Below are 109353 nucleotides of genomic sequence, written 5' to 3' on the forward strand. Positions count from 1 at the left end.
CGGGGCCGCGGCGGCGAGTGCATGGGCCACCCCCTGAATGCCGCCGTCTGGCTGACGCGGCAACTGGCCCGGCTCGGCACCCCGCTGCGCGCCGGCGACGTCGTGCTCACCGGGGCGCTCGGGCCCATGGTGACGATCAGCGGGCCCTCGTTCTTCGAGGCGCACATCGAAGGCCTCGGCCGCGTTGCGGCGCGGTTCACCTGACCCTGCAAGGAAGCTCCATGGACAAGATCAAGGCTGCCATCGTGGGCAGCGGCAACATCGGCACCGACCTGATGATCAAGGCGCTGCGCGGCGCGCGGAACCTCGAGGTGGTCGCGCTCGCAGGCATCGACGCGAACTCGGACGGCCTCGCGCGCGCACGCCGCCTCGGCGTGGCAACCACCGACCAGGGGGTCGAGGGGCTCGCCCGCCACCCCGCCTTCGCCGACATCGACATCGTGTTCGACGCGACCTCGGCGTCGGCGCACATCCGCAACGACGCCTTCCTGCGCGAGCGCAAGCCGGCCCTGCGCATGGTGGACCTCACGCCGGCCGCCATCGGCCCGTACTGCGTCCCCGTGGTGAACCTCGACGAACACCTGGACGCGCCGAACCTCAACATGGTCACCTGCGGCGGCCAGGCGACCATTCCCATCGTGCGCGCCGTCGCGCAGGTCGCGACCGTGCACTATGCCGAGATCGTCGCGTCGGCGTCGAGCCGCTCCGCGGGCCCGGGCACGCGGGCCAACATCGACGAGTTCACCGAGACCACCGCCCGCGCGATCGAGGTGGTGGGCGGGGCCCGCCAGGGCAAGGCCATCATCATCCTCAACCCTGCCGAGCCGCCGCTGCTGATGCGCGACACCGTCTACACGCTGAGCGCCGGCGGCGACGAGGCCGCGATCGAAGCCTCGGTGCAGGCCATGGTGGCCGCCGTGCAGCAGTACGTGCCCGGCTACCGCCTCAAGCAGGCCGTGCAGTTCGAACACATCCCGCCCGGGCAGGCGCTGCAGATTCCAGGCGTGGGACGGCTCGCCGGGCTCAAGACCTCCGTGTTCCTGCAGGTCGAAGGCGCGGCGCATTACCTGCCGGCGTATGCGGGCAACCTCGACATCATGACGAGCGCCGCCCTCGCGAGCGGCGAACGCATCGCGGCGCGCCTGCTGGCCACCCGTGCCGTGGTAGCCGCGTGAGGAGATTCCCATGAATGGCAAGAAGATCTACATCTCCGACGTCACGCTGCGCGATGGCAGCCACGCCATCCGGCACCGGTACACGGTGGCGCAGGTGGCGCAGATCGCGGCCGCGCTCGATGCCGCGGGCGTCGACTCCATCGAGGTCGCCCATGGCGACGGGCTCGCCGGCTCCAGCTTCAACTACGGCTTCGGCGCGCACACCGACCTCGAGTGGATCGCAGCGGCGCACAACGCCGTCCGCCGGGCGCGCATCGCCACCTTGCTCGTGCCGGGCATCGGCACCGTGCACGACCTGAAGGCCGCCCACGCGGCCGGTGCCAGCGTCGTGCGCGTGGCGACGCACTGCACGGAAGCCGACGTCGCGAAGCAGCACATCGAGACCGCGCGCGAGCTCGGCATGGACACCGTCGGCTTCCTCATGATGAGCCACATGACCAGCGCGGCGGAGCTCGCGCAGCAGGCGCTGAAGATGGAAAGCTACGGCGCCACCTGCGTGTACGTCGTCGACTCGGGCGGGGCGCTGGGCATGCAGGACGTGCGCGACCGGTTCCGCGCCTTCAAGGACCTGCTGCGCCCGGAAACCGCGACCGGCATGCACGCCCACCACAACCTCAGCCTCGGCGTCGCCAACAGCATCGTGGCCGTGGAGGAAGGCTGCGACCGCGTGGACGCCAGCCTGGCCGGCATGGGTGCCGGCGCCGGCAACGCGCCGCTCGAGGTCTTCGTGGCGGCGGCCGAGCGGCTGCACTGGAACCATGGCTGCGACGTGAAGGCGCTGATGGATGCGGCCGACGACATCGTGCGGCCGCTGCAGGACCGGCCCGTGCGCGTGGACCGCGAGACGCTGTCGCTCGGCTATGCCGGCGTCTATTCCAGCTTCCTGCGGCATGCGGAGGCCGCCGCGTCACGCTACGGCCTGCCGGCCGTCGACATCCTGCTCGAACTCGGCCGGCGCCGCATGGTCGGCGGCCAGGAAGACATGATCGTCGACGTCGCGCTCGACCTGCTGCGTTCGCGTGAAGCCGGACCCGCTGTCCAACGATGAACACCGCGATCAGCCTCGACGACAAGTACACGGCCGCCTCGGGCCTGGCCTACATGAGTGGCACGCATGCGCTGGTGCGCCTGCCCATGCTGCAGCGTGAACGCGATGCCGCCGCAGGCCTCGACACAGCCGGCTTCATCAGCGGCTACCGCGGCTCGCCACTGGGCGGCTATGACCAGGCGCTGCAGAAGGCGAAGCAGCACCTGGACCGCCACCACGTCAGCTTCGTGCCGGGCGTCAACGAGGAGCTGGCGGCGACGGCGGTGTGGGGCACGCAGCAGGCGAACCTGCGGCCTGGAGCGAAGTACGACGGTGTCTTCGGAATCTGGTACGGCAAGGGCCCGGGCGTGGACCGCAGCGCGGATGTGTTCCGACACGCCAACCAAGCCGGCACCTCCGCGCACGGCGGGGTGCTTGCGTTGGCGGGCGACGACCACGGCGCCAAGTCCTCGACGATGGCGGCGCAGACCGACCACCTGTTCCAGGCGGTGGGCATGCCGGTGCTCGCGCCGGCCACCCTGCAGGACTTCATCGACCTTGGCCTGCATGGCTTCGCGATGTCCCGCTACACCGGCCTGTGGGTCGGCATCAAGTGCGTCACAGACTGCGTGGAGAGCACCGGCATCGTCGATGTGTCGCCCGACAGGATCCGTCCAATGCCGCCGCAGGGGATCGATTTACCGCCGGGAGGACTGAACATCCGCTGGCCCGAGGAGGGTTTCGTGGCGATGGAGCAGCGGCTCATGCAGCACAAGCTGCCCGCGGCCCTGGCCTATGCGCGCGCCAACCGGCTCGATCGCGTGCACTTCGATTCGCCGGGCGCGCGCCGCGGCATCGTGACCTCCGGCAAGTCGTGGCTCGACGTGATGCAGGCCCTGGAGGACCTCGGCATCGACGCCGCGGCCGCGCGCGAGCTCGGCCTGAAGGTCTACCAGGTGACGATGCCCTGGCCGCTGGAACCGGAAGGGTTCGCGGCGTTCGCGCAGGGCTGCGAAGAGCTGCTGGTCGTCGAGGAAAAGCGCGACCTGCTGGAGAGCCAGGCCAAGCAGGTGCTTTACGGGCGGCCTGCCGCGCCGCGAGTGATCGGCAAGGCCGGCGCGGAAGGCCAGCCCCTGATGTCCGCTGCGGGCGAGATCGATCCCGCGATCGTGGCACGCTTGATCGCGAAGTGGCTCGGTCTCGCAGGGCCGCTCGCCACCCGTCGCATCTCCACCATCGACGAGGCGCTGCTCGCTGCCGAGGTGCACAAGCCCTCAGAGCAGCGAACGCCCTATTTCTGTTCGGGCTGCCCACACAACACCTCGACCAAGGTGCCGGACGGCTCGCGCGCGCTCGCGGGCATCGGCTGCCACTACATGGCGCAGTGGATGGACCGCGAGACCGAGACCTTCACGCAGATGGGCGGCGAAGGAGCGAACTGGGTCGGCCAGTCTCGCTACGTGAGCGACGGCCACGTGTTCCAGAACCTGGGCGACGGCACGTACTTTCACTCCGGCCATCTCGCGATCCGCCAGGCGGTCGCCGCCGGTACGGCCATCACCTACAAGATCCTGTTCAACGACGCCGTCGCCATGACGGGCGGCCAGGCGCACGACGGCCGCCTCACGCCCGCTTCGATCGCGCGGCAGGTGCTGGCCGAAGGCGTGCGCGAGGTGGTGGTGGTCACGGACGATCCGGGCAAGTACCCGCCGGGCTTCTTCCCTGCCGGCGTGCAGGTGCATCCGCGCACCGAGCTCGACCTCGTGCAGCGGCGCCTGCGCGAGATCCCGCAGGTGACCGTGCTCATCTTCGACCAGACCTGCGCGGCCGAGAAGCGCCGCCGCCGCAAGAAGGCCCTGCGCGACGCCGGGCCGCCCCAAGGCGCGCAAGCCCCCTCCGGGGGCAGCGAACCACACGCAGTGGGGAGCGTGGGGGCCGAGATACCGCAGGAGCAGCGGCGTGCCTTCATCCACTCCGGGGTATGCGAAGGCTGTGGTGATTGCGGCGTGCAGTCCAACTGCGTGTCGATCGAGCCGCTGGAGACCGAGTTCGGCCGCAAGCGCCGCATCAACCAGTCTTCCTGCAACCAGGACCTGTCGTGCGTGCAGGGCTTCTGCCCGAGCTTCGTGACGGTGACCGGCGGCAAGCCGCGCAAGGCACTCGCCGCTGCCGGTGATGGCGGTGGCGGTGGCAAGCCGATGCCAGCGTTGCCCGACACGCAAGTGCCCGCCATCGCGGCACGTTATGGCTTGCTCGTGACCGGCATGGGCGGGACCGGCGTCATCACCATCGGGCAACTCCTCGGGATGGCCGCACACCTCGAAGGCAAGGCCGCGAACGTGCTGGACATGACGGGCATGGCGCAGAAGGGCGGCGCCGTCACGAGCCACGTGCAGATCGCGCCCTCGCGCGACCTCCTGCACGCGCCGAAGCTCGCAGCCGCGTCAGCCGACGCGGTGATCGGCTGCGACCTCCTGGTGACGGCCGGCAGCGACGTGCTCGCTCGGCTGCGGCAAGGCCACACCCGCGTCGTCGTGAACACCGACTCGCCGCCGACTGGCACGTTCACGCGCGACGCCGAATGGAGCCTGCCCGGCGACCAGCTGCTGGAGGCCGTCACGCAGGTCGTCGGGAAGGATCATGTCGCCAGCCTGCCGGCCGCGTCGCTTGCAACGGCCCTGCTCGGGGACGCAATCGCTGCCAACGCGTTCCTGCTGGGATTCGCGTGGCAGAAAGGACTGATCCCGCTGGCGGCGGCCTCGATCGAGCGCGCAATCGAGCTCAATGCAGTGGCCGTGGAGATGAACCGTCAGGCCTTCCGGTGGGGACGCGTGGCTGCCGCGGACCTGCCCTCTGTGCAGGCAGCCGCGCGGCCCGCGCAGGTGATCCAGTTCGTGCCGCGCCGCATGCAGACGCTGGAGCAATTGGTCGAGCACCGTGCGGGCCACCTGGTGACCTACCAGTCGCCTGCGCTCGCAGCCCGCTACCGCGCGTTCGTGAAGCGCGTCGCGCAGGCCGAGTCGGCACTCGGAACCGGCCAGCGTCTCACCGAAAGTGTGGCCCGTTCCTACGCGAAGCTCCTCGCGTACAAGGACGAATACGAGGTCGCGCGCTTGTACGCCGACCCGAAGTTCCGCCAGCAACTCGACGCAGCGTTCGAAGGCGACTGGCGTCTCACGTTCAACCTGGCGCCGCCGCTGCTGCCCGGGCGCAATTCGCAGGGCCACCTGCGCAAGCGCGAGTTCGGCCCGTGGATTGCGCACCTCTTCCCGCTGCTGGCGCGTCTGAAGGGGTTGCGCGGGACGGCCTTCGACGTGTTCGGCTACACGGCGGAGCGGCGCGAGGAACGCAGGCTCATCGCCGACTACGAACGACTCGTCGAACACGTGCTGCACAGGCTCCACCCCGGCAACCACGGCCATGCGATCGCGTTGGCCGTCCTGCCCGAGCAGGTGCGCGGCTTCGGCCACGTCAAGGAGAAAGCGATCGCGAAGATGCGGACCGAGCAGGCGCGCCTGCTGGCCCGTTTCGACGCGGCTCCCAAGCCCGGAGAACGCGAGGCGGCCTGACGTGAACCGACTTCGAAGCTCGCGCGCACGCGGCGGGCACCCCGGTTGCGGCTTCGCGTGAAGCGGAGGTGGCTGCATCGCCGGCGGGCACGCTATAGCTGTTGCAGAGTAGACTGCTGCTGGCCTCGTCTCACGTCGCGCCATCGGAGCGCCATGTCGCCACTTCGGCGCCACCGAGGCACGGCTTTTGGGAAGCCATGAACGTCAGGCAGCTGCAATACTTTCTCCAAGTCGCCGAACTCGGCAGCGTGACACGCGCGGCGGAGGTCCTGCACATCGCCCAGCCGGCGCTGTCGCGCCACATGCGCTCGCTCGAAGAAGACCTCGACGCGACTCTGTTACACCGTTCCGAACGCGGCATTACGCTCACGGAGGCCGGGGAATGCCTTCGCGAGAGCGCCGTCGAACTGCTGCGGCATTTCGATCGGGTGCGCTCAGAGGTTCGAGACCGGTCTGGCGATGCCAGCGGTGAGCTGACGATCGCGTTGCCTCCATCCATGTCGGAGCTGCTCGCATTTCCGGTCATGCAGCGTTTCAGGACCAGCTTCCCCAACGTCTTGCTCAGAGTGTTCGAAGGTTCGAGCGGAGTCCTCGACGCCTGGTCGATGGTTGCACAGGGCAAGGCCGACCTGGCGGTGGTCGCCTCCGGCGAACCGCTCGCCAGCCTCGAAGCCTACCCATTCATCGAAGAGCCAATGTGTCTGTTGGGCCCACCCGGATCAGGTCTTGCCATGGACCGGCCATTGACCCTGAAAGATCTTGTCGATCGGCCGATGGTCGCGATGAGCCGCCCCAATGTGGGCCGCATGCGCGTGGAAAGTGCGATGGCCGAGCGCGGTTTCCGCCTCAACGTTGCGATGGAGGTCAACACTCGGCAACTGGTGCTGAAGGCGGTGGAAGCAGGGTTGGGCTTCACAACCCTGCCCCTGTGTTCAGGGAGCGACCTGCTCGAGCGGGGTGCCATCTCCATGGCACCCATCGAGGGCGTGGTGATCTCCTGGCTCCTGATCAACGGTCGCGAACAGGGGTTGTCCGTTGCAGGCCAGCGAATGCAGCTCATGCTTCGTCAAGTTGCGCACGAGCAGATATCTACAGGTCGCTGGCCGCTCGCCAGGTTGAAGGGGTTCATGCCGTCAGAGGACGGGCGCCCTCCGCCACCTTCAACGTGACACCCGGATCGGCATGGACTCCATGCCGAGAAAGCATTTCCGCCGCTATCGCCCGGTTGCTAACCTCTCCTCGAGTCACATGACTACAACAGGAGACAGTCGTATGAACAGGCGAAACATGATCGCCGGATCGATCGCGTCGATGCTGGGAACCCAACTGCACGCAGAGGGTAGCCACGACTATCCACGCCGCCCGGTAACGCTCATCTTTCCGTTCCCGGCCGGATCGCCGGGCGATGCGGAAGTACGAGAAATCGGCAACTCGATGCACGAGGCCACGGGTCAGCCGCTCGTCATTGACTACCGCCCCGGCGCAAGCGGCACCATCGGCACGCAACTCGCCCAGCGTGCCGCACCGGACGGTTACACGCTGCTGTACGGCTCCACGACCTCGATCGTGACGGGGCCCGCCGTCATCATGAAGTCCCCCTACAGCGGCACGGCCGACTTCGAGCCAGTCACAGGCATCGGCCGCATCGACGGGGTGCTGATCGTGCCGGCCAATTCCAAGTACCGCACCGCGCAGGAGCTTGCCGAGGCACTCAAGGCCAATCCGGGCAAGTTGAATTACGGCACGATCGGTCCTGGCTCGATGTCGCACCTGATCGGCGAAATCTACCTGCGGACCGTTGGCGCGAAAGCGACGCCTGTCGCGTACAAGGGAACGCCGCAGGCCGTGCAGGCGCTGATTGCCGGAGAGATCGACTTCCTCTCCGACAGTGTTGCGTCATCCGGCGGCCTCATCGATGGCGGAAAAGTCCGCGCGCTCGCAGTGGCAACCAACGAACGCCTGTCCCAGTTGCCTGATGTCCCGACATTGACGGAGACGGGCCTGAAGTTGGTACTCGGGGTGTGGCTCGGGTTGTTTGCGCCGAAAGGGACGCCTCGTCCGGTGCTGGACCAGTGGGCGCTGTACGCGAGCAACTATCTCCGCGACGCGGACGTGCGCTCGAAGTTGCTTGCGAGGGGCATAGAACCGACCCCGAGCACGCCGCAGGAATTCGCGCGCCAGGTCGCAGCGGACGAGGCGCAGTGGCGGCCCCTCATCAAGTCGCTGAACATCCAGACTTGAAAGTCGCGAGTCCATCGAAGCGGGCGACCTTCCGGTCGCCCGCTTGTTTTGACCTTCGTGCCCCTCGCATGACCGCCACCGTCCAGTGCATGTCAGCCATGCCACGACGGTATTTCCCGAACGCGAGGGCCATTCTTATTCTTGCCGGCATGACAAGCCAAAGGACAACGCAATGAAACGAGTGAACGAGTCTGAAGTTGCCGCGATCGATGACGCCGTCGTTGTGGACTGGGACGTCCCCATCACGATGGATGACGGGACGGTTCTGCGTGCCGACGTGTTTCGTCCGGTGGAGACGGGGCGCTACCCCGTGATCCTCAGCTATGGCCCTTACGGCAAGGGATTGGCGTTCCAGGAAGGCTATCCGGCTGCTTGGGAAGGCATGGTCCGCAGCCATCCCGATGTGGCGGAGGGATCCAGCGGTCGCTACCAGAACTGGGAAACGGTGGATCCTGAGAAATGGGTGTGCGATGGCTATGTGTGCATCCGCGTCGACAGCCGCGGCGCTGGCCGCTCGCCCGGACTGCTGGATCCCTGGTCGGAGCGAGAGAGCAGCGACATCTGCGAGGCGATTGCCTGGGCCGCAGTACAGCCATGGAGCACCGGCAAGGTCGGCATGAACGGGATTTCGTACTACGGCGTGAACCAGTGGTTTGCTGCATCGCGCCGTCCTCCGGCGCTGTCGGCGATCTGTGTCTGGGAAGGCGCCGCCGACATCTATCGGGACGCCGTGCGCCATGGCGGTATCGCTTGCACGGCGTTGTGGAAGTCCTGGTTCGGACCCCAGGTCGTGAACGTCCAGCACGGCGCCGGTGACCGCGGTCCGCGCAGTCGCGTGACGGGTGAGCTGGTTGCCGGCCCCGAGACCCTGGGTGACGAGGCTCTCCGGCTCAACCGGGTGGACCTTGAACACGAGATGACGAGCCGGCCCCTCCCGGACCCGTATTTCGAGACTCGGGCGGCACGATGGGACTGCGTCGACGTTCCGCTTCTCTCGGCGGGCAATTGGGGAGGGCACGGCCTGCATCTGCGGGGCAACATCGAAGGGTTTACGGAGGCGAGTTCGAGGCAGAAGTGGCTCGAGATGCATGGCGGCGACCACTGGTCTTCGTTCTACATCGCCAGTTCAGTCGCCCTGCAGAAAAGGTTCTTCGATCACTTCCTGAAGGGCGCGAACAACGGCTGGGACGCCGAACCTCCGGTGAACCTGCAGATCCGGCACGTGGACAGGTTCGTTGCGCGCAAGGAGCAGGCATGGCCCATTCCGGACACGCGCTGGACCCGGTATTACCTGGAGCCAGGGCATGCGGTCCTCGGCAGTGCCGTTCCGGTTGACAACGCTTCCGTCACCTACGACGCGCTCGGGCCAGGCCTGGTGTTCATGCTGCCGTCGTCGACCAGCGAACTCGAGGTGACGGGGCCCTTGGCAGCCCGTCTTTACGTGTCCTCCGAGACCACCGACGCGGATCTGTTTCTTACCGTCCGCCTGTTCACACCCGACATGAAGGAAGTCACCTTCCAAGGCGCCAACGATCCGAACACACCGATCGCGCAAGGTTGGCTGCGTGCGTCGCACCGGAAGCTGGACGCAGGGCGCTCGAAGCCCTGGCGGCCCTGGCATGCCCACGACGAGATCATCCCGCTCGTGCCCGGCGAGGTCTATCCAGTCGACGTGGAGATCTGGCCGACGAGCATCGTGGTGCCGCCGGGCTACCGGCTGGCCCTGAGCATCCGTGGCAAGGACTTTGAATACGCCGGCCCGCCCGTGATGGCGCTGCACCCGAGACACGAAATGCGAGGCTGTGGGGCGTTCGTTCATGACGACGAGCGCGACCGTCCGCGGTCGGTGTTCGGTGGGCGGGTCACGATCCATACCGGTCCGGCGCATCCGTCTTCCATCCTTCTTCCCGTGATCCCGCCCCGAGCGTGATTCATCCCTCCAGGAGACCCATTTCGTGAAACAACACCGAGTGATCATCAGCTGCGCCGTTACCGGCAGTGTCCATACGCCCTCGATGACGCCCCACCTGCCGATCACCCCCCGACAGATTGCGGACGCAGCAGTGGGTGCGGCCGAGGCTGGCGCCGCCATCATCCACTTGCACGCGCGAGACCCCGTCACGGGGCGCCCGGACCAGTCGCCGGAAGCATTCGGCAAGTTCTTGCCGGAGATCAAGGAGCGATGCGATGCGGTGATCAACATCACCACGGGCGGTGCGCCCGGCATGACGGTGAGCGAGCGCATTCAACCTGTGATCGAGTTCAAGCCGGAAGTCGCCTCGCTGAATATGGGATCGATGAACTTCGGCATTTATCCCATGCTGGAGCGGTTCAGCAATTTCAAGTTCGATTGGGAGGCGCCGTTCCTGGAGGGCACCCGCGACCTCGTGTTCAGGAACACCTTTAAGGACATCGAACATGTCTTGCGGGTCGGGTATGAGACGGGCACCCGCTTCGAGTTCGAGTGCTACGACACCGCGCACCTTTACAACCTGCGGCATTTCCTGGACCGCGGAATGTTGAAGGCTCCTCTCTTCATCCAGTCCGTCCTCGGCATCCTGGGAGGAGCGGGGACGCATCCAGAGGATGTGGTGCACATGAAGCGGACGGCCGACCGGCTGTTCGGGGACCAGTACCACTGGTCAGTGATCGGGGCAGGCGCGGCGCAGCTGCGAGTGGCGACGCAGGCCGCAACGATGGGCGGAAACGTGCGCGTCGGCCTGGAAGATTCCATCTGGCTCGGCACCGGCAAGCTGGCGGAGTCGAATGCGGACCAGGTCCGGGCCGTGCGAAAGCTGATCGAAGGATTGGGGCTGGAGATCGCGTCTGCCGACGAGGCGCGCGAGCGCCTGCAGCTAAAGGGCGCCGCAGGCGTCAACTTCTGAAGGAACGAACGTGTCGAAAGTGCTTGTTGTGACCGGTTCCAGCCGGGGTATTGGTGCCGCGATTGCGCTCCTCGGTGCGAAGGAAGGTTACGAGGTCGCAGTGAACTACCGGAGTGATCGTGATGCCGCGGAAGCGCTCGTGCGGGATATCGCTCGTCAAGGAGGCAGGGCCGTGGCCATCTGCGCTGACGTGTCGACCAGCGCGGGAGCCGCGAAGCTCTTCACCGAAGTTGACCAGGAACTGGGCCCTGTCTCCGCGCTGGTGAACAACGCCGGCATCTCCGGTGGTCGATGCTCGATCACTGAAATCGACGAGGACAGGTTGCGGCAGATCTTCGAGACGAATGTGTTTTCCGCGTTTTACTGTTCCCGCGAAGCTGTCAGGCGCATGAGCCGCGCCAGCGGGGGCGAAGGCGGCTCGATCGTGAACGTCTCGTCGGCCGCGGCACGTCATGGCGGCATGCCCGAGCTTGCGCACTATGCGTCCACGAAAGCCGCGTTGGACGGCATGGCCATCGCGCTCGCCAAGGAGCTCGGTCCACTCGGCGTTCGGGTGAACAGCCTTCGACCCGGTGTCATCGTCACCGAAATGCACAATGAGTTCGGAGGCGCAAAGCTCATCGAAAGCATTGCGCCGACGATCCCGATGCGGCGCCCGGGCACTGCGCACGAAGTCGCCGAGGCTGTGCTCTGGCTGGCGTCGGAACGCTCGTCGTACGTGCATGGTGCTGTCATCGACATTTCGGGCGGAAGATAAGATGCTCTTCGAGATGCGGACTTACCAGTTGCCGCCCTCACGCCTGAAGGACTACCTCGCCATCTACGCAGAGAAAGGCAAGTCGCTTCAGTGTGACGTGCTCGGGCACCTGGCCGGGTGCTACACGACGGAAGTCGGGGACCTGAACCAGGTGATCTTCATTTGGGGATTCAGTTCGTTCGAGGACCGGATGCGTCGGCGCGCCGCGCTCGCCGACCTCCCTGCGTGGCAGGCGTATGTCGCGGAGGTCGCTCCTCTATTCATCCGGCAGGAGAGCAGACTTCTGATGCCGGCCCCTTTCATCGAGGCGTAGCCGACGGAGGACGCGATGCGGCACCTCCAGCGCGTCGGCTGAGCGATGCCGCGCCCGCTCGTCGCCGCGCTGGTGTGCGGCAGCCCTCACCGCAATCACGAATCGAGCTGGCCTTTGCAACCAATTAACCGGTATTCAACGTGCACGATCAAGTTCAGGACGCCGCGTCACTTCAACTGCGCTCTGTCATTAATTCCGATGGACAGGTTGTGCTCTCTCTTGTCAGAGAGGCAGTTCCAGCGTTGAAGCCCGAAGAAGTGCTTGTTCGCGTCGAAGCCACTCCGGTCAATCCGTCCGACATTGGTCTTATGCTTGGCGCCGCGGACCTCAGTCGGGCGTGGACTGCCGACGGCGCTGGTGGGCCGGAACTCGTAGCGCCCGTGCCTGCGGCTTCATTGAAGGCGATGCAATCGCGCAGGGATGCTTCGACGCCGGTCGGGCTCGAAGGTGCAGGTACTGTCGTGGCGGCAGGAAGTTCACATGCTGCGCAGTCCCTGATGGGGCGAACGGTCGCAGCGATGGCCGGGGGCATGTACGCTCGCTATCGCTGCATACCCGCAGCGGAATGCCTCGTTCTTCCCGAAGGCACGACTGCTGCACAGGCTGCCTCTTGCTTCGTCAATCCACTGGCTGCGTTAGGGATGGTTGAAACAGCTCGCAGTGAGGGCCACACAGCGATTGTCCAAACCGCTGCTGCGTCAAATCTCGGGCAGATCCTGCTTCGGGTCTGTCTTGCTGACGATATCCCGCTCGTCAACGTTGTGCGATCGGAGCAGCAGGCGGAGCTCTTGCGCGGGCAGGGTGCACGCTTCGTGTGCAATTCAAGTTCCGACGATTTCAGAGAGCAACTTGTCGACGCCATTGTGGCCACCGGAGCGACGATTGTCCTCGACCCCATCGGCGGGAGCAGCGGGGGGCAGATCTTGAGTTGCATGGAAGCGGCCATCAGCCGCCGTCCCGGCCAGGTGGTGTCCCGCTATGGCTCCGACGTCCTCAAGCAGCTGTATGTCTACGGCACTCTTGATCCTCGCCCAATCGAGATACCGCGCGACATCGGCACCGCATGGGCCGCTGGCGGCTGGCTTCTTCTTCGGTATCTGAAGGTGACACGACAGCAAACCCTTGACCGGCTCAAAGCCCGGGTTGCTGCAGAAGTGACAACCACGTTTGCGAGCCGGTACACGCGAAGTGTTTCGCTGGCGGAGGTCATCTCACCCGAAGTACTCAAAAGCTGCGCACGTCCCGCGACGGGGATGAAATTTTTGATCGAACCGTGGAAAGACTGCTGATCGAACCGTCGGAAATACCGGGGCAGACCAAGCGATCCGGCAGAGCGCCCGAAGAGGGGCAACCCGCCGGTAACTTGATCAAGGCCCGCGCGCGACGAGCACGGGAACGGCCCTCCTGGCCGGCAAAGGCTCGAACGCCGAGGGGCTGAATGTCCAAGGCAGTTGCTGCTCACACGTCCAGGGCGGAAGTGGACTCGAGCAGCCGTCGCAGCTCGAACTTCTGGATCTTGCCGGTGGAGGTCTTGGGCAATTCGCCGAAGACCACGGCTCGCGGCACTTTGAACCCGGCCAAGTGCTTCTTGCAGTGCGCGACGATGTCCTCGGGCGCGAGCTTCGCGCCCGCCTTGAGCTCGACGAAGGCGCACGGCGTCTCGCCCCACTTGGGGTCAGGCTTCGCCACCACGGCGGCTGCCAGCACGTCCGGATGCCGGTACAGGACGTCCTCCACCTCGATCGAGGAGATGTTTTCCCCGCCGGAGATGATGATGTCCTTGCTGCGGTCCTTGATCTTGATGTAACCGTCCGGGTACTGCACCGCGAGGTCACCGGTGTGGAACCACCCGCCCGCGAACGCCTCCTGCGTCGCCTTGGGGTTCTTGAGGTAGCCCTTCATGGTGATGTTGCCGCGGAACATGATCTCGCCCATGGTCTCGCCGTCCCACGGCACGGGCTGCATCGTCCGTGGATCCATCACGACGGCGCCCTGCTGCAGGTGGTAGCGCACGCCCTGGCGAGCGTTCAGCCGCGCCCGCTCGCCGATGTCCAGCCCGTCCCATTCAGGGTGCTTGGGGCAGACGGTCGCCGGGCCATAGACCTCGGTCAGGCCGTACACGTGGGTGAGGTCGAAGCCGAGCCGCTCCATGCCCTCGATCATCGAGGCGGGCGGTGCCGCGCCGGCCACCATGGCCTTGACGCCGCGCGGCAAGCCCTTCTTCAGCTCGTCGGGCGCGTTGACCAGCATCGAATGCACGATCGGCGCGCCGCAGTAGTGCGTGACCCCGTGCTCGCGGATCGCGTCCACCATCGCGCCGGCATCCACCTTGCACAGGCACACGTTCACGCCTGCCCGCGCCGCGACGGTCCAGGGGAAACACCAGCCATTGCAGTGGAACATCGGCAGCGTCCAGAGGTAGACGGCGTGCTTGGGCATGTCCCACTCGAGAATGTTGGACACGGCGTTCGTGGCCGCGCCGCGGTGGTGGTAGACGACGCCCTTGGGGTTGCCGGTGGTGCCGCTGGTGTAGTTCAGGGCGATGGCGTCCCACTCGTCTTCCGGCAGGCTCCAGGCGAACTGCGGGTCTCCCTCGGCCAAGAGCACCTCGTAGGTCAGCTCGCCGATGCGCTCCACCGGCCCGGTGTAGACCGGATCCTCGACGTCCACCAGCAGCAGCGGCGCGCTGCTCTTGCGCAATGCCAGCGCCTTCTTCAGCACGGGCGCGAACTCCGGATCGACGATGACGGCGCGGGCCTCGCCGTGGTCCAGCATGAAGGCGATGCTCTCCGGGTCCAGCCGCGTGTTGAGGGCGTTGAGCACCGCCCCGGCCATGGGCACGCCGAAGTGCGCCTCCACCATCGGCGGCGTATTGGGCAGCATGACCGCGACGGTCTCCCCCTTGCCGATGCCGCGCCGCTGCAGCGCGGAAGCCAACTGGCGGCAGCGGGCGTACACCTCGGCCCAGGCGCGGCGCAGGTCCCCGTGCACGATGGCCAGGCGTTGCGGGTACACCTCGGCGCTTCGCTGGAGGAATGGCAGCGGAGAGAGCGGCGCGTGGTTGGCGGGTGTTCGGGGAAGGTCCCGGTCGAAGAGCGGAGCGTCCATGGGTGCCACCTATTCAGCTGCGGAGAAGTTGAGCTCGATTGTGACCCTCCGAAGGATCTTCGACGAAGACCTGGTGCCTGGACGGGGGATGTCCAGTTCGCGGGTCTCGCGCGTGCAGGTGGACGATGGCCGCGCGGGCATCGGCCGCTTCCACGCTTTGCCGGGCGATCTCCTCTGGTGTGATCGGAAGGTGAGAAGACATCGACGGCGTACGGACAGCGCCGGTGATCGCGCAACTGATATGACGTTGTTGGGCATGGCGGGTTCAGCGGGCCTGGTGCCAATGGATCATCGGCAAACCTGGCACGGGTGCACGAAAGAAGGGAATGCGCGTCCCTCTGAGGGAGCCCAGGAAGACGGTGCGAAGGTCGGGTCCGCCGAACGTGACGCTCGCCATCCACGGTGCGATGGTTCCATGGGCCTCCTGCAGGTCGCCGAGGCGCAGCGTTCCTGCTCCAAAGCGCTCCAGCAGATTGCAACTCGCGGCTGGGTCGCCGTCGTCCAGCAACAGCCGCCGGTCGCCGTCCGGGGTGAGCGCGATGAGCTGGTCGACCATGATGAGCGTGCACCAGAGATTGCCATGTGCATCGAAGGCGATGCCGTCCGGCATCCCGCCGAGGTGGGACGGACCGAAGATCTCGCGGTCGGTGAGGCGAACCTCTTCGGGATCGGAAGCATCCAGCCGCATCCGGGTAATGTGCGGCCCGGTGGTCTCGACGATGTACAGCCACTCTTCGCGGGCATCGAGGCGAACTTCGTTGGTGAAGTGAAAGCCGTCGGCAACCACGCGCAGGCGTCCTCGCTCCACGACGGCGACATATCCGTCGCGCACCCTCGATGTCAAGGCCGCGGTCCATGGGTTCACGCGAGTGGAGACTGTCAGCCAGATCCGGTCGCGCGAGTCCCGAAGCACGAAGTTGACCTTCCCGATGGGCATCCCGTCGATACTGTCGTACAAGGTGCGGGTGGTGCCTTCGCGTGTCATTACCTCGAGAAGATCCGCTCCGAAGTTCGAGATCAGGATGTCCCCGTTTGCCGCCATCGCCAGGCCGTTCGGCAGCGTGCCCTGCGTGAACTTGGCCTCGAGGTCCTGGGTGGTGGCCTCAGAGTGACCTTGGAAGCCCCCGTTGACCTTCTGCCCGATGAAGCGCTGCGATCCATCAGAGGCGATGCGGGTGACGCCGCCGCGCGCGTCTGCAACCCAGAGCGTGCCGTCGGGCTCGGCCAGGATGCACTCCGGACGCTGCAAGTCTCGGCCGACGTAGCCGATCCGCGCGCGCTCGACGGCGAAGCCGTTCAGAGGATTGGTCTTGCTCACTTCGGGCCGTGACCGTCAGATGTCCATCTGGATGCCGAGAGGCGGGAGCACGTGCTGCAGATTTGCAAGTTCGCCTCGCATGTGAGCCTTGAATTGGTCCGGCGATAGGATCCATGGCTCCAACCGATTGCTCTTGAACTTCGACGCCAGGGCAGGATCGCGCAGCGTCCTGGCAATGCCGTCGTGCAGCGCAGCCAGAATGGCCGGCGGCATGTTCGGCGGCGCCAGGATCGTCAGGTACGAAGGCAGGTCGACGTCCCTCACCCCGATTTCTGCGAAGGTGGGTACTTGGGGAAGCGAGGCCGCACGATTGCTCCCCGTTATCCCGAGCGCCTTGAGCTTGTTCGACTCGAGGAATGGCCACACGACGGCGGTCCCGACGAACATGATGTCCACGACGCCGGAGAGGAGGTCCGTTAAGAAGTCGCCCCGGTAGGGGACGTGCAGAAGGTCCACTCCGGCAGACTTCGCGAACAACGCTCCCACGACATGCGTCGAGTTGCCGTTGCCCGCCGATGCGTAGCTGATCTTGCCCGGCGCCTTCTTCGCCGCGTCGAGCACGTCCCGGGCGCTGTTGAAACGGGAGCCCGCCCTCGTCACCATGATGAACCCCTCGCCCACCGCGACGGGCGTGACGGGGGTGAAGCCATCGATGGGCTCGTAGGGGATCTTCTTCATGAGAACGGCGGTGGTCAAGTGACCAGCCGTCGTGAAGAGGACGACCGATCCATCCGGCTTGGAGCGGGACACTTCAGCGGCCGCAATCGTGGCCGCGGCTCCGGGCTTGTTCTCGACGATCGCATTGCGGCCGGTCACGGTGCGATAGGCTTCTGCGAACCAGCGGGCCGAAGCGTCCAGTGCATTCCCCGGCGGAAACGGCATGATCATCCGCAACATGTCAGGCAGCGCGGTCTGGGACCGGCCGAGTGCCGGCGACAGAGCCGCACAGGTCGCGATGAGGGCGTGCCGGCGCGTCAGGGAGGTGGTCGTGTTCATGCAGGCTCCTTGGGCGCTTCGAGGGTGCGTGCGCAACTTCAAGTGTTGACCGTGAGCGCGATCGGCATCAGGTCGGCCGGCTGCTTCCGCGTCTCCAGGTACATCTGCAGCCAGTTCGACCATTCAACCGTCAAGTGGTCTACGTGGCCGGACACGAGGGCCTGCGGCGCGGCGGCGCCCCACCAGACGATGAACCGGGCTTCGAAGCCGGAGGGCGTGTCACGCAGCTGATGCGCCATGTAGGCGAAGGTCTGCCCATTCCTGCAGACGCCACGCCCCAGCCACCTGTGGGGAAACGCGGGGTCCATGGGGACCGGCAACTCGGCGTCGTCCGGCAGGACTTCCAATCGCAGCAGACTTGGCTTCGCGGTGTGGCCTGCGACTTCGAGGATGCCGATCGCCCCGCCCTCGAGCAGAAGCTTGCCGAGATGGTCCGGGTGAGCGCGCTGCATGGCCTTGCCGTTGGCGCCGCTGTAGCCGGTTCGCACCCAGTCCAGGAATTCCGCGCTGTTGCCTTCGGACACGAGCGCGGTCGCCTTCGATTCGACGTATTCGCCCTTGGACGCCGCAGCCCACGATTCCTTCTCCGCGTCGGATTCCTCCAGTTCCTTCGCGAACAGCTTCGCCATGCCTTCCACACCCAGCTTGTCCGTGAGCAGGCTCATCATGTGCCTGGCACGGCGCACTTCCATGCGACGGATCGTGTCCTGCGACACGGCCTCGCCGTTGTTCTGAAAAACGAATTTCTGCATGTCGGTCTCCGGGTTGAATGCATGCGTTGCGGTTGATGGCTTCACACCCGAGATTCGGCGTGTTGAAGGTCGTTGACTATACGTATGGATAAAGTCTAGGATCAAAGTCAGCCTATACGTGTCAGGGTTTGCACGAAGGAATCGAGCAGCGTCTGGCCATGCGGGTGGCTGTACCACGGCTCCTCCTGTACGGTCGTATAAGATGGTGGAGCAATGCAAATCAAGGCCAATTCCCCCCCGCGTCACCCCCCCTCGGGCGCCGGTTCGACAGGTCCGAAGCGACGGGCGGACAGCGAGGCGACCCGCCAGCGAATACTCGACTGCGCCGAGAAGCTGTTCTCCGACGCCGGCTTCCATGCCACCTCGGTGCGCGACATCGCGACGCTGGCGGAATGCCAGTTCGCCCTCATCGGCTACCACTTCGGCGCAAAGTCGGAACTGCTGGACCATGTGCTCGGGCGTCGTTCGTCTGTGCTGAACGAGGAGCGCATGGAGCGGCTCGATCGCCTTCGCGATCGCAGCAAGGGAAAGCCGATCGCCATTCGCAAACTGGTCGAGGCTTTCGTCGGAGCCATCATGGAGCGTGCGAGCCAGGGCGACGCAGGGTGGTCCAACTACACCCGGCTGATCGCCGCCATCGCCATCAGCGCGGAGTGGAGCTACCTGACGGACAAGCACTTCAACCAGGTGGCTCGCCAGTACGTTGCCGAGATGAAGCGGTCTCTGCCGAAAGTCACCGACGAACGCCTGCACCAAGCGTTCTTTTTCCTGTTGGGCGCCATGTGCACCGTCTGCGCGCGGCCCGATCGGGTCGAGACGCTATCGCAGGGTCGCTTCGGCTCCAAGGAAGTCGCTCACATGACCGAGAGCCTGTACACGTTCCTTGCGGGCGGGATCACGGCCGTGGCCGAAAGCGCAGGTGCGGACAAACTCGCGGAACCCGGACGATCCTAGCCGTCTCCCAGCGGGCTAGCCGTTGAGTCGCACAGGATCTCCTCCGACGACTACCGGGGCAAGCCCGGAAGTCTCGGCCACAGTGAAAGCGGCGCAGCGCGTTCAACCGGAGGCACATTTCGCCTACAAGTCTGCTGTCAGTCAAATGCGCAAATCGCCTGCATGAACGGCCGTGCAGCACGCGTAAGACATATCCAGGAGATGTCGGCGACCGAGCGGCGCTGGCAGCCACATCCGGATGATTGGCTGAAGGAGTACAACAACATGACAGACGACAAGACAAAGGTGGGCGGCCAGGACCGCGCGCGCATCAACTTGAACGAAGACTACGAGGTCAGGGACTGGGCCAAGTCGCTTGGCGTCACCGAGGACGAGCTGCGCAAGGCGGTCGCCGCGGTGGGCAACCAGGCCGATAAGGTGCGCGAGTTCCTGAAGAAGAAATGAAAGCCACCCGGACCGTCCCTCGGAGCTGATCGCGGACAAGGGCGGCTGCACCTGCGGTGGCGCAGCAGCACCATGCGAATGCAACCCCGACGCGCACGTCAAGTGGGCGATCGTCTTTACCTCAGTCGATCCTGCCCTCGACGTGTTTGCTAGTCGCCTGCACTAGATTCGGCTGCGCCTGTCCTCATGCCTCGAAGCGATTTCCGATCGGACTCATTCTTGGACCAGCCTCAGCAAGGTCCCATCTATGTCGATCAAGGCCCCCACCAGACCGCCCCAACTTTCGCGCATCGGTCTATGCACACGCGGCCAACCGGTTTTTGCCTCCGGTACACCTACGTTCACGACGTTGTTGAAGAAGGACTCGACGTTGTCCAGCCGCAAGCAACAGCTGAACCAGCTTGTTGCCGGATCAAGCTGGGGATGAGGAAAGAATTCGAGCGAAATTTGGCGCAGTTTGAGAATCATCCAGCCGTCATCGCGCCAACTCTGCTCAAAGCCAAGTTGACGATAGAACTGGAATGTCGCCTCGAAATCTCGTGACGGCAGGTTTGGCGTGGCACGGTCGGTCATTACGCTTAGTCAAAGAGTGGTTCAGCGGGAGGGCTCTTCGGCTGCGCCCTCTCCGCTTTGAGCTTCGGCTGCGGCAGCGGGGCTGGCGGCGCCTGGCCCGCGTCGAAGATCTCGGCCGGGGCGAGCCTGAGCAGCTGCTGCGCCTGTTCGACGTGCCTTCCAGCTATTGGGCGAAGTCGGCGGCCTCGATCGGGATCCATGGCCTTGTCGATCCAGACATTCCAGAGACCGGCCAAGCCCCAAGGCTCGCCATCGGCGCCGCGGAAGCGCAACCACTCGCACCATGGGAACGGCTGCTCGTGCGCGGCCTCCAATAGGGCTCATCGAAGTTGGCGCCGGGATGATGCAGCGTTGGCCACGCCTCCACGGAGGCTTGAAGATCGCTCACGTCGCTGCGAAGCGAGGCCGACTACTCTGAACTCAGCCAAATCTTCTGCTGCCAGTTTGGGTCGGCGGGAAAGCGAGGATGTCGATAGACCACCTGCCGCGGTTTGATTGCCTTAGTTTTGTCGATCAGCTCCAAGCATTTGGCCGTGACACCTGTAGACGAAATGTGCAACTGGCTGAACGTCGGATCAAAAGCTCGGTTTGTGTCTCCATCTCTTGCTTTACAGGCCACAAAGTAGTGGGTGCGGACGTCCTTAGACTGCAGCAAACCACTCAAGCCAAGTGACGTAAAATTCATGTCACTCCTACCCCAAATATGCACCACGTCGGGATGCTCCAGACTTGCGCACCGGAGGAGGCGGGCCACTTCTGATGCTCCACCTACGGGGTCTACGCAATGCGCCACCCGCACATTGAAGCCACAGTTATTGAGTAGCTGCCGCTGCCCACTTCTTGCATCCTTCGGACTCACGCAATTTACAGGGTCGGTTTCTCTATAGTATTCGTTCGATTCGGGCGCGGACGACCCCTTGCTATCAGCCCATGTGGTTGGGGGCGTTTTGATGGTGGGAGCGCTCGCGCCACTGGTCGATGAAACCTCAAATCGCGACGGATCAAAGTTTCCGCGCTTGAACTCCGCTTTCCGAGGGGAAGGCTGTAGGGCCCATGGGCGAGGTCCGCAATGACTCGTTGGATACCTTCGAGACACACAGCGGAGAAAGCCGTATCCGCTGTCATGGGCAGAGCAGGCGAAGCTGATTTCCGGTCCTTGCGACCCACCTTCAGTGCGCAGCGCTTTTCGCGCTCAACACCGGCGCACGCGACGACAACGCCTGTGGGCTGCGGTGGAGCTGGGAAGTGCCGGTGCCTGAGTTGCAGCGCAGCGTCTTCGTGATTCCGGCCGCTGAGTTCAAGGGCAAGCGCGACCATGCGCTGGTTCTGAACGACGCGGCTTGGAAGATCGGGGACGGCGGTGTCGCCGAGGAGGATCGCGCCCTGCTCCTGGGGCATGCGATCGAGGGGATGCCGCAGCACTACGCGACCGCGACGGTGGAACGACTGGTGGAGGCCGCGAACAAGGCGACCAACACCTTCGACCGCACGACGCTGCTGCGGGTGGTGAACGGCTAGGCGTTAGAAGTCGCGCAGAAAGTCGCGCAAATGAGAAGAGGGTTAGTCCGCGCTAGCGGGCTAACCCTCTGAAAAGTGGTGCGGCTGGCAGGATTCGAACCCACGACCCCTTGGTTCGTAGCCAAGTACTCTATCCAACTGAGCTACAGCCGCACAGCTTGCGAGTATAGCATGCAGACAGGGCCGTCTTCCTGCACGTACGATGCGATGCCCGAATCCTCACGGCCACTGGCACGGTTGGTCTACGCTGCGCGCGAAACCCAGGCGGTCACTTCATCGCCAAGAGCGCCGCGAGCTGTGGCACCAGCGCGTCGGGCTCCTTGGCCAAACCGGTTTCCAACGCGGACAGCACGGCGGCGGCGACTGTCTTGTAGGCGCCCGCGTCCTTGGCCATGGTGTTGTAGTAATCCAGGTCCTTGCGTGCATTGGCGATCGAAAACCTCAGCCCCGACGTATCTTCAGCAAGCAGGAACGGCTTGAGCCGCTCCAGCGCGATGCCACCGCCGCCGCCCTTCGCCAGCACTTCCACGAACGCTTCGGCTCCGACGCCGTTCGTCTTGGCGCACGCGGCGGCTTCCGACAGCAGCGTCACCATGCCGAGCGACACATAGTTGTGCAGAAGCTTCATGCTGTGTCCCGCACCCACGGGCCCTATGTGCGTGATGTTCTCGGCGAAGCAACGCAGGAGCGGGAGGACCTCGTCGAGCAGGGCGACGTCGCCGCCGACCAGCAGGTTCAGGCGCCCTTCCGCGGCCTCTTTCGGCGTGCGCGTCATCGGTGAATCGAGGAAGCGGCCGCCTGCAGCCTGCACCGCCTGCGCCATACGCACCGTGGACGACGGAATGGCCGTGGAGCAGTCGATCACCACGGCCCCCGGCCGGAGTCCCTGCAGGACGCCGTCTTCCCCCGTGAGCACGGCCTCGACCTGCGGCGATCCCGTCAACACCAAAATCACGACGTCCGACGCGGCAGCGACCTCGCTGGCGCTGGCGAGCACGAGCAGGCCCTTTGCCCTGAGGTCGTCCACCGGCTGGTTGCCAGGATGGTCCAGCACTCGTAGTTCGTGCCCATGCTTGAGGAGGTTGCTCGCGATTCCGTGGCCCATCATGCCGATGCCCACCATGCCGACGCTTTTTGCCATTGCTCGTTCCTTCGTGCGTTGTTGCGTTGCTCAGCGGCGGCCCGTCATGAACCGCTCGAGCTACTGCGGATCGACCCCTGGCTGGATGACGTTCAGCGGGATCGGCCCCCGAATTGTCTGCGTCGATTAAAGAACCTGCATCGCCAGGTTCAGTTTGCCCGCGAGGCCAGGGAGGCTCGGCCGGCGAACGAAAAAAGCCTGCTCCCGGACAGATGGCAGGCTTTCTCATTGCAGTGGTAGGCCGTCCTGGGCTTGAACCAGGGACCAACGGATTATGAGTCCGCTGCTCTAACCAACTGAGCTAACGGCCCACGCAGCAGGGATTCTAGTGGGAGGCTCGCCCTGCCCTATTTGCGGTGGCTCAGCGCATTGGTGACCAGCTTCGACGTGATGTCGACGATCTGGATCATGCGTTCATAGGGCATGCGCGTCGGCCCGATGACGCCCAGTGTTCCCACCACCTCGCCATCGACCTCGTAGTTCGCGCTGACGATCGAGAGATCCTCGAAGGGCACGACCTGGCTTTCCCCGCCGATGAAGATCCGAACGCCCTCCGCCTTGCTCGAGACGTCGAGCAGGCGAAGCAGCTGCGCCTTCTGCTCGAACAGCTCGAAGGCTCGGCGCAGGTGGCTCATGTCGCTGGAGAAATCGGTGACCGAAAGCAGGTTGCGCTCGCCCGCGATCACGACTTCGTCCTGGGCTTCGGTCAGCACCTCTGAACTGACCTGCACGGCCGCCTGCATCAGCGCGGCAATCTCGCCGCGCAACTGCTCCATTTCGGACTGCAGCCGGTCGCGCACCTGTTCGATCGACAGGCCGGCGAAGTGCGCATTGATGTAGTTCGAGGCTTCGACCAGCTGCGACTGCGAATAGTCGACCTCAGGAAAAATCACGCGGTTCTGTACGTCGCCATCGGGGGAGACGATGATCACCAGGAGGCGGCGATCGGACAGCCGCAGGAATTCGATCTGCCGGAACACCGAGGCGCGCCGCGGTGCCATCACCACACCGACGAACTGCGACAGGTTCGAGAGCAAATGGGCCGCGTTGGCGATCACCTTCTGCGGCTGGTCCGGCGGCAGGCTGGGCGCCGCGAACTGCTCGCGCTGCGCAGTCAGCATGGTGTCGACGAACAGGCGATAGCCCCGCGCCGTCGGAATGCGGCCAGCCGAGGTGTGGGGGCTGACGATGAGCCCCAGCCCTTCCAGGTCCGACATGACATTGCGAATGGTTGCAGGCGAGAGCTCGAGCCCCGAAGCCCGCGAGAGCGTACGGGAGCCCACCGGTTGCCCTTCGGCGATGTACCGCTCGACCAGTGTCTTGAGCAGCAACTTGGCGCGTTCGTCCAGCATTGAAAGATTTTAGTGTTGTAATTTACCGATGACATCCAGCTTCCGGCGCGTCGCATTGATCGGCAAGTACCAGGCATCCGGCGCACGGCCGCCGGCCGGTGCGCTGGACGAGATCATGGAAGGCATCGGGGCCTTTCTCGAATCGCAGGGTTGCGAGGTGTTCGTCGAGCAGCGGGACGAGGGCGATGCGCATACCACGCGTTACGCCGACCTGTCGGTCGAGGAGATCGGCCGGCAGTGCGATCTGGGCCTGGTGGTGGGCGGCGACGGCACGATGCTCGGCATCGGGCGCCAACTTGCATGTTACGGCCTGCCGCTGATCGGCATCAACCGTGGTCGGCTGGGCTTCATCACCGACATCGCGCTGAACGACTACCAGACCACGCTGATCCCGATGCTGGCCGGCGACTACGAGGAAGACCACCGAAGCCTCATGCAGGCGACCGTGGTGCGCAAAGGCGTCTCGGTGTTCAAGGCGCTTGCCATGAACGACGTGGTGGTCAACCGCGGCGCCACGTCGGGCATGGTGGAACTGCGGGTTTCGGTCGGCCATCACTTCGTCGCCAACCATCGCGCCGACGGCATCATCATCGCGTCGCCCACGGGCTCCACCGCGTACGCGCTGTCTGCCGGCGGTCCGCTGCTGCATCCGGCTGTGCCGGGATGGGTGATGGTGCCGATCGCACCGCACTCGCTCTCCAACCGCCCGATCCTGCTGCCCGACGCGGACGAAGTGTCGATCGAGCTCGTCGGCGGCCGCGACGCGAGCGCCAATTTCGACATGCAGTCGCTGGCGACCATGGCCATCGGCGACCAGATCGTGGTGCGCCGGTCGGAGTACCGCGTGCGCTTCCTGCACCCTCGGGGTTGGAGCTATTTCGATACGCTGCGCAAGAAACTGCACTGGAACGAAGGAGGTTCCTGATCCATGGCACTGCGACGCATTGCCTTGCGCGACTTCGTGATCGTGCGCGCCCTCGAACTCGATCTGACCGGCGGTTTCACGGTGCTGACAGGCGAGACCGGCGCCGGCAAGTCGATCCTGATCGACGCGCTGCAATTGGCACTTGGCAATCGGGCGGATGCCGGCGCGGTGCGCGAAGGCGCGGAGCGCCTCGACGTCAGCGCCGAGTTCGATGCCGAGCCTGCGCTCGCCGCCTGGCTCGACGAAGGCGGTTTCGAAGCCGGCGATGCACTGCTGCTGCGTCGGACGGTCGATCTCCAAGGCCGCAGCCGCGGCTGGATCAACGGCAGCCCGGCAACCGCGACGCAGCTGCGCGAGCTTGGCGACCGCCTGCTCGACATCCACGGCCAGCACGCCTGGCAAAGCCTGACGCGTCCCGAGGCGGTGCGCCGGCTGCTCGACGCCTATGCTGGCGCCGAAGATGCTGTTGCGGCCGTAGCGCAGGCCTGGCAAGGGTGGCGCCAGGCCATCGCAGCGTTGGACAAGGCGCGCTCGGCCCAGGATTCGCTGCAGCGCGAGCGCGAACGCCTCCAATGGCAGGTGGGAGAGGTCATGAAGCTGGCCCCCGGTGCCGACGAATGGGAAGAGCTCTCGGCGAGCCACACCCGCATCTCCAACGCGCAGGCGCTCATCGACGCCGCCGAGGGCGCCTGCGGGGCTCTCGAAGACGACGAGAGCGGTGCGCTGGCAGCGCTGAGCCGGGCCGCCACACTGCTGCAGAACTGCGAGCACATCGAGCCGGCCTTCAAGGAATTGGGCGAAGTGCTGGCCTCGAGCGTGGCCCAGGCCTCCGATGCCGCGCATTCCCTGCACGGCTATCTGCGCCAGGCCGACACGGACCCGCAGCGGCTTGCCGAACTCGACGAGCGGATGGGCCTGTGGATGTCGCTCGCCCGCCGCTACAAGCGCACGCCGGCCGAGCTGCCCTCGCTGCTCGCGAGCTGGCAGGCCGATCTGCAGGCCCTGGATGCCCAAAGTGACCTGGAAACGCTGGAGCGCTCCGAGACTGCGGCGCAACAGGCCTACCGGAAGGCCGCCAAAACGCTGAGCAAGGCACGCAAGCAGGCGGCCCCGCGGCTGGCACAGGCCGTGACCCAGGCCATGCAGGGCCTCGGCATGCTGGGCGGGCGCTTCGAGGTCTCGCTGGAGACGCTGGCCGAGCCCGCCCGCCATGGGCTGGAGGACGTGGCCTTCCTGGTTGCAGGTCACCCAGGCAGCACGCCACGCGCGATCGGCAAGGTGGCCTCCGGCGGCGAGCTCTCGCGCATCGCGCTGGCGATCGCGGTCACCACCAGCCAGCTCGGCGCCGCGCAGACGCTGATCTTCGACGAGGTCGATGCCGGGGTCGGCGGCGCGGTGGCCGAGACAGTGGGCCGCCTCATGAAGCAGCTGGGCCGCGATCGCCAGGTGCTGGCAGTCACCCACTTGCCACAGGTCGCTGCGTGCGCCGATCATCACCTGCTGGTCGCCAAGCAGCAGACGAGCGCGAAAGGCCAGGGCGGCATCCGAACAGAGAGCAACGTCTCGGTGCTCGATGGCGACAGCCGCACGCGCGAGATCGCCCGCATGCTGGGTGGCGAGCGCGTATCGCAGACCTCGCTCGCGCACGCGCGAGAAATGCTGGGCAGCAAGACACCGGAGGTTTCTGCGTGAGCCGCATGCCCGCTCCCGATGCGAACAGCACCGCAGCCGACGGCGACGGTACTCCGTTGGGCCTGGAGCTGGTGCTGATCACCGGCATGTCGGGCTCGGGCAAGTCCGTCGCGCTGCACGCACTCGAAGATGCAGGCTACTACTGCGTCGACAACCTGCCGCCCGAGCTCCTCGTGCCCTTCGTCGCCCTGCGGCGCGAGCAGCAGGCGGGACGCGTCGCGATCGCCATGGATGTGCGCAGCGGCATTTCGCTGCCCCTCGTTCCGCAGCAGCTGGAACGGCTGCGAAACGAGGGCGTGTCGCTGCGCTCGCTGTTTCTCGACTCGACCACCGACGCGCTGGTGCGCCGCTATTCGGAAACGCGCCGCCGGCATCCCCTGTCGCGCCAGGACGGCCGCACGGATGTTCCCGAGCAGCAGCGCGTCCTCGTGCAGGCCATCGAGCTTGAACGCGAGTTGCTGGCCGAGCTGCGCGATGGTGCGGACGTGATCGACACCAGCATCATTCGGCCAGCTCAGCTGCAAAGCTACATCAAGGCGCTGATCGCCGCGCCCGAGAGTGCGCTCACGCTGGTTTTCGAATCCTTCGCCTTCAAGCGCGGCGTACCTCTCGACGCCGATTACGTGTTCGATGTGCGCATGCTTCCCAACCCGCACTACGTGCCCGCGCTGCGGCCCTTGACAGGCCGCGACGTGCCCGTCATCGAGTGGCTGCGCGAGCACGACGACGTTGCGCGCATGCAAGGCGATATCGAGCAATTCCTTCATCGCTGGCTTGATGCGCTGGCACGCGACCATCGCAGCTATGTGACGGTGGCGATCGGATGCACCGGCGGGCAGCACCGCTCGGTCTTCCTGGTCGAACAGCTGGCCCGCGGCTTCAGCACACGCTGGGCCGCCCTCAAGCGGCACCGGGAGCTGGACGCCCTGGGCTAGTCGTCGGCCGCGAGCAGCTTGCGCACGGGCGCCGGCAAGCCCAATGCCCGCCATTCGCCGGCCTCGAACCAGCGCCCCGATCCGCTCGGCGGGCTTTCGGCCGCGTATGCCACTGACACCGGGTGCAGGTGCAAGTCCTTGTGCGTGAGCACATGCAGGAAGGCCGGATCGTCCTGGGCGGCACCTTGCGCATCGGGCGCGAGCTCGTCCAGCAGCAAGGCGCGGCTTTCGTAGACCGGCAGGCAGTAGAGGCCGGCCCAGATCCCGCGCGACGGACGCTTTTCAAGCCAGACACGCCCCTTCGTGTCGAGCGCCTTCAGCATCCAAAGAGACTGGGCGCTGCGCCGCAGCTTGCGCGTCTTGACCGGAAAGCGCTCGGGCGTGCCCGCCCGCCGCCCCACGCACAGCTCGCTGGCCGGGCAGATCATGCAGCTGGGCTTGCGTGGCAGGCAGACGGTTGCGCCCAGGTCCATCACGCCTTGCGTGTAGCCGGCGATGGCGCTCTTTTGGGTAGGCGGGGGCAGTAATTCCGTTGCCAGGTCCCACAGCACTTTTTCCTGTGCCGCGGACGCCAGGTCGCCTTCGAAGCCCAACACCCGCGTCAGCACGCGCTTGACGTTGCCGTCGAGGATGGCGACACGTTCGCCGAAGCAGAATGCGGCGATGGCGGCAGCAGTGGAACGGCCGATGCCCGGGAGCGTCTGCAGCTCGGCGGCCGTGCGCGGGAAAACGCCGCCGAAGCGCGAGACCACCTCCTGGGCGCACCGGTGCATGTTCCGCGCGCGGCTGTAATAGCCCAGGCCGCTCCAAAGGCCGAGAACCTCGTCCTCGCTGCCGGCGGCCAGTGCCGACACCGTCGGAAAGCGCTCTAGAAAACGGGCGAAGTAGCCCAGTACGGTCGAGACCTGGGTCTGCTGAAGCATGACTTCGGACAACCACACGCGGTACGGGTCCTGGGTGTTCTGCCACGGCAGCTCGCTGCGCCCGTGGCTGCGCTGCCATGCAACGACGCGCGCGGCGAAGTCCTCGGGCAGCCCCAGGCCCGCGGATTTCCAGCCTTCAAGCGGCACTGAGTTCGCCGCGCGCGGCAGCCGCGGAGGGCGCCTCGTTGCTCGTCAGCAGCGCGGTGAACTCGCGCAGGCGCACGTGCAGCTCGGCCAAGCCTGCCTCCTGAGTGGCGAGCTCGGCCAGGCGCTCGTCAAGGTTGCCCGCGGCACTCTGGATGCGCTCGACGGTCTCGATGCGCTTGGTGAAGTTGCGGCGGCGCTCCTTCAGCTGCGTGTCGAGCTGGGCGCCGGCGCCCTTGCTCCAGCGCTCGACCTCGGTCATGGCAGCCTCGTTGACCACGCGCAGCCGGCTTGCCAGCGCGCGCACGAGCTTGTCGCAGAAGTCGGGTTGCGCCAGCTTCAGGACGTTGCCGATGCCGAGATAGTGAATGTGGCTGCGTTCGATCTGGCTCAGCTGCTCTTGGAAGCCAGTCAAGTCCGGCTCGGCCGGCGCCTGAAGCGCGAAGCCGTGCTCGGCATTGAGCTGCCGGAAGGTGGCGTGCAGCATCGACTGGATCTCGGCGGTGGTCGCCTGCACCTCGCGCAGGTTGTTGCGCAGTGCGTCGAAGGTCGCACCGTACACCTTGCGCACGTTGAACTTGATGCCGGGGCGCTTGAGAGAAGACGACAGGCGAGCCATGTCGGCCTTGAGCGCAGTACTGCCCAGCACCGCATACACCTCGCGCAGCAGCTTTCCCTGTACCGAACGCAGCGCCAGGATGCGGGTGTTGCTCCCCTCGAACTCGGCTTGCTCCTGCTCGATGCGGGTACGCATGTGGCGGATGACCGAGACGTTCTTGCCGCGCAGGCCCTGCAGCTCGAGCGCCTGCTCCGACAGGTCGCGCTGGCGCACCTTGAGGATGCGCGCCGCCTCGGCCTGCAAGGCAGAAATGCCGGCATCGACCGCCAGGCGCAGCATGCGCTCACGCTTGCCGAGCAGCCCCTCGCCGAGCACGGACTCCAGGGCGGGCAGGCGGCTCGCCTGCAGCAAAGGCACGTCGCGCCGGATCTTGGCCTGCAAGCCCTTTTGCGCCGACACCGGAAGCACCTGCGTGAGCGGCACGCCCAGCAGCTCCGCGGCGCCCTTGCGTTGACGTTGGATCTGGGCATCGATCTGGGCCGGCGTGCTCAGCGTGTCCCACATGGTGTCGATCTTGTTGAGCACCACGATGCGGGTCTCGCCCGGATCGCCCTCGGTGATGAGGTGCTCGCGCCAGATGGCGAGGTCGGAACGGGTCACCCCCGTGTCCGCCGCGAGGATGAAGACCACGGCATGGGCTTGCGGAATCAGGCTGACCGTCAGCTCGGGCTCTGCGCCGATGGCGTTGAGGCCCGGGGTGTCGAGGATGACCAGCCCCTGCTCGAGCAAAGGGTGCGGCATGTTCAGCAGCGCATGGCGCCAGCGCGGGATCTCGACCTGGCCTTCACCGTCGGGCACGGGATTGTCGTCGGGCGATTCGTCGCTCCAGAAGCCCAGCGAGCGCGCCTCGGCCAGCGGCACGCGCCGAACCTCGGCGACCTTGTTCATGGTCTGCGAGAGCTGCTCGGCGTCTTCGACGTCGATGGGGATCTCGGTCCAGTGCTCGGCCTTGTCGCGCCAATGAGCGAGCGAATGCGGCTCCAGCCGGGTTTCGATGGGCAACAGCCGCAGGCAGGGCGCGACGCCGGCGTCGTAGCCCAGCTCGGTGGGGCACATCGTCGTGCGGCCCGCACTCGCCGGCATGATGCGGCGGCCGTACGCGGCAAAGAAGATCGCGTTGATCAGCTCGGACTTGCCACGTGAAAACTCGGCCACGAAGGCGACCATGACCTTGCTGGTGCGCATTTGCGATTCGAGTTCGCGCAGACGCTCGGCCACGCTCTGGTCGAGCAGCTCGTTCTCGTCGAGCCAGCGGGCCAACCATTTGAGGCGGTGCGCGAAGTTGCGCCGCCAGGCGCCGTGCTGGTCGAATTGCTGATTGAATGAGCGAGTCAAGGTGTGTAAGGGTTGCTTACAAATATTAGCACCCGCATGGCGGTGGCGTGCCAGTAGTCTGCCGGGCTTTCAGTACTTTTGGCAGTTCGGGCAGAAATATGTCGATCGTTGGCCCTGCCGCACTTGCCGAACGGGGGTGGAACAGGTCCTGCAGGGCTCGCCGGCACGCCCGTAGACCGTCGCTTCCAGCTGAAAATAGCCACTCTGTCCGTCCACATTGGAGAAATCTCGCAGGGTGCTACCGCCGCGCTCGACCGCCCGCGCCAGGACGTCCCGCACCGCCGCATGCAGCCGCGCCGCCCGCGGACGGCTGAGGCGGGAAGCGGACAAGCTCGGACGGATGCCGGCCAGAAACAGCGCTTCGGAGGCGTAGATGTTGCCGACGCCCACCACGACGTCGCCGGCCAGCAATACCTGCTTGATCGAGGCCTTGCGCCGGCGCAGGCCCGCATGGAAACGATCGAGGTCGAAGGACGGGTCGAGCGGCTCCATTCCGAGTCCACCCAACAGCTTGATCGCCAGTGGCGCCGCCTCGTCCTCCACGTACACCACCGCACCGAAGCGCCGAGGGTCGTTGAGCCGCAGGGTCCCGCGGGACGTCACCATGTCGAAATGATCGTGGATGCCGGGCGCGGGCAGTGGCATGTCGAAGCGCAGGCTGCCGGACATGCCCAGATGCATCAGCAGCAGCCCCGGATCCATGTCGACCAGAAGGTACTTGCCACGCCTGCGAACGGCGCGCACCGTGCGCCCCACCAGTGTTGCTGGATCCGCCGCCAAGGCCCAGCGCAGCGGCTTGCCCAGGCGCACGGCTTCGATGCGCGCACCAGCAATCCGTTCGGCAAAGCCGCGCCGCGTCACTTCAACTTCTGGTAGTTCAGGCATGGAGAAAGGCCGACATGAAAACAAGGAGAGATCGAAGCCCCCGTGCAGCCGTTGCTCGAAAACCTTGGATTATTATGGCTCGATGACCCCTTCGCTCCGCCGATCCCGCCTTGCGGCGGCCGCGCTCTTGGCCTTCCTCTCGCTGGGCGCGCAGGCGCAGCCCCAGACGCCCGCCCCGGCGGCACCGACCAGCCCCGCTCCGCTCATCGAACCAGCGGCCCCGCCTGTGACGACCGCTGCCGCCACAGCACAGCGCGAAGACAAGGCGCAGGCCTCGGCGATGACGGCCGAGCTCTTTTATGAAGTGCTGATGGGCGAACTCACGGCGCGCTCGGGCGATCCGGGCTCGGGCTACGCGCTGGTGCTGGACGCCGCGCGCCGCTCGCGTGATGCCAAGCTGTTCCAGCGTGCCGTGGAAATCGCACTTCAGGCACGTTCCGGCGATGCCGCGCTCGCCGCGGCGCGCGCCTGGAAAGACAGTCTGCCCGACTCGCGCGAGGCGCGACGCTTCGAGCTGCAGATCCTGGTCGCGCTGAACCGGATCAGCGAGACCGTCGAACCCCTGAAGGCCGAGCTGGCAGCGACGCCACAGGTGGAGCGGCCCTTCCTCATGGCCGTCATCGCTCGCCACTATGCCCGCGCCACCGACAAGAAGCTGGCGGTCTCGGTGGTCGAACAGGCGCTTGCCGACGAACTCACGACCCCGGCGACCGGCGGCGCCGCCTGGGCCACGGTGGGTCGACTGCGGCTGGCGGCCGGTGATGCACCCGGCGCGCTGGAAGCAGCGCGCAAAGGCCAGGAGATCGATCCCTCGGCGGACGGACCGGCAATGCTCGCCCTGGAAATGGTGGACCCCGCCCAGCCCGAGGCCGAGGCGCTGGTCAAGCGCTACCTGGCCGGACCCAAGGTCCAGCCCGAGATGCGCATCGCCTACGCCCGCGTGCTGGTGGAAGGCCGCCGCTACACCGATGCCACCGCCGAACTCGCCGCGCTGACCGCCGCGCGCCCGGAGCTCCCCGAACCCTGGCTGCTGCTGGGAAGCCTGCAGACCCAGGCACGCCAGGACGCAGCGGCCGAGACCTCGCTCAAGCGCTACGTCACCATGGAGGACGCGCAGCCCGATGCCGAAGCGCGCAAACGTGGCCAGACGCAGGCCTTCCTGCTGCTGGCGCAGCTGGCTGAGCGCCGCAAGGACTTCGTCGGCGCCGAGCACTGGTTGTCGCGCATCGACAGCACCGAGGACTTGGCAGGCGCGCAGACACGACGTGCTGCGCTGCTGGCCCGCCAGGGCAAGCTGCCGCAGGCGCGTGAGTTGGTCCGGTCCCTGCCGGAGCGTACCGAGGAAGACAAGAAGCAGAAGTTCATGGCCGAAGTCCAACTGCTGCGCGATGCCAAGCAGTACCAGGCCGCATACGACATGCTGGCGCAGGCCAGTTCGGCCAAGCCCGAGGACACGGACCTCATTTACGACAAGGCGATGGTGGCCGAGAAGCTGAACCGGCTCGACGAGATGGAGCGCTTGCTGCGCCGCCTGATGGAGCTCAAGCCTGACAACCAGAACGCGTACAACGCGCTCGGCTACTCGCTGGCCGATCGAAAGATCCGCCTCGAGGAAGCGCGCACCCTGATTAAGAAGGCCGTGCAGCTCGCACCCGAGGACCCGTTCATTGCCGACAGCCTCGGCTGGGTCGAGTTCAGGCTCGGCAACACCGACGAAGCCATGCGCATCCTCGAGACCGCCTACAAGCGCCGACCCGACCCGGAGATCGGTGCGCACCTTGGCGAAGTCCTGTGGGCCAAGGGTCAGCGCGATCGCGCTATGTCGATCTGGAAGGAGGCCTACCTGGTCGATTCCGAGAACGAGACCTTGCAAGAGACGCTCAAGCGTCTGCGCGTGAAGCTTTGAACCGCCGTCTCGTCCTATGCGCTGGCTGGGCCGGCCTGCTGCTGGCCGCGGGTTGCGCCAGCCCTGGAGGCCCGTCCAAGGACGCAGACGCCGGGCAGGCTTGGAGCGGCAGGCTTTCGCTGCGCGTCGACAGCGAACCGGTGCAGACCTTCTCCGCACTGTTCGAACTTCGTGGCGCCCCGCAGGCCGGTGAACTCGTCCTCACGAGTCCGATCGGCAATACGCTGGCGCAACTGCATTGGTCCCCGCGGGAGGCACTGCTGAAGAACGGAAGCCAGACGCTGCGCTTCGACTCCGTCGACGCGCTGATCGAGGCCGCAACCGGCGCCGTCATCCCGGTGGGCGCGCTGTTCGGCTGGCTGGCCGGGCGTGAGGACCGGGTGCCCGGCTGGCGGCCGGACCTTTCCCGAATCGGCGACGGGCGCCTGCAGGCCACGCGCGAGTCGCCGCAGCCGCGAGCGGATCTGCGCATCGTCTTCGAACGGGCATGAAGGCGCTCTACGATCTTCCGGCCCCGGCCAAGCTCAACCTTTTTCTGCACGTCACCGGCCGGCGCGCGGATGGCTACCACCTGCTGCAGTCGGTGTTCATGCTGATCGACTGGTGCGACACCCTGAACCTGGAGAAGCGCAGCGACGGCCGCCTGACACGGGAAGACCTCACGACACCGCTGCCGGAAGATGACCTGGTGCTGCGCGCCGCCAAGGCGCTGCAGGCTTTTGCCGCAGTCCCCGAGGGCGCCCACATCGGCATCGCCAAGCGCGTGCCGGCGCAAGCCGGCATGGGAGGCGGGTCCTCGGACGCAGCCACGTGCCTGCTCGCGCTCAACCGCCTCTGGGGCCTCGACCTGCCGTTGTCGAAACTGGAGCAGATCGGCCTTGCACTCGGGGCCGACGTGCCCTTCTTCCTGCGCGGGCACAACGCCTGGGTCGAAGGCATCGGGGAGCAGATCACGCCGATCGATGTGGCGCCGGGACGCTTCGTCGTTGTCAAGCCGGCCCAGGGCCTCGACACTCGTCTCATTTTTGCAGCGCCGGAACTTCAACGCGCCACGCCCGCTGCTATAATTTCTGGCTTTGCTGCACATGCCGGGCGAGATGGAGGCGAGATCAAGAGTCTCTACTTCGGACGCAACGATCTGCAGCCGGTCGCTGAAAGGCTCTGTCCCGCGGTCTCCGATGCCATCGAGTGGCTCGGTAGCCAGGGTCTCGAGGCTCGCATGACCGGTTCAGGGAGCTCGGTGTTTGCAGCGATGCCGCATGATGTGGAACTGGCCGATGCGCCCTCGGGTTGGCAGCTTCGCAAGTGCAGCAATCTGGCCATTCATCCCCTAGCGGGTTGGGCGGTCTAGAAAGTCAGAGCACTTTTGTGGTCTGATGCGACATATATCGGTGGGTGGCTCCGGCCGCCAACCCGTGTAGGGGAGTCGCCAAGCTGGTTAAGGCACTGGATTTTGATTCCAGCATGCAAAGGTTCGAATCCTTTCTCCCCTGCCAAATCTTCACGTTCACGAGAGTATTGGCGGCCCCTCGAACGGGCCATTTCCTTTTTTGCCGGGACGCTCATGCAGGTTCACCATCCTGATTTCATGGTTTTCACCGGCAATGCCAACCCGGGCCTTGCCGCCGAGATCGCACACAACCTCGGCACCTCGCTGGGCGCCGCCCGCGTCGGCCGCTTCTCGGACGGTGAAGTCACTGTCGAGATCAACCAGAACGTGCGTGCGCGCGACGTGTTCGTGGTCCAGTCCACTTGCGCGCCAACGAACGAAAACCTGATGGAGCTGCTCATCATGGTCGACGCGCTCAAGCGCGCCTCTGCCGAGCGCATCAGTGCCGTGATCCCCTACTTCGGCTATGCGCGCCAGGACCGCCGTCCGCGCTCGAGCCGGGTGCCGATCTCTGCGAAGGTGGTGGCCAATCTGCTCGAGACCGTGGGGGTGGCCCGCGTGTTGACGATGGACCTGCACGCGGACCAGATCCAGGGCTTTTTCGACATCCCCGTCGATAACATCTATGCCTCGCCGGTTCTTCTGGGCGACCTGCGCCAGCAGAACTACGAAGACCTCATCGTGGTCTCGCCCGACGTCGGTGGCGTGGTGCGTGCCCGCGCACTGGCCAAGCAGCTCAACTGCGACCTCGCCATCATCGACAAGCGCCGTCCCCGCGCCAATGTGAGCGAAGTCATGCACGTGATCGGCGAGATCGATGGCCGCAACTGCGTGATCATGGACGACATGATCGACACCGCCGGCACGCTGGTGAAGGCGGCCGAAGTGCTCAAGGAACGCGGCGCCAAGAAGGTGTACGCCTACTGCACGCACCCGATCTTCTCCGGCCCGGCCATCGAGCGCATTGCCAAGGGCAGCGCGCTCGACGAAGTGGTCGTGACCAATACGATCCCGCTGAACGATGGTGCGACAGGATGCGCCAAGATCCGCCAGCTTTCCGTGGCGCCGCTGATCGCCGAAACGATCCAGCGTATTGCCAAGGGGGAGTCGGTCATGAGTTTGTTCTCGGACCAGGAAAACCTCTTCTGAGAGGTGTCCAGGGCCTGAGCAAGAAGCCGGGCGCCCTGCGTGGCGCCCTTTTTGAAACCGGAGTCGCACTGGTCGCGGTCGACTTCCACAGGAGTGAGTCATGAAATTTGTCGCTTACGAGCGCGCCAAGCAGGGCACGGGTGCGAGCCGCCGTCTCCGCATCTCGGGCAAGACGCCGGGTATCGTCTACGGGGGTGAAGGCCAGCCCCAGCTGATCGAGCTCGATCACAACGCCTTGTGGCATGCCCTCAAGAAGGAAGCCTTCCACTCTTCCATTCTCGAGATGGAAGTCGGTGGCGCCACGAGCAAGGTGCTGCTGCGCGACGTGCAGTACCACCCCTTCCGCCCCATGGTTCAGCATGTGGACTTCCAACGCGTCGATGCCCGCACCCGCATGACGGTCAAGGTACCGCTGCACTTCAAGGGTGAAGAAGAATCCACCGCCGTCAAGCTGGATCACAACCTGGTGAACCACGTGATGACCGAAATCGAAGTCAACTGCCTGCCGGCTGACCTGCCCGAGTTCATCGAAGTGGACCTCTCCGGCCTCACCAAGAACGCCACGCTGCACGTCAGCGACATCAAGCTCCCGAAGGGCCTGAAGTACATCAGCCACGGCAAGGGCAACCCGGTGGTGGTCTCGGCCGTGTCGCCGCTGGTCGCGGAAGAGGCCGCGCCTGCGGAAGGCGCTGCTGCCGAAGGCGCGGCGCCAGCGGCCGCTAAGACGCCCGCCAAGACCGCGCCCGCCAAGAAGAAGTAACCGCCTCGGGCCTGCTTCGCCACTACGGCCCGCCACGCGCGGGCCGTTTTCTTTTGGCGTGCAGTGGCGCCGATAATTCCGCCCCATGATCAAGTTGTTCGTCGGCCTCGGCAACCCCGGCCCCGAGTACGAAGCCACGCGGCACAACGCGGGCTTCTGGTGGATCGATGCGCTCGCACGCGACCGCAAGCTCACGCTGGTGCCGGAACGCAGCTACCACGGCCTGGTGGCGCGCATGCAAATGGGTGGCCAACCGGTGTGGCTGCTCGAGCCGCAGACCTTCATGAACCTTTCCGGAAAGTCGGTGGCTGCGCTCGCACGCTTCTTCAAGATCGAGCCCCACGAGATCCTGGTCGTGCACGATGAGCTCGACGTGGTACCCGGCCAGGCGAAGCTCAAGCGAGGCGGCAGCCATGCGGGCCACAACGGGCTGCGCGACATCCATGCGCAACTGGGCACTGACGACTACTGGCGGTTGCGCCTGGGCATCGGCCACCCGGGCGTGAAGTCCGAGGTGGTCGGCTGGGTGCTGAAGAAGCCGCTCAAGGAACAACGCGAGGCGATCGAGGACGCGATCGCCCGCACCCTTCACGCCTTCCCTGCCTTGGTCGCCGGCGAAATGGACAAGGCGACGCTGCTTATCCACACGAGCAAACCGCCGCGTCCCAAACCGCCGCGCCGAGAGCCTGGGGAAGGCGGCCCGTCCGCTCCGGCCTGAGCGAACCATTGAAACGAAAGGGAGAGAAGGAAGAATGAAGAAGAACTCGACACACGGGATCATCGTCCTGGCAATGGCGGCCTGCGCCTCGTGGGCCGCACCCCCGACAGCGGCGGGCACGGCCGCCTGGCGCTGCGGCAACACCTACAGCGACCAACCCTGCCCGGACGGCAAGCCACTCGCGCTCGGCGACACGCGCGGTGCCGGGCAGAAGCGGGAGGCCGACGACTCCACGCGCGAGGCCCGCATCGCAGGCGACCGGCTGGAACGCGAGCGCCTGCAGCAGGAAAAGTCGCAACCCGGCCGCCATGCGACGCTCATCGACAGCAGGCCGCCAGCGCAGAAATCCGCGGCCGATGCCGATCCCGACGGCGCGAAGAAAAAGAAGAAGAGCAAGAAAGACCCCGGCTACTTCAGCGCCCATGACCCGGTGGCCACAGCAAAGAAGAAAGCGGAGAAGGCCGAAAAGGCCGGACGCAGCAGCGGCGAGAAAAGCTAGGCCTGCGCCGCCTCGGGGGGCTTGCCTTCGGCCCCCGCCCCCTTGGCGGCTGCCAGCCGCTCGAACTTCTGCCACAGGGTCTCTTGCGACTCGACATGGGCAGGGTTCTTGGGAATGCAAGCCACAGGGCACACCTGCACGCACTGCGGCTCGTCGAAATGGCCTACGCACTCGGTGCACTTGTGCGGATCGATCTCGTAGATCTCTTCGCCCATGTAGATCGCATCGTTGGGGCACTCCGGCTCGCAGACATCGCAGTTGATGCATTCGTCGGTGATCATGAGGGCCATGGCTCGGATTATCGGTCGGCCGCTGCCGGGCCGCCCCAAGGCGGCCGAAGCCCCCTGTGGGGGCAGTGATGAGGGAAGCGTCGAACATGGAGGTCGACATTGCCCCGGCACGCTCATTGCGTCAGCCGGGTTATGCTGCGGCCCGCCCCATGAGCCGCACGGCCGTTCCCAAGGCCAACAGCACCGCAGCCGAAGGCGAAGGTATTTCCAGTGAGCCTCTTCCTGTTCAAGCGTTTCGTGACGCTGATCGCCACCCTCGTCGGTGCATCGGTCATCGTCTTCCTCGTACTCGAAATTTTGCCCGGCAATGCCGCGCAGATGCTCATGGGTCCCGACGCCTCGCCCGAGGCGGTGGCGGCTCTCGCCACCAAGCTGGGGCTCGATCAGCCGGCCTGGACCCGCTACTGGCAGTGGATCGGCGGCCTGCTCACGGGAAACCTCGGCGACAGCTACGCCTACAGCACGCCGGTGATGGAGTTGATCCTCGAGCGCCTCGCGCTCACCGTGCCGCTCGCCCTGTTCGCCATGGCCCTCACGACCGTGCTCGCCCTGCTGGTCGGCGTGACCGCGGCCGCGCGCCACAACAAGCTCGGCGACGTCGGCCTGATGGGGCTGACGCAGGTGGGCATCGCCATTCCCAACTTCTGGTTCGCGATCCTGCTGATCCTGGTCTTCTCGGTGCAGCTGCAATGGTTCTCGGCCGGCGGCTTCGAGGGCTGGAACGACGGCGTGCTCGCCGGGCTCAAGGCGCTGCTCCTGCCTGCCCTCTCGCTGGCCGTGGTGCAGGCCGCGATCCTGGCTCGCATCACGCGCTCGGCCGTGCTCGAGGTGATGCGTGAGGACTTCGTCCGCACCGCGCGCGCCAAGGGCGTCTCGCAGCGGGCGGTGCTGTGGACGCATGTGCTGCGCAACGCGCTGATCCCGGTGATCACCGTGATGGGCATGCAGTTCTCCGAGCTGCTGGCCGGCACCATCGTGGTGGAGAACGTGTTCTACCTTCCGGGGCTCGGAAGGCTGATCTTCCAGGCCATCAGCAACCGCGACCTGATCGTGGTGCGCAACTGCGTGATGCTGCTGGCGGCGATGGTGGTCATCGTCAACTTCGTGGTCGATGTGCTCTACGCCGTGATCGATCCACGCATCAAGGCCTCCGACATATGAGCGCGCTCCCCGCACAAGTCCCGAGCGCGGCCGCGCTCAAGGTGCCCGGCTTCTGGCGCCGCGCGATGCGGCACCGCAGCTTTGCCATCGGCGGCGTGCTCACGCTGCTGCTGGTCCTCGCCGCCGCCGTCTCCCTGGTATGGACGCCATGGTCGCCCTACGAGATGGACATCGCCAACAAGCTCAAGCCGCCGACGTTTGCGCACTGGCTGGGCACGGACACCTTCGGGCGCGACGTGGCCTCGCTGCTGCTGGTGGGCGCGCGTGCCTCCATCCTGGTGGGCGTGATTGCGGTCGGCATCGGCCTGGTGGTCGGCACGGCGCTCGGGTTGTTGGCCGCCGCGCGCCGCGGCTGGGTGGAAGAAGCCATCATGCGCTTCGCCGACTTCTCGATGGCCTTCCCGGCGATCCTCTCGGCCATCATGATGACAGCGGTGTTCGGCGCCGGCATCGTCAACGCGATCATCGCAATCGGCATCTACAACGTCCCGACCTTCGCGCGCATCACGCGCGCCTCGGCCAACGCGATCTGGTCACGCGAATACGTCGCCGCAGCGCGCGCCTGCGGAAAAGGCGCCTTTGCCATCACGATGCAGCACGTGCTGCCCAACATCTCGGCAGTGCTGATCGTTCAATCGACCATCCGCTTCGCGATCGCGATTCTGGCCGAAGCCGCCCTCTCGTATCTCGGTCTTGGCACCCAGCCGCCGCAGCCCTCGTGGGGCCGCATGCTCAGCGAGGCGCAGACCATGATGTTCCAGGCTCCCTTGCTGGCCGTGTGGCCGGGCATGGCGATTGCGCTGGCGGTACTCGGCCTCAACCTGCTGGGCGACGGCCTGCGCGACCTGCTCGACCCGCGCCTCGCGCGCACCCGCTGACCTCTTACCGACATGCCCCTGCTCGAAGTCGACGACCTCCATGTTCAGCTGCAGACGCAGCGCGGCCCGGCCGAAGCGGTGCGCGGCATCGGCTTCACGCTCGAACGCGGCGAAACGATGGGGATCGTCGGCGAGTCCGGCTGCGGCAAGTCGATCACCGTGCAGTCACTGATGGGCTTGCTGCCTGCGAGCGCCAAAGTCACAGGCAGCATCCGCTTCGACGGCACCGAGCTCGTCGGCCTACCCGAGCGCGCGATGTGCGAGATCCGGGGCAACCGCATGGGCATGATCTTCCAGGAGCCCATGACGGCACTGAACCCGGTCCACACCATCGCCCGCCAGGTCGGCGAGCCGCTGCGCCTGCACCGCGGCCTGTCGCGCTCCGGCGCCCGCAAGGAGGCGCTGGCCCTGCTCGAGCGCGTCGGCATTCCGGACGCGGCCTCGCGCCTCGACGCCTACCCGCACCAGTTCTCGGGCGGGCAGCGGCAGCGTATCGGCATTGCCATGGCCCTGGCCTGCGGACCCGACCTGCTGATCGCCGACGAGCCCACCACCGCGCTCGACGTCACCATCCAGAAGCAGATCCTCGAGTTGATCCAGGGCCTGGTGGCCGAACGCGGCATGGCGCTGATCCTGATCTCGCACGACCTGGGCGTGATCGCGCAGAACGTCTCGAAGATGCTGGTGATGTACGGCGGCAGCGTGGTCGAGAGCGGGCCCACGGCCGCCGTCTTCGCCGAGCGTGCCCACCCCTACACCCAGGGGTTGTTTGCCGCCCGGCCAGCGCTCGGCGCGCCGCGCGGGCAGAAGCTGGCGACCATTCGCGGCAGTGTTCCCGACCTGGCCGACCTGCCGGGCGGATGCCCCTTCGCCGGCCTGTGCCGCTTCACCATCGACGATTGCCACGCAACGCGGCCGCCGCCCACGCCCATGCCGCACGGCCATGAAGTGCGCTGCATCCGCTTGGGCGATGTGATCGCCGAAGGAGCGCGGGCATGACGGCATTGCTCGAGGTGAACAACCTGGTGCGGCACTACCCGATGCCGCGCGAGCGCCTCTTCGGTCCGCCGCCCACCGTCAAGGCGCTGAACGGCGTGAGCTTCAGCCTGCAGCCCGGGCGCAGCATGGGGATCGTCGGCGAATCCGGCTCGGGCAAGTCGACCATCGCGCGCCTGGTCATGGCGCTCGACAAGCCCACGGCCGGCACGGTGAAGCTGCTCGGCCGCGACCTCCACGCCCTGTCCGTGGATGGGCTGCGCGGCGCACGCCGCGATGTGCAGATGGTCTTTCAGGACCCCTACGGCTCGCTCGATCCGCGCCAGACCGTGTCGCGCATCGTCGCCGAGCCGTTGGAGGCGCTGGCCAGGACCAGCCGCGCCGAACAGCGCGAGCGTGCCGGCGAGTCGCTGGCGGCCGTGGGCCTGCGCAGCGGCGACCTCGACAAGTACCCGCACGAGTTCTCCGGTGGCCAGCGCCAGCGCATCGCGATTGCCCGGGCGCTGATCACGCGGCCCAAGCTCATCGTCGCCGACGAGCCGGTGAGCGCGCTCGACGTTTCGGTGCAGGCCCAGGTGCTGAACCTGATGCAGGAGCTGCAGCAGAAGTTCGGCATCAGCTACCTGTTGATCAGCCACGACCTCGCGGTGGTGAACCACCTGTGCGACGAGGTCTGCGTGCTGCACCGCGGCCTCGTCGTGGAGCGCGGTGCGCCGCAGCACCTGTTTGCACATGCCGAGCATCCGTACACGCAAGCCCTGCTCGCGGCCGTGCCGCGCGCGGAGCCCTCGGCGGCCCCTGCCTGAGCAGGTGCTTGTCCCGAGCACGCGCCGCGCTCTCATGATGTAACGTCGGATTCCCCCTTCTCAGCTTTTTTGCCCGGAGCCTCGACCATGTTGAAACGCCGCACCCTCCTGACCACCGCTGCCTTCGCCGCCGTGCCGCTCGCCCTTCCACAGGCGGGGCTGGCGCAGGGTCGCAAGGACACGCTGGTCATCGGCATGACGCTCGAGCCGCCGGGCCTGGACCCGACCACCGGCGCAGCGTCCGCCATCGCGGAAATCACCCACTACAACGTCTACGAGACGCTGACCAAGATCAACGCCGACGGCAAGGTCACGCCGCTCCTGGCAGAGAGCTGGGAGGTCTCGCCCGACCTCAAGACCTACACCTTCAAGCTGCGCCGCGGCGTCAAGTTCCAGAACGGCGAGCCCTTCAATGCGCAGACCGTCAAGTTCGCGTTCGACCGCGCCGGGGCCGAGAAGAGCACCAACAAGGACAAGCGCACCTTTGCCAACCTGAGCACGCAGGTGGTCGACGACAACACGGTGGTGCTGATCAACAAGGAGATCGATCCCGACCTGCCTTTTCTGCTGGGCCAGGCAACCGCCATCATCGTCGAGCCCAAGAGCGTCGACACCAACGCCACCAAACCCGTCGGCACCGGTCCGTACAAGCTCGACAGTTGGGCCAAGGGCTCTTCGGTCGTCCTGAGCAAGTGGGACGGCTACCGCAATCCGGCCGAAGCCAAGCTCCGGCGCGTCACGTTCCGGTTCATCTCCGACACCGCCGCGCAGGCTGCAGCGCTGATGGCGGGCGATGTCGACGTGTTCAAGCCCATCGGCACGCGCGCGGTAGCGCAGTTCAAAAACAATCCGCAGTTCCAGGTCATCCAGGGCGGCTCGCGCGCCAAGACCATCCTGGCGATCAACAGCAGGAAGAAGCCGCTCAACGACGTGCGCGTGCGCCGCGCCATCCTGGCCGCGATCGACCGCAAGGCGGTGATCGAGGGCGCCGCGGACGGCTTCGGCACGCCCATCGGCAGCCACTACGTGCCCGGCGCCCCCGGCTACGTGGATACCACGGCCATCAATCCGTACGACGTGGACAAAGCCAAGAAGCTGCTGGCCGAAGCGGGCGTGAAAACGCCGCTCGAACTCACGATGACACTTCCGCCGCCGCCTTACGCGCGCCAAGGCGGCGAAGTGATCGCGGCCGAGCTGGCCAAGATCGGCATCAACGTGAAGATCCAGAACGTCGAATGGGCGCAGTGGCTCAGCAACACCTACGGGGGGCCGCACGACTACGACCTCTCCATCGTGTCGCATGTCGAACCCTTCGACCTCGGCAACTACGCCAAGCCGGACTACTACTGGGGCTACGAGTCCAAGGAATTCACCGCGCTCTACGCCAAGATCAAGGCAACCGCCAACGAAGCCGAACGCAACAAGCTGCTGGGTGAGGCGCAAAAGCTGCTCGCCACCGACGCAGCGAACGGATTCCTCTACCAGCCCCAATTCCCCAGCGTCGCCAAGAAGGGCGTCAAGGGGCTGTGGAAGGAAAGCCCGATCTTCGTCAACGACCTTGCCGCGCTGTCCTGGTCGTGAGCTCGCCGCTGAACGACCTGTCGGCCCACGAACTGGCCGGCGCCTATCGGACGGGCAGCCTCTCCCCGGTCGAGGTCACGCAGGCCGTGCTCGACCACATCGCGCGCTGGGAGCCGAGCCTGCAGGCCACCTGGCTGCTGCGTCCGGAGGCCGCGCTCGAGCAGGCGCGCGCTTCCGAGGCACGCTGGCGGCGCGCCGAGCCGCTGGGTCCGCTCGATGGCGTGCCGACCACGATCAAGGAAAACATCGCCACCCGCGGCGACCCCCTGCCTGCCGGCACGGCCGCCGTCGAATTGCGCCCCGCCGCGGCTGACGCGCCGCCGGCGGCGCGGCTGAAGGAAGCGGGCGCGGTGATCGTTTCCAAGACCACCATGCCCGACTACGGCATGTTGTCGTCCGGGTTGTCGAGCTTCCATGCCCTGGCGCGCAATCCCTGGGACCTGACGAAGACACCGGGCGGTTCCAGCGCCGGCGCCGGTGCCGCAGCGGCGGCCGGCTACGGCCCGCTGCACATCGGCACCGACATCGGCGGGTCTCTCAGGCTGCCTGCCGGCTGGTGCGGCATCTTCACGCTCAAGCCCAGCCTGGGCCGCATCCCGATCGACCCGCCCTACATGGGCCGCGCCGCCGGGCCCATGACGCGCAGCGTCGCCGATGCCGCCCTCATGATGCAGGTCCTCGCCCAGCCGGACGCGCGCGACAGCATGAGCCTGCCGCCGCAGGATCTCGCTTGGTCGTCCTTCGACGCGGGTGCAGAGCATCTGCGCGGGCTGCGCATCGGCCTCCTGCTCGATGCGGGCTGCGGGCTGGCAGTCGATGCCGAGATCCGCGCGGCCGTCGAGGAGGCGGCACGCCTGTTCGAGCGCGCCGGCGCCTCGGTCGAGGTCCTGCAGCCGTTCATGTCGCAGGCCATGCTCGATGGGATGGACCACTTCTGGCGCATGCGCTCGCTGGTCGACATCAACGCCCTGCCCGCGGACCGGCGCGCCAAGGTGCTGCCCTACATCCGCGCATGGGCCGAAAGCGCGGCCGGCTTCAGCGGCGAGCATGTCTTCCGCGCGTTCAGCCAGTTCCACGCCACGCGCCTGGCGGCAGTGTCGGCTTGCGCCAAGTACGACTACGTGATCTCGCCCACGGCGCCCAACCTGCCCGTGGCGGCCGAGCTGCCCTCGCCCACCAACGACCCGCTGCGGCCGCTGGAGCACATCGGCTTCACAGTGCCGTTCAACATGTCGGAGCAGCCGGCCGCTTCGATCAACTGCGGCTATAGCCGCGGCGGCCTGCCGATCGGCCTGCAGATCGCGGGCCAGCGCTTCGACGACCTGGGCGTGCTCAAGGTTTCGCGCGCCTTCGAGTTGATCCGTGGGCCGCAACGGCCCTGGCCACGCCCGCCAGGCGCCTGAACAGCGCCGCGCACCTCAGACCAGGTGCGCTGCCAGCAGCTCCCGCGCCCGGGCCACGAACTCGCTTTCGCCACGTCGGGGCGGCAGAAAATGGAACCCCACACTCGGCAGCGCAGGGAGCCCGTGCGGCGGCGGCAGGCGCGCCACCCCTTCGCACAGCGATGACTCGTTGAGGCAGGCAACACCGAGTCCGGCCGCCAAGGCCGACTGAAGACCTGCGACACCCGAGGCGACATGCGCCACCGCGAAGGGGACGCGCCGCTGCTTCAGCAGCTTGATCGTGAACTGGTGCAGCGAGCAGGTGTCCGGGAGCACCAGCAGGCGCAAGGGCTCGCCGCGGGCGACGCGCAGGCCGGTCGCGCCCATCCAGGCCAGGGATTCGCGGCGCAGCGCCGGGACCTTTGCGGCCGCAGCCGAGCCGCCCTGCCCCGCGATGCGCATCGACAAGCCCAGGTCGAACTGCCCTTGCGCGTAGCCCGCCTCGATGGCCCCGCTCTTCATGACGCTCACGTGCAGCCGCACTTGCGGATAGCGCTCGCCGAGGCGGCCCAGCAGCCGCGCCAGCTCGCCCGGCCTGAAGTAGTCGGTCACCGCGAGCCGAAGCTCCCCTTGCAGGGTTTCACCGCGGAGGTCGCGCAGGGCTTCATCTGCCAGCGCCAGCAGGCGCTGCGCATGTCCCAGCAGCCGCGTGCCTGCAGCGGTGGGCGCCACGCCGGCCTTGCTGCGCGTCAGCAGCGACTGGCCGGCGCGCTCCTCGAGCTTGCGCATCTGCTCGCTCACGGCGGACTGCGACAGGAACACCTGCGGCGCGGCCGCGGTGAGGCTGCCCGCCTCGACAACGGCGACGAAGGTCCTGAGCTGCTCCAGATCCATCATTTGCATGACGCCTATCCACCATGAAAATCGATGATATCCATCATATCTTCCTGCTTTTCCGATGGACAGCAACTTTCCACAATGACACCCTCACCGAGTCGAAAGGAAAATGCCATGCCTCATATCGTGATCCACCTCTCCGGCCAGCCCGACGCCCAACTCACCCGCCGCGTCGTCGACACTGTCGCGGAGCTGACCCAGGGCGTCCTCGATAAGAAGCTGCCGGTGATCGCCACCACCGTGCAGTACATCGCTGAAGACGCCTGGTTCATCGGCGGCCGATCGCTGGCGGAGCTCGGCAAGTCGGCCTTCCACCTGGACATCAGCATCACCGACGAAACCAACACCAAGGCCGAAAAAGCGCGCTACCTGCGCGAGGTCTACGCTGCGATGGCGGCGCTGCGGAAGAACCTGCACGAAGTGTCGTACGTGCACCTGATCGACGCCCGCGCCGCGGCCTACGGCTATGGCGGGCTCACGCAGGAGTACCGCCACCAGCAAGCCGGGGTCTAGACGACCTGGCGAACACGCGGTCACGGATCAAGGTGCGACGTGGCGCACGATCACATGCCCGCCTCCGCAGAGGCTCACCCGAGCAAGCCAAGCACGCGGCCTTCGCCCACGAACGATTCGCCTGCCAGCATCCGAAATGCGGTGTCGCGCTGGAAGTGCTCAAGTGCGATCGCCGGCTTCAGGAACTCGACCTGGAACGTTTGCGCCGTTCCGCGCCTGAACGCTTGCCCGCGCGCAACGATCCAGCGCGCCGAAAAGCCTTCGTTGTCCACCACGAGGACGCAGCGATGCTCGCCTTCGAGGACTGGCGAATCTTCGGAGGGAAGCTGGGGCGTGCGCATCGTGAACTCGACGAGCATGTGAGGTTGGAAGGTGCTGCCCCACTGAAACCCTGCCGGCTCCGAAGCCAGCGGGCGCCGCACCTTGGCGATGAGCCAGGCGATGACGTTGCCGATGATCGGCAGCCACAGCAGCATCAACAGGGTGCCAACGTCGCGGCGCGTCGAACCGGGCTCGGACAGCTGTCGCAACAGTGCACCACCCAGCGCCACGCATAGCAGCGCGATGACGATGAACCTGCGCTTGGCCTGGATGCCCGTCATGACGCCGTGTCGTCCACGTCTGCGCCCCACGCAGTGCGATGGCCGGGCCTTGCGAGAAGCCGGCCGGCCATGTTTCCTTCGATATGCAGCAGGAATGTCTTTTTCATGGGTGATCGTAGCGCGCCGATGTCAGACGCGGCCGGAGGCTCGAGCGGCTCGCACGACAAGGAGCAGGCCCTGGGTAAAAATGCCCCCATGCAAGACAGCCTGGGCAACCCCATCACCCTGACCGACCCCGCCAGCCTGCGCGCGATCAACGACTTCGTCGAGGGTTTCATCGCCTGCGAGGCGCGCGCGGCCGGGGTGCTGGCGGCGGCGCAGGACGACAACCCTCTCGTGCAGGCCTACTGCGCGACGCTGCACCTGTTCGCCGAGTCGCGCGATGCGGTCCCGAATGCGCGCCCCTTTCTCGAACGTGCGCGGGCCGGCGCCTCCCGCGCCAGCCCGCGCGAGCAGCGCTACATCGCGGCCGTGTCGGCCTGGGCCGACGGCGACATCCTGCGGGCCATCGCCCTGCACCACGAGCAGGCCCGCGAGCACCCGCGCGACCTGGCCTCGCTCAAGCTGGGGCAGTACCACTGCTTCAACATCGGCGACTGCCCCGGCATGCTGCGGCTCGCGCTGGCAGGCCTGCCAGCCGCGGCCGACGTGCCCTACCTGCACGGCATGGCCGCCTTCGGCTACGAGCAATGCCACTTCATGCGCGAAGCCGAAGCCAGCGCACGCCGCGCGATCGCGATGGAGCGCAAGGAGCCGTGGGCCCACCATGCGCTCGGGCATGTCATGCTGACCGAGGGCCGGCTTGCCGAGGGCCTCGACTTCATGCGGGGCGTGAGCGACAGCTGGGTCGACCTCAACTCCTTCATGGTCACCCACAACTGGTGGCATGTGGCGCTGTTCCTGATCGACCTGCGCCGCGACGCGGAGGCGCTCGCCGTTTATGACGAGCAGGTGTGGGGCGTGGCCAAGGACTACTCGCAGGACCAGATCGGCGCCGTGTCGCTGCTCGCGCGCCTCGAACTCGCGGGCATCGACGTCGGCGATCGGTGGCAGGCGCTGGCCGGCTACCTGGCGCAGCGGCTCGACGACCATGTGCTGCCTTTCCTTGACCTGCAGTATCTCTACGGGCTGGCGCGCGCCGGCCGTCCCGAGGCCGAGCGCCTGTTGCACAACATCGAGTCCTTCGCGCCGCAGGCCGCGCCTTCGACCCGGGCCAGCTGGCAGCGCGTGGCAATACCCGCCGCCCGCGGCCTCCTGGCCCATGCGCGGGGCGATGCTGCCGGCGCCGTCGAAGGGCTGGGCCTGGCGCTGCCGCGCCTGGCCGAAATCGGCGGCAGCCACGCGCAGCGCGATCTGTTCGAGCAGCTGTACCTCGATGCCCTGATCGCCACCGGGACCGAAGCGACCCTGGCGAGCGCGCAAGGTCTTCTGCAGCAGCGGGTCAACGCCCAGCCGGAATCGCGGCGCCTGCGGCGCCAGGCCGACGAGGTCTGCGCGTCGCTGGGACTGCCGCAGCCTCTGCGGAGCGCCACAAGCCAATCATCCAAGGAGACCCCGCATGTCAATTGAAATCTGGCTTGCCTTCGTGGCCGCATCGGCGGTGCTGCTGATCATCCCCGGCCCGACCATCCTCACCGTCATCAGCTACTCGATGGCGCACGGCCGGCGTGCCAACGTGCCGCTGGTCGCCGCCGTGGCACTGGGCGACTCGACCGCGTTGCTGGTGTCCTTGCTCGGGCTCGGCGCACTGCTCGCGGCATCCGCCTTCCTGTTCACGGCGGTGAAGTGGGTCGGCGGCCTGTACCTGCTGTATCTCGGCATCAAGCTGCTGCGGGCTGGCGTGTCCTCCGCCGAGCTGGCGGCGCCGGCCGCACCGCGCTCGCGGTGGCGGCTGTTCGCCAATACCTGGCTGGTAACGGCCCTCAATCCCAAGGGCATCGTGTTCTTCGTGGCCTTCCTCCCGCAGTTCATCCAGCCGGGCGCGGACGCCTCCCGCCAGCTCTGGATCCTGGCCCTGACCTTCGTGGCGATGGCAACGCTCAATGCAACGCTCTACGCCGTGTTCGCGGCCACGGCGCGCCGCCTCCTGAGCTCGCCGCGCGCGCAGCGGCGCTTCCACCTGGCGGGCGGCTCGCTGCTCTCGGCCGCCGGTGTCTGGGCGCTTCTGGCCAGGCGTCCGGCCTAGCCGTACTCAGTGCGCCGCGCGGTGCCACCAGCGGCTGTATTCCTCGTCGGTCAGCAGAGTCCAGGCCGCGAGCACCAGCACCACCAGGCCCGTGAGGACCGCGGTCAGCATGGCGTCGGCGTTTCCGTTGAAGCGCAGCACCCACGGGGACGCCATCAGCCACAGGCCGAGGGCCGCCTCGGTCCATTCCTCCCAGGCGCGGGGAAGCAGCATGGCGCCGAGCGCGGCGGCGATCAGCGCAACACCGACGATCACCGCGTTCGGCATCGCGGCCGGCTCGGCGTCGTAGCCCAGGATCCAGGGCGAAAGAAGCATCCAGGCACCCAGTGCTCCGTTCACCGGGTCTTGCCAATGTCTCAGTTGGAACATGGTCGTACCTCCTGCCGGCCGGAACGCCGGTCCTCATTTGAGCCTTGAAGCGGCTCAGGGTTCCAGGCCGCCTTCAGAGCGCCATGCGGCTTACGACTTGCCCAGGTGCCGCCGCTGGTCGTAGTTGGGCTGCGCCGGCATGCCATCGAGATGCGCGGTATCGGCCCAGTCCACGATCTCGATCAGTGCGGGGCGGCTGGCGTCGGCGATGCGAATGCGGTTGAAGCCTGCATTGGGAATCGCGCTCTGGCGTGGGCCGTTGAGGCCCAGCTCCTTCGCGGTCCGCCAGACCATGTCGAGCACGCCGCCGTGCGTGACCACCATCACGGTCTGTCGCTTGTACGAGGCAGCAATACGGCCGAATGCGTCGATGACGCGCGCATGGAATTCGCGTGGCGATTCGCCCCCGGGCATGCGGTGGTCCTCGCTGAACTTGAGCCAATCCTCCCAGGCGCGCGGGTGCAGGTGCTGGATCTCGTCCGCGCGCATGCCTTCGACAACGCCGAAGCTCTGCTCGCGCAACTCGACCGAGGTGACGATCTCTAGGCCAAGCTGCTGCGCCGCCGGCGCCGCCGTCTGCTGGGCACGCAAAAGATCACTGCTGACCAGGTGCTGTACCGACTCATGCGCGACTCGCAGGCCGAGACGGCGTGCCTGCTCGTGGCCGGTGTCGTTGAGGGGAACGTCGATGTGGCCCTGGAAGCGCAGCTCGCGATTCCAATCGGTCTCGCCGTGGCGGATCAGGATGAGGTCTGTGGACATGGAATGAAGCTATTGTCCTCGCAACACATGGCGGCGGCGACACGAGGTGGACGGCGTGGATGGCCGAGAATCGGCGCATGTCCTGCCTTGTCCTCTTGCCCGGCCTCGCCTGCGACGAGCGCCTCTGGGAAGCCCAGCTGCGCGCCCTGCCCGCCGGCATCGACGTCCGCGTCAGCGACGCCCACATGCGCCATCCCAGCATCGAAGCCATGGCCGAGGCCGTGCTGCGCGAGCAGGAAGGCCCCCTGGTCCTCTGCGGCGCCTCGATGGGCGGCATGATCGCGATGGAGGCTGCGCGCCAGGCGCCGGAGCGCATCATCGGCCTCGCGCTGCTGGGCACCAACCCTCGGCCCGAGACCCCCGAGATGTACGAGCTGCGCGGCTCGGCGATCGAGCTCTTCGAGCAGGGCGAGGCCCGCGACGTGATCCAGTTCAATGCGGCCTTCGCCTTCCATCCCGAGCAGGCCGGCGATGCGGCGCTGGTACGGCGCTATGTGGAACTCGTCCTCGATGCCGGCGCCCAGCAGCTCATTCGCCAGAACCGTGCGCTGATGACGCGGCCCGACCAGCGTCCATCGCTCCCGTCGCTGCGCTGCCCGGTGCTCGTGATCTGCGGCGATGCCGATCGCCTGACGCCGCCCGAATGCTCGAAGGAGATCGCACAGCTGGTCCCGCAGGCCGAGCTCGTGTGGATCGAGAACTGCGGCCACATGCTGACCATGGAGAAGCCGGTCGAGGTCAATGCCGCGCTGATGCCGTGGCTGCGGCGCCTTGCGGCCTAGGACGGCGGGCACGCGAGCTCGGCATCACCGCCGACGAATTCAAGTCCTAGCTCAGCTGGCCGCCAGTCTCGCGGACGTCCTGGCGCACCGTAAGCGCGGTCGCCACGGCGATGCGCAGCGCGGCGATCACGGTGTCGAGTGCCATGCTCGGCGCCCCGGGAAAGCGCGCGGCCTGCTCAGGCAGGTAGGGAATGTGGATGAATCCGCCGCGCACGCCCGTTGCGAGCGGCCGAGTCGAGAGGCGATGCATGAGTCCGAAGAAGAGGTGATTGCAGACGAAGGTGCCGGCGCTGTTCGACACCGCGGCCGGGATGCCCGCTGCGCGCAAGTCGCGCACCATCGCCTTGATCGGCAGCGTCGAGAAGTAGGCCGCCGGCGCGCCCGCCACCACGGGCATGTCGATGGGCTGGCAGCCTGCGTTGTCGCAGATGCGGCCGTCGTCGACATTGATCGCCACGCGCTCGGGCGTGATCTCGGCGCGCCCGCCGGCCTGGCCGACACCGATCACCAGTTGCGGCTGCAGCTCGCCGATGGCCGCATCGAGCTCCTGCAGCGCGACGCCGAAGACACAGGAGATGCGGCGCGCTTGCACCGTCGCGCCTGCGCAGCGCCAGCCCTGGAGTGCGCGCACTGCTTCCCACGAGGGATTCAACGCATCCTGGTCGAAGGGCTCGAAGCCCGTCAGCAGCACGTTTGCCACGGGTCAGCCAGACGCTCAGGCGGTCGCGGCGACCGTGATGCCTTCGCTCTCGAGGCGCTCGCGGATGCGGCGCGCAAAGGCCAGCGCATGCGCGCCGTCGCCATGCAGGCACACGGTCTGGGCGTTGACGCTGACCACCGAACCGTCGATCGCGGTCACGCGGCGATCCCGAACCAGCGACAGCGTCTGGGCCAGCGACTGCTCTTCGTCCTCGATCAGGGCGCCGGGCCGGCTGCGCGGCACCAGGCTGCCATCGGGCATGTAGCCGCGGTCTGCGAACACTTCCTCGACCGGCTGCAGGCCCGCGCGTCGGGCGGCGCCGATCATGCCGCTGCCGGCGAGGCCGAAGAAGCGCAGGCCGGGGTCGAAGCGCCTCACGGCCTCGCACAAGGCGTCGGCCAGCGCCGGGTCCTTCACGGCCTGGTTGTAGAGCGCGCCGTGCGCCTTGACATGCGCCAGCGTGCCGCCTTCGGCCTTGACGATGGCCGCCAGTGCACCGACCTGGTAGAGCACGCCGGAGACGATCTCCTCGGGCGGCAGGTGCATCTCGCTGCGGCCGAAGTTCTCGCGGTCCGGGAAGCTGGGGTGGGCACCGATGGCAGCGCCGTTGTCCAGCGCCCAGCGCACGCATTGGCGCATGGTTGTTGCGTCACCTGCGTGCCAGCCACACGCGATGTTGGCCGAGCTCACGAGCTTGAGCAGCGCCTCGTCGTTGTCGCAGCCTTCGCCGAGGTCGGCATTGAGGTCAATCCGCATGGTGGCTATCTCCTTCCGCCGGATTTTGCGCCGGCACCGGCCACCCCGCAGCGGCCAGGGCTTGCCCGATCTGCGCGAGGTAGCGCCGCTGCCCGGCCCAGGCCTGCAAGGCCGCAACGGCGTCCACCTGCACAAGGCGCAGGCGACCGTTGAGCGGCGCCCGAGCAAGCTTCCAGAGGTCGGCGCGGATCACGACGCCGATGCGCGGATAGCCGCCGGTGGTCTGGGCATCGCCCATCAGGATGATCGGCTGGCCCGACGGTGGCACCTGGATCGTGCCGGGGATCACGGCGGAGGACAGCATGTCCGCGCTGCGCTTGCGCTTGAGCTCGGGGCCCTCGAGCCGGTTGCCCATGCGGTTGCTCTGCGGCGTGATGCGCCAGGATGCACCCCAGAGCTGCTCGCGTGCAGCGACGGTGAACTGCTCGAACTCCGGGCCGGGCATCACACGCAGGACGACGGCACCGTCCACGTCCTGCTCCCACGCGGGCGCGCGCAGGCCGAACGCGCGGCGCTCCAGCCGGGCGGCGTCGAGGTTGGACTCGCCGAGCGGCAGGCGGTCGCCCTTTTTCAGCGCGCGCCCCAGATGGCCGCCGAAGCCGGCCTTGAGGTCGGTGCTGCGCGAGCCGATCACCGGCGGCACGTCGATGCCGCCGGCCACGGCGAGCCAGCTTCGCAGACCCGCCTTCGCGCTCCATTCGTTGGCGGGCCCGAGCCGAAGCACCTGGCCCGCCTGCACCGGGACGCTCCAGCAGGGCGACAGCGGCGCGCCGTCCAGGCGTGCGCCGAAGTCGTCACCCGTCAGCGCGATGCGGGTTGGGCTGTCGAAGCGGATTTCGCAGCCGCCCAGCGTGAGCTCGAGGCCGGCCGCGCCGTCGCTGTTGCCCACCAGCCGATTGGCCACCGCAAGCCCCAGCGCGTCGAGGGCCCCGCCTGGACAGATGCCCTGCTGCCGGTGCCCGTGGCGGCCGAGGTCCTGCACCGAGGCCAGCAGGCCGGGGCGCAGTACCGTGAGCGCACCCGCGGCACTCACAATTCGGCGCTTTCAACGACAAAGCGCACCCGGTCGCCGGGGCGCAGCAGCGTGGGCTCGGCGGCACGCGGATCGAAGAGCTCCAGCGAGGTGCGGCCGATCAGCTGCCAGCCGCCGGGCGAGACCAGCGGATAGATGCCGGTCTGCGCGCCGCCGATGCCGACCGAGCGGGCCGGCACCGCCACCCGCGGCTCGGCACGGCGCGGGGTCGCCAGTTCCGGCGGCAAACCGCCCATGAAAGCGAAGCCGGGCAGGAAGCCGAGCAGGTAGACCACGTAGTCGGCGCCGCTGTGGCGCCGCACCACCTCCGCCGGCGACAGGCCGCTGTGGGCCGCCACATCAGCCAGGTCGGGCCCGGCCTCGCCGCCATAGGCCACCGGAATGCGGATCTCGCGCCCTTCGATTGGCGCATCCGCCAGGTGCGGCCAGGCCGACAGCACCTGCATCTCGAGCTCGGCCGCATCGATTTCTTCGGGATCGAAAAGAAGGCTCAGGTTGTTCATGCCGGGCAGCACTTCGTGCACGCCACGCCATTGCAGCGCCTCTTTCGCGAGCGCCCAGATCTGTTGCTGCTGCGCCAGCGTCGCGGGCGCCGGCAGTTCGCACAGCAAGGCCGCGTCGCCCAGCGCATGCAGGCGCGGCCGGTGCGTCATTCGCGGCTTGTGGCAGGCCCTTGGCTTCGGACTTTGGCCATCAGGTTGTTCTGCACGTTGGGCGAGACGAACTTGTCGACCTCGCCCCCGAGCACGGCGATCTCGCGCACGAAAGTGCTGGAGATGAACTGGTACTTGTCGCTGGGCGTGAGGAACACGGTCTCGACTTCGGGCATCAGCGAGCGGTTCATGCCGGCAAGCTGGAACTCATAGTCGAAGTCGGTCACGGCGCGCAGGCCGCGCACCATGGCCTTGCCGCCGCGGGCCACGACGAAGTCACGCAACAGGCCCGCAAAGCTTTCCACCGAGACCTGGTCGCTGAAAGGCGCGACCGCGTCGCGCGCCATGTCGATGCGCTCCTGCAACGTGAAAAGCGTTTTCTTGTGATGCCCTGCCGCCACCGCGACGATCACCTTGGAGAAGAGCTGAGTCGCCCGGCGCACCACGTCTTCGTGGCCGAGCGTCATCGGGTCGAAAGTGCCGGGGTATACCGCGATCACGTTGCTGGACATGGTTGCTTCCTCCTGTGCAGCCGATGCGGCCGAATCCGGCGGATTATGCAGCGGTGTCAGGCGCAAGCATCAACAGATGCGCATGCACTGCGCCGGCCTTGAGATATCGGAACACGCCGAGACCCAGGGTTGCGAATTCTTCATCGGGCCAGCGACTCGCCGCTTCGAGGTAGACCACGCCTCCAGGCCGCAGAGCGCGCGCGGCGGCGCGCAACGCGGGCGCGTAGAGCGCCGTATTCTCGAAGGGTGGGTCGAGGAACACCGCATGCAGACTGCCCGGTGCGACTCGCTCGAGCGCCGTGACGCCGTTGCCGCGCTCGATGCGCACGCCATCGGCTTTCAGCCTTGCTTTCAATGCCTGCAATTGCGCGACCAGTGCTGCGTCCTGCTCGCACAGCAGCACGGAGGCTGCGCCCCGGGAAGCCGCCTCGAAGCCGAGCGCACCGGTACCCGCGAAGGCATCGATGCAGTGCCAGCCCGGGAGCTCTCCGCCGCTGGCGCCGGCAAGACTGGCGAGCCAGTTGAAGAGGGTCTCGCGCACGCGGTCGGGCGTGGGGCGCAGGCCGGGCTTGTCGGCCACGGCCAGGCGCGTGCGTTTCCATCGGCCGCCGATGATGCGGACTTCGTTGCGCAGCGCAGCAGAAGGCCTCGGGGCCGGCTTCGCGCCGCCGCCGCGGGACGGCGTCCGCTTATTCATCGCGGCCGACGTACTGCATCCCGGTTCCATGCATCTCGCCGTCCACCCCATCCATCGTCATCTCGCCGCTCCTTGTTGCTCCGTCAGGCGAGGATGGTATCCAAGCGGCAGCCACGGGCTTCAAGGCTTTCCGCCGACCACCACCGTGACCATGCGATCAGGCTGCAGCTTGCGCTCGAAGGCGGCCTTGACGTCGGCTGCGGTGACCGCGTTCACGCGCGCGGTCCAGGTCTCGAGATAGTCGAGCGGCAAGTCGTTCCACGCAATGTTGGCCACATTCCCGAGCAGCTTGCGGTTGCTGTCGAGCAGCAGCGGGAAGCCGCCGATCAGGTTGTCCTTGGCGGCCTTGAGCTCGGCCGCGGTCGGACCTTCGGCGACGAACCTGGCGAGCACCTCGCGTGAGACCTTCACGGCTTCGTCGGCCTGGTCGGGCCGGGTCTGGAAACCGATGCGGAAGGCGCCCGCGTGCAGGCCCGGCGAGAAGGTGCTGTAGACGCTGTAGGCCAGGCCGCGCTTCTCGCGCACCTGCTCGGTCAGGCGGGAAACGAAGCCGCCGCCGCCGAGGATGTAGTTGCCGACGGTGAGCGCGAAATGGTCCGGGTCGCGGCGTGGGTAGCCGGGCTGACCGATCCAGACATGGGCCTGCGCCGAGTCGAAGAGCAGGCGCTCGTCCTTCGCGGCAGCAAGCGGCGCCACCTCGGCCACCGGCGGCAACGCGACGCAGCCGCCCGCAGACGTTGGCAGGCGCGACAGCAGCGTGCTCGCGATCGTCTCCGCCTGCGCGCGGGTGACCGCGCCGACAATGCTGAGCTTGGCGCGGCAGGGCTGGATCAGTTGCTCGTACCGCTGGCGCATCGCAGCCGTGTCGATGCGTGCCAGCGTGGCTTCGGTCGTGTCCAGTCCATACGGATGGTCTCCGTACACGTCTCGCGAAAAGGTGCGCGCCGCGAGCGTCGCGGGCTTGGTGTTGGCTTCGCGGATCGAGGCGTTCAGGCGCTCGCGTTCGCGCTGCCACACGTCATCGGGAAAGGCCGGCTCGCCGATCTCGCGCGCCGCGAGTTGCACCGCCTTGGCCAGCAGCGCCGGCTCGGACAGTGTGCGCAACGAGAAGCTCATGCGGTCGGAACTGGCACTGGCGTCGAAGTCGGCGCCGAGATCGGCCCATGCCTCGCCCAGCGCGTTCTGGTCCATCGCCGGTTCATAGGCCCCCTCGCTCGGCACCGGCGTGTCCTCGCTGCCCCCCGAGAGGGCTGTCCCGCCTTGGGGCGCCGCGGCGACGGGACGCCCACTCGCACGAATGCCTTTTTCGACCATGCCGGCCGTCACGCCGGCCAGCCCGGACTGCGCTGGTGGATCGCGCCGGCTGCCGGCATCGAAATCGATCTGCACGTCGACGATGGGCAGGGCGTCGGTCGCAGCGAGGTAGACCTTGGCGCCGCTGGGCAGCGTCCAATGCTCGATGGGCACGGCCGCATGCGCTGCAGCGCCGCTCAGCAACAGGCACGCCAGGCACAGGAGGGTTCGGGTGTTTTTCAAGCTCGGCATGGTGGGGCGCTCCGGGTCTTCAACGCAGGTCGCCCGCAGGCGCCGCGAAGCCGCGGGCGCGGCGTTGGGGATCGGGCGGCAGCGGCCGCAGGGTGGCAATGGTCAGCTCGTCGTCGCCGAAATACTTGGCCGCCACGGCCTGCACCTCTTCGGCTGTCACCTTCTGCAGGCGCGCGATGATGCGCGCGCTGGCGTCGAGCGGCAGGCCCTGCACCCAGTGGCTGCCGAGCTCGCGCGCCTGCGCCATTACCGAGTCGAGCTTGTAGGTCTCGCTGGCCGTCCACTGGGTCTTGACGCGCGCCAGCTCCGCAGCGCCGATGCCCTCGCGGGCGATCTTCGCCACCTGCTCCCGCAGCGCGGCCTCGACCGCTTCCGGCGTCTTGCCGGCGGCAGGCACGCCATCGAGCGCGAAGATCTGCGGTCCGCGGCCGACGAAGCCCGCGTACGCGCCGGCGGAGTCAGCCACGCGGCCCGGCCCCTGCGTGAGCGCCCGGTCGAGCCGGGCGCCGGGATAGCCGTCGAGCACGGCTGAGAGCACCGTGAGCGCATAGGCATCGCTGGCGCCATCGAATTGGTCGGTGGCCGGGATCTGCGGCGCGCGGAAAGCCAGTGAGACATAGGCCTGCTCGGCCGGCGCCTTGAAGTCGAGGCGCCGGATGCCACGCTGCGGCGGCTCGATGCGCGGCTTGCGTTCGGGTACGGCGCGGCTCGGGATTCGGCCGTAGTATTTTTCGGCCAGGGCGCGCACCCGCTCCACATCGACATCGCCCGCCACCACGACCGCCGCGTTGGCAGGCACGTACCAGCGCTGGAAGAAAGCGCGTGCGTCGGCCGGCGTCATGGCGTCGAGGTCGCTCATCCAGCCGACGATCGGACGGTGGTAGGGCGAGGCGATGAAGATGGCGGCGTTCTGCTGTTCGCCAAGCAGGGCGCGCGGCTGGTCGTCGGTGCGCAGGCGGCGTTCTTCCTTGACGACCTCGATCTCGCGCTTGAATTCTTCGTCCGCCCACTGGTTGTTGGCGAAGCGGTCGGACTCCAGCACCATCACCTGCTCCAGCTTGTCGGCCGGGATCTGCTGGTAGTAGCCGGTGTAGTCGCGCGTGGTGAAGGCGTTCTCGCGCCCACCCAAGGCGGCCACCCGGCGCGAGAACTCGCCGGGCTTCAACGTCCTGGTGCCCTTGAACATCATGTGTTCGAGCACGTGCGCCACGCCGGAGGTGCCGTCGACCTCGTCGAAGGAGCCGACCCTCACCCACAGCATCTGCACCGCGGTCGGGGCGCGCCGGTCGGGCTTGACGATCAGGGTCATGCCGTTGGAGAGGGTGAATTGGCGGGCCTGAACCGGCTGGATGGCGGCGGCGGGCGTGGAAGCGGGGACGGCGTCCGGCGGGGATGTCTGCGCCAGGGCGGCCCCGGCCCAGGGCGCCATCAGCACCGAGGCCAGCACCGCACCAGACGCAGCGCGGCGTGGCGAGGGGTGTTTCATAGAATGGGTCGGATTGTAAAAACGCCCCGATGTTCAGCTTCTTCAAAAAAAAGCCGGCCCCTGACAGCTCCGCGCCGGCGCCGGCACCTGCCGAGACGCCCGCCGAGCCGCCGGCGCCCGCCAGGTCGGTGTTCTCGCCGTCCAGCTGGTTCGGCACCAAGCCGGCCGAGGCGCCGCCGGCGGAGGCCCTTCCTCCGGCCACGCCCGAAGCGCCCGAGCCGCTCCCTCCCGCTCCCATCCCTATTCCCGAGGCAAGCACGCCAGCGCCACCGGCGGCGCCCGTGGAAGCCCCGCCTCCCGAGCGCAGTGGCTGGCTCAGCAAACTCAAGACGGGTTTGCGCAAGACCGGCAACAGCATCACCGCCGCCTTCGTCAACGCCCAGATCGACGACGCCCTCTACGAGGAGCTCGAAGAGGCCTTGCTGATGGCCGACACGGGCGTGAAGGCCACGGAATACCTGCTGGACGACCTGCGCCGGCGCGTGCGCAGCGCCATGGCGACCGACGCCTCTCAGGTCAAGCTGCTGCTGGCCGAGGCAATCGCCGATCTGCTGCGCCCCCTCGAAAAGGACCTGGTGATCGGCGAGCACACCCCTACCGTGGTCATGGTGGCGGGAGTCAACGGCGCGGGCAAGACCACCTCGATCGGCAAACTGACCAAGCACCTGTCCAACGAGGGCGCCTCGGTGCTGCTGGCGGCGGCCGACACCTTCCGCGCTGCGGCGCGCGAGCAACTGCTGGTCTGGGCCGACCGAAACACCGTGGAGATCGTGAGCCAGGAAGGCGGCGATCCCGCCGCCGTGAGCTTCGACGCGGTCAACGCCGGCAAGGCACGTGGCAAGGACGTGGTGCTGGTCGATACGGCCGGCCGTCTGCCGACCCAGCTGCACCTGATGGACGAGCTCAAGAAGATCAAGCGCGTGGTCGCCCGGGCCGACGCCACGGCGCCGCACGAGGTGCTGCTCGTGATCGACGGCAACACGGGTCAGAACGCCCTGGCCCAGGTGCGGGCCTTCGACGAAGCGCTGGGCCTGACAGGACTGGTCATCACCAAGCTGGATGGCACGGCGAAGGGCGGCGTGCTGTGCGCGATCGCCCGCGAGCGGCCGGTTCCGGTGTATTTCATCGGCGTTGGCGAGAAGCTGGAAGACCTGGAGACGTTCAAGGCACGGGAGTTCGCCCAGGCCCTGATGGGCTAGCGCCGGCCGGGTCGCTTCTGGCATCATGCGCGAGGGCCGCAGAGCCCGCCAGGAGACCGCCATGGACAGCGCCGCGCCCCCGCTGCAGGACACCGACCGCAAGGTCGACCGGCTGCTCGCCCACTACGGCGAGAGCCACCGGAACCCGACCAACGAGGCGATCCACATGGTTGCCATCCCGGCCATCATGCTGAGCATCGGCGGTCTGCTCTACGCCCTCCATCCCTGGGTGGCGTACGCCTTCGTGGGCGCCAGTGCGGTCTATTACCTGATGCTGCGCTCCGGAAGCTTCCTGATCGGCATGGGAATCTGCATCGTGCTGGCGCTGGCCGCGGTGCATGCGATGGGGGACCTTGTGCTTCCGATTTCAGCCACCATCTTCGTCGTGGCCTGGGTCTTCCAGTTCATCGGCCACAAGATCGAGGGCAAAAAGCCCTCCTTCTTCGAAGATCTCCAGTACCTGTGGGTTGGACCGCTCTTCGTGCTGTCCCGGTTGTTTTTGCGCCTGGGCATCCGCTGGTGACGGGCTGAATCCTGGAGCGTCGAGTCGGCGCCGTCCTATTTCATAGGCCCACAACGCAGATAGGTTGTAACTATCTCCCCGATTGAAACTCCGGGGGAACCCTTAGGCTTAGCACTCTCTCCAACCGAGTGCTAATATGCCCCGAATGAAGGAGTTTGCCCAATGACAGTCATGTCCGGAGCCCCCGCCAACCAGCTCGCCGTCGCCAATCCATGGTCGATGGTGCCTTCGCTGGGTAACCTGGACGCCTACATTTCCGCAGCCAACCGGCTCCCCCTGCTGACGCAGGAAGAAGAGCAGCGCTATGCGCGCCGGCTGCGCGACCATAACGACCTCGAAGCCGCCGGCGCGCTGGTGCTCTCGCACCTGCGCCTCGTGATCTCGATTTCCCGGCAGTACCTGGGTTACGGATTGCCACATGGCGACCTGATCCAGGAAGGCAATGTCGGCCTCATGAAGGCCGTCAAGCGCTTCGACCCTGACCAGGGCGTGCGCCTGGTCAGCTACGCCATGCACTGGATCAAGGCCGAGATCCACGAGTACATCCTGAAGAACTGGCGCATGGTCAAGGTCGCCACGACCAAGGCCCAGCGCAAGCTGTTCTTCAACCTGCGCTCGATGAAGCAAGGTTTCAAGGCCGGCTCTGCGGACGGCGACACCCACCGCGACACGCTGAGCGCGGACGAAGTCTCCCAGATGGCGACCCGGCTGAACGTCAAGCCCGAGGAAGTGCTCGAGATGGAAACGCGCATGTCCGGAGGCGATGTGTTGCTCGACCCGAGTCCCTCGGATGACGGCGACGACGGCTTCGGTCCCATTGCCTACCTGGCTGATGCCTCGCAGGAGCCCACGGCACAGATCGAATCCCGTCAGCGCGACCGGCTGTCGACCGACGGTATCTCGACCGCCCTGGCGACGCTCGACGATCGCAGCCGCCGCATCGTGGAAGAGCGCTGGCTCAAGGTCAACGACGACGGCTCGGGCGGAATGACGCTGCATGACCTCGCCGCGGTGTACGGGGTGAGCGCCGAGCGGATTCGTCAGATCGAGTCGGCGGCCATGAAGAAGATGAAGAAGGCGCTGGCGGAATTCGCCTGAGCCTCGCCTCGATGGCATTCATGAAGCCCGGCACCGCCCGGGCTTTTTTTTTGTGGCTCGCCCGCCCAACGCTCGGCCGATGCGCAGCGCGCCTGGGCCCGCGCGTCAACCGGCCTTCAGCAGGGCCTTGATGTCCGAAACCATGGCCGGCACCCCGGCGCCGTAGCGGGCGTACAGCCGCAGGCGGCCCTCGGTGTCGTAGATGAAGCTGGCGGCAGAGTGGTCCATCGAATAGCTGGTCGGCGTCTTGCCTTCGACCTTCTTGTAGTAGACCTTGTAGTCCTTCCCGAGCGCAGCCAGCTGCTCCGGTGTTGGAATCAGCGCGACGAAACCCGGATCGAAGGCTTCCATGTACGCCTTCATCACAGCGGGCGTATCGCGCTCTGGATCCACGGTGACGAACAGGACCTGCAGCTTGTCGCCGTCGCTGCCCAGTTGCTGCTTGACTTGCGCCATCTCGCTCATGGTGGTCGGGCAGACATCCGGACACTGCGCATAGCCGAAGAACATGACGACGACCTTGCCCTTGAAGTCGGCCAGCGTGCGCTGCTTGCCGTCGGCGTCAGTGAGCGTGAAGCCCTTGGCATAGTCGGCGCCGGTGATGTCCACCGCATTGAAGCTGGGCTTCTTTTCCGAGCACGCAGCGAGGCCAGTGCCCGCAAACGCCGCCAGCCCCGTCCAGGCCATCAGGCGAAGTGCGTGGCGCTTGTTCATGGATTCATTCATCGCAGGTAGTGGTCGATCAGCAGTGCCGCAAAGAGTACGCTCAGGTGGATCAGCGAGAAGCGGAAAGTCTTGCGCGCCAGCGTGTCCGAGTAGCTGCGCCAGAGCGCGAACGCGTAGCCGGTGAAGCCGATACTCACGGCTATCGCTACCGCCAGGTAGAGCCAGCCGCTCATGCCATAGATGAAGGGCATGAGACAGGCGGCGAACAGGATGAAGGTGTAGAGCAGCACCTGCAGCCGCGTGAACTCGTTGCCGTGCGTCACCGGAAGCATCGGCAGGCCGGCCTTGCGGTAGTCCTCCACGCGGTAGAGGGCCAGCGCCCAGAAATGCGGGGGGGTCCACAGGAAAATAATGAGGAAGAGGATCAGCGCCTCGGGGCTCACCTCGCCTGTCATCGCGGCCCAGCCCAGCACTGGCGGCATGGCGCCGGAAGCGCCGCCGATCACGATGTTCTGTGGAGTGAGCGGCTTGAGGATCACGGTGTAGATCACCGCATAACCCACGAAGGTCGCGAAGGTCAGCCACATGGTGAGCGGATTTACCGCGAACCACAGCAGCGCCGAGCCGGCCGCGCACAGCGCCCCCGAGAACAGCAGTGCCTGCCGGTCGCTCAGTTCGCCGCGCGCCGTGGGCCGCCAGGCGGTGCGCTTCATCTTGGCGTCGATGCCCTTCTCGACCAAACAGTTGAATGCGGCGGCGGCCCCCGCAACCAGCCAGATGCCCATGCAAGCCACCACGATGCGCCGCAGGTCGGTAAAGGTGGGAGCGCCCGGCACCGCCAACACCATGCCGATCAGCGCGCAGAACACGATCAGCTGCACCACGCGCGGCTTCGTCAGCGCATAGAACTGGCGCAGGACGCTGGCCGCGCTGTGGCTGTGGATCGAGGCCGGCGTACTCATTGGATGACCTCCGCGCCGCGAACCGCGGTGCCCCGCGCCTTCGCAGCGGCAGCTATCGTGTTCGGGGCGCGTCGGCTCTCGCACAAGGCCCAGGTCAGTACCACGGCCAGCGCCGCGGCGCCGCCGGTATGCAGCACGGCGGCGACCAGCGGCCAGCCCAGGAGCACATTGCCGAGGCCGGTGGCAAGCTGCAGCAGCGCCAGGCCGGCCAGCCATCTGGCTTGCGCGCGCAGCGGCGCGGTCCCGCGCAGCTGCCACACGAGCAGACCGATCGCGGCAAAGACCAGGTACGCCATAAGGCGATGCACGTAATGAATGGCCGTCAGCGCCGCGAAATCGATGGGTGCCCCGTCGGCGCCCTCCCCCAGCGATCGCCAGATGTGAAAGCCCTGGGCAAAGTTCATCGGCGGCCACCAATTGCCCTGGCATGTGGGAAATTCGGCGCAGGCCAGGACGGCGTAGTTGGTGCTGACCCAGCCTCCCAGCGCGATCTGCAGCAGCAGCAAGGCGCCAACCACGATCAGCAAAGTGCGCAATGCCCAGGGAATGGGGGTGGGCTGCCGCTCGGCCGCTGCCTGCCGGTACCGCACGGCCTGAATGCAGAGCAGCGCCAGCAGCACGATGGCGCCAAGCAGGTGCAGTGTGACGATGGCGGGATACAGCTTCCAGGTCACCGTCAGCGCGCCGAATGCGCCCTGCAGGCAGACCCAGACCAGCGTGGCAGCGGGCCACCAGGCGCTCAGCGGGCGTTCGCGAGCCTGTTCCGACCGCCGGTTTCGTCGCGCCACCCAGGTGGTCACGGCCAGCACGAGGATCAGGAAGCCGACGCCGGTGGCGAGGTAGCGATGCACCATCTCCACCCACGCCTTGCCGTGCGTCACCGGGCCGGTGGGCTGCGCCGCTTGCGCCATCGCGATATCGTGGCGCGCTCCAACGGGGCTGGCGTTCCCGTAGCAGCCGGGCCAGTCGGGGCAGCCCAGGCCGGAATCGGTCAGGCGCGTGAAGGCGCCGAACAGGGTGAGGTCGAAGGTCAGGAACAGCGTGAGCACCGTCAGCATGTGCAAGCGGCGGGCGGTTCCGTGGCCGGCGCCGCGACGCCAGACCCAGATCAGCGGGCCGAGCGCGAGCAACACGCCGACAGCCAGGAGCCAGGCGACCGGCTTGAGGTCGTAGAGCGAGTTCGTGTCCATGCTGTGCGTGCCGGGCGGCGCCTTTAGCGGCCCGCCTCGTCCCAGGACGCCGAGGCGCGCAAGAGCCGCTCGAGGTCGCGCTTGGCGCGGCTTGCGCCGGCGGTATCCATGCGGGCGGGGAAGCGCATCATCCAGTTGCCCATGGGATCGATGACAAAGAAGTGCTCCGCCAATGTGTGGCCGGGCGCGGGCGCCAGCCACTGCGCCAGCTGCGCTGCCGGCACGCGCAGCACGGTCGCGCCATGCAGGCCTTCGTCCAGGCGCACGGGTATCGGCGCCGCGTCGCTCACCAGCCAGACGCGATCGAGCCGGTCCTTTTCGCGGCCAAGACTTTCGCGCAGCTGGCGCTGCAGGTAGAGCTGCTGCTCGCACAACGCGTCGCAGCCCGCATCGGCCACCGTGACCAGCAACCACTGGCCTTTCAGGGTGGACAGACGCACCGGCGTCCCCTGGGGGCTCGTGGCGGTCAGCTCGGGCATGGTGCGCTGCGGGTCGATCAGCTCGCCATACACACGCCGCCCTTCAGGCCGGATCACGTAGTAAGTGAAGTAGGAAGCGATCACCGGTGCCGCGCAGCACAGCATGACCAGGATCATTTTCCAGCGACCGTAGACGGTGCGCCGGCCCTCGACGCCATCGAGTGCCTGCCGCGGCGAGGGCATCGAATGCACCGTCAGCCCGAGCGGTTCATCGGCCATGGCGGAGGCGGCGTGCGCTGCGGTAGGGGGCGATGAGTTGAAACCAGACATAGAGGATGACGACGAGGGCGGCGAGCCCGAACCACTGGAACGCATAGCCGTAGTGCTTTTCGATGCCCAGCGCCGGGACCGGCCAGGCTCGCTGCAATCCCTCGGAGGCCGGGCCGGTCTGCAGCAGCGATACATCGGTCCGCAAAGGCAGCCCGGTTTGCTCGCGGAACGCTTCGAGATCGAGATTCTGCCGGATGGGCGAAGACCCCGGTGCCGCGGCGGGCGGCAGCGCTTCCTTGCCCAGCTCGAGCAGGTGGGCCGGCGGCGGCGCGACCCGGGCCACCAGATCGACCAGCCCGCTCGGCGTCTCGATGGGGGCGAGTTGCGTGCGGTCGTTGAAATTGCGCTGCACCCAGCCGCGCTGCACCAGCACCGTCTGATTGCTGTCCTCGATGGCAAACGGTGTCAGCACATAGAAACCGGGGAGGCCATGCATCTGGCGGTTGTCCAGGTACACCGTGTGTGGTGCGAGCCACAGGCCGCGCAGGCGTACCGGCCGGTGCATGGCGGAAGTCGCTGGATCGAGCGCGAGAAATTCGTTCTGCCCAAGCGGCGGCAGTGTCTTGCGCGCCTCCATTTCGGCCTGCAGCGCCTCCTTCTGCGCGGCGCGCGACAGCTGCCACCGGCCCAGCGACACCGTCGCCGCGAGCATGATCAAGGCCGCCAGGGTGACCAGCCAGAAACGCCCGGTGCCCGACGGCCGCGCGGTGGGCATCGTTCCTTCGTTCACCCCGCGGGGGGGCCGCTGCGGCCGATAATCGAGATCATGAAATACCTTGTCGCCCTGGCCTTCATCGGCATCCTGTCGAGCCTCGGTGTCGCGCTGTTCTTCATGCTGAGGGACGGTCGAGAGGGCCGGGCCAAGAGCGGAGGAATGGTGCGTGCGCTCACCGTTCGGATCGGGCTGTCGGTGGTTTTGTTCCTGTGCCTGCTGCTGGCCTGGAAGCTCGGCTACATCCAGCCGGGAGGGCTGCCCGTCGGCAAGTAGGTCGTGCTCGTTCCACAACCCCCATGAAAAAAGCGCCTTACGGCGCTTTCCTTTTGTGCCGTCCTGCAAGCTCAAAGCCAGTAGACCAGGAAGTACAGGCCGAGCCACACCACGTCGACGAAGTGCCAGTACCAAGCCGCACCCTCGAAGCCGAAGTGGCGTTCCGGCGTGAAATGGCCGGCGCGCAGGCGCAAGGTGATGAACAGCAGCATCAGCATGCCGATGAACACGTGCAAGCCGTGGAAACCGGTCAGCATGAAGAAGGTGGAACCGTAGGCGCCGGAGCTGAGCTTGAGGTTCAGTTCGGTGTAGAGGTGGTGATATTCGTATCCCTGCACGCCGAGGAAGATGGCGCCGAGCAGCACGGTCATCCACATGAAGCGGATCGCCTGGGCGCGATGGCTCGCCCGCAGCGCGTGATGGGCAATGGTCAAGGTGACGCCAGAGCTCAGCAGCAGTGCAGTATTGATCGTCGGCAGCCAGAAGGGGCCGACAGTCTGGAAAGGCTCGACAGTGTCGGCCGGCGAGCCGGTGGCGCCTGCGGCGAGAGTCGGCCACACGGCCTTGAAATCGGGCCAGAGCAGCGCGTTGTCGAGACTGCCGAGCGTGGGCAGCGCGTGGGTGCGGGCCCACCAGAGCGCGGTAAAGAATGCGCCGAAGAACATCACCTCGGAGAAGATGAACCAGCTCATGCTCCAGCGGAAGGAGAGGTCCACCTTGTGGCCGTACTGGCCCCCCTCGCTCTCACCGATCGCGCGACGGAACCAGACGAAGAGCGTGGCCAGCCACAACACCATGCCTGCGAGCAGCGACCAGGCACCCCATTGATGGCCGTTGATCCACTGGGCAGCGCCGAAGATCACGAAGAGCAGGCCGATCGACGCCATCACGGGATACGGCGATGGCGAAGGCACGAAGTAATAGGGCGTGGCGCCGTGGGTGCTTGAACTCATATCAGGTCCTGGTCTCTTCTCTCTCGATTCAAATCTGTGGGGCACTTGCCCTGTCAGGGCGCGACGACAAACTTCACCAGCAGGATCAAGCCGATCACGAAGAGCACCGCCGCCACCAGCCCGACGGCCACGATGTGCAGCGGCGTGAGCTTGGCGATGTCTTCCTGGTAGTCGCTGTTCTTGCGAACGCCGAAGAAGCCCCAGGCCACCGCCTTGACGGTTCGCCAGAGGGAGCCTTTCCTGGGCGGGGGTACTTCGGCCATGATCATGAACGCGGCTCCGCGGCCGGCGCGGACGTAGCGGTATTGGCCGCGACGGGAGGGGGTGGCGTCTTGCCGCCCACCTCGAAGAAGGTGTAAGACAGCGTGATCGTCTTTACGTCCTTCGAGATCTTCGGGTCGATCACGAAGGCAACCGGCCACTGCTTCTTCTCGCCCGCATCGAGCGTGTACTGGTTGAAGCAGAAGCACTCGAGCTTGTTGAAGTAGGGAGCGGCCTGCTGCGGTGCGTAGCTGGGAATGGCCTGCGCGGCCATGCGCCGGTTCTGCACGTTCTGGAATTCGTACATCACCGTGTTGAGCTGACCCGGATGGACTTCCATCGAGCGCTGCGCCGGTTTGAAGTCCCAGAGGCCGCGCACGTTGGCATCGAACTCGACGGTGATGGTGCGGCTGGTGTCGACCTGTGTGTTGTCCGGAAGGCGCACGTTCTTGCCGCCGCTGGCGCCGCCCGGCACCTCGAGCTCGGAGAGCGCAAGGATGTTGATGCCGGTCATTTCGCAGATGGCGCGGTACAAAGGCACCAGCGCGTAGCCGAAGGCGAACATGCCAGCCGCCACGACGGCCAGCTTGCCGACCATGCGGACGTTTTCGCGACGGATGCGTTGACCGATGCCCATGTGCGACTCAGTGGCCGATCCAGACCATGCGGACGATGAAGCCGATGAAGAACAGCAGCGCGATGGAGGCCAGCGTGAGCCCCATGCGCCGGTTGTTCCTCTTTTGTTCGGGCGTCGCCACGGCACTCATCCTTTAGCCAATCACCTTGGTGGCAGTGGCATCCAACTTGGGCGGATTTTCGAAGGTGTGGAACGGCGCCGGCGACGGCACTTCCCACTCGAGGCCTTCTGCAGCTTCCCACGGCTTCTGCGAAGCCTTCTCGCCCTTGCCCTGCATGGCCGGCAGCACGACGAACAGGAAGAAATACACCTGCGCCAGACCGAACGCAAAGCCGCCCACACTGGCCACGGCATTGAAGTCGGCGAACTGCATCGGATAGTCGGCATAGCGACGCGGCATGCCGGCAAGACCCAGGAAGTGCATGGGGAAGAAGGTGATGTTGAACGAGATCAGCGACCACCAGAAATGGATCTTGCCGCGCGATTCGTTGTACATGACCCCGGTCCACTTCGGCACCCAGTAATAGAAGCCCGAAAACATCCCGAAAAGCGAGCCGGCCACCAGCACGTAGTGGAAGTGCGCGACAACGTAGTAGGTGTCTTGCAGCTGGGTGTCGATTGGCGCGATCGCCAGGATCAGGCCCGTGAAGCCCCCCATCGTGAACACGAAGATGAAGCCCACCGCGAAGAGCATCGGGGTCTCGAAGGTCATCGAGCCCTGCCACATGGTGGCGATCCAGTTGAAGATCTTCACCGCCGTCGGCACCGCGATCAGCATGGTCGCGTACATGAAGAAGAGCTGCCCCGTCACCGGCATGCCGGTGGTGAACATGTGGTGCGCCCACACGATGAAGGACAGGATGGCGATCGAGGAGGTCGCATACACCATCGAGGCGTAGCCGAACAGGCGCTTGCGCGAGAAAGCCGGCACGACCTGGCTGATGATCCCGAACGCAGGCAGGATCATGATGTACACCTCGGGGTGCCCGAAGAACCAGAAGATGTGCTGGTACATCACCGGGTCGCCGCCGCCGGCGGGGCTGAAGAAGCTGGTCCCGAAATGGCGGTCGGTCAGCGTCATGGTGATGGCGCCGGCGAGCACGGGCATGACCGCGATCAGCAGGTAGGCGGTGATGAGCCAGGTCCAGCAGAACATCGGCATCTTCATCAGCGTCATGCCAGGGGCACGCATGTTGAGGATGGTCACGATGATGTTGATCGAGCCCATGATGGACGAGGCGCCCATGATGTGCATCGCGAAGATGCCGGCGTCCATCGAGGGGCCCATCTGCAGCGTGAGCGGCGCGTAGAGCGTCCAGCCCGCGGCAGGTGCGCCACCGGGCATGAAGAACGAACCCACGAGCATCAGTGCCGCCGGGATCAGCAGCCAGAAGCTGAAGTTGTTCATCCGCGCGAAGGCCATGTCGGAGGCGCCGATCTGCAGCGGGATCATCCAGTTCGCGAAGCCGACGAACGCCGGCATGATGGCGCCGAACACCATGATCAGGCCGTGCATGGTGGTGAACTGGTTAAACAGCTCCGGGTTCACGACCTGCAGGCCAGGCTGGAACAGCTCTGCGCGGATGAGCAGCGCGAGCACGCCGCCCACCATCAGCATGGTGAAGGAGAACAGCAGGTACAGCGTCCCGATGTCCTTGTGATTGGTGGCGAACACCCAGCGGCGCCAACCGGTAGGCGCGGCGTGATGTTCGTCGTGGGCATGGTCGCCGTGGCCGTGTGCGTGGCCGTGGGGATCGATGACTGCGCTCATTGTGATAATCCTTGCAAACTCTTCGTCGTGGCGTCGTGAGGCAGCGCCGGCTTACTTGCCACGCTGCGCCAGCACTTCGGCCGGCTGCACCAGCTGGCCCGTCTTGTTCGACCAGCTGTTCTTGGTGAAGCTCACCACGGCTGCGATGTCGGTGTCGCTCAGCTGCTTCCAGGACGGCATGGCGCCGTTATTCTGTCCGTTCAGGACCACGTGGATCTGCTTGTTGTGGTCGGCGTCGAGCACGACTGCGGAGCCGTCCAGCGGCTTGATCGGGCCCGCGCCCTTGCCGTTGGCCTGGTGGCAGGCCGCGCAGTTGGCCGCATAGACTTTCTCGCCGCGCGCCAGGATCTCGGGGAGGGTCCAGACCTTGCCCGGATCGTCCTGCTTGGCCGCGGCCTCCTTGCGCTTGCCATCGACCCACGCGGTGTAGTCGCCCTTGGAAACCACCTTGACGTGGATCGGCATGTAGGCGTGCTCCTTGCCGCAGAGCTCCTGGCATTGGCCGTAGTAGTCGCCCACCTTCTCGGCGCGAAACCACGTGTCGCGCACGAAGCCGGGAATGGCATCTTGCTTGACGCCCAGCTGCGGCACGGCAAAGGCATGGATCACGTCATTTGCGGTGGTGATGATGCGCACCTTGGTGTCGACCGGCACCACCATGGGGTTGTCGACCTTCAGCAGGTAGTCGTCGGGCACGTCGCCCTTGGCACCGGCGTCCGACAACGCCCGGTGGGAGCTGTCCAGCGTGGAAATAAAGGCCAGCCCCTCGCCCTCGCCCTTGATGTAGTCATAGCCCCACTTCCACTGGTAGCCCGTGGTCTTGATCGTGAGGTCGGCGTTGGTGGTGTCCTTCTGGGCCACCAGGACCTTGGTGGCCGGCAGCGCCATCAGGATCACGATGATGAACGGCACGACGGTCCAGATCACCTCGACCACCACGGACTCATGGAAGTTGGCTGCCTTGTGGCCCACCGACTTGCGGTGCTTCCAGATCGAATAGAACATGACCGCGAAGACGGCGATGAAGATGACCGTGCACAGCACCAGCATCACGGTGTGCAGGAAGTGCTGCTCTTCCGCGATCTTGGTAACGCCCACCGGCAAGTTCAGCTGGCGCACCGACGGGCCGCCGGCAAGATCGTTCACTGCATGCGCGGCGCCGCCCCACATTGCGCCGGCCGCCAGCAGCAGATTCGCTGGCCACTTCTTCTTGCACCAATTGCTCTTCATCGTGTTCACTTCTTCAAATTTCAAGTAACCCACCGGTCCCCACGGCGCCAATGCGCACCCTTTCAGGCGCCACGCAATGCCATCCGGATCTCGCGCGCCAGCGCCGCGCGCAACTCCGGACGCACATAACGCCCCACCTTGACCGAACGACCCTGTCCCGAGACCTCGATCAGCGAGCGGTCGCTGAGCTGAGGTTCGACCCGCACCTGGTGCGGCAAGAATTCAGTGCGCTCATAGTGCCCGCCATTCTCGAGCTCAACCACGAGCCGGCCGCCCTGCAGCGCGATGCGCTCGCCGTCGGCGGCATGGCGCGCATAGAGCAGAAAAGCGAAGCCGACCGCACCCAGTTCGAGCCAGGCGAAGGGCAGCACCAGAGGCGCGCCATGCACCCAGAAGAGGGTTCCGATGCCCAGCGAGATCGCGCACAACGACGCGTAGAGCCAGCCGAGCTGGCTCGGCGTGACCGAGCAGTTGCGCTTCAGGAACCAGTGGATGTTCTGGCCTGAGACAGTGGCAAAACGAAACACGGAATTCGACACGGGCGAACGAGTTCAGCAAATCAGTGCGTCGATCGCCGTCAAACCCATGTTCGACAGGCCTCGATCACGGGACAATACCCGGAGGTCACGCAACAGCGGATTGTAGCGGGTGAACCGAAGGGACCCCGTTGCGCCGCCTCACCGGAGTACCCTTCGACTTCGACTGCGGTGCTGTCCGGCATTGCAGCGCCCTTTCAGCTCAGACACCGGGACGGCCGCGCTGAAGCATCGAACGCATCTCGCGCAGCGAAACCGCGCTCTCTGCCGCCAGCGCCACCCGCGGTGCCGGCTTGAAGGCATGGCCGTAGATGATCTCGAAGGTCAGGGCAATCCTCCCCGCTCCTTCCGCGGACAAAGCCCCCTCGGGCAGCGCACGGCGCAGCGCGCGATGCCAGGTTCGGCCCCGCAGCCCGGGAAAGCGCGCCCGATGAAGGTTGCGCCCCAGCGTGCGCAGTTCGGCCAACGCCGCCTCGGCGGTGGGCCAGGTGAGCACGATGCGCTCCATGTCCATCACGGGCTCCGCGAAACCGGCGTGAACCAGCATGTCACCCCAGTCATGCATGTCCGTGAAGTCGTGGCTTGCAGGCGGCCAGCCCTGGCGTTCGTGCAGCACGCGCAGCTCGCGCACGGTGTCGGGGCCGAAGCAGGAGAACATCAGGAAGCCGTCGGCCGCCACCAGGCGGTGCCAGCGAGCGATGAGAGCCTGCGGGTCGGCCGCCATGTGCAGCGCCATGTTGGCCCACAGCAGGTCGACCCCGTCCGTCGGCGGCGCGTCGAAGCTTGGCCGGGCGCCCTGCCAGCGCCTGGGGGTCCACCAGGGGGCAGCGAGCGCAGCCCGCGTGGGCGCCAGCAGCGCCGGCTCCGGCTCGATCACGAAGGCGGTGGCATCACGGTATCGGTGCGCGAGCAGCGCATGCGCCTCGAGCCCGCCGCGCAACGGGGACCAGTCGGCCCAATGGCGCGGCTGCGTCTTGATCCATTGCAACCGATCCTCCATGCGACGGCCGATCTCCTCGTGCAGCCAGGGCGAACCGCCGGCAGGCGCTAGGCGGCCCCAGCGAGCGGCGGCCACGGCATCGATGGTCGGCGGTCGCTGTGGGGGGGTTGTGTCCATCGGGCGCTCAGTATATTGAGCCATGTCCAACCTTAGGCGCGAGCGCGCTTCTCTGCTGTCTTCGCTGCTCGGACGCGTGCCGAGCCAGTGCGCGGTGTGCCGCACTTGGCCCTCCCGGCCCGTGTGCGATGCCTGCGTGACGCGCTTCGCCCCGCCCGCCTCCCGCTGCGTCAGCTGCGCCTTGCCCGTACCCCAGGGCGTGGCACGGTGCGGCGAGTGCATCGCCCATCCGCCCCCGCTGGACGCGTGCCTGGCAGCCTGCGCCTATACCTGGCCCTGGCCTGACTGCATTGCGCAGTTCAAGTTCCAGGGCCGCGCAGGCTGGGCCGCACCGCTGGCGACCCTGCTGCGAAGCGCCCCCTGGGTCGAGCCTGCACTGGAGCAGGCCGACCTCGTGCTGCCCATGCCGCTGGCCAGAAGCCGACTGCGCGAGCGCGGCTTCAACCAGGCGTACGAGCTGGCGCGCCGGCTGGCCCCGCGCAAGACCGATCCCGCCCTGCTGCTGCGCACCCGGGAAACGCCGCCGCAAAGCGGCCTCGCGCGCGCCGAGCGGTTGCGCAACCTTCGCGGCGCCTTTGCGCTCGAACCCTTGCGAGCAGAGGCCGTGCGGGGGCGCCGTGTCGTGCTGGTGGACGATGTGATGACCAGCGGCGCCTCGCTGTTCTCGGCTGCGCAGGTGCTGCGCACCGGCGGGGTCGCGCACGTGACCGCGGTCGTGCTGGCAAGGACCGATCCGCCGTCTTGAAGAGAATCGAGAATCGGGCCCATGTTCCACATCGTTTTGGTCGAACCCGAGATACCGCCCAACACCGGCAACGTGATCCGTTTGGCCGCCAACACCGGCTGCACCCTGCACCTGGTCGAGCCGCTGGGTTTCCTGATGGAAGACCGGCTGCTGCGGCGCGCCGGCCTTGACTATCACGAGTACGCCGATGTACGCCGCCATGCAGGCTGGGAGGCGCTGCTGGCCGCAGAGCGACCCGCGCCCGAGCGCCTGTTCGCGCTCACCACGCGTGGCACGTGCACGGTCCACGAGACGCATTTTTGTCCCGGCGACTGGCTAGTCTTCGGCTCGGAAACCCGAGGGCTTGCGCCGGAACTGCGCGAGCGCTTCCCGGCGCCGCAGCGCCTGCGCCTGCCGATGCGCGAAGGCCAGCGCAGCCTGAACCTGTCGAATGCCGTGGCGGTCACCGTATTCGAGGCCTGGCGGCAGAACGGCTTCGCCTGAGCAGCCTGCTGCCGCGCAGCTTTTCAGCGGAAGCGGCGAACCACCGACTCGGCGACGCAGGCCGGCTTGGGCGCGCCTTCGAGTTCGATGGTGGTCTCCCACACCATCTGGACGCCCTCGCCTGCAATCGGCTCGCAGCTCAGCAACTTCATGCGCCCGCGCAGCCGGCTGCCGACGGGCACCGGCGTCATGAAGCGCACACGGTTGAGGCCGTAGTTGACGCCCATGCGCGACTCGACCACATCGAAAGCCGACTCGTAGAAACGCGGCAGCAGCGACAGTGTCAGGAAACCGTGGGCGATCGGCCCGCCGAAAGGGCCCGCCTTCGCCCGTTCGATATCGACGTGGATCCACTGATGGTCGCCGGTCGCCTCGGCAAACTGGTTGACCTGCTCCTGCGTGACCGTGATCCAGTCGCTCACCGCGACTTCCTGGCCGACGCAGGCGGCGAGATCCTGAAGGGTCTGGAATGTCTTCTTCATGCTTTCACTCTATCTGGCTGCAGCCGTCGCCGGTGTAGCTGGCGTGACAGTTCGGGGAACACCGCGGAACCGGCTTTGCCGGGCCGCTGGTGTTGCCCCCGGTGAGGGGGTGAGCGGCTACACGAAGTGAGCCAACCTGGGGGAGAGCTAAACCTCCAGCCACCGGCGGATAGGCTCCCACTGCTCCAGGTCGCGCTGCACCCGGCCCGGCGCGATGTCGAACAGCGTGAGGCCGCGCGCGGCCAGCTGCACGTAGTTCTGTGTATCGCGCAGCTCGCCGAGCACCGGCACCCCCAGCCCCGCGACGAACTCACGCAGGCGCTCGGCCGCGAGCGTGCGGCCATCGACCCGCATGCCGACCACGCCGACCTGCGTCTTGCCAAGATGCCGGTGGGCCAGCAGCTTGTCCAGGAAGTCCCGCGTGGCGTAGATGTCGAAGATGCTGGGCTGCAGCGGCACCAGAACCTTGTCGGCCAGCGGCACCACCTCCTTGAGGCGTCCGCCGTGCAGGCCTGCCGGCGTATCGATCACCGCGTGCGTGGTACCGCGCGGCGGCCGCACCACCGCGCCATCTTCCGAAGCCTCCCAGCTCCTGATCTCGCGCGCTGCCGGCGTGCGCAGGCCGAGCCACAGCCGCGAAGACTGCTGCCGGTCGATGTCGCCGAGCATCACCGCATGGCCGCGGCTCGCGAAATAGCCCGCAATGTTGGTTGCGAGTGTGGATTTGCCGACCCCACCCTTGGGATTGGCGACCAGGACCACCGGCATGACAGGCTCCTTCCAGGCTGAACAGACAGGCGCCATCGTAGCCGCGGCCGCCGGCTGTCCGACTTGCGCTATGTTCGCGGACCATGACCACGACAACACCTGGCCCAGGCCGTTCCGCGGGCGGCATCTACCTGCTCGCCGCCCATCCCCACTGGCGCGATTCGCGCGTCAACCGGCAGCTGCTGCAGGCGGCCCGCAAAGTGCCCGGCGTCGAGGTCAACGACCTGTATTCCAGCTACCCCGACTACGCCATAGACGTCCAGGCCGAGCAGGCCCGCCTGGCGCGCGCCCAGTTGCTGGTGCTGCTCCATCCGATCCAGTGGTATTCGATGCCCGCCCTGCAGAAGCTCTGGCTCGACGAGGTGCTGAGCTACGGCTGGGCTTATGGCGGCGGCGACATGGCGCTGCAGGGCAAGGACTGCTGGCTGGTGGCCACCACCGGCGGCCCCGAGCGCAGCTACCACCCACAAAGCTACAACCGCTACTTTTTCGACGCCTTCCTGCCGCCCTACGAGCAGACCGCCGCCCTTTGCGGCATGCGCTTCCTGCCGCCGCTGCTCTTCCATGGCGCGCGCAGTGCCAGCCCGGAGATGCTGGCGGCGCACATCGATGTATTCAGCCAGCGCCTTGCGAGCTATCCGGACTGGCCGGAGATGGAGGACATCCCCGAATGCTCGGCCTGCGAAGTCCCGGCCACCGACAGGCCGCTGGAACACGAGGAGGCCTGATGGAACACGCACCGGCCTGGCTCGTCAATTCGCTGATCTACCTGGGCGCCGCCGTGTTGGTGGTGCCGCTGTCCAAGGCGCTGGGCCTCGGCTCGATCATCGGCTATCTCGCGGCCGGCATCGTCATAGGTCCCTGGGGCCTTGGCCTGGTGACCAACGTGGCGGACATCCTGCACTTCGCCGAATTCGGCGTGGTGCTGATGCTGTTCCTGGTCGGCCTCGAGCTGGAGCCCAAGCGCCTGTGGAGCCTGCGCCGGCCGATCTTCGGGTGGGGCGCGGCGCAGGTCGCCGCCTGCGCGGCCTTGCTCTTCCTGGCTGGCTGGGCGGGCGGCGCAAGCTGGCGCGTCGCCCTGGTCGCCGCGCTTGGCCTGGCGCTGTCCTCGACCGCCATCGCGCTGCAGGTGCTGGGCGAACGCAACCTGCTGCCGACGCCGAGCGGGCAGGCCGGCTTCTCGATCCTGCTGTTCCAGGACGTGGCAGCGATCCCGATCCTCGCGCTGCTGCCCCTGCTGGCGATGGGCTCCGAGACCGCGCCGGCCCTGACAGGCGCCGAGCGCGCACTGGAGGGGCTGAAGATCGTTGCGGTGGTCGGCGGGATCGTGATGGGCGGCCGGCTGGTGCTGCGCCCGCTGCTGCGCTGGATCGCGCGCAGCGACACCCCCGAGATCTTCACTGCCGCTTCGCTGCTGCTGGTGGTCGCCATCGCGGCGCTGATGCAGTTCGTCGGCCTGTCGATGGCACTGGGAGCCTTCCTGGCCGGCGTGCTGCTGGCGGAGAGCGAGTACCGGCGCGAACTGGAGACCGACATCGAGCCTTTCAAGGGCCTGCTGCTCGGTCTCTTCTTCATCGCGGTCGGCATGAGCATCGACTTCGGCGTACTGCTGGCCCAGCCGGGGCTGATGGCGTTGGTCGTCGTCGGCTTCATGCTGTTGAAGGCGATAGCGATCTTCGCGCTGGCGAAGCTGATGGGACTGCCCTACCAGCAGCGGCCGGTGTTCACGCTGCTGCTCGCGCAGGGCGGCGAGTTCGCTTTCGTGGTGTTCCAGGCGGCCGGGCCGCAGGTGCTGCCGCCCGGGGTCGCGTCGTTCCTGATTGGCGCCGTGGCGCTGTCGATGCTGCTGTCGCCGCTGCTGCTGGTGGCGCTCGACAAATGGGTGCTGCCACGCTACAGCGACGGTGTGCCGGCCATGATGGAAGAGATCTCCGAGCAGCAGGACGCCAAGGTGCTGATCTGCGGTTTCGGCCGCTACGGCCAGATCCTCGGGCGCATGCTCAGCGCCCAGGGCCTGAAGCTCACCGTGCTCGACCACGATCCCGACACCATCGAGAGCCTGCGCGAATTCGGCTTTCGCGTCTTCTACGGCGACGCCACCCGGCTGGATCTGCTGCGCACCGCCGGCGCGGGCACGGCCAAGGTGCTGGTGGTGGCGGTGGATGGCGTGGAGCAGTCGCTTGCCATCGTGGACATGGCACGCGAGCATTTTCCCAATGCGCGAATCATTGCCCGCGCACGCAATGTGGGCCATCTCTACCAGCTGCTGGACCGCAAGGTGGAATTCATCGAACGCGAGCTCTTCGAGTCCTCATTGCGCAGCGCCCGCTCGGTGCTCGAGGGACTGGGCTGGCCGGCGTACGAGGCGCGCGAGGCGGCGATGCGCTTTCGTCGCCGCAACATCGAGCTCATGCAGGAGCTCTACCCGCATTACAAGGACCGCGCCAAGCTGATCGCCGCCTCGAAGGAAGGGCGCCAGCAGTTCCACGAGCAGATCGCGCGCGAACGCGAAGAGCGCAAGCAGCGCTCGGGTCAGGACTGGAACCTGGGGACGGAGGAGCAGGAATCCGTTCCTTGAATAAGCGCTGTCGAAGGGGTCGGCTCTGAAATCGATCCCGCTTCAAGCGTCCAGCTTCAGCAGCCGCACCGCATTGCCCTTCAGGATGCCCGGCATCACCTCCGGCTTGAAGCCGGCGTCCTCGAAGTCCTTCATCCAGCGGTCAGGCGTGATCAGCGGGTAGTCGCTGCCGAACAGGATGCGGTCTTTCAGCAGGGTGTTGGCGTACTGCACCAGCTGCTTCGGAAAGTACTTCGGACTCCAGCCCGAGAGATCGATCCACACGTTCGGCTTGTGCGTCGCGACGCTGAGCGCCTCGTCCTGCCAGGGAAAGCTGGGGTGCGCCATCACGATCTGCATGTCGGGGAAATCGATGGCCACGTCGTCCAGGTGCATCGGGTTGCTGTATTCCAGCCTGAGGCCGCCGCCGCAGCGCATGCCGGAGCCGATGCCGCTGTGGCCGGTGTGGAACACGGCCGGCAGTGCGTGCTCCGCGATCACCTCGTAGATCGGCCACGCCATCCGGTCGTAGGGGTGGTAGCCCTGCACCGTCGGATGGAACTTGAAGCCCTTGACGCCATGCTCCTCGATCAGGCGCCTGGCCTCGCGCGCGCCCATCTTCCCCTTGTGCGGGTCGATGCTGGCGAAGGCAATCATGATGTCGCTGTTCTTCTGCGCCGCCTCGGCGATCTCCTCGTTCGGGATGCGGCGCCGGCCGAGGTTCGACTCGGCGTCGACCATGAACATCACCAGGCCAATCTTCCGCTCGCGGTAGTAGTCGATGCTCTCCTGAATCGTCGGGCGACGGCTCGATCGGAAATATTTGTCCGCCGCGCGGTCGTACTCGTTGCCATAGTTGTCGAACGGGTTCCAGCAACTCACCTCGGCGTGTGTGTGGGTGTCGATGGCGATCAGGTTGCGATGGTCCATGAGCTTGTCTCCAGGTTGTGCAGCCACCAAGGGTAAATCCGGATGCCGAGCCTCGTAACTCGACTTGAATTAGTTATTTTCCATAACCATAATCGATCATGAAAGGGAGCGCAACCATGACCACCACCACAGACCTTCGACTCGAGCTGCGCGACGAGATCGCCATCATCCGCCTGACGCGCGCCGCCAAGCGCAATGCGCTCTCCGATTCCCTCATCCTCGCGCTGCGCGACACCTTCCAGAGCCTGCCTTCCACCGTGCGCGCTGCGGTGATCGACGGCGACGGCCCGCATTTCTGCGCCGGCCTCGACCTGTCGGAGCTGAAGGAACGCGACGCCGGCCAGGGCCTGCAGCACTCCCGCCTGTGGCACGCGGCGCTCGAGGTCGTGCAAGGGGGGCCGGTGCCGGTGATCGCGGCGCTGCACGGCGCAGTGGTCGGCGGCGGCCTGGAGCTGGCGAGCGCCTGCCACATCCGGGTGGCCGACACCACCACCTTCTACGCCCTGCCCGAAGGCTCGCGCGGCATCTTCGTCGGCGGCGGCGGCTCGGTGCGCATCCCGAAGCTGATCGGCACCGCACGCATGATGGACATGATGATGACCGGCCGCGTCTACGACGCCGAATCGGGCGAGCGCGCCGGCTTCGCGCAGTACCTGGTGGCGGAAGGCGGTTCCTTCGAGAAAGCCCTGGAGCTCGCAAGAAAAATTGCGACCAACGCGCCGCTCACCAACTACGCGCTGATGCACGCCCTGCCGCGCATCAGCGAACAGCCTGCAGACCACGGCTTCTTCACCGAGGCGCTGATGGCGGGCATCGTGCAGAGCGCCCCGGAGGCCAAGGAACGCGTGCGCGCCTTCCTCGAAGGGCGCGCCGGCAAGGTGACAAAGGAATGAGCACCATCATCCGCTACCGTCCGCTCGCCTTCGGCGTGACACGCGCCGTGTTGCGCGAAGGCGCTCCCGGCATTCGCTACCTGCGCGCCGAGGCCGAACTTGCGTCCCATGCCGAGCGCATGACCGATCGCCTTCGCCACTGGGCAGAGGCCGCGCCCGACCGCACCTTCATGGCCCGCCGCGAGCGCCTGCCGGGCGGCGGCACCGGCGACTGGATCCGCGTGAGCTACGCCGAGGCGCACCAGAAGGCCCGCAGCATCGGCCAGGCCCTGCTCGCGCGCGGCCTGGGCCCCGAGCGCCCCGTCGCCATCCTCAGCGAGAACGGCATCGAGCATGCCCTCGTCGCGCTGGGCTGCCTCTATGCCGGCGTGCCGTACTGCCCGGTCTCGCCGCCCTATTCGCTGGTGAGCCAGGACTTCGAGAAGCTGCGGCATGTGCTGGGCACGCTGACGCCGGGCCTGGTGTTCGCCGCCGACGCGCAGCGCTTCGAGCGCGCCATCGAGGCGACGGTCACCGCCGATGTCGAGCTGGTGTTCGGCGAGGGCGAGATCAGGGGCCGTTCCGCGACTGCTTTCAAGGAGCTCGCCGCCACCCCGCCCACGGCCGCCATCGACACGGCCATGCAAGCCACCGGCCCGGACACCATCACCAAGTTCCTCTTCACCTCCGGCTCGACCAAGCTGCCGAAGGCGGTGATCAACACGCACCGCATGTGGTGCGCCAACCAGCAGCAGCTGCGCCAGTCGATCCCGGCGCTCGGCGAGGAGCCGCCCGTGCTGGTCGACTGGCTGCCCTGGAACCACACCTTCGGCGGCAACCACAATGTCGGCATCGTGCTGGACAACGGCGGCACGCTTTACATCGACGACGGCAAGCCCACGCCGACCGGCATGGCCGAGACGCTGCGCAACCTGCGCGAGGTCGCCCCCACCATCTACTTCAACGTGCCGACCGGTTTCGAGGCGATCGCGCATGCCATGGAAAGCGACGCCGTGCTGCGCCGCAACCTGTTGTCGCGCGTGAAGATGTTCTTCTATTCGGGCGCCGCCCTGGCGCAACCGGTGTGGGACAGCCTGCACCGCACGCAGGAGGCCGAAGTCGGCGAGCGCATCGTGATGGGCACCGGCCTGGGCATGACCGAGTCGGGGCCCTTCGCGCTCTACGTCACCGGGCCAGAGGTCAAGTCGGGCGACCTGGGCCTGCCCGCGCCGGGCATCGAGATCAAGCTCGTCGACACCGACGGCAAGACCGAAGTGCGCTACCGCGGCCCCAACATCACGCCCGGCTACTGGCGCGCGCCCGATGCCACGGCCGAGGCCTTCGACGAGGAGGGCTTCTTCCGGACCGGCGACGCGGTCCAGTGGATCGACGAGAACGACATTCACCGCGGCCTGCGTTTCGACGGCCGCATCGCGGAAGATTTCAAGCTGGCCACCGGCACCTTCGTCAGCGTGGGCCCGATGCGCGCCAGGATCATCGCGGCCGGCGCGCCCTACGTGCAGGATGCGGTGCTGACCGGCCTCAACCTCAAGGAAGTCGGTGCGCTGATCTTCCCGACCCAGAAGCTCCGGCAGCTCGCAGGCCTTGCCGCCGATGCCGGCATGCGGGAGGTCGTCGAAAGCGCGCCGGTGCAGGCGCATTTCCAGCGCGTGCTCGACGAACTCGCCCGGACCGCCACCGGCAGCGCCAACCGCATCGCGCGGCTGCACCTGGAGCACGAGCCGCCCTCGATCGACAAGGGCGAGGTCACCGACAAGGGCTCCATCAACCAACGCGCGGTGCTCAAGCACCGGGCCGGGACAGTCGAGGCGCTGCACGCCGACACCCTGCCCTTCACGCTCAAACCCCAAGGAGACAAGGCATGAAGATCGAAGGACAGGCCGCGCTGGTCACCGGCGGCGCTTCGGGCCTCGGCGAGGCGACCGCGCGCGAGCTCGCGCGCCTGGGCGCCAAGGTGGCCGTGCTCGACCGCAACGCCGGCCTCGCGGAGAAAGTGGCGGCGGAGATCGGCGGTGTCGCATGCCCGTGCGACATCACCGACACCGACAGCGTGAACGCCGCCCTCGACAAGGCCGCCGCCGCGCACGGCCCGGCCCGCATCCTGATGAACGTGGCCGGCATCGGCAGCGCCAAGCGCATCGTCGGCAAGGACGGCAGCCCCGCGCCGCTGGAAGACTTCGTGCGGGTCGTCAACGTCAACCTTGTCGGCGCCTACAACATCAGCCGCCTCTACGCGGCGCGCTGCACGAAGCTCGACCCGCTGGAAGGCGGCGAGCGCGGCGTGATGCTGTTCACCGCTTCGGTCGCGGCCTTCGACGGCCAGGTTGGCCAGCAGGCCTACAGCGCCTCCAAGAGCGGGCTGGTCGGCATGACGCTGCCGATGGCGCGTGACCTCGCGCAGCACGGCATCCGCGTCTGCACCATCGCGCCGGGCCTGTTCGCGACGCCGCTGCTGCAGGAGCTCCCCGAGCCCGTGCAGCAGTCGCTGGCCGCGTCCATCCCGTTCCCGCCGCGCCTGGGCAAGCCCTCGGAGTTCGCGGAGCTGGCCTGCCACATCGTCACCAACGGGCACCTCAACGGCGAGGTGATCCGGCTCGACGGGGCGTTGCGGATGGCGCCGCGCTGACGACCGGACATCCGAGCTTCCGAACTTCCGAATTCATCAAGGAGACATCGCCATGCAAAACCGTCGCCATTTCCTGAACACCCTCGGCAGCGCCGCCGTCCTGGGCGGCCTCGCGCCCCTATCGGCACTGGCCCAGGCGCTGGACCAGGTCAAGATCATGTACGGGTTCCCGGCCGGCAGCGCCGGCGACAGCGTGGCGCGCCGAGTGGCCGAAAAGCTGGGCGGCACCGCCTACAGCAAGAACCCCGGCTTCGTCGAGAACAAGCCCGGCGCGGGCGGCCGCATCGCCGTGGAGGCGCTGAAGAGCGCGCCGGCCGACGGCTCGGTCCTCACGCTCGCCCCGGTCTCGGCGCTCTCGGTGTATCCGTACATCTACCCCAAGCTCGCCTACAAGCCCGAGGACGTCACGCAGGTATCGATCGGCGCCATCATGTTCCATGGGCTGGCCGTGGGCCCCGCCGTGCCGGCCGAAGTGAAGACCTTGAAGGACTTCCTGGCCTGGGCCAAGGCCAACCCGGCGCAGGCCAGCTACGGCTCGCCGGGCGCGGGCTCGATGCCGCACCTGCTGGGCGCGCTGCTGGGCCTGCGCTCGGGCGTTGAACTGAAGCACGTGCCCTACCGCGGCACCGTGCCCAGCATCACCGACCTGGTGGGCGGGCAGATCGCTGCCGCCATGAATCCCAGCGGCGACTATCTCCAGTACCTGAAGGCCGGGCGCGTGCGCGTGCTGGCCACCTCCGGCCGCAAGCGCTCGCCCTACCTGCCCGATGTGCCCACCTTCACCGAGCTCGGCTATCCCGACGTGACCTCCGAAGAGTGGTTCGGCTTCTACGCCCCCGCCAGGACGCCGCCCGCCGCCATCGCCGCCGCCAATGCAGCCATCAACGCGGCGCTGAAGGACAAGTCGGTGATCGATGCGCTCGCCCTCGTCGGCCTGGTCGCGAACGGCAGCACGCCGCAGGAGATGGCGGCCGACCAGAAGGCGGAGTACGAGCGCTGGGGTCCGCTCGTCAAGCAGATCGGCTTCACGGCGGAGTCATGAGACGCCTGGGCTCGCTGGGTCTCGCAGCGGCGCTCGCGGCCTGCACCGCCGGCCCCGGCGAACCCATGCCGCAGCTGTCGGCAGCGCAACCCGGTGCGCTGAAGTCCTGCACCGAGCTCGCCAAGGCTGCCTGGCCAGCCACCGTCTTGACGCGGGTGCTGGAAGTCGCCGCGGGTCCCGTGCCCGTGGGCAACGCCGGCATCCCTGCGCCGGCGCATTGCCTGGTGCAGGGCCACATGAACGAACGCGTGAGTACCGTCGACGGCCAGCGCTATGCCATCGGTTTCGAGATGCGTCTGCCGAAGGCCTGGAACGGGCGGTTCTTCTACCAGGCGAATGGCGGTCTGGACGGCGTGGTCGTGCCCGCTGTCGGCGGCATCGGCGGCGGCGGACCTGCGGGCACCGCGTTGCAAATGGGCTTTGCCGTCATCAGCTCGGACGCCGGCCACGCCGGCTCGATGGGGCCGCGTTTCGGCATCGACCCGCAGGCGCGGCTGGACTATGGCTACAACGCGGTCGCGCAGCTCACGCCCATGGCCAGGCACCTGATCACCCAGGCCTATGGCCGCGGCGCGGACCGCTCGTACATCGGCGGTTGCTCCAACGGCGGCCGGCACGCCATGGTGGCGGCCGCCCGCTCCGCGGCGCAGTACGACGGCATCCTGGCCGGCGACCCTGGCTTCCAGCTTCCGAAGGCCGCGGTCGCACAGCTCTACGGGGCACAGCAGTACGCCCAAGTCGCGAGCGCCGCCACCCCCGCGGGCCAGCCGGATCTCCAGAGCGCCTTTACCCCGGCGGAGCTGCAGCTGGTAGCCCGCGGCGTACTCGCACGCTGCGATTCTCTCGATGGGCTGGCCGACGGCATCGTCTCCGACGTGAAGGCTTGCCAGGCGCGGTTCCGGCTCGACGCCGACGTGCCCACCTGCGGCGCCGCGCGCGACGGCAGCTGCCTCGCACCGGGGCAGAAGACCGCGCTGGCTCACGTGTTCGCCGGTGCGCGCACCCGCAGCGGCCGGGCCATCTACAACAGCTTTCCTTTCGATCCCGGAATTTCGGGCGCCAACTGGCGCGAATGGAAATTCGCCAGCCCGGCGACGCGTGACGCCGGCGCGGTGGCTTTCATCTTCGCAACGCCGCCGATGGCCGAGCGCCCGGGTGGCCTGCCCTTCGCGCTGGGCTTCGACATGGACCGAGATGCGCCGCTGATCGAGGCAAGCTCCGGCATCTACCGCGAATCGGCCATGGCCTTCATGGCACCACCGGACGCCACGAAGCTGGACACGCTGCGTGCGCGAGGCGCCAAGATGATCGTCTACCACGGCACTGGCGACCCGGTCTTCTCTTCCGACGACACGGCCGCCTGGTACGAGCAGCTGCAGGCGAACCACGGCGGCGACGCTTCATCCTTTGCGCGCTACTTCCCGGTGCCCGGCATGAACCATTGCGCAGGGGGACCGGCCACCGACCAGTTCGACATGCTGAGCGCCCTGGTCGACTGGGTCGAGCAGGGCCGGGCGCCGCAGGCCGTCACCGCCGGCGCCCGCGGCCCTGGCGCCGCCGTCGTCAACACCGAGGTGCCGGTGGAGTGGTCGCCGAGGCGCACCCGGCCGTTGTGCCCGTACCCGCGCGTGGCGGTCTACACAGGGGGCGACCCCGAAATCGCTTCCAGCTTCGCTTGCCGATGAACTATCAGCCCCGTCCCGACGAACCGCGCTTCTTGCTCGACGCGGTGCTCGGCGCCGCGCCGCGCCTGCGCGCGCTCGCGCCTTTCGCCGAGTTCGACGATGCGCTCCAGGCGCAGGTGCTCGACGAAGCCGGCAAGTTCGTGGCGGAAGTGGTCGCGCCGCTGAACCGCATCGGCGACGAGGCGGGCTGCCGCTGGGTCGATGGCGAGGTGCACGCGCCGCCCGGCTTCCGCGAGGCCTATCGGGGACTGGTCGACGGTGGCTGGCTCGCGCTGGCCGCCGCACCCGAGCACGGCGGGCAAGGCCTGCCGGCCGTGCTCGAGGCCATCCTCTTCGAATGGCTGAGCGCGGCCAACCACGGCCTCACGATGGCGCCCGGCCTGCTGCATGGCGCCTACGAATGCATCCGGCACCACGGCAGCGCCGAATTGCAGCAGGCCTACCTGCCGAAGATCGCCAGCGGCGAATGGCTGGCCACCATGTGCCTCACCGAAGCCCATGCCGGCAGCGACCTGGGCCAGGTGCGCACGCGGGCCCTGCAGCAGCCCGACGGCAGCCTGCGGGTCAGCGGCAGCAAGATCTTCATTTCCGGCGGCGAGCACGACCTGACGCCGAACATCGTGCACCTGGTGCTGTGCCGGCTGCCCGACGCGCCGGCCGGGCCCAAGGGCCTGTCGCTGGCCCTGGTGCCCAAGCTGCTGCCGGATGGCGCGCGCAACCCGGTGCACTGCGAGCGCATCGAGGAAAAGATGGGCCTTCATGGCAGCCCCACCTGCGCCATGCGCTTCGACGAGGCGACCGGCTGGCTGATCGGCGAGCCGAACCGCGGCCTGGCCGCGATGTTCGTGATGATGAATGCGGCACGCCTGCACGTGGCGCTGCAGGGCATCGGCCTGCTCGACGCGGCCTGGCAGAAGGCCGATGCCTATGCCCGCGAGCGGCGCCAGATGCGCGCGCCGGGCCCGGCGCCGGCCAGCCGCGGCGCCGAGGCGGCCGACCTGATCGTGGAGCATCCGGCCGTCCGCCGCATCCTCGAGACGCAGCGCGCCTGGATCGACGGCGCACGCCTGCTCGCCTATCGCAGCGCGCTGCAGCTGGACATCGCGCGCCACGATGCCGACCCCGCGCGCCGCGAGCGCGCCGAACGCTGGTGCGCGCTGATCACGCCGGTGCTGAAGGCCGCCTGCACGCAGCAGGCATTCGAGGGCGCGAGCGCCTGCCTGCAGGTCTTCGGCGGCCACGGCTATGTGCGCGAATGGGGCATCGAGCAGGTGGTGCGCGATGCCCGCGTGACCATGATTTACGAAGGCACCAACGAGATCCAGGCCATCGACCTGGTGGTGCGCAAGCTCTTGCCGGACGGCGGCACGGGCATGGCCAACTTGCTGATCGAGCTGCGCGACGAGCTCGATGCCGCCCGCGAGTTCGACGCCGAGGTGCAACGCCGCTTTGCGCAACTGCGCTACCTCGGCACCACGATCGCCCTGGCAGCCCAGCGCGACCCGGCCCTGCCCCACGAGGTGGCCGACGACTACCTGCGGGTGGTGGCGCTGTCCCTGCTGGCCTGGGCCTGGGCGCGCATTGGGCATGCCGCGCCCGAAACGCCGCGCTGGACGGCGCCCGCCGCCGCCTTCCGCCGATTCGTGCTGCCGGAGTTCGACATGCGGCTCGGCATGGTCAAGCGCGCCTGCGAGGCGGTCATCTCGCCGGGCGCCGCCGCATCAGGGGCACGCCCCTAGGCCTGTGCTGCGCAAAGGCAGTTACCCTCGGCCCATGCCTGTCCAGCGCAAGAAAGCCGCCATTACCGCAGCCTCCGCCCAGCCGTCGCGGCCGGACCGGCTCGACACCCGCGTGCTCGAAGCCCTGGTGGGCTACAACGCGCGCCGGGCGTGGTTGGTCGTGAGCACCTTGTTTTCGGAGCGCATGGCCGCCTATGGGCTGAAGCAGGTGGACTTCTCGGTGCTTTCGCTGCTCGCACACAACCCCGGTGCCACCTCGCGGCAGCTTTGCGCCACGCTGGACATCCTGCCGCCCAACCTGGTCAGCCTGATCTCCGCCATGGACAGCCGTGGCCTGATCGAACGCCGCCCCCACCCTTACGATGGCCGGGCCATCGGGCTGTACCTGACGCCGGCGGGCGAGTCGCTGGTGCGCGATGCCGAACGCACGGTGGTGGAGCTCGAAACGGAAGCCAGCGCCAAACTCACGACGCGCGAGCGCGAGACGCTGATTCGCCTGCTCCAGAAGATCTATCACTGAGGGGGGCCGCGGCGCAGAGCCGGGAACGTCAGAAACGCTCGGTCAGCACCAGCACCCGGTGCGCCGCGCCGGCGACCAAGTCCGGGTTTGGATAGTAGAGCTCGCCGTCGATCTCGTTACGGGAGAAAGCCTGGCGCGCCTCGAAGTAGCCCGCGCGTGCGGCCTCGAACCCCTGCCGCCGCCATGAGGGCTGTGCAGCCTCCAGGCGGGCCCAGTGCTCGGGGCCGAGCGTCGGGCACAGCGGCACGGGGTCGGCCCGTTCGCGCAGCAGCAGCTCGCGCGCCTCGCGGGTGACCGGGTCGAACGCCATGGCCTTCTCGCGCCAGCGGGCGAGCACGTTGGAAAGAAGGGTTGCCAGCAAAAGGCTGGCCAGGGAGAGCGGAATCGCGAAATCCATCGGCGGTCAGGAAAAGCCTTTCAGCCGAATCACCAGAATTTCCACCAGGGCGCCGAGGCGGAGGAACGCGCCGGAGGCAGGGGCTGCAAGCCCGAATCGCGAATGCGGCGGCGCTGCTCGGCCTCCAGCGCCTGCGCCATGCGGTGCGCCAGTTGGTCTCCCTGCATGGCGCGAATTCGCCACTCGGCGGCCAAGCTCTGCAGCTCGGAATCCTCGAGCTTGGCGGGCGCGGTCGTCGATTCGGACATACGTGAAATTTTGCACACCCGACGGCCGCCCGGCAATCGTAGAGCTTTGCATTACATGGCCGTTAAGGCCTATATCGGACGGCCGCCACGCCGCCAGGAATTCGTGCCAGCCCAGCTTAGGCGAGTGGTACCGTCGTCAGCCTCGGAGACCCGCCACGCCATGAAGCATTTCGACGCCGATGCAACCCGGTCAGCCCTGGAGTTCGCTCGCCTGATTCCCGCACTGCGCACGGCTTTCGCAGGTGCGGCCTCGGTCCCCGCTCGCCATGTGCACACCGTCGGGGCCGGCACCGATCGCGGCACGGTGCTGATCATGCCGGCGTGGAGCGAGGCGGGCTATCTCGGCATCAAGACCATCAACATCTTTCCCGGCAACGGCGCGCGCGGGTTGCCCGGGCTGCACGCCACCTATGTGCTCTACGACGCACACACCGGCGTGCCCCTGGCGATGATGGATGGCAACGAGATCACCGCGCACCGGACGGCGGCGGCCTCAGCGTTGGGCGCATCCTTCCTTTCGCGCAAGGACGCGCGACGGCTGCTGGTGCTGGGCACCGGCCGCGTCGCGCGCCTGCTGCCGGGCGCGCATGCGACCGTGCGCGCGATCGACGAGATCCAGGTGTGGAACCACCGCGCGGACGGCGCCCAAGCCCTGGCAGCCCAATGGCGCAGCGAAGGCTGGAATGCGCAGCCCGCAGCCGACCTGGAAGCCGCGGTGCGCGCCGCCGATATCGTGAGCTGCGCCACCCTCGCGACTTCGCCGCTGGTCAAGGGAGAATGGCTCGCGCCGGGCTCGCACCTGGACCTGATCGGCAGCTTCACGCCGCAGATGCGAGAGGCCGACCCGGCCTGCTTTGCCGGCGCACGGACCTTCGTCGATACGGATGAGGCCTTGTCGAAGGCCGGCGACCTGCTCGACGCGATGGCCGCCGGCACCCTCGCCCGCGAGGCGGTACAGGCCACGCTGGCCGACCTGTGCAAGGGCACGCGTCCGGGGCGCGCGAACAGCGCTGAGCGGACGGTCTTCAAGGCTGTCGGCAGTGCGCTCGAAGATCTCGCGGCCGCCACGCTGGTGCTGCAGGCCGCGCGCTAGCAGGCTGTCTTCCTCGGAACGACTGCTGCAGACGCTACGAACCGAGCCCTCTTCCCCATCGAAGACACGCCGCAAGGCGTCGTCCTTCAGCGAGCACCCTGCCCGCTCAGTCCACCTTCCGCCACGGCGTCACGCGCCGCTCGGTCCATGCCAGGCAGCCGTACAGCCCGATGCCCATCAGCGCAAGGACGACGATCGCCGCGAACACTCGCGTGGTGTCGAAAGTGCCTTGCGCGCTCAGGATGACATAGCCCAGGCCGCGCTGCGACGCCACGAACTCGCCGACGATCGCGCCGACCAGTGCGAGCGAGATCGCGACCTTCATACCGGCCAGGATCGAGGGCAGCGCGCACGGCAGGCGCACCTTGAGGAAGAAGTCCAACGTGGATCCCTTCAGCACGCGGCCCAGATCCAGCACGTCCTGCGGCACCGAGCGCAGGCCGTGCACCGCGTCGACGATGACGGCGAACACCGCGATCAGGAAGGCGATCGCGATCTTCGGCTGGGAACCAGTCCCCAGCCAGATCACGAACAACGGCGCGATGGCGACCTTGGGCACGCTGTTGAGCGCCACGATCAGCGGGTAGATCGCATGCTCGAAGCGGCGCGACGCCACCAGCAGCATGGCCAGCAGCACGCCGATGAGCACCGCCAGCGCGAAGCCGCCGAGCGTGGTCAGCAGCGTGAAGCCCGCGTGCTCCAAGTACCAGCGCCATTCGTCGGCCAGCTCGAGCAGCACCGCGCTCGGCGGCGGCAGGGTGATGGGCCGCACGTGCATCAGCCGCACCAGCGCCTCCCATGCCATGAGGAAGACCAGCGCCGACAGGGCACCCAGGCCCCATTGGCGCCCTTTCTGCCTGAGCGTGTTCATGCAGTCGCCTCCTCTTGCGCGGCGCCCGGTTCCTCGTTGATGAGGCCCATTTCGTTGAACAGCTGGCGAATCCGACCGGTGTAGGCGCCGAAGGCGGTCGTCTCGCGCACGGCCAGCCGGCGCGGGCGCGTCAGGTCAATCCCGATGATGTCGGCAATCCGCCCAGGCCGCGGCGACAGCACGACCACGCGGTCGGCCAGGAACACCGCCTCGGCGATCCCGTGCGTGACGAACAACACCGTGTTCCGGGTTTCCAGCCAGATGCGTTGCAGCTCCACGTTCATCTGGTCGCGGGTGAGCGCATCGAGCGCCCCGAACGGCTCGTCCATCAGCAGCAGGGTGGGCTGGTCGATCAGGGCGCGGCAGATCGCGGCGCGCTGCCTCATGCCGCCGGACAGCTCGCGCGGATAGCGGTTGCCGAACTCGGACAGCCCCGTCAGCCGCAGCAGCTGCGCCATGCGCGCACGAGAGGGCTGCGTGGGCTTGCGCGCGAACTCGACGGGCAGGAGGACGTTGCGCTCGATGTTGCGCCACTCGAGCAGCGCGTCGCGCTGGAAGACCATGCCGACGTGGTCGGGCGGCCCCGCCACCGGCCGGCCGTCGACCTGCAATTCGCCGCCGGTGATGTCGTCCAGGCCGGCAACGCAGCGCAGGAAGGTGCTCTTGCCGCAGCCGCTGGGCCCGAGGATGCTGATGAACTCCCCCGGCCGCACGTCGAGCGAGATGCCGTCGAGCGCCGTGAGCGCGCGCTCGCCCGGGTAGACTTTGCGCACGCCGCTGGCGTGGATCGTCGCCGCTCCCATGGCCTACTTGGTGGCGGTGGCGCGCGCCGGCGCGACGGCTCGGACCAGGCCCGGCACGAAGAAGTCGTTGCCGTCCTTGATCGTCTTGAGCAACCCCGCGTCCGTCAGCGTCTTGACGGCCGTAGCCCAGTCCGCGGCCACTGCCGCCCCGAGCGGCTGGCCCGCGGCCGGGGGCAACTGGAAGAAGCCGCGCAGTGCGTCGATCTGTCCGCGCAGCACTTTCTTGTCCAGCTTGGCCTGCGGGCGCTGCCCCACGATCGCATCGACCGCCTCGTCCTCGTGGCCGGCGTAGACGTATTGCCAGGCTGCGCCGACCACGCTGGCGAACTTCGAGATCGCCTCACGGCGCGTCGCGAGCTTCGACTCCGGCGCGAACAGGCCGAAGCTGGGCATGTTGAGCTTGTAGTCCGCGAAGCGGATGCCTTCGGAAGGCCGCGTCTGCGACACCACGGGCAGGAAGAACGGAATGGTCGAGAAAGCCGCGTCGGTGCGACCCGCAGCATAGGTCGCAGCCTTGCCGGCGGCGTCGACGTTGATCAGCTCGATGTCGCTCTTCTTCAGGCCGCCGGCAGCGAGGAACGCGTCGATGAAGGGCGCCTCCAGCGAGCCCGCGGTGTAGGCCACCTTCTTGCCCTTGAGGTCCTGCGGGCCCCTGATGCCGGCGCCCTGCGGCACCAGCAGCCCGACGTCGCTCAGGCGCGCGAACACGGCGACCGCCTTGACCGGCAGCCCCTTGTCGCGCGCGATCATCATCGAGGCCAGCGCGGCATGGCCGACGTCGAACTGCTCGCCGCCGCCCACGATCTGCACCGTGGTGACCGAGCCATTTCCGTCCTCCATCTCCACGTCCAGGCCGGCCGCGTTGAACCAGCCCTTCTGCTGCGCCAGGTGGAAGGCGGCATGCACGCCCCAGGGCGTCCAGTCCAGTCGGACTTTGAGTTTCTCGGGCGCCTGCGCGGCGGCCGTGGCCACCATGGCCAGGCCCAGGCACCCGGCCAGCAGGCGGGCGATGAGCTTCGGGATCGATGCAGTCATGACGAATGGACCTCCAGAACGAATGGAATGGGCAAGGCTCCGCCGATGGCGCCGGTTTCCGGCCGGCGCCGCGAAGGGAGTGAGGTGAATGGGGTGCGGCTCTTTCTTCAGTCGGCGCCGCTGAACAGGCGTCGGATCCGCGACCACAGGACGCTCCAGCCCAGGCTCATCGCGTTGAGCCGGGCGGCCGGCAGTTGCGCACCAGGCGCACGCGTGGGGTCCATGCGCCGCGCCACGTTCTTGCCGAACTCCTGGATCAGGCGCCCGACGAAGTCCTTGACCAGGCCCGAGCGCGAGAACTGCGCCAGCGGCCCCTGCAGCGCGTACAGCAGGTCGACGTCGACGCGCGTCGCGGCGGGCGACAGCTCGACCAGCCGATAGGCCACGTCGCCGTTCGCGCGCGACTGGCTCAACGTGTCCTGGCCCGCGCCCTTGAGCACGGCCGAGCGCGCAGCTTCGTCGCGCTCCAGCCGCGCCGCGCCATTGAAGCTGGCAGACATCGGCCCGAACTTGATCGCCACGCGGCCCTTGACGCGGTTGTCGGAATGTTCGGTCAGTTCCGCGCCCGGCAGGCAAGCGGCGACCGCCGGAAGGTCGGCCATGAACTGCCAGACCTGGTCCGCCGGATAGGGCACCGTGAAGTTGCCGGTGATGCGCGTACCGTTGGCCGTGGCGGCGGCCTCCGTGGCCGGCTCTGCGGCCGGGGGCGGGCTGCTTGCCAGCGCGGCGGCATTGCCGGTGTCCGCGGCCTCGAAGGGCGTGAAGGCCGCCTTCGCGATGGGGATGACTGCCGCGCCGCGGATGGCGCGCGTGGCCTCGCGCAGGGCGGCGATCTGCGGATGCGCGTCGCCGCGCGTCTGCGCCAGCACGTCGCGAATGGCCCCCACGATGCCGACGTACCCGGTGCAGCGGCACAGGTTGCCCGACAGTTCCAGCCGCACCTTCTGCTCGTCGGCCTGCGGAAATCTCAGCACGATGTCGCGCGCGGTGGCCAGCATGCCCGGCGTGCAGTAGCCGCACTGCAGGGCGTGGTGGCGCGAGAAGGCCGGCCGCAACAGGGCCATGACGGGGTCGGCGTCGTAGCCTTCTACCGTGGTCACCTGGTGCCCGTCGCAGGCCACGGCAAAGGTGATGCACGAGCGCACGGGCTGGCCATCGACCAGCACGGTGCATGCGCCGCACACGCCATGTTCGCAGCCGAGGTGGGTGCCGGTCTGGCGGCCTTCCTCGCGGACGAAGTCCGCCAGGTGCATGCGCGCGGGCACGTCGCGCCGGATCTCGCGGCCGTTGATCTCGACGGCAATAGTCGTCATTGCACGGGCTCCGTGTTCAGCACCTGGTGGAGGCAGCGCTCCACCGCGGCGACCAGGAGCTTGCGATCGATCGCGTCCTTGGTCGCGGCGGCGGTCGCCACGGCGGCTTCGATGGCCGCGCGCTCCGGCAGCGCGCCGCTGCGCGCCACCTGCGCGGCGAGTGCCGCCAGGGCCTGCGGCGCGCCGTCGAGGGCGCCGATGACGACGCGCGCCAGCTTGCGATCCGGGTCGAATACCGCGGCGCAGCCGGCCTCGGCGAACTCGCCGGTCTTGCGACAGAACTTGTGATAGCCCCAGCGGGCGACTTCGCCGAGCGCGGGCACCCGCACGGCAACGATGACTTCGTCCTCCGCCAGGTCGGTGGTGTAGGCGCCGTGCATGAAGCGGTCCATCGGCACGCGGCGCGTGCCTGCGGCCGACGAGATCTCGATCTGAGCGCCCAGCGCCGACATCGCCAGCACCCAGTCGGCCGCGGGATCGGCGTGCGCCAGGCTGCCACCCACGGTGCCGCGGTTGCGGATGGCCCGGTAGGCGATGCCCCCTGCCACGGACTGCAGCAGGCCTGCGCGCAGCGGGGCATGCACGCCGTCCTCGATCTCGGCATGCGTCACGGCGGCGCCGATGCGAATGGCGTCGCCATCCCTGGCCACCTGGCGCAGTTCGGGCAAGGCGGACAGGTCGATCACCTGTCTGGGGCGCGTCAGCCGTAGGTTGAGCATGGGGCCCATGGACTGGCCGCCGCCCATCACCTTCGCGGTGCCGGCGGCGCCCGCCAGCATGCGCAGCGCGTCGGCCAGCGAGGCAGGCCGCTGGTAGTCGAAAGAGGCAGCTTTCATCGTCGGGTCCTCATGCGGCCTTGAGGGTGCCGACCACCTGCGCGTCGGCGATCGCCTGCAGAAGCCGGCGCGGCGACAGCGGCGTCTGCGACACCTCAGCGCCCAGCGGGCGCAGGGCGTCGTTGACGGCATTCAGGATGGCCGCCGGCGGCGCGATCGCGCCACCTTCACCCATGCCCTTGGCGCCGAACTCGGTGTGCGGCGAAGGCGTCTCGAAATGATGGATGCGCATGTGCGGCACTTCGGTGGCACCGGGCAGCATGTAGTCCGCCAGGGTGGAGGCCAACGGCTGGCCGTTGCGGTCGTACGGCGTCTCCTCGTAGAGCGCTGTGCCGATGCCCTGCGCGACGCCGCCAAAGGTCTGCCCCTCGACCACCATCGGGTTGATCATGGTCCCGCAGTCCTCGACGATCACGTAGTCCAGGATCTCCACGTGGCCGGTCTGCGGGTCCACCGCGACCGTCACGGCGTGGCTGGCATAGGTGAAGGCGCCGGTATCGACCTTGGGCTTGTAGCCGATGGTGATCTCGAGCCCGGTCGGGTCCACGTCGGGCGGCAGGCGGCTCGGGTCGATGAACCAGGCGCGCGCGACGTCGGCGACCGACACGCGCCCGCTCGCGCCGACCACGTGTCCGCGTTCGAAGCGAACCGCCTCGTCGGCCTGGCCCAGCAGGTGCGCGCCGATGTGCAGCAGGCGCGGCACCAGGGCCTTGCAGGCGCGTGACACCGCGCCGCCCGACATGACGAGCGAGCGCGAGGCATACGTGCCGGTCGAGAACGGCGTCTGCCCGGTGTCGCCGTGCAGCATCTTGATGCTGGCGATGTCCACGCCCAGGATCTCATGCGCGATCTGGGCAAAGGTGGTTTCCATGCCCTGGCCGTGCGAATGGACCCCCACGCGGATCTCCAGCCCACCATCGGGCGTGACGCGCACGGTCGCCTGGTCGAAGCCGGGAATGACCGGGGTGCCCCAGGTCGCGAAGACCGAGGTGCCGTGCGCGGACTGCTCGGTGTAGGTCGCAAAGCCGATGCCGATCAGCCTGCCGTCGTCGCGGGTCTCGCGCTGGCGCTGGCGCACCGACGCGAAGTCGATCATGTCGCGCGCCTTGAGCAGGCTGGCCGGATAGTCGCCACCGTCGAAGTGCTTGTTCGCCACGTTGACGTACGGCATGGCGCTGGCCGGCACGAGGTTGTCCTGCCGCACCTCCCAGGGCTCGCGGCCCACCGCGCGGGCAATGGCATCGATGGTCAGCTCCATGGCCAGGCACACGCCGGTGCGCGCGACGCCGCGGTAGGGCACGAAGCCGGGCTTGTTGGTGGCCACGCACTCAGTGACGCAGCGGTAGCCGCGGAACGCGTAGGGGCCCGGCAGGTTGCCCACCGCCTGGCCCGGTTCCAGGCCGATGGTGAAGGGCCACACCGAATATGCGCCGCCATCGATGGTGATGCGCGCGTCCAGCGCCAGCAGGCGGCCCCGCTCGTCGGCGTAGGCGGTCATTTCGTACTTGTGCTCGCGCGTGTTCGCGCCGGCAATCAGGTGCTCGCGCCGGTCCTCGATGTAGCGGAAGGGCTTGCGATGCGTCTTGGCCAGCCAGGCCACGCAAAGCTCTTCCTGCTGCAGCACGCACTTGTAGCCGAAGGCGCCACCGACGTCCGGTGAGATGACGCGCACCCGCGCCTGGTCCAGGTCGAGGCATTCGGCCAGCACGGTGCGGATCATGTGCGGCACCTGCGTGGCGCTGACCACCACCAGCTGGTCCGCCTGGTGGTCCCAGTAGGCCAGGACAGCCTTGCCTTCCATCGGCACCATGCACTGGCGAGCCAGCGAGATCTCGCGCTTGACGACCAGGGCCGCGCCCTTGGCGTGGGCCTCGAAGTCCTTGTCGGCGTGCAGCGTGACGAACGTGTTGTCGCCCCACCCCGCGTGCATCAGCTCATCCGTGGCAGCGCGCGACGTGTCGGCGTCGGCGTACACGGGCAGCTCCTCGTACTCGACCTCCACCAGCTCGGCCAGGTCCTCGGCTTCCGCGCGCGTCGGCGCATACACCATGGCCACCGGCTCGCCGACGAAGCGCACCTTGCCGGCAGCCAGCGGCGGCTGCGCCGAGCGCTGATAGGTCGGCAGCGTCGAGTCGGCGACGATGTCCCTGGCGTCGGCCATTCCTTCGCGCAGGGTGACGCGCTCGGCGCCCTCGGGCGGCAGGCGCGCCGCGACGACCTTCGCGTGCGCAAGCGGGCTGCGCAGGAAGGCCACCTCGGCAAGGCCGGGCATGCTCATGTCGGCGACGAAGTTGCCCTTGCCGTGCAGGTGGCGCGCGTCCTCCTTGCGAAGGACGCGGGCGCCCACGCCCTGGCCTGGGGGCGCCGCGTGGTGCGGGTTGGATTCGGTGGTCATGGCTTGACTTGCTCGAACGGCGACGGCGGCTCGAAGGTGCCACCGCCACTGCTGCCCGGGTAGGCGGCTGGGTCGGCCCCGCTCGCGTGGGGAACTTCGATTCTGATCGTGTCCAGGTCGAACTTCTTCGCCTTGTGCAGATTGCCAGTCACCATGCCCGGGAAGGCGATGACCAGGCCGACCATGACGAGCTGGAGCATCACGAAGGGAATGGCGCCGCGGTAGATGTCGCCGGTGGCGATTTCCTTGCCGGCCACCGAGCGCAGGTAGAACAGCGCGAAACCGAACGGCGGGTGCATGAACGAGGTCTGCATGTTGACGGCCAGCAGCACGCCCAGCCAGATCAGGTCGATGCCCAGCTTGTCCGCCACCGGCGCGATCAGCGGCACGATGATGAAGGCCAGCTCGAAGAAGTCCAGGAAGAAGGCCAGCAGGAACACCAGCAGGTTGACCGCGATCAGGAAGCCCAGCTGGCCGCCGGGCAGGCTGGTCAGCAGGTGCTCGACCCAGATGTCGCCGTCGACGCCGCGGAAGACCAGGCCAAACACCGTGGCGCCGACCAGGATGAAGATGGCGAAGCAGGTCAGCTTGGCCGTCTTGTCCATTGCCTGGCGCAGCAGCGGCATCGACAGCTTGCGCCGGACCAGGGCCAGCGCCAGGGCGCCGACCGCGCCCATCGCACCGCCCTCGGTCGGCGTCGCGATGCCCATGAAGATGGTGCCGAGCACCAGGAAAATGAGCACCAGCGGCGGCACGAGCGAGGTCAGCACGCGCAGGCCGAGCGCGGCGCCGCGCAGGGTGCGCGCCTGTGGTGGCAGCGCCGGTGCCGAGCCCGGCTTGAGCATCGAGTAGACGAACACGTAGAGCGCGTACAGCCCGGTCAGCGCCAGGCCGGGCACCAGCGCGCCGGCGTACATGTCGCCGACCGACTTGCCGAGCTGGTCGGCCAGCACGATCAGCACCAGCGAAGGCGGAATGATCTGCGCCAGGGTTCCCGAGGCAGCGATGACGCCGGTGGCCAGCCGCTTGTCGTAGCCGTAGCGCATCATGATGGGCAGTGATATCAAGCCCATGGAAATGACCGAGGCCGCGACCACGCCGGTGGTGGCCGCCAGCAGCGCGCCCACCAGGATCACCGCGTAGGCCAGCCCGCCGCGCACCGGGCCGAACAGCTGGCCGATGGTGTCGAGCAGTTCCTCCGCCATGCCGCTGCGCTCGAGGATCAGCCCCATGAAGGTGAAGAACGGGATCGCCAGCAGCGTCTCGTTGAACATGATGCCGAACACGCGCTCGGGCAACGCCTGGAACAGCGACAGGTCGATCAGGCCCAGCGCGACGCCCACCGCGCCGAACAGCAGCCCGTTCGCGCCCACGGCGAACGCGACGGGGTAGCCGACCAGGAGCAGCAGCACCAGGCAGGCGAACATGATGGGGGCCAGGTAGGCCGTGAGAAATTGGATCATCGTGGGTCCCGGTCGTGGCTGCGGGGCCTTCAGCGGGGCGTGTCTTGCGTGCGGCGCAGGGCGCGCAGCTCGGCGGCGTCCTTGATGATCTCGGAGACTCCCTGCAGCAGGAGCAGCCCGAATCCGATCGGAATCAGCAGCTTGACGGGCCAGCGGATCAGGCCGCCGGCGTTGGGAGAGACCTCACCGCTGGTAAATGCGTCCACGAAGGGAGCCCAGGAGAGCACCAGGATCAGCGTGGTGACCGGCAGCATGAACACCAGCGTGCCGAAGATCTCGACCATGAGCTGGTGGCGCCGCGACAGGCGCGCATGGATCAGGTCGACCCGTACGTGGTCCTTGCTCAGCAGGGTGTAACCGGCGCATAGCATGAAGACCGCCGCGAAGAGATACCACTGGATCTCGAGCATGGCGTTCGAGCTCATGCTCAGCGTCTTGCGTGCGACCGCGTTGCCGCTGCTGATCAGCACGGCGGCGAGGACGAGCCAGTAGGTGGCCCGGCCCACGCCCCGGTTCAGGGCATCGATGGCGCGCGAGACGCCCAGCAGTTTCTCCATGGCGGCCAGTCCCGCTCAGGTCTTGAGCTTGGCCACTTCGGCAAAGGTGAAGTTGTCCAGCGGGCTCTCGGCCACGCGGAACCAACTCGCCTCGTTCTGGCGGAACTGGTTCCACTTCGGATAGATCGCCTTGAACGCCGGATTCTTTCCCGACAGCTCGACCCACAGTTCTTCGGACGCCTTGAAGGCGGCCAGCATCACGTCCTTGGGGAAATAGGCCAGCTTGGCGCCTTCGCCGATGAGCTTCTTGAGTGCATCGGGGTTGCGCGCGTCGTAGTCGGCCAGCATCGCCATCGTCTGCTCGGCGGCCGCACACTCGAACGCCGCCTTGTACGGGGCCGGCAGTGCCGCCCACGCCTTGTCGTTGACCATCGAGGTGATCGAGGCGCTGCCCTCCCACCAGCCGGGCGAGTAGTAGTGCTGGGCGACGCGGTGCAGCCCGAGCTTCTGGTCGTCGTACGGGCCGATCCATTCGGCCGCGTCGATCGTGCCTTTTTCCAGCGCCGAGTAGATGTCCGACGCCGGGATCTGCTGGGGCACCGCGCCGAGTTTCGACAGCACCATGCCGCCGATGCCGCCGATGCGCATCTTCAGGCCGTTGAGGTCGGCGACCGACTTGATCTCGCTGCGGTAGAAGCCACCCATCTGCACGCCGACATTGCCGGCAACGAAGTTGACGACGTTGTGCTTCTTGTACATCTCGCGCACCAGCGGCATCCCGCCGCCGAAGTGCATCCAGGCGTTGTGCTGGCGGGCGTTCAGTCCGAAGGCTAGGCCGGTGTCGAAGGCGATCGCCGTGTCCTTGCCGATGAAGGCGGAGGCCAGCACGTGGTTGCACTCGATCGTGCCATTGCTCACCGCTTCCATGTTCTGCGCGGGCGGGACGATCTCGCCGCCGGCGAAGGGACGGATCTCGAACTTGCCATCCGTCAGCTCGGCCACGCGCTTGCACATGCGGTCCGCCGAACCATAGATCGTGTCCAGGCTCTTGGGCCAGCTCGTGGACATGCGCCATTTCACGGCAGGCGCCGATTGCGCCAATGCCGGGATGGCGAGCGTGGCAAGGCCGGCGGCGGCCCCAGTCTTCTGGAAAAAGCGGCGTCGTTGCATGGGTTCGATCCTGTGAGGTGAGGGCCAATCAGTGGGGTCATGAGCCACCCGACCCGGGGTCTCGCGTCGGCTCATGATTTGTCAGTATGCTGAGCTTATTTGTGAGTGTCAACGACATTTTTTCAAATGCAAAGAAATGCACCGCCTTCGCAATGCATGCCTCAAATGGGTGTGCGACGGCCGCACTAATGCACGAAGACTGTGCACCATTCCCATTGGCAATTTCCCTAGGTTTCGACGGTTTGCGGCAGTCCGGACCGAGCGGTGCTTCTGAATTTGGCGGCTGTTGGAGACGCCTCAAAAAATCAGTCGCCAACTCAAAATATCCTCAGTATACTGATGATATCGAATCAGTACACGCCCCAAAGGAGCCGGCCCCATGCCCTGGATCAAGATCGCCGCCACCACGCAGCTTCAAGAAGACGAAGCGATGCCGATCAACGTCGGCGACGCTCAGCTCGCACTCTTTCGCAGCGGCGGCGCGTTCCACGTGACGGATAACGTCTGCACCCACCAGTACGCCCTGTTGACCGACGGCTACGTGGAGGACGGGTGCGTCGAATGCCCCCTGCACCAGGCGCGGTTCGACCTGCGCACCGGAGAGGCGCGGGGCGCACCCGCCACGCAGCCGATCCGCGTCTACCCAGTGCGGATCGAAGGCACGGACGTCTTCGTCGACGCCTGAGGCGCGCATGGCCCGTTCCCTTCCCATCCTCATCGTCGGCGCGGGGCAGGCTGGCGCCACCGCGGCCGCCAGCCTGCGCGCCCTGGGCCACGATGGGCCGATCGTGATGGTCGGCAGCGAATCCGGCGCGCCCTACGAGCGCCCGCCGCTTTCCAAGGCCGTGCTGCTCGACGCCGCCACGGAGCAGCGGCTGGCCATCCATCCGGCCGGCTTTCACGAAGCCCAGGGCATCGAGCTGCGCACCGGCATCACGGTCAGCTCACTCGACACTGCCAACGCCATCGCGCACTGCAACGACGGGCAATCCATTGCCTACGGCCAGGCGCTGATCGCCACCGGCGGCAGCGCGCGCGTGCTGCCCGGCGCGGCGCCCGGCACGCCGCGGGTTCACTACATCCGCACGCTGGCCGACGCGCAGGGCCTGCGCGCGGCGCTGCAGGGTGCCACCGCGCTCACGGTGCTGGGCGCCGGCTTCCTTGGTTTGGAAGTGTCGTCCACCGCGCGTGCCATGGGCCTGGACGTGATGGTCGTCGAGCCGGCGCCTCGGGTGCTCGCGCGTGCGGTGCCGGACCTGTTCTCGCGCTGGCTGCAGGAGCGGGCGGTGCGCGCAGGCGTTGCACTGCGCCTGGGCACGCCGTGCAGCGACGTCAGGGCGCACGCTGACCATGTCGCATTGAGCCTTGGCGACGGCAGCGAACACCGTGCGCCGTTGCTGCTGGTCGCCATCGGCCAAGCCCCAGAGGTCGCACTGGCCGCCGCCAGCGGCATCGCGTTGCACCCGGTCAACGGCGGCATCCGTGTCGATGCGCAATGCCGCACCAGCGCGCCGGGCGTGTTCGCCGCCGGCGACTGCACCAGCATGCACCAGAGCCTGCTCGGCGACGAACTGCGGTTCGAGTCGTGGCAGAACGCGAACGAACAGGGCCGCATCGCCGCCGCCGCCATGCTCGGCGTGCCGGCCGAGCCTGCGGCCACGCCCTGGTTCTGGACCGACCAGTTCGGCTGCAACATCCAGATGGTCGGGCTGCCTGCCACCGGACTTCGCTACGACTGCCGCGGCGACATGAGCGCCGGCGCCGGCACGCCCAGGTTCATCCTGATCGGCAGCAACGCGCAGGCGCGCGTGCGCCACGTCATTGCCGTCAACGCCGCCGCGGACCTGCGGCTTCTGCGCAGCCTGGTCGAGCGGGGCACGCCCTGCGATGCGTCGCGCCTCGTCGATCCGTCCGTTTCCCTGCGGCAAGCCGTGCGCGACGCGCTCCCAGCAGCCACCCCCGCCCTTCATTGACCGGAGCCCCTATGTACAACACCCACGCGATCATCGACCGGACACCGCGCGCCAAGGACGCCGAGCTGGCCGCCTGCCGCTGGCCCGAAGACGCCCTGCACACGATCCCCGACTGGGTCTACACCAGCGAAGCGGTGTACGACCAGGAGATGGAGAAGATCTTCCGCGGACGTTCATGGAGCTACGTTGCGCTCGAAGCCGAGATTCCCGAGGTCGGCGATTTCAAGCGCTCGTACGTCGGGGCGACCCCGGTCGTCGTCGTGCGCGCGCAGGACGGCACCATCAGCGTCTTCGAGAACCGCTGCGCCCACCGCGGCGCGGAGTTCTGCCGCCATGGCAAGGGCAACGCCACCGAGTTCGTCTGCCCCTATCACCAGTGGTCCTACGATCTGAAGGGCAACCTGCAGGGCGTGCCCTTCAAGCGCGGCGTCAATCGCCTGGGCGGCATGCCCAAGGACTTTCGCAACGAGGACCACGGGCTGCGCAAGCTCCACGTGGCCACACGCCACGGCGTGGTGTTCGCGTCGTACTGCGCGGACATGGAGTCGCTCGAGGACTACATGACGCCGGAGATCCTCAAGGACTTCGACGTCGTCTTCCCGGGCAAGCGCCTCCAGGTGCTGGGCTACTACAAGAACGAACTGCCCTGCAATTGGAAGATGTACCACGAGAACCTCAAGGACCCGTACCACGCGACGCTGCTGCACTCCTTCCTGGTTGTGTTCGGCCTGCTGGTCGCGGGCAATGACGCCGCCATGATCGCCGACCCGGTGCACGGCCGCCACGGGACCATGGCCTCGGCCAAGAAGGAAGACAAGTACGCCGCGGTGAGCGAGGAGAACCGGAAGGAGATGCGCTCCTATCACGACGGCATGCGCCTGCGCGACGACCGCTTCCTGGAGTTCGTCAAGGAATTCGACTCGCCGTGGTCGGTGACCATGCAGACCATCTGGCCCAACCTGGTCGTGCAGCGCGAGATGAACACGCTGGGCGTGCGGCAGATCGTTCCCAATGGCCCGAACAGCATGCTCATGCTATGGACCATGTTCGGCTACGAGGACGACAGCGAGGAGATGACGCAGCACCGGCTGCGCCAGGGCAACCTGATGGGGCCCTCGGGCTTCCTCGGGCTGGAGGACAACGAGGCGATGAAGTTCGTCCAGGAGGGCGTGCGCCGCTCCAGCACCGACACCAACATCATCAAGCTCGACGCCGGCAACGTCGGCACGTCCAGTTCGCTGATCTCGGAAAGCGCCATCCGGGCGATGTACAGCTACTACCGCGAAGTGATGGGGTTCCAAGCAGCATGAAAGCCAACACCCTGTCGCTGTACCGCGGTCGCCGAATCGATGCCGCCCGAGCGCGCGAACTGCGCGCCGACATCGAGGAGTTCAACGCCGACTACTGCGCCGTGCTCGACAGCGGCGACATCGAGGCCTGGCCGGAGTTCTTCACCGAGGACGGCATCTACCGCGTCACCGCGCGCGAGAACGCCGAACTCGGCATGCCGGTCGGCCTGGTCTATGCCGAGGGGCGCGACATGATGCACGACCGCGCTGTGGCGATTGCCCGCACGCAGATGTTCGCACCGCGCTACATGCTGCATCTGGTGACGAACACCCGCGTCACCGCCGAGTCCGACTCGGGCGAGCTCGAGGCGCAGGCCAACTTCGTGCTGCTGCAGACGCTGGTCGAAGGGCCCTGCACGATCCACATGGCCGGGACTTTCTACGACAGGTTCGTGCGGGTGGACGCTCGCCTGCTGCTCAAGGAACGGCAGGCCATCTACGACTCCACCATGATCGCCAACGACCTGGTCTACCCCCTGTGAGGCAAGGCGCCTCAGATCGCGCGCATGACGGTCCGGCTGTACTGGTTGTTGGCTTCCACGAGGATGCGCATCAGGTCCATCAGCATGGTCCGCTCGGCTGGCCGCAGGGGCGCGAGCAAGCGCTCCTGCGCGCGCGCCATGTCGCCGCGCAACGATGCGACCACCGTCTCGCCCTGCGCGGTAAGGCGCACGTGGCGCAGCCGCTTGTCGCTCGGATTGGGCCGGCGCACCACCAGGCCACGCTCCTCCAGCCGCTTGACGACGTCCGCCGTCGTGGTGCGGTCGAGCCCCACTTCCTGCGCCAGCGAGGTCTGGTCCAGGTCGGGAATGACGGACAGGGCCGTGAGGATGGCGTACTGCACCGGCGTCACGTTCTGCGACTGGCATTCCTCGAAGAACATGGCCACGTGGATCTGGTGCAGCCGCCGCACCAGGAACCCCGGCCGCGCGAACAGCAGGTCCTTGGCGGGATCCACGGTCGTCATGCCGATCTCCGGCGCCGGCACGTCGGCCTGCGGCGCCGATTCACGCTTCTTGGTTGCCACAGCGGATTCCGTTTGTTAGCACACTGACGATTGTATCGACGCCATGTCCAAGCAAGCCTCCACGCCCCGCATCATCAGCGAGCAGAACGCACGTCGCGCGCACCAGCGCGGCGCGATGGAGAACGACTGGCTTCAGGCGCGCCTGAGCTTCTCCTTCGGCGACTACCAGGACCCGAACCATACGCACTGGGGCTCGCTGCGCGCGCTCAACGAGGACCGCGTGGCCGCCGGGGCCGGCTTCGCGCGCCATGAGCACCGCGACATCGAGTCGTTGACCTATCCGATCCAGGGCCGCATCCACCATACCGACAGCCTTGGCAACGACTTCGTGTTCGGCCCGGGCCAACTGCTGCGCATAAGCGCCGGCACCGGCATCGAGCACAGCGAGATGAACGCCTCGGCCACCGAGCCGGAGCGCCACCTGCAGATCTGGCTCTACCCACGTTCGCGCCGGACCGAACCCAGCTGCTCGCTGACCCGACTGCCGGCAGTCGGGCAGGTCGGCTGGCGGCCGATCGCGTCGCCCGACGGCCGGGATGGTTCGGCAACAGTCCAGCAGAGCGCCGTGATCTTCCTCGGCCGCCCCGACGCCGGCGACACCCTGGCCTGTGCGCTGCCCGAGCACCGGCTGGGCTACCTGCATGTTGTCTCCGGCATGGTGCGCGTCGGGCCCGCCCTGCATCTGCGCCCAGGCGACGGTCTGCGCTTCACGCACCGGGAGGCCTTCGAGCTGCTGGCCACCACACCCGACGCCGAGGTGCTCCTGTTCGACTTGTAGGCCCTCCCACTCTCACACCACACGTAGAAATTCCAATGACACGAATTCGCAAGATCGCCCTGGAAGAACATTTCATGGCGCCGGGCTTCGAACGCTACTCGAAGACCTTTCTGCAACACATCGACAAGGCCACCTACGCGGAACTCGCCAGGCGCCTCGCGGACTTCGACGAACTGCGCCTGGCGCAGATGGATCGCGCCGGCATCGACGTGACAGTGCTGTCGCAGACCGGGCCCGGCGTGCAGGGCGAGCGGGACACGCCCAAGGCGATCGCCAGCGCCCGCGAGAACAACGACTTCCTGGCCGGCCAGGTGGCGCGCCAACCCACGCGCTATGCCGGCTTTGCCGCGCTGCCCATGCAGAGCCCGGCGGACGCCGCGGCGGAACTGAGCCGCGCGGTGGAGCAACTCGGCTTCAAGGGCGCGCTGGTCAATGGGCACACGCTCGGCCGCTATTACGACGACCCGGTCTTCGATGTCGTGTGGGAGCGCTTCCAGGCGCTGGACGTGCCGATGTACCTGCATCCGACCGATTTCCCGGTGGTTCCGGTTTCCCTTGCGGGCCACGCCGAACTCAACGGCGCGACCTGGGGCTGGGGCGTGGAGACCGCAACGCACGCGCTGCGCCTGCTGTTCGGCGGCGTGTTCGACCGGTTTCCCGGGCTGAAGCTGATCCTGGGCCACATGGGCGAGGGCCTGCCGTTCCAGCGCTGGCGCTTCGACAGCCGCTTTGCTGCCTATCCGCACGGCATCCGGTTGCAGCGGGCGCCGTCCGAATACATCGGCAGCAACATCGTCATCACCACCTCGGGCGTTTGCTCGCCCGCCGCCCTGGCCGGAGCCATCGCCGAGATGGGCGAGGAGGCGGTGATGTTCTCGGTCGACTACCCGTACGAGTCCACCGCGGTCGCCGCCGACTTCATCGAGGCGGCGCCCATGAGCGAGCGCACCCGCGCGCTCGTGTGCCACGGCAACGCCGAACGCATCTTGCGGCTCGGCGCGGCCTGAGCCTTCAAGTCCATTCCCTCACGACAAGGAGATCCCATGTCCAAGACCTACCGCATCGGCCAGATCGTGCCGAGTTCCAACACGACGATGGAGACGGAGATCCCGGCCATGCTTCGCATGCGCGAGCAGATCCGCCCCGAGCGCTTCACCTTCCACTCCAGCCGAATGCGCATGAAGACGGTGAAGAAGGAGGAGCTGGCCGCCATGGACGCCGAGTCCGACCGCTGTGCGGTGGAGTTGAGCGACGCCCGCGTCGACGTGCTGGGCTACGCCTGCCTGGTGGCCATCATGTCCATGGGCCGCGGCTACCACCGGGTTTCCGAGAGGCGCCTGCGCGAGCACACCGAGGCCAACGACGGCAACGCGCCGGTGGTGACCAGCGCCGGCGCGCTGGTCGATGCGCTCAAGGTTATCGGCGCCAGGCGCATCGCCCTGGTCGCGCCCTACATGAAACCCCTGACCGAACTGGTTGTGGACTACATCCGCAACGAGGGCTACGAGGTGGTGGACTGGCACGCGCTGGAGATCCCGGACAACCTGGCCGTCGGCCGCCACGACCCGGCCCTCCTGCCCGGGATCGTCGCCGCCATGAACACGCGTGACGTGGACGCCATCGTGCTGTCGGCCTGCGTGCAGATGCCCTCGCTGCCCTCCGTGGCCAAGGTGGAGGCGCTGACCGGCAAGCCCGTGATTACCGCCGCCATCGCGACTACCTACGCCATGCTCAAGGCGCTTGATCTCGAGCCGGTGGTGCCGGGCGCGGGCGTGCTGCTGTCGGGCGCGTACTGAGAACGCGGGCGCATCCATGACCGGCAGCACCTTCCTCTACGGCGCCAACGCACGGGCCAACGGCATCCGCCAGCACTACCTGCGCTACGGCGGCAAGGGCCGCCCGGTGATCCTGGTGCCGGGCATCACCAGCCCCGCCGTCACCTGGGGGTTCGTGGCCGAGCGCTTCGGCCGGCACTTCGACACCTACGTGCTCGACGTGCGCGGCCGCGGCCTGTCGGAAGCCTCGGACACGCTCGACTACGGGCTCGATGCCTGTGCCGACGACGTCGGGGCCCTCTCGGCCGCGCTGGGCCTGCAAGGCTACGCGCTGGTCGGCCACTCGATGGGCGGGCGCATCGGCGTGCGCACAGCGCGGCGGCACCCGGCCGGGTTGGAACGCCTGGTACTGGTCGACCCGCCCGTCTCGGGACCAGGCCGGCGCGCCTACCCGGCGAAACTCGACTGGTACATCGACTCGATCCGCCTGATGCGCCAGGGCGCCGGCGTCGAGGCGCTGCGTCCTTTCTCGCCGACCTGGACGGACGCGCAGTTGCAACTGCGATCCGAATGGCTTCACACCTGCGACGAGCGCGCCATCGTTGCCTCGTACGACGGCTTCCACCAGGATGACATCCACGCCGACCTGCCCGCCGTCAAGGTGCCCACGCTGCTGATGGTGGCCGGCCGAGGCGACGTCATCCGGCCCGAAGACATCGACGAACTGCAGCGCCTCGTGCCGCAACTGCAGACCGTGCACGTGCCCACGGCGGGGCACATGATTCCCTGGGACGACGAGGCGGCCTTCCATGCCGCGTTCGGCGACTTCCTGGGCGAGCCCCTTTCGGCACATCGAGCACAAGGAGACTGCCATGCCCGTTAGCGACCATCAATTGATCGACGCCTGGAAGCAGGTGCTGACGCTCTCGAAGCTCGAGCCCGGCCAGACCGTCACCGTGCTGACCAGCGCGGCCACGCATCCGCAGACGCTGTCGTGCGCCCTCCTCGCGTGCCAGCAGATGGGTGCCATCGCCAACCGGCTCGATCTTCCGCCGGTGAATGCCGAGAAAGCCTTGAGCCGCGACAGCCTGGCCTACCTCGGCACGACGCCGCTGACCGGCAACCGGGCCGCCATCGCGGCCCTCAAGGCCAGCGACCTGGTGCTGGACCTGATGACGCTGCTGTTCTCGCCGGAGCAGCACGAGATCCTTGCCGGCGGCACCAGGATCCTGCTGGCCGTCGAACCCCCGGAAGTGCTGGTGCGCATGGTGCCGACGGCAGCCGACCGCAAGCGGGTCAAGGCGGCTGCGGCTCGCCTGGGCGCGGCGCGCGAGATGCACGTGACCTCGGCGGCCGGCACCGACCTGCGCTGTCGGATAGGCGAGTTCCCGGCCATCAGCGAATACGGCTTTGTCGACGAGCCCGGCCGCTGGGACCACTGGCCCAGCGGCTTCGCGCTGACCTGGCCCGACGAGGGCGGCGCGAGCGGGCGCATCGTCATCGACCGCGGCGACATCCTGCTGCCGCAGAAGTCCTACGTGTCCGAGGCGATCGTGCTCACGGTGGAGAACGGCTACGCGACCCACATCGAGGGCGGGCTCGACGCCGAACTGCTCAGCGACTACATGGCCTCGTTCGGCGACCCCGAGGCCTACGCGATCTCGCACATCGGCTGGGGACTGCAGCCGCGGGCGCACTGGTCGACACTGGGCCTGTACGACCGCGAGGCAACCATCGGCATGGACGCACGCGCCTACGAGGGCAATTTCCTGTTCTCGCTGGGCCCGAACAACGAGGCGGGCGGCCAGCGCACCACCGCCTGCCACATCGACATTCCGCTGCGCAAGTGCACCGTCAGGCTGGACGGCGATGAAAAGGTGAAGGACGGCAAGGTTCTGGACAACGAGGAGCACGCCGATGCACGCTGAGATCGAGACCTATCAACGACAAGGATTCGGGACCGCCCTCGAACTGCGTGCCCCCGTGGGCCTGCTGATCGTCGATTTCGTCAACGGCTTCGCGGACCCAGCCGTGTTCGGGGGCGGCAACATCCCCCAGGCGATCGACGAGACCGTTGCGCTGCTGGCCGCAGCCCGCGAGCGCCAATGGCCTGTCGCGCACAGCCGGATTGTCTATGCCGACGACGGCGCCGACCACAACATCTTCTCGCTCAAGGTCCCGGGCATGCTCACGCTCAAGGAGGACGACCCGCGCAGCGCGATCGTTCCCCGGCTGGCGCCGCGGCCCGGCGAGCTTGTCGTTCGCAAGACGGTGCCCTCGGCATTCTTCGGCACATCGCTGGCGGCATGGCTGAGCCAGCGCGGCGTGCAGACCCTGGTGGTGGCCGGTGCAGTCACAAGCGGCTGCGTGCGCGCCAGTGTGGTGGATGCGATGTCCCACGGGCTCCGGCCGCTCGTCGTGTCGGACTGCGTCGGCGATCGTGCCCCCGACCCGCACGACGCCAACCTTTTCGACATGGCGCAGAAATACGCCGCGGTCATGAAGCGCGATGACGCACTGGCCGCACTGGACCTGGCTTGCGGGGCCGGCGCCTGACCTGGGCGCGATGGCGTCTGCCAACTCGCCAGCGAGATCCAGGAACGCTCGCCCGCCTGTGGTCGTCGTCGAGCACCGAGCCTGCCCTGGCAGGCGCCGACCTCGCGTACCTGCCGAGCCCGATCAGACCCGCTCGAGGATGAGCGCGATCCCCTGCCCCACCCCGATGCACATCGTGCACAGCGCATAGCGGCCGCCACCCTTGTGCAGCTGGTTGACCGCGGTGGTGGCCAGCCGCGCGCCGCTGGCGCCCAGCGGGTGGCCCAGCGCGATCGCGCCGCCGTTGATGTTCACGCGCGCGTCGTCGTCCTTCAGCCCGAGCAGGCGCAGCACCGCCAGGCCCTGCGCGGCGAAGGCCTCGTTGAGTTCGATGACGTCGATCTGGTCGAGTTTCAGGCCGGTGAGCTTCAGCACCTTCTCGGTGGCCGGCGCCGGGCCGATGCCCATCACGCGCGGCGGCACGCCGGCCGTGGCCATGCCCACCACGCGGGCGCGCGGCGTCAGGCCGTTCTTCGCCGCGCTCGCCTCGTCGGCCAGCAGCAGCGCGCAGGCGCCATCGTTCACGCCGCTGGCATTGCCGGCCGTCACCGTGCCGTCGGGGCGCACCACGCCCTTGAGCTTGGCGAGGGCTTCCAGGCTGGTGTCGCGCGGATGCTCGTCCTTGTTCACGACGACGGGGTCGCCCTTCTTCTGCGGCACCATCACCGGCACGATCTCGGCATCGAAGAAGCCGGACTTCTGCGCCGCGACAGCGCGCTGCTGCGAGGCCAGTGCCATGCGGTCCTGGGCCTCGCGCTCGATCTTGTAGTCGGTCGCCACGTTCTCTGCCGTTTCC

General features: G+C 67.3%; 112 protein-coding genes, 3 tRNA genes and 1 pseudogene (2 of these 116 cut by a window edge). 61 read left to right on the forward strand and 55 right to left on the reverse strand.

From position 1 onward, the window contains the following. From E5CHR_RS25325 to E5CHR_RS25375, 11 genes are all read left to right on the forward strand, one after another. Window positions 1-204 carry the 3' end of a 2-keto-4-pentenoate hydratase gene (locus tag E5CHR_RS25325; protein WP_162582382.1) on the forward strand. 597 nt of this gene lie to the left of the window's left edge, so only the last 204 of its 801 coding nucleotides appear in the window; its start codon lies off the left edge, out of view; its stop codon occupies window positions 202-204. 17 nt (window positions 205-221) lie between these two features. Beyond that, window positions 222-1175 carry an acetaldehyde dehydrogenase (acetylating) gene (locus tag E5CHR_RS25330; protein ID WP_162582383.1) on the forward strand — a complete coding sequence of 318 codons (954 nt, stop codon included), beginning with the start codon at window positions 222-224 and terminating at the stop codon, window positions 1173-1175. Window positions 1176-1185: 10 nt separating this feature from the next. Further along, window positions 1186-2223 carry a 4-hydroxy-2-oxovalerate aldolase gene (dmpG, locus tag E5CHR_RS25335; protein ID WP_162582384.1) on the forward strand — a complete coding sequence of 346 codons (1038 nt, stop codon included), beginning with the start codon at window positions 1186-1188 and terminating at the stop codon, window positions 2221-2223. After that, window positions 2220-5771, forward strand: coding sequence for an indolepyruvate ferredoxin oxidoreductase family protein (locus tag E5CHR_RS25340; protein ID WP_162582385.1), 3552 nt, complete (start codon window positions 2220-2222; stop codon window positions 5769-5771). The genes dmpG and E5CHR_RS25340 overlap by 4 nt, the downstream gene beginning before the upstream one ends. 197 nt (window positions 5772-5968) lie before the next feature. Beyond that, window positions 5969-6940 (forward strand): LysR family transcriptional regulator, encoded by a 972-nt coding sequence (locus E5CHR_RS25345; RefSeq protein ID WP_162582386.1) that lies wholly within the window; start codon window positions 5969-5971, stop codon window positions 6938-6940. Window positions 6941-7043: 103 nt separating this feature from the next. Continuing rightward, window positions 7044-8012 (forward strand): Bug family tripartite tricarboxylate transporter substrate binding protein, encoded by a 969-nt coding sequence (locus tag E5CHR_RS25350; RefSeq protein ID WP_162582387.1) that lies wholly within the window; start codon window positions 7044-7046, stop codon window positions 8010-8012. Window positions 8013-8184: 172 nt separating this feature from the next. Continuing rightward, the gene (locus E5CHR_RS25355) at window positions 8185-9942 is read left to right on the forward strand and encodes a CocE/NonD family hydrolase (RefSeq protein ID WP_162582388.1); all 1758 of its coding nucleotides are present in this window, start codon (window positions 8185-8187) and stop codon (window positions 9940-9942) included. Between the two features lie 25 nt (window positions 9943-9967). Further along, window positions 9968-10897, forward strand: a complete 930-nt coding sequence (locus E5CHR_RS25360; RefSeq protein ID WP_197893874.1) for a 3-keto-5-aminohexanoate cleavage protein — start codon at window positions 9968-9970, stop codon at window positions 10895-10897. A 10-nt stretch (window positions 10898-10907) separates the two neighbouring features. After that, complete coding sequence (locus E5CHR_RS25365; RefSeq protein WP_162582389.1) at window positions 10908-11654, forward strand: SDR family oxidoreductase; 747 nt, start codon at window positions 10908-10910, stop codon at window positions 11652-11654. A gap of 1 nt (window position 11655) precedes the next feature. Next, window positions 11656-11967, forward strand: coding sequence for an NIPSNAP family protein (locus E5CHR_RS25370; protein WP_162582390.1), 312 nt, complete (start codon window positions 11656-11658; stop codon window positions 11965-11967). 242 nt (window positions 11968-12209) lie between these two features. Next, window positions 12210-13256, forward strand: a complete 1047-nt coding sequence (locus tag E5CHR_RS25375; RefSeq protein ID WP_332061329.1) for an alcohol dehydrogenase catalytic domain-containing protein — start codon at window positions 12210-12212, stop codon at window positions 13254-13256. Between the two features lie 169 nt (window positions 13257-13425). Here the strand turns inward: E5CHR_RS25375 and E5CHR_RS25380 are convergent, their stop codons facing one another. The 5 genes from E5CHR_RS25380 to E5CHR_RS25400 are packed head-to-tail and all read right to left on the reverse strand — an operon-like array spanning window position 13426 to window position 18141. Further along, window positions 13426-15075 (reverse strand): acyl-CoA synthetase, encoded by a 1650-nt coding sequence (locus tag E5CHR_RS25380; RefSeq protein ID WP_162582392.1) that lies wholly within the window; start codon window positions 15073-15075, stop codon window positions 13426-13428. Window positions 15076-15088: 13 nt separating this feature from the next. Next, a complete protein-coding gene (locus E5CHR_RS32010) occupies window positions 15089-15316 on the reverse strand; it encodes a 3-keto-5-aminohexanoate cleavage protein (RefSeq protein WP_269474090.1) in 228 nt (75 codons plus the stop codon). Between the two features lie 24 nt (window positions 15317-15340). Then, window positions 15341-16393: an SMP-30/gluconolactonase/LRE family protein gene (locus E5CHR_RS25390; RefSeq protein ID WP_162582394.1), complete on the reverse strand. Its 1053-nt coding sequence runs from the start codon at window positions 16391-16393 to the stop codon at window positions 15341-15343. A 15-nt stretch (window positions 16394-16408) separates the two neighbouring features. Next, the gene (locus E5CHR_RS25395) at window positions 16409-17389 is read right to left on the reverse strand and encodes a Bug family tripartite tricarboxylate transporter substrate binding protein (RefSeq protein WP_162582395.1); all 981 of its coding nucleotides are present in this window, start codon (window positions 17387-17389) and stop codon (window positions 16409-16411) included. Window positions 17390-17427: 38 nt separating this feature from the next. Further along, a complete protein-coding gene (locus E5CHR_RS25400; RefSeq protein ID WP_162582396.1) occupies window positions 17428-18141 on the reverse strand; it encodes a hypothetical protein in 714 nt (237 codons plus the stop codon). 213 nt (window positions 18142-18354) lie between these two features. Between E5CHR_RS25400 and E5CHR_RS25405 the strand changes: the two genes are divergently transcribed. Both E5CHR_RS25405 and E5CHR_RS25410 read left to right on the forward strand, forming a co-directional pair. Continuing rightward, a complete protein-coding gene (locus tag E5CHR_RS25405) occupies window positions 18355-19095 on the forward strand; it encodes a TetR/AcrR family transcriptional regulator (protein ID WP_162582397.1) in 741 nt (246 codons plus the stop codon). Between the two features lie 201 nt (window positions 19096-19296). Further along, window positions 19297-19539, forward strand: coding sequence for a DUF3606 domain-containing protein (locus E5CHR_RS25410; RefSeq protein ID WP_443083094.1), 243 nt, complete (start codon window positions 19297-19299; stop codon window positions 19537-19539). Window positions 19540-19752: 213 nt separating this feature from the next. Here the strand turns inward: E5CHR_RS25410 and E5CHR_RS25415 are convergent, their stop codons facing one another. Continuing rightward, the gene (locus E5CHR_RS25415) at window positions 19753-20112 is read right to left on the reverse strand and encodes a bleomycin resistance protein (RefSeq protein ID WP_162582398.1); all 360 of its coding nucleotides are present in this window, start codon (window positions 20110-20112) and stop codon (window positions 19753-19755) included. Window positions 20113-21357: 1245 nt separating this feature from the next. On the opposite strand from E5CHR_RS25415, the gene E5CHR_RS25420 reads away from it, so the two are divergent. Then, the gene (locus E5CHR_RS25420; protein ID WP_162582399.1) at window positions 21358-21630 is read left to right on the forward strand and encodes a hypothetical protein; all 273 of its coding nucleotides are present in this window, start codon (window positions 21358-21360) and stop codon (window positions 21628-21630) included. Between the two features lie 76 nt (window positions 21631-21706). On the opposite strand, the gene E5CHR_RS25425 is transcribed toward E5CHR_RS25420, so the two are convergent. The 4 genes and pseudogenes from E5CHR_RS25425 to hrcA all read right to left on the reverse strand — a co-directional run bounded on the left by E5CHR_RS25425 (window position 21707) and on the right by hrcA (window position 24123). After that, window positions 21707-21783: transfer RNA gene (locus tag E5CHR_RS25425), tRNA-Arg, on the reverse strand. 115 nt (window positions 21784-21898) lie between these two features. Further along, window positions 21899-22786, reverse strand: a pseudogene (locus E5CHR_RS25430) (NAD(P)-dependent oxidoreductase); the annotation flags it as partial. A gap of 219 nt (window positions 22787-23005) precedes the next feature. Further along, window positions 23006-23082: transfer RNA gene (locus E5CHR_RS25435), tRNA-Ile, on the reverse strand. Window positions 23083-23118: 36 nt separating this feature from the next. After that, window positions 23119-24123, reverse strand: a complete 1005-nt coding sequence (hrcA, locus tag E5CHR_RS25440; protein ID WP_162582401.1) for a heat-inducible transcriptional repressor HrcA — start codon at window positions 24121-24123, stop codon at window positions 23119-23121. 28 nt (window positions 24124-24151) lie between these two features. Between hrcA and E5CHR_RS25445 the strand changes: the two genes are divergently transcribed. The 3 genes from E5CHR_RS25445 to rapZ are packed head-to-tail and all read left to right on the forward strand — an operon-like array spanning window position 24152 to window position 27675. Beyond that, complete coding sequence (locus tag E5CHR_RS25445; RefSeq protein WP_162582402.1) at window positions 24152-25048, forward strand: NAD kinase; 897 nt, start codon at window positions 24152-24154, stop codon at window positions 25046-25048. Window positions 25049-25051: 3 nt separating this feature from the next. Then, window positions 25052-26740 carry a DNA repair protein RecN gene (gene recN / locus E5CHR_RS25450; protein WP_162582403.1) on the forward strand — a complete coding sequence of 563 codons (1689 nt, stop codon included), beginning with the start codon at window positions 25052-25054 and terminating at the stop codon, window positions 26738-26740. 56 nt (window positions 26741-26796) lie between these two features. Next, the gene (gene rapZ / locus E5CHR_RS25455) at window positions 26797-27675 is read left to right on the forward strand and encodes an RNase adapter RapZ (protein WP_162583900.1); all 879 of its coding nucleotides are present in this window, start codon (window positions 26797-26799) and stop codon (window positions 27673-27675) included. Here the strand turns inward: rapZ and mutY are convergent. From mutY to mutM, 3 genes are all read right to left on the reverse strand, one after another. Further along, entirely contained in the window at window positions 27672-28745 is a 1074-nt protein-coding gene (gene mutY / locus E5CHR_RS25460) for an A/G-specific adenine glycosylase (protein WP_443083095.1), read from the reverse strand. The genes rapZ and mutY overlap by 4 nt on opposite strands. Further along, window positions 28735-30696 carry a dynamin family protein gene (locus tag E5CHR_RS25465; protein WP_162582404.1) on the reverse strand — a complete coding sequence of 654 codons (1962 nt, stop codon included), beginning with the start codon at window positions 30694-30696 and terminating at the stop codon, window positions 28735-28737. Before E5CHR_RS25465 ends, mutY begins: the two co-directional genes overlap by 11 nt. Window positions 30697-30765: 69 nt before the next feature. After that, window positions 30766-31581: a bifunctional DNA-formamidopyrimidine glycosylase/DNA-(apurinic or apyrimidinic site) lyase gene (gene mutM, locus E5CHR_RS25470; protein WP_162582405.1), complete on the reverse strand. Its 816-nt coding sequence runs from the start codon at window positions 31579-31581 to the stop codon at window positions 30766-30768. A gap of 82 nt (window positions 31582-31663) precedes the next feature. Here mutM and E5CHR_RS25475 point away from each other — a divergent pair, with 82 nt between their 5' ends. The 8 genes from E5CHR_RS25475 (at window position 31664) to E5CHR_RS25510 (ending at window position 38003) form a co-directional block, all read left to right on the forward strand. Further along, the gene (locus E5CHR_RS25475) at window positions 31664-33487 is read left to right on the forward strand and encodes a tetratricopeptide repeat protein (protein WP_162582406.1); all 1824 of its coding nucleotides are present in this window, start codon (window positions 31664-31666) and stop codon (window positions 33485-33487) included. Further along, a complete protein-coding gene (locus tag E5CHR_RS25480) occupies window positions 33484-33978 on the forward strand; it encodes a lipoprotein insertase outer membrane protein LolB (protein WP_162582407.1) in 495 nt (164 codons plus the stop codon). The genes E5CHR_RS25475 and E5CHR_RS25480 overlap by 4 nt, the downstream gene beginning before the upstream one ends. Then, window positions 33975-34838, forward strand: a complete 864-nt coding sequence (ispE, locus tag E5CHR_RS25485) for a 4-(cytidine 5'-diphospho)-2-C-methyl-D-erythritol kinase (RefSeq protein WP_162582408.1) — start codon at window positions 33975-33977, stop codon at window positions 34836-34838. The genes E5CHR_RS25480 and ispE overlap by 4 nt, the downstream gene beginning before the upstream one ends. A gap of 68 nt (window positions 34839-34906) precedes the next feature. Continuing rightward, a tRNA-Gln gene (locus E5CHR_RS25490) sits at window positions 34907-34983 on the forward strand. A 68-nt stretch (window positions 34984-35051) separates the two neighbouring features. Continuing rightward, the gene (locus E5CHR_RS25495) at window positions 35052-36026 is read left to right on the forward strand and encodes a ribose-phosphate pyrophosphokinase (RefSeq protein ID WP_162582409.1); all 975 of its coding nucleotides are present in this window, start codon (window positions 35052-35054) and stop codon (window positions 36024-36026) included. A gap of 100 nt (window positions 36027-36126) precedes the next feature. Continuing rightward, window positions 36127-36786 carry a 50S ribosomal protein L25/general stress protein Ctc gene (locus tag E5CHR_RS25500; protein ID WP_162582410.1) on the forward strand — a complete coding sequence of 220 codons (660 nt, stop codon included), beginning with the start codon at window positions 36127-36129 and terminating at the stop codon, window positions 36784-36786. An 85-nt stretch (window positions 36787-36871) separates the two neighbouring features. Then, window positions 36872-37504 (forward strand): aminoacyl-tRNA hydrolase, encoded by a 633-nt coding sequence (pth, locus tag E5CHR_RS25505; RefSeq protein WP_162582411.1) that lies wholly within the window; start codon window positions 36872-36874, stop codon window positions 37502-37504. A 34-nt stretch (window positions 37505-37538) separates the two neighbouring features. Next, window positions 37539-38003 carry a hypothetical protein gene (locus E5CHR_RS25510; protein WP_162582412.1) on the forward strand — a complete coding sequence of 155 codons (465 nt, stop codon included), beginning with the start codon at window positions 37539-37541 and terminating at the stop codon, window positions 38001-38003. On the opposite strand, the gene E5CHR_RS25515 is transcribed toward E5CHR_RS25510, so the two are convergent. Next, on the reverse strand, window positions 38000-38293 hold the full coding sequence (locus tag E5CHR_RS25515) for a YfhL family 4Fe-4S dicluster ferredoxin (RefSeq protein WP_162582413.1): 294 nt from the start codon (window positions 38291-38293) through the stop codon (window positions 38000-38002). The genes E5CHR_RS25510 and E5CHR_RS25515 overlap by 4 nt on opposite strands. A 210-nt stretch (window positions 38294-38503) precedes the next feature. Between E5CHR_RS25515 and E5CHR_RS25520 the strand changes: the two genes are divergently transcribed. The 6 genes from E5CHR_RS25520 to E5CHR_RS25545 all read left to right on the forward strand — a co-directional run bounded on the left by E5CHR_RS25520 (window position 38504) and on the right by E5CHR_RS25545 (window position 45118). Further along, window positions 38504-39454, forward strand: a complete 951-nt coding sequence (locus tag E5CHR_RS25520; protein ID WP_162582414.1) for an ABC transporter permease — start codon at window positions 38504-38506, stop codon at window positions 39452-39454. Next, window positions 39451-40332 carry an ABC transporter permease gene (locus E5CHR_RS25525; RefSeq protein ID WP_162582415.1) on the forward strand — a complete coding sequence of 294 codons (882 nt, stop codon included), beginning with the start codon at window positions 39451-39453 and terminating at the stop codon, window positions 40330-40332. The genes E5CHR_RS25520 and E5CHR_RS25525 overlap by 4 nt, the downstream gene beginning before the upstream one ends. 12 nt (window positions 40333-40344) lie before the next feature. Beyond that, window positions 40345-41331 (forward strand): ABC transporter ATP-binding protein, encoded by a 987-nt coding sequence (locus E5CHR_RS25530; protein ID WP_162582416.1) that lies wholly within the window; start codon window positions 40345-40347, stop codon window positions 41329-41331. Beyond that, complete coding sequence (locus tag E5CHR_RS25535) at window positions 41328-42134, forward strand: ATP-binding cassette domain-containing protein (protein WP_162582417.1); 807 nt, start codon at window positions 41328-41330, stop codon at window positions 42132-42134. The genes E5CHR_RS25530 and E5CHR_RS25535 overlap by 4 nt, the downstream gene beginning before the upstream one ends. A gap of 87 nt (window positions 42135-42221) precedes the next feature. Beyond that, complete coding sequence (locus tag E5CHR_RS25540; RefSeq protein WP_162582418.1) at window positions 42222-43715, forward strand: ABC transporter substrate-binding protein; 1494 nt, start codon at window positions 42222-42224, stop codon at window positions 43713-43715. After that, on the forward strand, window positions 43712-45118 hold the full coding sequence (locus E5CHR_RS25545; protein ID WP_443083096.1) for an amidase: 1407 nt from the start codon (window positions 43712-43714) through the stop codon (window positions 45116-45118). The genes E5CHR_RS25540 and E5CHR_RS25545 overlap by 4 nt, the downstream gene beginning before the upstream one ends. Before the next feature lie 15 nt (window positions 45119-45133). Here the strand turns inward: E5CHR_RS25545 and E5CHR_RS25550 are convergent, their stop codons facing one another. After that, complete coding sequence (locus tag E5CHR_RS25550) at window positions 45134-46000, reverse strand: LysR family transcriptional regulator (RefSeq protein ID WP_162582419.1); 867 nt, start codon at window positions 45998-46000, stop codon at window positions 45134-45136. Between the two features lie 108 nt (window positions 46001-46108). Between E5CHR_RS25550 and E5CHR_RS25555 the strand changes: the two genes are divergently transcribed. Further along, window positions 46109-46507, forward strand: a complete 399-nt coding sequence (locus E5CHR_RS25555) for a tautomerase family protein (protein ID WP_162582420.1) — start codon at window positions 46109-46111, stop codon at window positions 46505-46507. Window positions 46508-46581: 74 nt separating this feature from the next. Here the strand turns inward: E5CHR_RS25555 and E5CHR_RS25560 are convergent, their stop codons facing one another. Beyond that, window positions 46582-47109 (reverse strand): hypothetical protein, encoded by a 528-nt coding sequence (locus tag E5CHR_RS25560; protein WP_162582421.1) that lies wholly within the window; start codon window positions 47107-47109, stop codon window positions 46582-46584. 195 nt (window positions 47110-47304) lie between these two features. Here E5CHR_RS25560 and E5CHR_RS25565 point away from each other — a divergent pair, with 195 nt between their 5' ends. Together E5CHR_RS25565 and E5CHR_RS25570 are read left to right on the forward strand one after the other, a co-directional pair. Further along, on the forward strand, window positions 47305-48678 hold the full coding sequence (locus E5CHR_RS25565; RefSeq protein WP_162583902.1) for a tetratricopeptide repeat protein: 1374 nt from the start codon (window positions 47305-47307) through the stop codon (window positions 48676-48678). Further along, window positions 48668-49294, forward strand: coding sequence for a LysE family translocator (locus tag E5CHR_RS25570; protein ID WP_162582422.1), 627 nt, complete (start codon window positions 48668-48670; stop codon window positions 49292-49294). The genes E5CHR_RS25565 and E5CHR_RS25570 overlap by 11 nt, the downstream gene beginning before the upstream one ends. Window positions 49295-49300: 6 nt before the next feature. Here the strand turns inward: E5CHR_RS25570 and E5CHR_RS25575 are convergent, their stop codons facing one another. After that, complete coding sequence (locus tag E5CHR_RS25575; protein ID WP_162582423.1) at window positions 49301-49663, reverse strand: SPW repeat protein; 363 nt, start codon at window positions 49661-49663, stop codon at window positions 49301-49303. Between the two features lie 90 nt (window positions 49664-49753). Then, window positions 49754-50425 carry a histidine phosphatase family protein gene (locus E5CHR_RS25580; protein WP_162582424.1) on the reverse strand — a complete coding sequence of 224 codons (672 nt, stop codon included), beginning with the start codon at window positions 50423-50425 and terminating at the stop codon, window positions 49754-49756. A gap of 11 nt (window positions 50426-50436) precedes the next feature. Here E5CHR_RS25580 and E5CHR_RS25585 point away from each other — a divergent pair, with 11 nt between their 5' ends. Then, complete coding sequence (locus E5CHR_RS25585; RefSeq protein WP_269474091.1) at window positions 50437-51207, forward strand: alpha/beta fold hydrolase; 771 nt, start codon at window positions 50437-50439, stop codon at window positions 51205-51207. Between the two features lie 46 nt (window positions 51208-51253). On the opposite strand, the gene pcp is transcribed toward E5CHR_RS25585, so the two are convergent. From pcp to E5CHR_RS25625, 8 genes are all read right to left on the reverse strand, one after another. After that, window positions 51254-51907 (reverse strand): pyroglutamyl-peptidase I, encoded by a 654-nt coding sequence (gene pcp / locus E5CHR_RS25590; RefSeq protein WP_162582426.1) that lies wholly within the window; start codon window positions 51905-51907, stop codon window positions 51254-51256. A gap of 15 nt (window positions 51908-51922) precedes the next feature. Beyond that, window positions 51923-52663: a 5-oxoprolinase subunit PxpA gene (gene pxpA, locus E5CHR_RS25595; protein ID WP_162582427.1), complete on the reverse strand. Its 741-nt coding sequence runs from the start codon at window positions 52661-52663 to the stop codon at window positions 51923-51925. Continuing rightward, complete coding sequence (locus E5CHR_RS25600; protein WP_162582428.1) at window positions 52653-53696, reverse strand: biotin-dependent carboxyltransferase family protein; 1044 nt, start codon at window positions 53694-53696, stop codon at window positions 52653-52655. Before E5CHR_RS25600 ends, pxpA begins: the two co-directional genes overlap by 11 nt. Continuing rightward, window positions 53693-54349, reverse strand: coding sequence for a 5-oxoprolinase subunit PxpB (pxpB, locus tag E5CHR_RS25605; protein WP_162582429.1), 657 nt, complete (start codon window positions 54347-54349; stop codon window positions 53693-53695). Before pxpB ends, E5CHR_RS25600 begins: the two co-directional genes overlap by 4 nt. Next, on the reverse strand, window positions 54346-54861 hold the full coding sequence (gene coaD, locus E5CHR_RS25610; protein WP_162582430.1) for a pantetheine-phosphate adenylyltransferase: 516 nt from the start codon (window positions 54859-54861) through the stop codon (window positions 54346-54348). The genes pxpB and coaD overlap by 4 nt, the downstream gene beginning before the upstream one ends. A gap of 43 nt (window positions 54862-54904) precedes the next feature. Then, window positions 54905-55558, reverse strand: coding sequence for an RsmD family RNA methyltransferase (locus E5CHR_RS25615; protein ID WP_162582431.1), 654 nt, complete (start codon window positions 55556-55558; stop codon window positions 54905-54907). A gap of 120 nt (window positions 55559-55678) precedes the next feature. After that, window positions 55679-57103, reverse strand: coding sequence for a M16 family metallopeptidase (locus tag E5CHR_RS25620; RefSeq protein ID WP_162582432.1), 1425 nt, complete (start codon window positions 57101-57103; stop codon window positions 55679-55681). Between the two features lie 19 nt (window positions 57104-57122). Further along, window positions 57123-58589 carry a M16 family metallopeptidase gene (locus E5CHR_RS25625; protein ID WP_162582433.1) on the reverse strand — a complete coding sequence of 489 codons (1467 nt, stop codon included), beginning with the start codon at window positions 58587-58589 and terminating at the stop codon, window positions 57123-57125. A 29-nt stretch (window positions 58590-58618) separates the two neighbouring features. Between E5CHR_RS25625 and ftsY the strand changes: the two genes are divergently transcribed. The 3 genes from ftsY to rpoH all read left to right on the forward strand — a co-directional run bounded on the left by ftsY (window position 58619) and on the right by rpoH (window position 61409). After that, window positions 58619-59788 (forward strand): signal recognition particle-docking protein FtsY, encoded by a 1170-nt coding sequence (gene ftsY / locus E5CHR_RS25630; protein ID WP_162582434.1) that lies wholly within the window; start codon window positions 58619-58621, stop codon window positions 59786-59788. 61 nt (window positions 59789-59849) lie between these two features. Then, window positions 59850-60311 (forward strand): Mpo1 family 2-hydroxy fatty acid dioxygenase, encoded by a 462-nt coding sequence (locus E5CHR_RS25635; protein WP_162582435.1) that lies wholly within the window; start codon window positions 59850-59852, stop codon window positions 60309-60311. Window positions 60312-60473: 162 nt separating this feature from the next. Further along, entirely contained in the window at window positions 60474-61409 is a 936-nt protein-coding gene (gene rpoH, locus E5CHR_RS25640) for an RNA polymerase sigma factor RpoH (RefSeq protein ID WP_162582436.1), read from the forward strand. Between the two features lie 105 nt (window positions 61410-61514). Here rpoH and E5CHR_RS25645 read toward each other — a convergent pair whose 3' ends face one another. The 5 genes from E5CHR_RS25645 to E5CHR_RS25665 are packed head-to-tail and all read right to left on the reverse strand — an operon-like array spanning window position 61515 to window position 65691. After that, window positions 61515-62123 (reverse strand): SCO family protein, encoded by a 609-nt coding sequence (locus E5CHR_RS25645; protein ID WP_174255744.1) that lies wholly within the window; start codon window positions 62121-62123, stop codon window positions 61515-61517. Window positions 62124-62131: 8 nt separating this feature from the next. Continuing rightward, window positions 62132-63037 carry a heme o synthase gene (gene cyoE, locus E5CHR_RS25650; RefSeq protein WP_162582438.1) on the reverse strand — a complete coding sequence of 302 codons (906 nt, stop codon included), beginning with the start codon at window positions 63035-63037 and terminating at the stop codon, window positions 62132-62134. Next, the gene (locus tag E5CHR_RS25655; RefSeq protein WP_162582439.1) at window positions 63034-64227 is read right to left on the reverse strand and encodes a COX15/CtaA family protein; all 1194 of its coding nucleotides are present in this window, start codon (window positions 64225-64227) and stop codon (window positions 63034-63036) included. The genes cyoE and E5CHR_RS25655 overlap by 4 nt, the downstream gene beginning before the upstream one ends. A 23-nt stretch (window positions 64228-64250) precedes the next feature. Further along, entirely contained in the window at window positions 64251-64976 is a 726-nt protein-coding gene (locus E5CHR_RS25660; RefSeq protein WP_174255745.1) for a hypothetical protein, read from the reverse strand. Beyond that, window positions 64915-65691, reverse strand: a complete 777-nt coding sequence (locus E5CHR_RS25665; RefSeq protein WP_162583903.1) for an SURF1 family protein — start codon at window positions 65689-65691, stop codon at window positions 64915-64917. The genes E5CHR_RS25660 and E5CHR_RS25665 overlap by 62 nt, the downstream gene beginning before the upstream one ends. Window positions 65692-65742: 51 nt before the next feature. On the opposite strand from E5CHR_RS25665, the gene E5CHR_RS25670 reads away from it, so the two are divergent. Then, window positions 65743-65964 carry a twin transmembrane helix small protein gene (locus E5CHR_RS25670; RefSeq protein ID WP_174255746.1) on the forward strand — a complete coding sequence of 74 codons (222 nt, stop codon included), beginning with the start codon at window positions 65743-65745 and terminating at the stop codon, window positions 65962-65964. Window positions 65965-66035: 71 nt separating this feature from the next. On the opposite strand, the gene E5CHR_RS25675 is transcribed toward E5CHR_RS25670, so the two are convergent. From E5CHR_RS25675 to E5CHR_RS25705, 8 genes are all read right to left on the reverse strand, one after another. Beyond that, the gene (locus E5CHR_RS25675) at window positions 66036-66917 is read right to left on the reverse strand and encodes a cytochrome c oxidase subunit 3 (RefSeq protein WP_162582441.1); all 882 of its coding nucleotides are present in this window, start codon (window positions 66915-66917) and stop codon (window positions 66036-66038) included. A 53-nt stretch (window positions 66918-66970) separates the two neighbouring features. Continuing rightward, window positions 66971-67186: a DUF2970 domain-containing protein gene (locus E5CHR_RS25680; RefSeq protein ID WP_162582442.1), complete on the reverse strand. Its 216-nt coding sequence runs from the start codon at window positions 67184-67186 to the stop codon at window positions 66971-66973. Next, window positions 67183-67815: a cytochrome c oxidase assembly protein gene (locus E5CHR_RS25685; RefSeq protein WP_162582443.1), complete on the reverse strand. Its 633-nt coding sequence runs from the start codon at window positions 67813-67815 to the stop codon at window positions 67183-67185. The genes E5CHR_RS25680 and E5CHR_RS25685 overlap by 4 nt, the downstream gene beginning before the upstream one ends. A gap of 7 nt (window positions 67816-67822) precedes the next feature. Further along, the gene (locus tag E5CHR_RS31880) at window positions 67823-67936 is read right to left on the reverse strand and encodes a cytochrome oxidase small assembly protein (protein WP_232062193.1); all 114 of its coding nucleotides are present in this window, start codon (window positions 67934-67936) and stop codon (window positions 67823-67825) included. A 12-nt stretch (window positions 67937-67948) separates the two neighbouring features. Further along, window positions 67949-69586 (reverse strand): cytochrome c oxidase subunit I, encoded by a 1638-nt coding sequence (gene ctaD / locus E5CHR_RS25690; protein ID WP_162582444.1) that lies wholly within the window; start codon window positions 69584-69586, stop codon window positions 67949-67951. 51 nt (window positions 69587-69637) lie between these two features. Further along, on the reverse strand, window positions 69638-70816 hold the full coding sequence (gene coxB / locus E5CHR_RS25695) for a cytochrome c oxidase subunit II (protein ID WP_162582445.1): 1179 nt from the start codon (window positions 70814-70816) through the stop codon (window positions 69638-69640). Window positions 70817-70878: 62 nt separating this feature from the next. Beyond that, window positions 70879-71355: a DUF2244 domain-containing protein gene (locus E5CHR_RS25700; protein ID WP_162582446.1), complete on the reverse strand. Its 477-nt coding sequence runs from the start codon at window positions 71353-71355 to the stop codon at window positions 70879-70881. 199 nt (window positions 71356-71554) lie between these two features. After that, entirely contained in the window at window positions 71555-72469 is a 915-nt protein-coding gene (locus E5CHR_RS25705) for a biotin synthase (protein ID WP_162582447.1), read from the reverse strand. Window positions 72470-72491: 22 nt separating this feature from the next. Here E5CHR_RS25705 and E5CHR_RS25710 point away from each other — a divergent pair, with 22 nt between their 5' ends. Next, a complete protein-coding gene (locus E5CHR_RS25710) occupies window positions 72492-73214 on the forward strand; it encodes a ComF family protein (RefSeq protein WP_162582448.1) in 723 nt (240 codons plus the stop codon). Window positions 73215-73235: 21 nt separating this feature from the next. Then, entirely contained in the window at window positions 73236-73697 is a 462-nt protein-coding gene (locus E5CHR_RS25715; RefSeq protein WP_162582449.1) for a tRNA (cytidine(34)-2'-O)-methyltransferase, read from the forward strand. A 23-nt stretch (window positions 73698-73720) separates the two neighbouring features. Here the strand turns inward: E5CHR_RS25715 and E5CHR_RS25720 are convergent, their stop codons facing one another. Next, window positions 73721-74179 (reverse strand): MaoC family dehydratase, encoded by a 459-nt coding sequence (locus E5CHR_RS25720; protein WP_162582450.1) that lies wholly within the window; start codon window positions 74177-74179, stop codon window positions 73721-73723. A 147-nt stretch (window positions 74180-74326) separates the two neighbouring features. Beyond that, window positions 74327-74947: a ParA family protein gene (locus E5CHR_RS25725; protein ID WP_162582451.1), complete on the reverse strand. Its 621-nt coding sequence runs from the start codon at window positions 74945-74947 to the stop codon at window positions 74327-74329. 83 nt (window positions 74948-75030) lie between these two features. Here E5CHR_RS25725 and kefF point away from each other — a divergent pair, with 83 nt between their 5' ends. Further along, window positions 75031-75675: a glutathione-regulated potassium-efflux system oxidoreductase KefF gene (gene kefF, locus E5CHR_RS25730; protein ID WP_162582452.1), complete on the forward strand. Its 645-nt coding sequence runs from the start codon at window positions 75031-75033 to the stop codon at window positions 75673-75675. Then, window positions 75675-77525 (forward strand): glutathione-regulated potassium-efflux system protein KefC, encoded by a 1851-nt coding sequence (gene kefC / locus E5CHR_RS25735; protein WP_162582453.1) that lies wholly within the window; start codon window positions 75675-75677, stop codon window positions 77523-77525. The genes kefF and kefC overlap by 1 nt, the downstream gene beginning before the upstream one ends. Window positions 77526-77567: 42 nt before the next feature. On the opposite strand, the gene E5CHR_RS25740 is transcribed toward kefC, so the two are convergent. Next, window positions 77568-78434 carry an amidohydrolase family protein gene (locus tag E5CHR_RS25740; protein WP_162582454.1) on the reverse strand — a complete coding sequence of 289 codons (867 nt, stop codon included), beginning with the start codon at window positions 78432-78434 and terminating at the stop codon, window positions 77568-77570. Between the two features lie 116 nt (window positions 78435-78550). Between E5CHR_RS25740 and E5CHR_RS25745 the strand changes: the two genes are divergently transcribed. From E5CHR_RS25745 to E5CHR_RS25775, 7 genes are read left to right on the forward strand one after another with little or no spacing between them, the layout of a single operon-like run. Next, window positions 78551-79327 (forward strand): crotonase/enoyl-CoA hydratase family protein, encoded by a 777-nt coding sequence (locus E5CHR_RS25745; RefSeq protein WP_162582455.1) that lies wholly within the window; start codon window positions 78551-78553, stop codon window positions 79325-79327. Then, complete coding sequence (locus E5CHR_RS25750; RefSeq protein ID WP_162582456.1) at window positions 79324-81192, forward strand: feruloyl-CoA synthase; 1869 nt, start codon at window positions 79324-79326, stop codon at window positions 81190-81192. The genes E5CHR_RS25745 and E5CHR_RS25750 overlap by 4 nt, the downstream gene beginning before the upstream one ends. After that, window positions 81189-81953 carry an SDR family NAD(P)-dependent oxidoreductase gene (locus E5CHR_RS25755; protein ID WP_162582457.1) on the forward strand — a complete coding sequence of 255 codons (765 nt, stop codon included), beginning with the start codon at window positions 81189-81191 and terminating at the stop codon, window positions 81951-81953. Before E5CHR_RS25750 ends, E5CHR_RS25755 begins: the two co-directional genes overlap by 4 nt. 52 nt (window positions 81954-82005) lie before the next feature. Continuing rightward, window positions 82006-82995 (forward strand): tripartite tricarboxylate transporter substrate-binding protein, encoded by a 990-nt coding sequence (locus E5CHR_RS25760; protein WP_162582458.1) that lies wholly within the window; start codon window positions 82006-82008, stop codon window positions 82993-82995. Further along, window positions 82992-84680 carry a tannase/feruloyl esterase family alpha/beta hydrolase gene (locus E5CHR_RS25765; protein WP_162582459.1) on the forward strand — a complete coding sequence of 563 codons (1689 nt, stop codon included), beginning with the start codon at window positions 82992-82994 and terminating at the stop codon, window positions 84678-84680. Before E5CHR_RS25760 ends, E5CHR_RS25765 begins: the two co-directional genes overlap by 4 nt. Further along, window positions 84677-86419 (forward strand): acyl-CoA dehydrogenase family protein, encoded by a 1743-nt coding sequence (locus tag E5CHR_RS25770; protein WP_162582460.1) that lies wholly within the window; start codon window positions 84677-84679, stop codon window positions 86417-86419. The genes E5CHR_RS25765 and E5CHR_RS25770 overlap by 4 nt, the downstream gene beginning before the upstream one ends. Before the next feature lie 34 nt (window positions 86420-86453). Beyond that, entirely contained in the window at window positions 86454-86939 is a 486-nt protein-coding gene (locus E5CHR_RS25775; RefSeq protein WP_162582461.1) for a MarR family winged helix-turn-helix transcriptional regulator, read from the forward strand. Window positions 86940-86967: 28 nt separating this feature from the next. Here the strand turns inward: E5CHR_RS25775 and E5CHR_RS25780 are convergent, their stop codons facing one another. Both E5CHR_RS25780 and E5CHR_RS25785 read right to left on the reverse strand, forming a co-directional pair. Continuing rightward, window positions 86968-87336 (reverse strand): hypothetical protein, encoded by a 369-nt coding sequence (locus E5CHR_RS25780; protein ID WP_162582462.1) that lies wholly within the window; start codon window positions 87334-87336, stop codon window positions 86968-86970. 29 nt (window positions 87337-87365) lie between these two features. Then, window positions 87366-87584 carry a hypothetical protein gene (locus E5CHR_RS25785; RefSeq protein WP_162582463.1) on the reverse strand — a complete coding sequence of 73 codons (219 nt, stop codon included), beginning with the start codon at window positions 87582-87584 and terminating at the stop codon, window positions 87366-87368. 160 nt (window positions 87585-87744) lie between these two features. Here E5CHR_RS25785 and E5CHR_RS25790 point away from each other — a divergent pair, with 160 nt between their 5' ends. After that, window positions 87745-88677, forward strand: coding sequence for an ornithine cyclodeaminase family protein (locus tag E5CHR_RS25790; RefSeq protein ID WP_162582464.1), 933 nt, complete (start codon window positions 87745-87747; stop codon window positions 88675-88677). Between the two features lie 106 nt (window positions 88678-88783). Here the strand turns inward: E5CHR_RS25790 and E5CHR_RS25795 are convergent, their stop codons facing one another. The 9 genes from E5CHR_RS25795 to E5CHR_RS25835 form a co-directional block, all read right to left on the reverse strand. After that, window positions 88784-89548, reverse strand: coding sequence for an ABC transporter permease (locus E5CHR_RS25795; RefSeq protein WP_162582465.1), 765 nt, complete (start codon window positions 89546-89548; stop codon window positions 88784-88786). After that, window positions 89545-90351, reverse strand: coding sequence for an ABC transporter ATP-binding protein (locus E5CHR_RS25800; RefSeq protein ID WP_162582466.1), 807 nt, complete (start codon window positions 90349-90351; stop codon window positions 89545-89547). The genes E5CHR_RS25795 and E5CHR_RS25800 overlap by 4 nt, the downstream gene beginning before the upstream one ends. Before the next feature lie 3 nt (window positions 90352-90354). Then, on the reverse strand, window positions 90355-91386 hold the full coding sequence (locus E5CHR_RS25805; RefSeq protein WP_162582467.1) for an ABC transporter substrate-binding protein: 1032 nt from the start codon (window positions 91384-91386) through the stop codon (window positions 90355-90357). Between the two features lie 107 nt (window positions 91387-91493). Continuing rightward, window positions 91494-92699 (reverse strand): xanthine dehydrogenase family Fe-S subunit, encoded by a 1206-nt coding sequence (locus E5CHR_RS25810; protein ID WP_162582468.1) that lies wholly within the window; start codon window positions 92697-92699, stop codon window positions 91494-91496. Beyond that, window positions 92696-93535: an FAD binding domain-containing protein gene (locus tag E5CHR_RS25815; RefSeq protein WP_162582469.1), complete on the reverse strand. Its 840-nt coding sequence runs from the start codon at window positions 93533-93535 to the stop codon at window positions 92696-92698. The genes E5CHR_RS25810 and E5CHR_RS25815 overlap by 4 nt, the downstream gene beginning before the upstream one ends. A 10-nt stretch (window positions 93536-93545) precedes the next feature. Beyond that, window positions 93546-95930: a xanthine dehydrogenase family protein molybdopterin-binding subunit gene (locus E5CHR_RS25820; protein WP_162582470.1), complete on the reverse strand. Its 2385-nt coding sequence runs from the start codon at window positions 95928-95930 to the stop codon at window positions 93546-93548. Continuing rightward, a complete protein-coding gene (locus E5CHR_RS25825; protein WP_162582471.1) occupies window positions 95927-97393 on the reverse strand; it encodes a TRAP transporter large permease in 1467 nt (488 codons plus the stop codon). The genes E5CHR_RS25820 and E5CHR_RS25825 overlap by 4 nt, the downstream gene beginning before the upstream one ends. A 29-nt stretch (window positions 97394-97422) precedes the next feature. Then, window positions 97423-97950 carry a TRAP transporter small permease subunit gene (locus E5CHR_RS25830; RefSeq protein WP_162582472.1) on the reverse strand — a complete coding sequence of 176 codons (528 nt, stop codon included), beginning with the start codon at window positions 97948-97950 and terminating at the stop codon, window positions 97423-97425. Window positions 97951-97965: 15 nt separating this feature from the next. Then, window positions 97966-99060 carry a TRAP transporter substrate-binding protein gene (locus E5CHR_RS25835; RefSeq protein ID WP_162582473.1) on the reverse strand — a complete coding sequence of 365 codons (1095 nt, stop codon included), beginning with the start codon at window positions 99058-99060 and terminating at the stop codon, window positions 97966-97968. Between the two features lie 379 nt (window positions 99061-99439). Here E5CHR_RS25835 and E5CHR_RS25840 point away from each other — a divergent pair, with 379 nt between their 5' ends. From E5CHR_RS25840 to E5CHR_RS25855, 4 genes are read left to right on the forward strand one after another with little or no spacing between them, the layout of a single operon-like run. Beyond that, window positions 99440-99745, forward strand: a complete 306-nt coding sequence (locus tag E5CHR_RS25840; protein ID WP_162582474.1) for a non-heme iron oxygenase ferredoxin subunit — start codon at window positions 99440-99442, stop codon at window positions 99743-99745. Between the two features lie 7 nt (window positions 99746-99752). Then, window positions 99753-101033, forward strand: coding sequence for an NAD(P)/FAD-dependent oxidoreductase (locus E5CHR_RS25845; RefSeq protein WP_162582475.1), 1281 nt, complete (start codon window positions 99753-99755; stop codon window positions 101031-101033). An 11-nt stretch (window positions 101034-101044) separates the two neighbouring features. Beyond that, entirely contained in the window at window positions 101045-102343 is a 1299-nt protein-coding gene (locus tag E5CHR_RS25850; RefSeq protein ID WP_162582476.1) for an aromatic ring-hydroxylating dioxygenase subunit alpha, read from the forward strand. After that, window positions 102340-102864, forward strand: a complete 525-nt coding sequence (locus E5CHR_RS25855; RefSeq protein ID WP_162582477.1) for an aromatic-ring-hydroxylating dioxygenase subunit beta — start codon at window positions 102340-102342, stop codon at window positions 102862-102864. The genes E5CHR_RS25850 and E5CHR_RS25855 overlap by 4 nt, the downstream gene beginning before the upstream one ends. Window positions 102865-102875: 11 nt before the next feature. On the opposite strand, the gene E5CHR_RS25860 is transcribed toward E5CHR_RS25855, so the two are convergent. Beyond that, complete coding sequence (locus tag E5CHR_RS25860; protein WP_162583905.1) at window positions 102876-103349, reverse strand: MarR family winged helix-turn-helix transcriptional regulator; 474 nt, start codon at window positions 103347-103349, stop codon at window positions 102876-102878. A 103-nt stretch (window positions 103350-103452) separates the two neighbouring features. Between E5CHR_RS25860 and E5CHR_RS25865 the strand changes: the two genes are divergently transcribed. Genes E5CHR_RS25865 through E5CHR_RS25890 form a run of 6 tightly spaced genes read left to right on the forward strand, consistent with a single transcriptional unit; the run spans window position 103453 to window position 108518 of the window. Next, window positions 103453-104187 (forward strand): pirin family protein, encoded by a 735-nt coding sequence (locus tag E5CHR_RS25865; protein WP_162582478.1) that lies wholly within the window; start codon window positions 103453-103455, stop codon window positions 104185-104187. A gap of 35 nt (window positions 104188-104222) precedes the next feature. Continuing rightward, window positions 104223-105194: an amidohydrolase family protein gene (locus tag E5CHR_RS25870; protein WP_162582479.1), complete on the forward strand. Its 972-nt coding sequence runs from the start codon at window positions 104223-104225 to the stop codon at window positions 105192-105194. Window positions 105195-105230: 36 nt separating this feature from the next. Then, on the forward strand, window positions 105231-105983 hold the full coding sequence (locus tag E5CHR_RS25875) for a maleate cis-trans isomerase family protein (RefSeq protein WP_162582480.1): 753 nt from the start codon (window positions 105231-105233) through the stop codon (window positions 105981-105983). Between the two features lie 16 nt (window positions 105984-105999). Next, window positions 106000-106845 carry an alpha/beta fold hydrolase gene (locus tag E5CHR_RS25880; RefSeq protein WP_162582481.1) on the forward strand — a complete coding sequence of 282 codons (846 nt, stop codon included), beginning with the start codon at window positions 106000-106002 and terminating at the stop codon, window positions 106843-106845. Then, on the forward strand, window positions 106835-107890 hold the full coding sequence (locus E5CHR_RS25885) for a 2,5-dihydroxypyridine 5,6-dioxygenase (protein WP_162582482.1): 1056 nt from the start codon (window positions 106835-106837) through the stop codon (window positions 107888-107890). Before E5CHR_RS25880 ends, E5CHR_RS25885 begins: the two co-directional genes overlap by 11 nt. Next, the gene (locus E5CHR_RS25890; protein WP_162582483.1) at window positions 107880-108518 is read left to right on the forward strand and encodes an N-carbamoylsarcosine amidohydrolase; all 639 of its coding nucleotides are present in this window, start codon (window positions 107880-107882) and stop codon (window positions 108516-108518) included. Before E5CHR_RS25885 ends, E5CHR_RS25890 begins: the two co-directional genes overlap by 11 nt. Before the next feature lie 123 nt (window positions 108519-108641). Here the strand turns inward: E5CHR_RS25890 and pcaF are convergent, their stop codons facing one another. Beyond that, a protein-coding gene (gene pcaF / locus E5CHR_RS25895; RefSeq protein ID WP_162582484.1) for a 3-oxoadipyl-CoA thiolase crosses the window boundary here: on the reverse strand, window positions 108642-109353 show its 3' portion. Its footprint extends 494 nt past the window's final position; 712 of the gene's 1206 nt are visible here — the last part of the coding sequence; its start codon lies beyond the right edge, outside the window; it ends in the stop codon at window positions 108642-108644.

This window comes from Variovorax sp. PBS-H4 (genome assembly GCF_901827205.1).
Taxonomy (GTDB): domain Bacteria; phylum Pseudomonadota; class Gammaproteobacteria; order Burkholderiales; family Burkholderiaceae_C; genus Variovorax.

What these genes read in the sequence shown, in the direction of transcription:
- E5CHR_RS25330 (WP_162582383.1), top strand. Translation starts at nt 222, where the DNA reads ATGGACAAGATCAAGGCTGCCATCGTGGGCAGCGGCAACATCGGCACC.
- dmpG (WP_162582384.1), top strand. Translation starts at nt 1,186, where the DNA reads ATGAATGGCAAGAAGATCTACATCTCCGACGTCACGCTGCGCGATGGC.
- E5CHR_RS25340 (WP_162582385.1), top strand. Translation starts at nt 2,220, where the DNA reads ATGAACACCGCGATCAGCCTCGACGACAAGTACACGGCCGCCTCGGGC.
- E5CHR_RS25345 (WP_162582386.1), top strand. Translation starts at nt 5,969, where the DNA reads ATGAACGTCAGGCAGCTGCAATACTTTCTCCAAGTCGCCGAACTCGGC.
- E5CHR_RS25350 (WP_162582387.1), top strand. Translation starts at nt 7,044, where the DNA reads ATGAACAGGCGAAACATGATCGCCGGATCGATCGCGTCGATGCTGGGA.
- E5CHR_RS25355 (WP_162582388.1), top strand. Translation starts at nt 8,185, where the DNA reads ATGAAACGAGTGAACGAGTCTGAAGTTGCCGCGATCGATGACGCCGTC.
- E5CHR_RS25370 (WP_162582390.1), top strand. Translation starts at nt 11,656, where the DNA reads ATGCTCTTCGAGATGCGGACTTACCAGTTGCCGCCCTCACGCCTGAAG.
- E5CHR_RS25380 (WP_162582392.1), bottom strand. Translation starts at nt 15,075, where the DNA reads ATGGACGCTCCGCTCTTCGACCGGGACCTTCCCCGAACACCCGCCAAC.
- E5CHR_RS25395 (WP_162582395.1), bottom strand. Translation starts at nt 17,389, where the DNA reads ATGAACACGACCACCTCCCTGACGCGCCGGCACGCCCTCATCGCGACC.
- E5CHR_RS25400 (WP_162582396.1), bottom strand. Translation starts at nt 18,141, where the DNA reads ATGCAGAAATTCGTTTTTCAGAACAACGGCGAGGCCGTGTCGCAGGAC.
- E5CHR_RS25405 (WP_162582397.1), top strand. Translation starts at nt 18,355, where the DNA reads ATGCAAATCAAGGCCAATTCCCCCCCGCGTCACCCCCCCTCGGGCGCC.
- E5CHR_RS25410 (WP_443083094.1), top strand. Translation starts at nt 19,297, where the DNA reads ATGTCGGCGACCGAGCGGCGCTGGCAGCCACATCCGGATGATTGGCTG.
- E5CHR_RS25415 (WP_162582398.1), bottom strand. Translation starts at nt 20,112, where the DNA reads ATGACCGACCGTGCCACGCCAAACCTGCCGTCACGAGATTTCGAGGCG.
- hrcA (WP_162582401.1), bottom strand. Translation starts at nt 24,123, where the DNA reads ATGCTGGACGAACGCGCCAAGTTGCTGCTCAAGACACTGGTCGAGCGG.
- E5CHR_RS25445 (WP_162582402.1), top strand. Translation starts at nt 24,152, where the DNA reads ATGACATCCAGCTTCCGGCGCGTCGCATTGATCGGCAAGTACCAGGCA.
- recN (WP_162582403.1), top strand. Translation starts at nt 25,052, where the DNA reads ATGGCACTGCGACGCATTGCCTTGCGCGACTTCGTGATCGTGCGCGCC.
- mutM (WP_162582405.1), bottom strand. Translation starts at nt 31,581, where the DNA reads ATGCCTGAACTACCAGAAGTTGAAGTGACGCGGCGCGGCTTTGCCGAA.
- E5CHR_RS25475 (WP_162582406.1), top strand. Translation starts at nt 31,664, where the DNA reads ATGACCCCTTCGCTCCGCCGATCCCGCCTTGCGGCGGCCGCGCTCTTG.
- ispE (WP_162582408.1), top strand. Translation starts at nt 33,975, where the DNA reads ATGAAGGCGCTCTACGATCTTCCGGCCCCGGCCAAGCTCAACCTTTTT.
- E5CHR_RS25495 (WP_162582409.1), top strand. Translation starts at nt 35,052, where the DNA reads ATGCAGGTTCACCATCCTGATTTCATGGTTTTCACCGGCAATGCCAAC.
- E5CHR_RS25500 (WP_162582410.1), top strand. Translation starts at nt 36,127, where the DNA reads ATGAAATTTGTCGCTTACGAGCGCGCCAAGCAGGGCACGGGTGCGAGC.
- pth (WP_162582411.1), top strand. Translation starts at nt 36,872, where the DNA reads ATGATCAAGTTGTTCGTCGGCCTCGGCAACCCCGGCCCCGAGTACGAA.
- E5CHR_RS25510 (WP_162582412.1), top strand. Translation starts at nt 37,539, where the DNA reads ATGAAGAAGAACTCGACACACGGGATCATCGTCCTGGCAATGGCGGCC.
- E5CHR_RS25515 (WP_162582413.1), bottom strand. Translation starts at nt 38,293, where the DNA reads ATGGCCCTCATGATCACCGACGAATGCATCAACTGCGATGTCTGCGAG.
- E5CHR_RS25525 (WP_162582415.1), top strand. Translation starts at nt 39,451, where the DNA reads ATGAGCGCGCTCCCCGCACAAGTCCCGAGCGCGGCCGCGCTCAAGGTG.
- E5CHR_RS25530 (WP_162582416.1), top strand. Translation starts at nt 40,345, where the DNA reads ATGCCCCTGCTCGAAGTCGACGACCTCCATGTTCAGCTGCAGACGCAG.
- E5CHR_RS25535 (WP_162582417.1), top strand. Translation starts at nt 41,328, where the DNA reads ATGACGGCATTGCTCGAGGTGAACAACCTGGTGCGGCACTACCCGATG.
- E5CHR_RS25540 (WP_162582418.1), top strand. Translation starts at nt 42,222, where the DNA reads ATGTTGAAACGCCGCACCCTCCTGACCACCGCTGCCTTCGCCGCCGTG.
- E5CHR_RS25550 (WP_162582419.1), bottom strand. Translation starts at nt 46,000, where the DNA reads ATGCAAATGATGGATCTGGAGCAGCTCAGGACCTTCGTCGCCGTTGTC.
- E5CHR_RS25555 (WP_162582420.1), top strand. Translation starts at nt 46,109, where the DNA reads ATGCCTCATATCGTGATCCACCTCTCCGGCCAGCCCGACGCCCAACTC.
- E5CHR_RS25560 (WP_162582421.1), bottom strand. Translation starts at nt 47,109, where the DNA reads ATGACGGGCATCCAGGCCAAGCGCAGGTTCATCGTCATCGCGCTGCTA.
- E5CHR_RS25565 (WP_162583902.1), top strand. Translation starts at nt 47,305, where the DNA reads ATGCAAGACAGCCTGGGCAACCCCATCACCCTGACCGACCCCGCCAGC.
- E5CHR_RS25570 (WP_162582422.1), top strand. Translation starts at nt 48,668, where the DNA reads ATGTCAATTGAAATCTGGCTTGCCTTCGTGGCCGCATCGGCGGTGCTG.
- E5CHR_RS25575 (WP_162582423.1), bottom strand. Translation starts at nt 49,663, where the DNA reads ATGTTCCAACTGAGACATTGGCAAGACCCGGTGAACGGAGCACTGGGT.
- E5CHR_RS25580 (WP_162582424.1), bottom strand. Translation starts at nt 50,425, where the DNA reads ATGTCCACAGACCTCATCCTGATCCGCCACGGCGAGACCGATTGGAAT.
- pxpA (WP_162582427.1), bottom strand. Translation starts at nt 52,663, where the DNA reads ATGCGGATTGACCTCAATGCCGACCTCGGCGAAGGCTGCGACAACGAC.
- pxpB (WP_162582429.1), bottom strand. Translation starts at nt 54,349, where the DNA reads ATGACGCACCGGCCGCGCCTGCATGCGCTGGGCGACGCGGCCTTGCTG.
- coaD (WP_162582430.1), bottom strand. Translation starts at nt 54,861, where the DNA reads ATGTCCAGCAACGTGATCGCGGTATACCCCGGCACTTTCGACCCGATG.
- E5CHR_RS25615 (WP_162582431.1), bottom strand. Translation starts at nt 55,558, where the DNA reads ATGAATAAGCGGACGCCGTCCCGCGGCGGCGGCGCGAAGCCGGCCCCG.
- E5CHR_RS25620 (WP_162582432.1), bottom strand. Translation starts at nt 57,103, where the DNA reads ATGCCGAGCTTGAAAAACACCCGAACCCTCCTGTGCCTGGCGTGCCTG.
- E5CHR_RS25625 (WP_162582433.1), bottom strand. Translation starts at nt 58,589, where the DNA reads ATGAAACACCCCTCGCCACGCCGCGCTGCGTCTGGTGCGGTGCTGGCC.
- ftsY (WP_162582434.1), top strand. Translation starts at nt 58,619, where the DNA reads ATGTTCAGCTTCTTCAAAAAAAAGCCGGCCCCTGACAGCTCCGCGCCG.
- E5CHR_RS25635 (WP_162582435.1), top strand. Translation starts at nt 59,850, where the DNA reads ATGGACAGCGCCGCGCCCCCGCTGCAGGACACCGACCGCAAGGTCGAC.
- rpoH (WP_162582436.1), top strand. Translation starts at nt 60,474, where the DNA reads ATGACAGTCATGTCCGGAGCCCCCGCCAACCAGCTCGCCGTCGCCAAT.
- E5CHR_RS25645 (WP_174255744.1), bottom strand. Translation starts at nt 62,123, where the DNA reads ATGAACAAGCGCCACGCACTTCGCCTGATGGCCTGGACGGGGCTGGCG.
- cyoE (WP_162582438.1), bottom strand. Translation starts at nt 63,037, where the DNA reads ATGAGTACGCCGGCCTCGATCCACAGCCACAGCGCGGCCAGCGTCCTG.
- E5CHR_RS25655 (WP_162582439.1), bottom strand. Translation starts at nt 64,227, where the DNA reads ATGGACACGAACTCGCTCTACGACCTCAAGCCGGTCGCCTGGCTCCTG.
- E5CHR_RS25660 (WP_174255745.1), bottom strand. Translation starts at nt 64,976, where the DNA reads ATGTCTGGTTTCAACTCATCGCCCCCTACCGCAGCGCACGCCGCCTCC.
- E5CHR_RS25665 (WP_162583903.1), bottom strand. Translation starts at nt 65,691, where the DNA reads ATGCCCACCGCGCGGCCGTCGGGCACCGGGCGTTTCTGGCTGGTCACC.
- E5CHR_RS25670 (WP_174255746.1), top strand. Translation starts at nt 65,743, where the DNA reads ATGAAATACCTTGTCGCCCTGGCCTTCATCGGCATCCTGTCGAGCCTC.
- E5CHR_RS25675 (WP_162582441.1), bottom strand. Translation starts at nt 66,917, where the DNA reads ATGAGTTCAAGCACCCACGGCGCCACGCCCTATTACTTCGTGCCTTCG.
- E5CHR_RS25680 (WP_162582442.1), bottom strand. Translation starts at nt 67,186, where the DNA reads ATGATCATGGCCGAAGTACCCCCGCCCAGGAAAGGCTCCCTCTGGCGA.
- E5CHR_RS25685 (WP_162582443.1), bottom strand. Translation starts at nt 67,815, where the DNA reads ATGGGCATCGGTCAACGCATCCGTCGCGAAAACGTCCGCATGGTCGGC.
- ctaD (WP_162582444.1), bottom strand. Translation starts at nt 69,586, where the DNA reads ATGAGCGCAGTCATCGATCCCCACGGCCACGCACACGGCCACGGCGAC.
- coxB (WP_162582445.1), bottom strand. Translation starts at nt 70,816, where the DNA reads ATGAAGAGCAATTGGTGCAAGAAGAAGTGGCCAGCGAATCTGCTGCTG.
- E5CHR_RS25705 (WP_162582447.1), bottom strand. Translation starts at nt 72,469, where the DNA reads ATGGACACAACCCCCCCACAGCGACCGCCGACCATCGATGCCGTGGCC.
- E5CHR_RS25710 (WP_162582448.1), top strand. Translation starts at nt 72,492, where the DNA reads ATGTCCAACCTTAGGCGCGAGCGCGCTTCTCTGCTGTCTTCGCTGCTC.
- E5CHR_RS25715 (WP_162582449.1), top strand. Translation starts at nt 73,236, where the DNA reads ATGTTCCACATCGTTTTGGTCGAACCCGAGATACCGCCCAACACCGGC.
- E5CHR_RS25720 (WP_162582450.1), bottom strand. Translation starts at nt 74,179, where the DNA reads ATGAAGAAGACATTCCAGACCCTTCAGGATCTCGCCGCCTGCGTCGGC.
- E5CHR_RS25725 (WP_162582451.1), bottom strand. Translation starts at nt 74,947, where the DNA reads ATGCCGGTGGTCCTGGTCGCCAATCCCAAGGGTGGGGTCGGCAAATCC.
- kefF (WP_162582452.1), top strand. Translation starts at nt 75,031, where the DNA reads ATGACCACGACAACACCTGGCCCAGGCCGTTCCGCGGGCGGCATCTAC.
- kefC (WP_162582453.1), top strand. Translation starts at nt 75,675, where the DNA reads ATGGAACACGCACCGGCCTGGCTCGTCAATTCGCTGATCTACCTGGGC.
- E5CHR_RS25740 (WP_162582454.1), bottom strand. Translation starts at nt 78,434, where the DNA reads ATGGACCATCGCAACCTGATCGCCATCGACACCCACACACACGCCGAG.
- E5CHR_RS25745 (WP_162582455.1), top strand. Translation starts at nt 78,551, where the DNA reads ATGACCACCACCACAGACCTTCGACTCGAGCTGCGCGACGAGATCGCC.
- E5CHR_RS25750 (WP_162582456.1), top strand. Translation starts at nt 79,324, where the DNA reads ATGAGCACCATCATCCGCTACCGTCCGCTCGCCTTCGGCGTGACACGC.
- E5CHR_RS25755 (WP_162582457.1), top strand. Translation starts at nt 81,189, where the DNA reads ATGAAGATCGAAGGACAGGCCGCGCTGGTCACCGGCGGCGCTTCGGGC.
- E5CHR_RS25760 (WP_162582458.1), top strand. Translation starts at nt 82,006, where the DNA reads ATGCAAAACCGTCGCCATTTCCTGAACACCCTCGGCAGCGCCGCCGTC.
- E5CHR_RS25765 (WP_162582459.1), top strand. Translation starts at nt 82,992, where the DNA reads ATGAGACGCCTGGGCTCGCTGGGTCTCGCAGCGGCGCTCGCGGCCTGC.
- E5CHR_RS25770 (WP_162582460.1), top strand. Translation starts at nt 84,677, where the DNA reads ATGAACTATCAGCCCCGTCCCGACGAACCGCGCTTCTTGCTCGACGCG.
- E5CHR_RS25775 (WP_162582461.1), top strand. Translation starts at nt 86,454, where the DNA reads ATGCCTGTCCAGCGCAAGAAAGCCGCCATTACCGCAGCCTCCGCCCAG.
- E5CHR_RS25780 (WP_162582462.1), bottom strand. Translation starts at nt 87,336, where the DNA reads ATGGATTTCGCGATTCCGCTCTCCCTGGCCAGCCTTTTGCTGGCAACC.
- E5CHR_RS25785 (WP_162582463.1), bottom strand. Translation starts at nt 87,584, where the DNA reads ATGTCCGAATCGACGACCGCGCCCGCCAAGCTCGAGGATTCCGAGCTG.
- E5CHR_RS25790 (WP_162582464.1), top strand. Translation starts at nt 87,745, where the DNA reads ATGAAGCATTTCGACGCCGATGCAACCCGGTCAGCCCTGGAGTTCGCT.
- E5CHR_RS25795 (WP_162582465.1), bottom strand. Translation starts at nt 89,548, where the DNA reads ATGAACACGCTCAGGCAGAAAGGGCGCCAATGGGGCCTGGGTGCCCTG.
- E5CHR_RS25800 (WP_162582466.1), bottom strand. Translation starts at nt 90,351, where the DNA reads ATGGGAGCGGCGACGATCCACGCCAGCGGCGTGCGCAAAGTCTACCCG.
- E5CHR_RS25805 (WP_162582467.1), bottom strand. Translation starts at nt 91,386, where the DNA reads ATGACTGCATCGATCCCGAAGCTCATCGCCCGCCTGCTGGCCGGGTGC.
- E5CHR_RS25810 (WP_162582468.1), bottom strand. Translation starts at nt 92,699, where the DNA reads ATGACGACTATTGCCGTCGAGATCAACGGCCGCGAGATCCGGCGCGAC.
- E5CHR_RS25815 (WP_162582469.1), bottom strand. Translation starts at nt 93,535, where the DNA reads ATGAAAGCTGCCTCTTTCGACTACCAGCGGCCTGCCTCGCTGGCCGAC.
- E5CHR_RS25820 (WP_162582470.1), bottom strand. Translation starts at nt 95,930, where the DNA reads ATGACCACCGAATCCAACCCGCACCACGCGGCGCCCCCAGGCCAGGGC.
- E5CHR_RS25825 (WP_162582471.1), bottom strand. Translation starts at nt 97,393, where the DNA reads ATGATCCAATTTCTCACGGCCTACCTGGCCCCCATCATGTTCGCCTGC.
- E5CHR_RS25830 (WP_162582472.1), bottom strand. Translation starts at nt 97,950, where the DNA reads ATGGAGAAACTGCTGGGCGTCTCGCGCGCCATCGATGCCCTGAACCGG.
- E5CHR_RS25835 (WP_162582473.1), bottom strand. Translation starts at nt 99,060, where the DNA reads ATGCAACGACGCCGCTTTTTCCAGAAGACTGGGGCCGCCGCCGGCCTT.
- E5CHR_RS25840 (WP_162582474.1), top strand. Translation starts at nt 99,440, where the DNA reads ATGCCCTGGATCAAGATCGCCGCCACCACGCAGCTTCAAGAAGACGAA.
- E5CHR_RS25845 (WP_162582475.1), top strand. Translation starts at nt 99,753, where the DNA reads ATGGCCCGTTCCCTTCCCATCCTCATCGTCGGCGCGGGGCAGGCTGGC.
- E5CHR_RS25850 (WP_162582476.1), top strand. Translation starts at nt 101,045, where the DNA reads ATGTACAACACCCACGCGATCATCGACCGGACACCGCGCGCCAAGGAC.
- E5CHR_RS25855 (WP_162582477.1), top strand. Translation starts at nt 102,340, where the DNA reads ATGAAAGCCAACACCCTGTCGCTGTACCGCGGTCGCCGAATCGATGCC.
- E5CHR_RS25860 (WP_162583905.1), bottom strand. Translation starts at nt 103,349, where the DNA reads ATGACGACCGTGGATCCCGCCAAGGACCTGCTGTTCGCGCGGCCGGGG.
- E5CHR_RS25865 (WP_162582478.1), top strand. Translation starts at nt 103,453, where the DNA reads ATGTCCAAGCAAGCCTCCACGCCCCGCATCATCAGCGAGCAGAACGCA.
- E5CHR_RS25870 (WP_162582479.1), top strand. Translation starts at nt 104,223, where the DNA reads ATGACACGAATTCGCAAGATCGCCCTGGAAGAACATTTCATGGCGCCG.
- E5CHR_RS25875 (WP_162582480.1), top strand. Translation starts at nt 105,231, where the DNA reads ATGTCCAAGACCTACCGCATCGGCCAGATCGTGCCGAGTTCCAACACG.
- E5CHR_RS25880 (WP_162582481.1), top strand. Translation starts at nt 106,000, where the DNA reads ATGACCGGCAGCACCTTCCTCTACGGCGCCAACGCACGGGCCAACGGC.
- E5CHR_RS25885 (WP_162582482.1), top strand. Translation starts at nt 106,835, where the DNA reads ATGCCCGTTAGCGACCATCAATTGATCGACGCCTGGAAGCAGGTGCTG.
- E5CHR_RS25890 (WP_162582483.1), top strand. Translation starts at nt 107,880, where the DNA reads ATGCACGCTGAGATCGAGACCTATCAACGACAAGGATTCGGGACCGCC.